Annotated in this window: 84 protein-coding genes and 2 pseudogenes; 43 read left to right on the top strand and 43 right to left on the bottom strand. The window is 71.3% G+C overall.

Annotated elements, in window-relative coordinates:
* Positions 1-371: 371 nt before the first annotated feature.
* Positions 372-1,037, bottom strand: a complete 666-nt coding sequence (locus tag BCD48_RS45135; RefSeq protein WP_071055116.1) for a TetR/AcrR family transcriptional regulator — start codon at positions 1,035-1,037, stop codon at positions 372-374.
* A 176-nt stretch (positions 1,038-1,213) separates the two neighbouring features.
* Between BCD48_RS45135 and BCD48_RS45130 the strand changes: the two genes are divergently transcribed.
* A complete protein-coding gene (locus BCD48_RS45130; RefSeq protein WP_083420201.1) occupies positions 1,214-2,767 on the top strand; it encodes an MFS transporter in 1,554 nt (517 codons plus the stop codon).
* A gap of 133 nt (positions 2,768-2,900) precedes the next feature.
* Here the strand turns inward: BCD48_RS45130 and BCD48_RS45125 are convergent, their stop codons facing one another.
* Complete coding sequence (locus tag BCD48_RS45125) at positions 2,901-3,752, bottom strand: alpha/beta fold hydrolase (protein WP_071055113.1); 852 nt, start codon at positions 3,750-3,752, stop codon at positions 2,901-2,903.
* A 110-nt stretch (positions 3,753-3,862) separates the two neighbouring features.
* Between BCD48_RS45125 and BCD48_RS45120 the strand changes: the two genes are divergently transcribed.
* Positions 3,863-4,441 (top strand): TetR/AcrR family transcriptional regulator, encoded by a 579-nt coding sequence (locus tag BCD48_RS45120; RefSeq protein WP_241842489.1) that lies wholly within the window; start codon positions 3,863-3,865, stop codon positions 4,439-4,441.
* Positions 4,442-4,616: 175 nt separating this feature from the next.
* Entirely contained in the window at positions 4,617-4,988 is a 372-nt protein-coding gene (locus BCD48_RS45115; RefSeq protein WP_241842488.1) for a serine integrase family protein, read from the top strand.
* A gap of 99 nt (positions 4,989-5,087) precedes the next feature.
* Here the strand turns inward: BCD48_RS45115 and BCD48_RS45110 are convergent, their stop codons facing one another.
* Positions 5,088-5,552, bottom strand: a complete 465-nt coding sequence (locus tag BCD48_RS45110) for a winged helix DNA-binding protein (protein WP_071055104.1) — start codon at positions 5,550-5,552, stop codon at positions 5,088-5,090.
* Positions 5,553-6,038: 486 nt separating this feature from the next.
* Complete coding sequence (locus BCD48_RS45105; RefSeq protein ID WP_071055102.1) at positions 6,039-6,470, bottom strand: GNAT family N-acetyltransferase; 432 nt, start codon at positions 6,468-6,470, stop codon at positions 6,039-6,041.
* A gap of 368 nt (positions 6,471-6,838) precedes the next feature.
* Here BCD48_RS45105 and BCD48_RS45100 point away from each other — a divergent pair, with 368 nt between their 5' ends.
* Positions 6,839-7,528 (top strand): hypothetical protein, encoded by a 690-nt coding sequence (locus BCD48_RS45100; RefSeq protein ID WP_241842487.1) that lies wholly within the window; start codon positions 6,839-6,841, stop codon positions 7,526-7,528.
* Positions 7,529-7,913: 385 nt separating this feature from the next.
* On the opposite strand, the gene BCD48_RS52860 is transcribed toward BCD48_RS45100, so the two are convergent.
* Positions 7,914-8,390 (bottom strand): WapI family immunity protein, encoded by a 477-nt coding sequence (locus tag BCD48_RS52860; RefSeq protein WP_198543669.1) that lies wholly within the window; start codon positions 8,388-8,390, stop codon positions 7,914-7,916.
* Positions 8,391-9,303: 913 nt separating this feature from the next.
* On the opposite strand from BCD48_RS52860, the gene fxsT reads away from it, so the two are divergent.
* On the top strand, positions 9,304-10,815 hold the full coding sequence (fxsT, locus tag BCD48_RS45095; RefSeq protein WP_071055096.1) for an FxSxx-COOH system tetratricopeptide repeat protein: 1,512 nt from the start codon (positions 9,304-9,306) through the stop codon (positions 10,813-10,815).
* 143 nt (positions 10,816-10,958) lie between these two features.
* On the opposite strand, the gene BCD48_RS45090 is transcribed toward fxsT, so the two are convergent.
* The 3 genes from BCD48_RS45090 to BCD48_RS45080 form a co-directional block, all read right to left on the bottom strand.
* Entirely contained in the window at positions 10,959-11,609 is a 651-nt protein-coding gene (locus tag BCD48_RS45090) for a DUF2461 domain-containing protein (protein ID WP_071055093.1), read from the bottom strand.
* 303 nt (positions 11,610-11,912) lie between these two features.
* Positions 11,913-12,740 (bottom strand): ferritin-like domain-containing protein, encoded by an 828-nt coding sequence (locus BCD48_RS45085; RefSeq protein ID WP_071055090.1) that lies wholly within the window; start codon positions 12,738-12,740, stop codon positions 11,913-11,915.
* Entirely contained in the window at positions 12,740-13,522 is a 783-nt protein-coding gene (locus tag BCD48_RS45080) for a ferritin-like domain-containing protein (protein WP_083420205.1), read from the bottom strand. The genes BCD48_RS45085 and BCD48_RS45080 overlap by 1 nt, the downstream gene beginning before the upstream one ends.
* Before the next feature lie 447 nt (positions 13,523-13,969).
* On the opposite strand from BCD48_RS45080, the gene BCD48_RS45075 reads away from it, so the two are divergent.
* The gene (locus tag BCD48_RS45075) at positions 13,970-14,770 is read left to right on the top strand and encodes a hypothetical protein (RefSeq protein WP_071055086.1); all 801 of its coding nucleotides are present in this window, start codon (positions 13,970-13,972) and stop codon (positions 14,768-14,770) included.
* A 51-nt stretch (positions 14,771-14,821) separates the two neighbouring features.
* Here BCD48_RS45075 and BCD48_RS45070 read toward each other — a convergent pair whose 3' ends face one another.
* Complete coding sequence (locus tag BCD48_RS45070) at positions 14,822-15,250, bottom strand: SgcJ/EcaC family oxidoreductase (RefSeq protein ID WP_071055084.1); 429 nt, start codon at positions 15,248-15,250, stop codon at positions 14,822-14,824.
* A gap of 233 nt (positions 15,251-15,483) precedes the next feature.
* Between BCD48_RS45070 and BCD48_RS45065 the strand changes: the two genes are divergently transcribed.
* The gene (locus BCD48_RS45065; protein WP_071055082.1) at positions 15,484-15,801 is read left to right on the top strand and encodes a metalloregulator ArsR/SmtB family transcription factor; all 318 of its coding nucleotides are present in this window, start codon (positions 15,484-15,486) and stop codon (positions 15,799-15,801) included.
* On the top strand, positions 15,798-16,202 hold the full coding sequence (locus tag BCD48_RS45060; protein WP_071055079.1) for an SRPBCC family protein: 405 nt from the start codon (positions 15,798-15,800) through the stop codon (positions 16,200-16,202). Before BCD48_RS45065 ends, BCD48_RS45060 begins: the two co-directional genes overlap by 4 nt.
* Before the next feature lie 49 nt (positions 16,203-16,251).
* Here the strand turns inward: BCD48_RS45060 and BCD48_RS45055 are convergent, their stop codons facing one another.
* From BCD48_RS45055 to BCD48_RS45045, 3 genes are all read right to left on the bottom strand, one after another.
* Positions 16,252-17,031, bottom strand: coding sequence for a class I SAM-dependent methyltransferase (locus tag BCD48_RS45055; protein WP_241842486.1), 780 nt, complete (start codon positions 17,029-17,031; stop codon positions 16,252-16,254).
* A gap of 836 nt (positions 17,032-17,867) precedes the next feature.
* Positions 17,868-18,260 carry a hypothetical protein gene (locus BCD48_RS45050; protein ID WP_071055072.1) on the bottom strand — a complete coding sequence of 131 codons (393 nt, stop codon included), beginning with the start codon at positions 18,258-18,260 and terminating at the stop codon, positions 17,868-17,870.
* 260 nt (positions 18,261-18,520) lie between these two features.
* A complete protein-coding gene (locus BCD48_RS45045; protein WP_071055069.1) occupies positions 18,521-19,345 on the bottom strand; it encodes a helix-turn-helix transcriptional regulator in 825 nt (274 codons plus the stop codon).
* 118 nt (positions 19,346-19,463) lie between these two features.
* Here BCD48_RS45045 and BCD48_RS45040 point away from each other — a divergent pair, with 118 nt between their 5' ends.
* Entirely contained in the window at positions 19,464-20,915 is a 1,452-nt protein-coding gene (locus BCD48_RS45040) for an MFS transporter (RefSeq protein ID WP_241842485.1), read from the top strand.
* A 146-nt stretch (positions 20,916-21,061) separates the two neighbouring features.
* Here BCD48_RS45040 and BCD48_RS45035 read toward each other — a convergent pair whose 3' ends face one another.
* Together BCD48_RS45035 and BCD48_RS45030 are read right to left on the bottom strand one after the other, a co-directional pair.
* Positions 21,062-21,589 carry a DUF3291 domain-containing protein gene (locus BCD48_RS45035; protein WP_071055066.1) on the bottom strand — a complete coding sequence of 176 codons (528 nt, stop codon included), beginning with the start codon at positions 21,587-21,589 and terminating at the stop codon, positions 21,062-21,064.
* 280 nt (positions 21,590-21,869) lie between these two features.
* The gene (locus tag BCD48_RS45030; RefSeq protein WP_071055064.1) at positions 21,870-22,505 is read right to left on the bottom strand and encodes an FMN-dependent NADH-azoreductase; all 636 of its coding nucleotides are present in this window, start codon (positions 22,503-22,505) and stop codon (positions 21,870-21,872) included.
* 167 nt (positions 22,506-22,672) lie between these two features.
* Between BCD48_RS45030 and BCD48_RS45025 the strand changes: the two genes are divergently transcribed.
* Positions 22,673-23,287: a MarR family winged helix-turn-helix transcriptional regulator gene (locus tag BCD48_RS45025; protein ID WP_083420195.1), complete on the top strand. Its 615-nt coding sequence runs from the start codon at positions 22,673-22,675 to the stop codon at positions 23,285-23,287.
* Between the two features lie 53 nt (positions 23,288-23,340).
* On the opposite strand, the gene BCD48_RS45020 is transcribed toward BCD48_RS45025, so the two are convergent.
* The gene (locus tag BCD48_RS45020) at positions 23,341-24,216 is read right to left on the bottom strand and encodes a hypothetical protein (protein WP_083420194.1); all 876 of its coding nucleotides are present in this window, start codon (positions 24,214-24,216) and stop codon (positions 23,341-23,343) included.
* Positions 24,217-25,025: 809 nt separating this feature from the next.
* Here BCD48_RS45020 and BCD48_RS45015 point away from each other — a divergent pair.
* Positions 25,026-27,449, top strand: coding sequence for a UvrD-helicase domain-containing protein (locus BCD48_RS45015; protein ID WP_083420193.1), 2,424 nt, complete (start codon positions 25,026-25,028; stop codon positions 27,447-27,449).
* A gap of 287 nt (positions 27,450-27,736) precedes the next feature.
* On the opposite strand, the gene BCD48_RS45010 is transcribed toward BCD48_RS45015, so the two are convergent.
* Complete coding sequence (locus BCD48_RS45010; RefSeq protein ID WP_241842484.1) at positions 27,737-28,615, bottom strand: TetR/AcrR family transcriptional regulator; 879 nt, start codon at positions 28,613-28,615, stop codon at positions 27,737-27,739.
* A gap of 105 nt (positions 28,616-28,720) precedes the next feature.
* Between BCD48_RS45010 and BCD48_RS45005 the strand changes: the two genes are divergently transcribed.
* The 3 genes from BCD48_RS45005 to BCD48_RS48385 are packed head-to-tail and all read left to right on the top strand — an operon-like array spanning position 28,721 to position 30,879.
* The gene (locus BCD48_RS45005; protein ID WP_071055058.1) at positions 28,721-29,734 is read left to right on the top strand and encodes an ATP-binding cassette domain-containing protein; all 1,014 of its coding nucleotides are present in this window, start codon (positions 28,721-28,723) and stop codon (positions 29,732-29,734) included.
* Positions 29,731-30,678 (top strand): ABC transporter permease, encoded by a 948-nt coding sequence (locus BCD48_RS45000; protein WP_083420192.1) that lies wholly within the window; start codon positions 29,731-29,733, stop codon positions 30,676-30,678. Before BCD48_RS45005 ends, BCD48_RS45000 begins: the two co-directional genes overlap by 4 nt.
* Before the next feature lie 27 nt (positions 30,679-30,705).
* Positions 30,706-30,879: a LuxR C-terminal-related transcriptional regulator gene (locus BCD48_RS48385; RefSeq protein ID WP_157910649.1), complete on the top strand. Its 174-nt coding sequence runs from the start codon at positions 30,706-30,708 to the stop codon at positions 30,877-30,879.
* Here BCD48_RS48385 and BCD48_RS44995 read toward each other — a convergent pair.
* From BCD48_RS44995 to BCD48_RS44980, 4 genes are all read right to left on the bottom strand, one after another.
* On the bottom strand, positions 30,847-32,100 hold the full coding sequence (locus tag BCD48_RS44995) for a sensor domain-containing phosphodiesterase (protein ID WP_071055057.1): 1,254 nt from the start codon (positions 32,098-32,100) through the stop codon (positions 30,847-30,849). The genes BCD48_RS48385 and BCD48_RS44995 overlap by 33 nt on opposite strands.
* A gap of 111 nt (positions 32,101-32,211) precedes the next feature.
* Positions 32,212-33,090 (bottom strand): metallophosphoesterase family protein, encoded by an 879-nt coding sequence (locus tag BCD48_RS44990; protein ID WP_071055054.1) that lies wholly within the window; start codon positions 33,088-33,090, stop codon positions 32,212-32,214.
* 343 nt (positions 33,091-33,433) lie between these two features.
* Positions 33,434-34,111, bottom strand: a complete 678-nt coding sequence (locus BCD48_RS44985) for a response regulator transcription factor (protein ID WP_071055052.1) — start codon at positions 34,109-34,111, stop codon at positions 33,434-33,436.
* A complete protein-coding gene (locus BCD48_RS44980) occupies positions 34,108-35,328 on the bottom strand; it encodes a sensor histidine kinase (RefSeq protein WP_071055050.1) in 1,221 nt (406 codons plus the stop codon). Before BCD48_RS44980 ends, BCD48_RS44985 begins: the two co-directional genes overlap by 4 nt.
* Before the next feature lie 370 nt (positions 35,329-35,698).
* Here BCD48_RS44980 and BCD48_RS44975 point away from each other — a divergent pair, with 370 nt between their 5' ends.
* Complete coding sequence (locus BCD48_RS44975) at positions 35,699-37,879, top strand: MMPL family transporter (RefSeq protein ID WP_071055048.1); 2,181 nt, start codon at positions 35,699-35,701, stop codon at positions 37,877-37,879.
* A gap of 151 nt (positions 37,880-38,030) precedes the next feature.
* On the opposite strand, the gene BCD48_RS44970 is transcribed toward BCD48_RS44975, so the two are convergent.
* From BCD48_RS44970 to BCD48_RS44960, 3 genes are all read right to left on the bottom strand, one after another.
* Entirely contained in the window at positions 38,031-38,855 is an 825-nt protein-coding gene (locus BCD48_RS44970) for an alpha/beta hydrolase (RefSeq protein ID WP_071055046.1), read from the bottom strand.
* A gap of 303 nt (positions 38,856-39,158) precedes the next feature.
* Positions 39,159-40,589: a sensor histidine kinase gene (locus BCD48_RS44965; protein ID WP_083420188.1), complete on the bottom strand. Its 1,431-nt coding sequence runs from the start codon at positions 40,587-40,589 to the stop codon at positions 39,159-39,161.
* On the bottom strand, positions 40,589-41,263 hold the full coding sequence (locus tag BCD48_RS44960) for a response regulator transcription factor (RefSeq protein ID WP_071055045.1): 675 nt from the start codon (positions 41,261-41,263) through the stop codon (positions 40,589-40,591). Before BCD48_RS44960 ends, BCD48_RS44965 begins: the two co-directional genes overlap by 1 nt.
* A 134-nt stretch (positions 41,264-41,397) precedes the next feature.
* Between BCD48_RS44960 and BCD48_RS44955 the strand changes: the two genes are divergently transcribed.
* Positions 41,398-41,943 carry a hypothetical protein gene (locus BCD48_RS44955; RefSeq protein WP_071055042.1) on the top strand — a complete coding sequence of 182 codons (546 nt, stop codon included), beginning with the start codon at positions 41,398-41,400 and terminating at the stop codon, positions 41,941-41,943.
* Between the two features lie 449 nt (positions 41,944-42,392).
* The gene (locus BCD48_RS44950; RefSeq protein ID WP_071055039.1) at positions 42,393-42,878 is read left to right on the top strand and encodes a TIGR00725 family protein; all 486 of its coding nucleotides are present in this window, start codon (positions 42,393-42,395) and stop codon (positions 42,876-42,878) included.
* Between the two features lie 50 nt (positions 42,879-42,928).
* Here BCD48_RS44950 and BCD48_RS44945 read toward each other — a convergent pair whose 3' ends face one another.
* On the bottom strand, positions 42,929-43,867 hold the full coding sequence (locus BCD48_RS44945; protein WP_071055037.1) for an aldo/keto reductase: 939 nt from the start codon (positions 43,865-43,867) through the stop codon (positions 42,929-42,931).
* Between the two features lie 138 nt (positions 43,868-44,005).
* Here BCD48_RS44945 and BCD48_RS52855 point away from each other — a divergent pair, with 138 nt between their 5' ends.
* Positions 44,006-46,192 carry a protein kinase domain-containing protein gene (locus BCD48_RS52855; protein WP_071055034.1) on the top strand — a complete coding sequence of 729 codons (2,187 nt, stop codon included), beginning with the start codon at positions 44,006-44,008 and terminating at the stop codon, positions 46,190-46,192.
* A gap of 82 nt (positions 46,193-46,274) precedes the next feature.
* Here BCD48_RS52855 and BCD48_RS44935 read toward each other — a convergent pair whose 3' ends face one another.
* Complete coding sequence (locus BCD48_RS44935; RefSeq protein WP_071055032.1) at positions 46,275-46,829, bottom strand: hypothetical protein; 555 nt, start codon at positions 46,827-46,829, stop codon at positions 46,275-46,277.
* Positions 46,830-46,978: 149 nt separating this feature from the next.
* Here BCD48_RS44935 and BCD48_RS44930 point away from each other — a divergent pair, with 149 nt between their 5' ends.
* The gene (locus tag BCD48_RS44930) at positions 46,979-47,176 is read left to right on the top strand and encodes a helix-turn-helix transcriptional regulator (RefSeq protein ID WP_071055148.1); all 198 of its coding nucleotides are present in this window, start codon (positions 46,979-46,981) and stop codon (positions 47,174-47,176) included.
* Positions 47,177-47,279: 103 nt separating this feature from the next.
* On the opposite strand, the gene BCD48_RS44925 is transcribed toward BCD48_RS44930, so the two are convergent.
* A complete protein-coding gene (locus BCD48_RS44925; protein ID WP_071055030.1) occupies positions 47,280-47,921 on the bottom strand; it encodes a CoA transferase subunit B in 642 nt (213 codons plus the stop codon).
* Positions 47,918-48,664 (bottom strand): CoA transferase subunit A, encoded by a 747-nt coding sequence (locus tag BCD48_RS44920; protein ID WP_071055146.1) that lies wholly within the window; start codon positions 48,662-48,664, stop codon positions 47,918-47,920. Before BCD48_RS44920 ends, BCD48_RS44925 begins: the two co-directional genes overlap by 4 nt.
* Before the next feature lie 578 nt (positions 48,665-49,242).
* Between BCD48_RS44920 and BCD48_RS44915 the strand changes: the two genes are divergently transcribed.
* Positions 49,243-49,941, top strand: coding sequence for a vWA domain-containing protein (locus BCD48_RS44915; protein ID WP_071055027.1), 699 nt, complete (start codon positions 49,243-49,245; stop codon positions 49,939-49,941).
* A gap of 186 nt (positions 49,942-50,127) precedes the next feature.
* Here the strand turns inward: BCD48_RS44915 and BCD48_RS44910 are convergent, their stop codons facing one another.
* The 3 genes from BCD48_RS44910 to BCD48_RS44900 all read right to left on the bottom strand — a co-directional run bounded on the left by BCD48_RS44910 (position 50,128) and on the right by BCD48_RS44900 (position 53,930).
* Positions 50,128-51,147, bottom strand: coding sequence for a HEAT repeat domain-containing protein (locus BCD48_RS44910; RefSeq protein WP_131804248.1), 1,020 nt, complete (start codon positions 51,145-51,147; stop codon positions 50,128-50,130).
* A gap of 1,224 nt (positions 51,148-52,371) precedes the next feature.
* Positions 52,372-53,178 carry an ABC-2 transporter permease family protein gene (locus BCD48_RS44905; RefSeq protein WP_071055021.1) on the bottom strand — a complete coding sequence of 269 codons (807 nt, stop codon included), beginning with the start codon at positions 53,176-53,178 and terminating at the stop codon, positions 52,372-52,374.
* The gene (locus tag BCD48_RS44900) at positions 53,175-53,930 is read right to left on the bottom strand and encodes an ABC transporter ATP-binding protein (protein ID WP_071055019.1); all 756 of its coding nucleotides are present in this window, start codon (positions 53,928-53,930) and stop codon (positions 53,175-53,177) included. Before BCD48_RS44900 ends, BCD48_RS44905 begins: the two co-directional genes overlap by 4 nt.
* Before the next feature lie 114 nt (positions 53,931-54,044).
* On the opposite strand from BCD48_RS44900, the gene BCD48_RS44895 reads away from it, so the two are divergent.
* The 3 genes from BCD48_RS44895 to pip all read left to right on the top strand — a co-directional run bounded on the left by BCD48_RS44895 (position 54,045) and on the right by pip (position 57,058).
* Entirely contained in the window at positions 54,045-55,226 is a 1,182-nt protein-coding gene (locus BCD48_RS44895) for a sensor histidine kinase (protein WP_071055017.1), read from the top strand.
* Positions 55,223-55,894: a response regulator gene (locus BCD48_RS44890; protein ID WP_071055014.1), complete on the top strand. Its 672-nt coding sequence runs from the start codon at positions 55,223-55,225 to the stop codon at positions 55,892-55,894. Before BCD48_RS44895 ends, BCD48_RS44890 begins: the two co-directional genes overlap by 4 nt.
* A 69-nt stretch (positions 55,895-55,963) precedes the next feature.
* Positions 55,964-57,058, top strand: coding sequence for a prolyl aminopeptidase (pip, locus tag BCD48_RS44885; RefSeq protein ID WP_241842483.1), 1,095 nt, complete (start codon positions 55,964-55,966; stop codon positions 57,056-57,058).
* A gap of 30 nt (positions 57,059-57,088) precedes the next feature.
* Here the strand turns inward: pip and BCD48_RS44880 are convergent, their stop codons facing one another.
* Both BCD48_RS44880 and BCD48_RS44875 read right to left on the bottom strand, forming a co-directional pair.
* Positions 57,089-58,327 (bottom strand): MFS transporter, encoded by a 1,239-nt coding sequence (locus tag BCD48_RS44880; RefSeq protein WP_071055012.1) that lies wholly within the window; start codon positions 58,325-58,327, stop codon positions 57,089-57,091.
* Positions 58,328-58,615: 288 nt separating this feature from the next.
* On the bottom strand, positions 58,616-59,257 hold the full coding sequence (locus BCD48_RS44875) for a dihydrofolate reductase family protein (RefSeq protein ID WP_071055144.1): 642 nt from the start codon (positions 59,255-59,257) through the stop codon (positions 58,616-58,618).
* Positions 59,258-59,446: 189 nt separating this feature from the next.
* Between BCD48_RS44875 and BCD48_RS44870 the strand changes: the two genes are divergently transcribed.
* From BCD48_RS44870 to BCD48_RS50965, 5 genes are all read left to right on the top strand, one after another.
* Positions 59,447-59,875, top strand: a complete 429-nt coding sequence (locus BCD48_RS44870) for an ArsR/SmtB family transcription factor (protein WP_083420186.1) — start codon at positions 59,447-59,449, stop codon at positions 59,873-59,875.
* On the top strand, positions 59,875-60,369 hold the full coding sequence (locus BCD48_RS44865; protein ID WP_071055010.1) for an SRPBCC family protein: 495 nt from the start codon (positions 59,875-59,877) through the stop codon (positions 60,367-60,369). Before BCD48_RS44870 ends, BCD48_RS44865 begins: the two co-directional genes overlap by 1 nt.
* Complete coding sequence (locus tag BCD48_RS44860; RefSeq protein WP_083420185.1) at positions 60,362-61,054, top strand: TIGR03086 family metal-binding protein; 693 nt, start codon at positions 60,362-60,364, stop codon at positions 61,052-61,054. The genes BCD48_RS44865 and BCD48_RS44860 overlap by 8 nt, the downstream gene beginning before the upstream one ends.
* Before the next feature lie 41 nt (positions 61,055-61,095).
* Positions 61,096-61,713, top strand: coding sequence for a LysE family translocator (locus BCD48_RS44855; protein WP_071055007.1), 618 nt, complete (start codon positions 61,096-61,098; stop codon positions 61,711-61,713).
* A gap of 174 nt (positions 61,714-61,887) precedes the next feature.
* Positions 61,888-62,082 carry a hypothetical protein gene (locus tag BCD48_RS50965; protein ID WP_131804247.1) on the top strand — a complete coding sequence of 65 codons (195 nt, stop codon included), beginning with the start codon at positions 61,888-61,890 and terminating at the stop codon, positions 62,080-62,082.
* On the opposite strand, the gene BCD48_RS44850 is transcribed toward BCD48_RS50965, so the two are convergent.
* Complete coding sequence (locus BCD48_RS44850) at positions 62,072-62,695, bottom strand: DUF3592 domain-containing protein (RefSeq protein WP_157910648.1); 624 nt, start codon at positions 62,693-62,695, stop codon at positions 62,072-62,074. The genes BCD48_RS50965 and BCD48_RS44850 overlap by 11 nt on opposite strands.
* A gap of 187 nt (positions 62,696-62,882) precedes the next feature.
* On the opposite strand from BCD48_RS44850, the gene BCD48_RS44845 reads away from it, so the two are divergent.
* Positions 62,883-63,923 carry an LLM class F420-dependent oxidoreductase gene (locus BCD48_RS44845; RefSeq protein ID WP_071055001.1) on the top strand — a complete coding sequence of 347 codons (1,041 nt, stop codon included), beginning with the start codon at positions 62,883-62,885 and terminating at the stop codon, positions 63,921-63,923.
* Here BCD48_RS44845 and BCD48_RS44840 read toward each other — a convergent pair.
* Positions 63,892-64,563, bottom strand: a complete 672-nt coding sequence (locus BCD48_RS44840) for a condensation domain-containing protein (RefSeq protein ID WP_083420184.1) — start codon at positions 64,561-64,563, stop codon at positions 63,892-63,894. The two genes, BCD48_RS44845 and BCD48_RS44840, sit on opposite strands and share 32 nt — an antisense overlap.
* Here BCD48_RS44840 and BCD48_RS44835 point away from each other — a divergent pair.
* Positions 64,451-66,019 carry a TrkH family potassium uptake protein gene (locus tag BCD48_RS44835; protein ID WP_241842482.1) on the top strand — a complete coding sequence of 523 codons (1,569 nt, stop codon included), beginning with the start codon at positions 64,451-64,453 and terminating at the stop codon, positions 66,017-66,019. The genes BCD48_RS44840 and BCD48_RS44835 overlap by 113 nt on opposite strands.
* A gap of 50 nt (positions 66,020-66,069) precedes the next feature.
* Positions 66,070-66,750, top strand: a complete 681-nt coding sequence (locus BCD48_RS44830; protein WP_198543667.1) for a potassium channel family protein — start codon at positions 66,070-66,072, stop codon at positions 66,748-66,750.
* Here the strand turns inward: BCD48_RS44830 and BCD48_RS44825 are convergent.
* Both BCD48_RS44825 and BCD48_RS44820 read right to left on the bottom strand, forming a co-directional pair.
* Positions 66,747-67,562, bottom strand: coding sequence for a TetR/AcrR family transcriptional regulator (locus BCD48_RS44825; RefSeq protein ID WP_071054997.1), 816 nt, complete (start codon positions 67,560-67,562; stop codon positions 66,747-66,749). The two genes, BCD48_RS44830 and BCD48_RS44825, sit on opposite strands and share 4 nt — an antisense overlap.
* 191 nt (positions 67,563-67,753) lie before the next feature.
* A complete protein-coding gene (locus BCD48_RS44820) occupies positions 67,754-68,611 on the bottom strand; it encodes a DUF899 family protein (protein WP_083420183.1) in 858 nt (285 codons plus the stop codon).
* 401 nt (positions 68,612-69,012) lie between these two features.
* Here BCD48_RS44820 and BCD48_RS44815 point away from each other — a divergent pair, with 401 nt between their 5' ends.
* Together BCD48_RS44815 and BCD48_RS44810 are read left to right on the top strand one after the other, a co-directional pair.
* Positions 69,013-70,143 (top strand): NAD(P)H-dependent amine dehydrogenase family protein, encoded by a 1,131-nt coding sequence (locus BCD48_RS44815; protein ID WP_083420182.1) that lies wholly within the window; start codon positions 69,013-69,015, stop codon positions 70,141-70,143.
* A gap of 27 nt (positions 70,144-70,170) precedes the next feature.
* Positions 70,171-70,749 carry a hypothetical protein gene (locus BCD48_RS44810; protein WP_241842481.1) on the top strand — a complete coding sequence of 193 codons (579 nt, stop codon included), beginning with the start codon at positions 70,171-70,173 and terminating at the stop codon, positions 70,747-70,749.
* Positions 70,750-70,975: 226 nt separating this feature from the next.
* Here the strand turns inward: BCD48_RS44810 and BCD48_RS44805 are convergent, their stop codons facing one another.
* On the bottom strand, positions 70,976-71,278 hold the full coding sequence (locus BCD48_RS44805) for a DUF1876 domain-containing protein (protein ID WP_071055132.1): 303 nt from the start codon (positions 71,276-71,278) through the stop codon (positions 70,976-70,978).
* Between the two features lie 245 nt (positions 71,279-71,523).
* On the opposite strand from BCD48_RS44805, the gene BCD48_RS44800 reads away from it, so the two are divergent.
* A complete protein-coding gene (locus BCD48_RS44800) occupies positions 71,524-72,003 on the top strand; it encodes an STAS domain-containing protein (protein WP_071054992.1) in 480 nt (159 codons plus the stop codon).
* Here BCD48_RS44800 and BCD48_RS44795 read toward each other — a convergent pair.
* On the bottom strand, positions 71,914-73,065 hold the full coding sequence (locus tag BCD48_RS44795) for a sigma-70 family RNA polymerase sigma factor (RefSeq protein WP_241842480.1): 1,152 nt from the start codon (positions 73,063-73,065) through the stop codon (positions 71,914-71,916). The genes BCD48_RS44800 and BCD48_RS44795 overlap by 90 nt on opposite strands.
* Before the next feature lie 102 nt (positions 73,066-73,167).
* Here BCD48_RS44795 and BCD48_RS44790 point away from each other — a divergent pair, with 102 nt between their 5' ends.
* From BCD48_RS44790 to BCD48_RS54725, 8 genes and pseudogenes are all read left to right on the top strand, one after another.
* On the top strand, positions 73,168-74,331 hold the full coding sequence (locus BCD48_RS44790) for a Rieske 2Fe-2S domain-containing protein (RefSeq protein WP_241842479.1): 1,164 nt from the start codon (positions 73,168-73,170) through the stop codon (positions 74,329-74,331).
* A 240-nt stretch (positions 74,332-74,571) separates the two neighbouring features.
* A pseudogene (locus tag BCD48_RS54730) lies at positions 74,572-74,841 on the top strand (flavodoxin); the annotation flags it as partial.
* Between the two features lie 283 nt (positions 74,842-75,124).
* Positions 75,125-76,330 (top strand): glycosyltransferase, encoded by a 1,206-nt coding sequence (locus BCD48_RS44780; protein ID WP_071055126.1) that lies wholly within the window; start codon positions 75,125-75,127, stop codon positions 76,328-76,330.
* Complete coding sequence (locus BCD48_RS44775) at positions 76,327-77,367, top strand: glycosyltransferase family 4 protein (protein ID WP_071054989.1); 1,041 nt, start codon at positions 76,327-76,329, stop codon at positions 77,365-77,367. The genes BCD48_RS44780 and BCD48_RS44775 overlap by 4 nt, the downstream gene beginning before the upstream one ends.
* Positions 77,357-78,208, top strand: a complete 852-nt coding sequence (locus tag BCD48_RS52850; RefSeq protein ID WP_071054986.1) for a hypothetical protein — start codon at positions 77,357-77,359, stop codon at positions 78,206-78,208. The genes BCD48_RS44775 and BCD48_RS52850 overlap by 11 nt, the downstream gene beginning before the upstream one ends.
* On the top strand, positions 78,198-79,859 hold the full coding sequence (locus BCD48_RS44765) for an alpha-amylase family glycosyl hydrolase (RefSeq protein WP_071054983.1): 1,662 nt from the start codon (positions 78,198-78,200) through the stop codon (positions 79,857-79,859). The genes BCD48_RS52850 and BCD48_RS44765 overlap by 11 nt, the downstream gene beginning before the upstream one ends.
* Before the next feature lie 302 nt (positions 79,860-80,161).
* Positions 80,162-80,542, top strand: a complete 381-nt coding sequence (locus BCD48_RS44760) for a nucleotidyltransferase domain-containing protein (RefSeq protein ID WP_071054980.1) — start codon at positions 80,162-80,164, stop codon at positions 80,540-80,542.
* Positions 80,539-80,769 (top strand): annotated as a pseudogene (locus BCD48_RS54725) (hypothetical protein); the annotation flags it as partial. The gene BCD48_RS44760 and the pseudogene BCD48_RS54725, both read left to right, overlap by 4 nt.
* 224 nt (positions 80,770-80,993) lie before the next feature.
* On the opposite strand, the gene BCD48_RS54720 reads toward BCD48_RS54725, so the two are convergent.
* The 4 genes from BCD48_RS54720 to BCD48_RS44745 all read right to left on the bottom strand — a co-directional run bounded on the left by BCD48_RS54720 (position 80,994) and on the right by BCD48_RS44745 (position 84,521).
* On the bottom strand, positions 80,994-81,320 hold the full coding sequence (locus BCD48_RS54720; protein ID WP_241842478.1) for a HepT-like ribonuclease domain-containing protein: 327 nt from the start codon (positions 81,318-81,320) through the stop codon (positions 80,994-80,996).
* Positions 81,310-81,621 carry a nucleotidyltransferase family protein gene (locus BCD48_RS44750; protein ID WP_071054978.1) on the bottom strand — a complete coding sequence of 104 codons (312 nt, stop codon included), beginning with the start codon at positions 81,619-81,621 and terminating at the stop codon, positions 81,310-81,312. The genes BCD48_RS54720 and BCD48_RS44750 overlap by 11 nt, the downstream gene beginning before the upstream one ends.
* 537 nt (positions 81,622-82,158) lie before the next feature.
* Positions 82,159-82,662 carry a hypothetical protein gene (locus tag BCD48_RS54715; RefSeq protein WP_241842477.1) on the bottom strand — a complete coding sequence of 168 codons (504 nt, stop codon included), beginning with the start codon at positions 82,660-82,662 and terminating at the stop codon, positions 82,159-82,161.
* A gap of 23 nt (positions 82,663-82,685) precedes the next feature.
* Positions 82,686-84,521 carry a 2OG-Fe(II) oxygenase gene (locus BCD48_RS44745; RefSeq protein ID WP_241842476.1) on the bottom strand — a complete coding sequence of 612 codons (1,836 nt, stop codon included), beginning with the start codon at positions 84,519-84,521 and terminating at the stop codon, positions 82,686-82,688.
* 312 nt (positions 84,522-84,833) lie between these two features.
* Here BCD48_RS44745 and BCD48_RS44740 point away from each other — a divergent pair, with 312 nt between their 5' ends.
* Positions 84,834-85,340 (top strand): (2Fe-2S)-binding protein, encoded by a 507-nt coding sequence (locus BCD48_RS44740; protein ID WP_312628669.1) that lies wholly within the window; start codon positions 84,834-84,836, stop codon positions 85,338-85,340.
* Between the two features lie 162 nt (positions 85,341-85,502).
* Here BCD48_RS44740 and BCD48_RS44735 read toward each other — a convergent pair whose 3' ends face one another.
* Positions 85,503-86,366 (bottom strand): hypothetical protein, encoded by an 864-nt coding sequence (locus BCD48_RS44735; RefSeq protein WP_071054975.1) that lies wholly within the window; start codon positions 86,364-86,366, stop codon positions 85,503-85,505.
* Between the last annotated feature and the right edge of the window lie 20 nt (positions 86,367-86,386).

Genomic DNA, 86,386 nt, shown 5'->3' with positions numbered 1-86,386 from the left:
CGCCAGCAGCTCCCGGGTCGTGGCCCCGAACGTGTGCAACTGGACCTGGGCAGACCCACCCGGCCGCTCGGTGACCCGCACACAGGCCACGATCTCGTCCTTGTGCACGTCCAGACCGGCGCACCGCGCCACCTGCGCTTCCATCAGACCCCCAGACGGTCGTCCCGACAGGACAGGGCGGCCACCCGGGGGGATCCGATGATCAAAGAGTCTAGAGGTCGCGCTCGAAGCAGCAGTCCCACGTGCCTGCAGATCCCCACGTCACACTAAGCGACGGGCTCAACCTTCGGCACCAAGCTCGCCCGACGTCGTCCAGGTGACCACAGGCATTTTCCGACGCCCCACGTGGCCGGCGACGCCGGCCCTCACCACTAAGCGGCGGTGACGGGTGCCGGTGGCGTCGAGGTGGGACGGTCGCCGCCGGCGGGAGCCTGCGCCACCAGGGGCAGCACGATCTGATCGACGACGGAGGCGACGAACTCGTCGGGCAGCACCGTGCCGTGGAGCAGGGAGTACTGGACCAGCATCGCCGGACCGCTGCTGGCCACCAGCCTGGAGGCCGCCTCGGGGCGGACCTCGCCGCGCTCGGCGCCGCGCCGCAGCACCTCGAAGATCAGCTCGATGCAGGGCTCGACGACGTACTGGATGACCGCCTGGCGCACGAACCCTCGCTCGCAGCCGGCCTGCGCGGAGACCAGCTGGAACGCTGTCCCCCTGGTCGAGGTGAAGGAATCCTGCACGCACCGCAACAGCGCGTGCACGTCCGTGCGCACGTCGCCGGACAGCGCCACGGCGGCGGGGGTGGGCAGGGCGTCCCGCAACGCCTCGTCGATCATGTCGTCCTTCGTCGCCCACCGGCGGTAGAGGACGGTCTTGCTGGTCCGGGCGGCCGCCGCGACCTTGTCCATCGTCAGATTGGCGTAGCCGACGGCCTGCATCTGCTCGAACACCGCGTCGAAGATCGCTTTTCGCAGGTTGTCGCCGCGACGGCGCGTGGCCGCGCCGGTACGCGGGCCGGAGGTGGGGGCGACCGTCATCGGCTGTCTGCTCCCACCCGGTCCCACCCGGCCGACGCGCTCGACCCTCGCGACACAGGCCCGATCGTACCGCCAACTTTAAGGTACGTCTTGGTACCCAAGAGCCCGACGGTGTTGCTAGCATGCCCGCAAGGTACGAGATCGGACCTTATCCGGGCTCCGTCGAGGAGGTATCGATGTCGACTGCCGCGGCGGCGGCTCCGCGCGACGAGCGTCCCTCTGGCGCTCCACCCGACCGGACCGCTCCACCCGACCGGACGCGGAGCCGCGTCGCGCTCGTCGTGATCGTGAGCAGCCAGCTCATGCTCGTCCTGGACACCACGATCGTGAACGTCGCGCTCCCTGACATCCAGCGCGCGCTGCGCTTCTCGCCCACCGACCTGGCCTGGGTGCTCAACGCCTACACGCTCGCGTTCGGCGGGCTCCTTCTGCTTGGCGGCCGGGCCGGCGACATCCTCGGCCGGCTGCGGGTCTTCCAGGCCGGCGTCCTGCTGTTCGGCGTCGCCTCGCTGGCCGGCGGCCTGGGAACCGAGTCCTGGATGCTCGTCGCCTGCCGCGTCGGCCAGGGCGTCGGCGCCGCCTGTGCGTCGCCGAACGCCCTCGCGCTGCTCACGGCGAACTTCCCCGAAGGCCCCCGGCGGACAAAAGCACTCGCGGCCTGGGCCGCGGCCAACGGGGTCGGCGGGTCGATCGGCCTCATCCTCGGCGGGATGCTCACGACCTGGGTGTCCTGGCGCTGGGTCATGTTCATCAACGTGCCGATCGCGATCGGGGTCGCGGCGCTGGCGCCGACATTCATCCGCGGCCCGCTGCGCAACCCCGGGCGGTTCGACGTCGCCGGCGCCCTGGCCGCGACCGTCGGCCTGGCGGCCCTGACGTACGGCTTCATCCGGGCGTCGTCCGACGGCTGGGGCGACACCTGGACGCTGACCGCGCTCGGGCTCGCGGTCGCCGTGCTGCCGCTGTTCGTCGTCCATGAGGCCCGGGTCGACCAACCGCTGGTCCCCCTGCGACTGGTGGCCGAACCCGCCAGGGCCCGCTCCTACCTCGTGCTCCTGCTGGTGATCGGAAGCATGTTCAGCATGTTCTTCTTCACCACCCAGTTCCTCCAGGAGGTTCTTGGCTTCAGCGCGCTACGGGCGGGCCTCGCGTTCCTCCCACTGTCGGTCGGCCTCCTCGTCTCGGCCCAGCGGACGTCCGCGCTGCTGCCGAGGCTCGGCCCGAAGCCGCTCATGCTCGCCGGTGCCGTGCTCTGCGGCGGCGGGATGGCCTGGCTCACCCAGCTCTCGGAGAACACCAGCTACCCGGCCGGGATTTTCGGCCCGATGCTGCTGTTCGGGCTCGGCGTCGGCCTGCTCGTCGTGCCGCTCAACATCAGCGTGGTCGCCGGCGTCAGCCCGAAAGACGCCGGAGCGGCCTCGAGCATGATGGTCGTGACGCAGCAGGTCGGGGCCACGCTCGGCCTCGCGTTGCTGGTCACGGTATACGGCGCGGCGAGCCGCGACGCCGCCAGGAACCCGCCAGCCGGTCTCGACCCGCTGGAACTGCGCCACCACCTGCTGGCGAGCGGTATGGCCGGCGCCTTCACCGTGGCGACGGGGTTCGTCGCCGCCGTCTTTCTGACCGTGCTGCTGACCTGGCGCGGTCACCGACGCCAGCCATCGGCGGAGATCCCGCCATCCCAGGCCCCGTCCAGTCCGGCATCGGAGCGTGTGACGGCTGACGACTGACGCCCGGCCACCCTCGTCCAGCGCGGTCCGCTGCCTTTGAGAAACCTCCTCCGGTGGCCCGGAGGAACAATCTCGGCGAACAGACCTCTGGCCCGCCGTTCAACCTTCAGGCGTCACGCTGCCGCCCGCGTTCTCAGGTCGTGGCGAGAACGGCGGCGGCCAGGCGGTCGGGGTGATCGAGGGGGACGAACGTCCGGCCGCCCGCGACGGTCTCAAAGGTCGCGTCGCGGAAGGCATCGGCGAGGCGCCGGCCGAAGTCGACGGTGAAGAAACGGTCGCCGTCGCCCCAGAGGAGGTGTACCGGCCTGTCTATCTTGTCCAGCCGCGTTGAGACGTCGAGCAGCTCCTTCGGGTCGATGCCACGGGCCAGCTTGGCCACGTCGCGGCGGACCCGACCGTCGGCGAGCGGCCTGACCCAGGCCTTGGTCAACTCCGGGTCGAACGGCCGGCCCGACAGGGGGCCGAAGCCGAGCCGCCCGTGCCGAAGCCGTGCCGACCGGAGGCCGGGGACCATCGCCGCGACCAGCGCCGGGTGGCGCAGCGCGCGCACGAGCGTCGTGAAGGGCGGCGGGGGAAAGGCGTCGAACGCGTCGCAGTTGGTGAGCACGACCCGGCCGATGCGGGTCGGATCGGTGTCGAGGACGAACTGGACTATCGCGCCGCCAGTGTCGTTGCCGACGAGGGTGACGTCCCGCAGGTCGAGGGCCGCGATCAGGTCGAGCACCAGGCGGGCGACGCCCCGCGGGCTGAGGTCGGCGTCGGGGCTCATCGGCACCGGATGGGCACCGAGGGGCAGCGTCGGCGCGTAGCTGCGCACGCCCTGTCGGGCGAGGAGATCGGCCGCGGCGGTCCACAGCTGGCCGTCCACGAGGAGGCCGTGCACGAACACCACGGGCGGCAGGTCCGACGGTTGCGGACCTGCCGCGCGGTACCAGACCTGGCCCTGGGGCAGGTCGATGACGTCGGCGGGAGGTGAGGCTTCCATACGAAGCAACATACCGACAGCCTGTATGTAAGACAACCGCCCATGCGGAGCAGAATCGGTCTGTGACCGCGTTGCCAAGCCCAGAACCGAAGCCCTCACGGCGCCGTCAGGTGGACCGCTCCGCGGCGACGCGGGCGGCGCTGGTCGCCGCCGGCCGGCGGCTGTTCGCCGAGGAGGGCTTCGCCGCGGTCGCGACGGAGGCGATCGTGGCGGCGGCCGGGGTGAGCCGCGGGGCGCTCTACCACCAGTTCGTCGACAAGACCGCCCTGTTCGCCGCGGTCGTCGAGGCCGTCGAGGCGGACGTCTCGACCCGCATCGCGGGCGAGGTCGCCGACGCGGGCCTGACCGACCCGATCGAGGCGATGCGGCTGGCCGCGAGTGTCTGGCTGCGGATCTGCGTCGAGCCGGAGGTCCACCGGATAGTCCTGCTCGACGGCCCTTCGGTACTGGGCTGGGCCGAGTGGCGGGAACTGTGCCAACGCCACGTCTTCGGCCTCGTCAAGGACGTGCTCTCCTGGGGAATGGAGATCGGCCGCATCCGCCAACAGCCGGTCGGCCCGCTCGCCCACATCATCATGGGCGCCAGCGACGAGGCGGCCCTCTACATCGCCCGCGCCGCCGACACCGAGACAGCCCGCACCGAGATGATCAACGCTCTGGACCTCGTCATCGACGGCCTCAGACGCTGACGGCGCGACGTTCACCTCCCACCGCGGCGGCGAGTATCTAACCCCTGCACGCCCCGAGGGCGATCAGCACCAGTCACAGAGGCGTCATCCGGTCGATGAACGCGCCCACAACCGCGACGAACCTGCGCGCCTCCCCTCGTCGGCCGAGCGCGCCGGCGGGGACTCGGTGTCGGCGGTGCCGGCGTTGTCCTTCACCCGCCGCGCCGTCGGGGCGCCGGACCTGCCGGCTCAGCAGGTGGTGTTTCAGGCGGCGTGTGCGGCGCGGGGCTGGACGGCGGGCGGGTCGGTCTGCCAGGTCGGTCCGGGGCTTGATGCCTGGGGCACGGTGATCCGGCTGGTCCGGACCGCTGGCTACGGCGTCGTGATAGTCGACCCGCTCGACCGGATCGCCTCGACGGACACAGGCCGCTCGGCGGTCCTGGACACGCTGCGCCGGGCAGGGGTGCGGCTGCTGGCGGCACACGACGGGATCGACACCGGCGACGCGATCGGTGCCGGGCTGGTCGCCTCCCTGCTCGACACGGACCGTGCGGCGGTGGCCCGGTGAACGGCGCGGAGAACGGTTGGCCGTCGGCCCGGCCGACGGCCGGCCCTGGTCAAGTCATGGCAATTGGTTACGGCGGTCCGCAGCCGCAGCCGTCGCTCGTCAAGGCAGGTCCGCATCGCCACCGAGATTTGCGATCATCCGTCGTAGGACGTTGAGCGCGGCCACGTACTCCGACGGGGCGATGCCATCGTGGACCTGCGCCAGCGCCCGGTGGCTACGGTCGGCGGCACGGGTCCGCCCCGCCTCTCCGTCCTCAGTGAGACTGAAGGTGCCTGCCTGTGTCTGAGTCATCCAGCCGCGCTTGAGCAGATCGTCGACGACGCCGTCAAAATCACTGTCGAGATCGTCGAACGGTGACAGCCGTTGGATCAGACGGGTGCGATTCCACTCGGCTGGAGCACCTGCGACATGGTTGAGGATCCACCAGTGCGGCTGAGTGAGCCCCTCGACCGCCAGATCCGCGCGGATCCGGCCGACAACTCTGCGGTAGGTCTCGCCGCTCCAGTACCCGATCGGCTGCGCCGCCAGCACCTCGTCGGGATACCCCTTGATGCCCGAGACCATGACAGTCCTTCCCTTCGGCGCGTGGCAATGCGTCCTGGCCGCCGCATAGCGACGTTCCGACGTCAGACGGTCACGCTAGAACTTCAACCGGACTTGAGGTCAAGGTAGCCATGTGCAGGCATACCGGTCTGGCCGACGCCCTTGCACCTGATCGGCACCCAGCGGCGTAGATGAAGGTCATCGCGAGCCACTGACCGAGGCGCAGCCCACAGCACACGCCCATAGGATCATGGTTCTAGATGCCGTCGCCAGGCCGTTAGACCATTCGACACAACGGGGAATTGGGCATCCCACTGCTACCCGTCGTGCGACGCGGTGGCGCGCATCCTCGCCGTGCGACGTCGGCTGTCTGGTCGCGCCTGGCGTTCCCTGCTACAGGACAGTCTCGCGTCGGCGGGCGCGGTTCGGTCGCGGGGTTGTCGCGGGGTTTGCGGATGGAATCCGCGGTCGCCCCCTTGCTCGTGCGGCGGCCGAAAGCGCCGTTGGCTACGGGGCGTATCGGTACACCTTGGAGTCGCGGAGCTGGAAACCGAGGCGTTCATACAGCCTGTTGGCCGCTTGGCGTGACGGGCGGGACGTGAGGTCGACGGTACGCGCTCCGGCCTCCTGGGCCAGACGGATGGCTTCCTTGGTGAGGGCGGCTCCGATACCTTGCCCTCGGCCGGCTTCGTCGACAATCACGTCTTCGATCCAGGCGCGCAGACCGGTCGGGATCGGGAACATCACCAGCGTCAGCACGCCATGGATGCGGTCGTCGACCCGAGCGGCGAGCAACTGGTTGCCTTGCCACCCGACGAGGCGGGCGAGAGCCTCGGCGTCGAGGGGTGCGGCGTTGTGGGAGAGCTGGGGAAGCAGCCGGTCGAACGCCTCGACGAGTTCGGCGGTGACGGTCCGGACGACCTCGACCTTAACGCTCATGGTGGCTGAGAGTATCGGCTCGGGCGGTGTGCGCGCGTAGCCTCGGTCGTTCGTGGCGACGGGGCGACGCTCCGACAGGCGCGGGCGGGGTGGCAGTCCGACACGCCCGGGGTGCCGAGCGAAGCGAGGCGGGGCCCCGGGGCGTGGCGGACTGACGGGGCCCCGCCCGTGCATGGCGCGTGCGGCGGCACGGCGCGCGCCCCGAAGGGGCGCCTTGATGCCGTCGCCATCCCGTAAGACCATCGGCGCTACGGTATCGAGACTGCGTAGTCGGTCATTGGAAATGCGATCCGTGCACGGCAGGCCAATGGCTTGGTAGGAGGCGGGCGATGCGAGACGGTGCGCCGGGACCGGATGAGTCTACGGGGTTGAAGGCGTACTGGTTCGTGATCCGCAAACCCCGGGTGGTGTGCGACGGCGGCGCCGTGCGGATGATGTTGCCCGGTTACTTCGGTGGTCGAGCGTGGGCGATACCTGCGCGCCACGTTGCTGTACAGGATCTGTCGGCTACGCCGCCGGCGGAAGGTGCTCAGGAGCCGCAGCCGGTGCTTGCCCGTGAGTTGGCCGTCCCCTACCTGTTCACCACGGGGCCGATGACCAGGCCGAACCTTCTGTTGATGTTCACTGAGCCGCAGCGCGTGCCGCCGCTGCGACTTGACGCAGCGCTCGCGCCGAACACCGACCTGCCGTTCGGTTACCGCTCGACGCGGTCGGAGAAGGGAGCGCGTGTCGACGGAGTTCTGTTGCGTGCCGATAACCCTGCGGCGCTGCGTCAGTCCGTTCTCACCGCAGGGGGCAGTTCCCTCGACGATCCCGTCGGTTGGCTGTATGAGCACCGTGAGGTCGTCGCGGATGTTATGGAACAGGCAAGCCTCGCGAGACGGCGGCGCGTGGGACGGTGCATTCAGCTCGCTGCGATGATCCTGTTTGTAGCAACGTCCATCGGCGTGCCACGGCTCGTGGCTGACGACGGCCCATGGTGGCCCGTGTTCCTCTTGCTGGCCGTGCTGGCTGGACTGTTCGGGTTGGGTGCCTTCGGCCGTCGTCTGGCTCGGTGACCGATGGCGAGGACGTTGTTTGTCGGCGACGCGCCTACGCTCCGACGCGTGCGGGCGGGTGGCAGACCCGACACGCCCGGGGTGCCCGAGCGAAGCGAGGGCGGGGCCCCGTGGCGTGGAGGGGCTGACGGGTCCTGCCCGCGCGCGTCGCGTGCGGCGCGCGCGGCGTGGCGGCCGAAGGCCGGCCTTGAAACCCGTACAGATTTAAAAAAAACACGTACAGATTGTCCGCGACAGCGATCTTGAGGTCGATGCCGCCAACCACGGCTGGGCCCGCGGGATCGACCTCCACCATTGCGTTGCCCGCCGCACGGAGGAGCTGCTGACCGACTTCGGCCAGCCACTCAACGATCCGGCCGACATCCCGGAGATGGGTCACCGCTGATCAGCGAGTCGGGAAGGAAGCCAGAGCAAGGTCCCATTGGTCAGCTGCGTGAAGCAGCGTAACTGCATCCACCCGCACCTCCACGACGTGCTGGTAAATGTCCGCCCCGTCATCGTTCTGCTGCCATGGGGGCGCTGCCTCCAAGGACAGGTGAAAGCGAATCACCGCCCAACCCTCGCTTCGACCTGCGAGACTTACGGCCAGGACCGGCTCGACGAACCACGTATCCGGAGACAACCGACCTTCGGAATCAGGTCCGGTTACGGCCACTGCTCTCTCGGTCACTGCGCGCAACCAGGCGGACACCTCATGGGCTTCATGGGTCAGCAGACACGGATCGGCAAAGGACCAGGTGCCGTCGGGAGTCGTCACCGTTCCACCGACGACTAGCCAGTTGTCGTCGTATGGGTCACCGCGAACTTCGGAGAACTGATACCGCAGCAGGCAGAGTTCGACACTGCTCGCATGATCGCTCAAAAGCACTGTCCCAGGATGTCACAGGCTCTCGCGGCTCTGGACAGCACGGCCGATCACCGTAATGGGCGCCCGAGGGTTCAGTCGCCCGCCCGAGCCGTCACCGGCCAGCTGAGCCGGACCGGCCCCGTTCGACTCGCCAGACGGGCACAAGAAAGATTTTGAGTGTTACTGGGGCAGCGCGGGCCATGAGTTGCCCTCCTACCGACGGGGAGTGGTCAGGGCTGGTCCCCGCCTCTTCAAGCCAGCGTTTGGCGGTCCGGTAGCCGACCGAATTGATGGGCACGTCCATGCCTGCTGCGGTGTCCGCGAACACCTGGCAGAACTGCTCAACAGGTCCAGTTGTGGCGGACGAGGAGCAGGGCAAGCAGGGTTCGCGGTCGGACTCGGGGGCATGGCTACGTCGCCTTCCAGCGCTGGTGCTACGGATGGTCGCGCTCGCGGGGCGCTGTGTCAGCAGTCATGGGCACGCTGGCCCCACGGTGGCCCTTTTCGACGCCGGGGTGTCCCCACGTTGGCACTATCGCGGCCACTTTCAGAAGTCGTTTGGTAGCCGATAGTGGCGACTGCCGGTTCTGGTCGGGCTGGCGTCGATCCCCCGGCCAGGGCCGGTCGCACTGGTCCGCGAACAGCGCGGGCTCGTCGGCGGTACGGCCAATCTGACAGGCAAGCCGGCGGACGGCGAGGACCGTGCGAACCTCGGCCAACGAGGACACGTCGACAACCCGAACGAGAAGACGACGGCGGACGCTGTCTGTGAGAGAGACAGGTCGGCGATCACCACACAGCCCCGCGATAGCGAGGTGATCCGCGTCACCATTTGCTATGTAGTTCGCCGTTTCGCTGCGGCCACTGGCTGACCAAGTCACAGAAGTACAGCACCACCTTCCGACAGCTCAGTAGTCCGGCGGGTGGTGTGGTCTGGGAGCTGGCCTGGCCACGCAATCCGCTGTTCACCGGCCGCGCCGATGAGTTGACGGAGTTGCGGGATCGGCTGGTGGCGTCGGGGTCGGCGGCGGTCGTGCCGGTGGCGCTGCACGGGTTGGGCGGGGTCGGGAAGACGCAGGTGGCGGTGGAGTACTGCTACCGGTTCGCCGCGACGTATGAGCTGGTGTGGTGGGTGCCGGCGCAGGATGCGGCGTTGGCGTTGGCGGCGTTGGTGCGGCTGGCGGAGCGGGTCGGCGTGGCGGTGGCGGGGGCTGCCGAGGAGTCGGTGCGGGCTGTGGTGGCGTTGCTGGCCTCGGGGCGTCGGTTCGGCCGCTGGCTGGTGGTGGTCGACAACGTGGGCGCGCCGGGGGATCTGTTCGGGTTGTTGTCGGCGGCGGGTGCCTCGGGTGGGCATGTGCTGGTGACGAGCCGGGATCATCGCTGGTCACGGCTGGCAGACGGCGTCGCGGTCGATGTGCTGCCGCGGGCGGACGCGGTCGCGCTGCTACAACGCCATGTGGCGGACCTGGGTGGGCCGGATGGGGATCGGCTCGCGGGGCTGTTGGGGGATCTGCCGTTGGCGGTGGAGCAGGCGGGGGCGTTTCTCGCGGACACCGGGATGGGTCCCGGCGAGTACGCCGATCTGCTGGGCGTGGAGCTGCGGCGGTTGATGAGCCGGGGCACGCCGGTCGGGGTGCGTCCGGTCGCGGCGACGTGGACGGTAACCCTGGAACAACTTGACGATCCGGCGGCGGTGCTGCTTGCTCGGTTGTGGGCGGGTTTCGGGCCGGAGCCGATCCCGCTGGACTTGGTCCGTCCGGAGGTAGCCGGGGTGCTGCCCGCGCCGCTCGGCGAGGTCGCGGCGGATCGGATCGGGTTGGCGGAGACGGTCGGCCGGCTGGTCTCCCTGGCACTGGTCCGTGCCGCCGGTGGTGCGGTAGTGATGCACCGCCTGGTAGCGGAGGTGCTGCGCGACGACACACCCACCGAGCTACGGCCGGCGCTGCGGACCGCGGCGCGTCGACGGCTCGCCCGAGGCCATCCGCCGGTGCGGGACCGGCCGGACGCCTGGCCCCGCTACGCCCAGATCTACACACACGCCCTCGCGACCGGGCTCGTCGAGGACGACGACCCTGACAGCCGTCACATGATCCTCTGGCTGATCCGGTATCTACGGGAGCGCGGCGACTACCCGAACAGCCGCGGTCTCGCGGCGGAGGCCCACGTCCGATACCGGGAGCTACTTAGCGAGGATCACCCGGACACGCTCACCGCCGCGCATGAACTCGCGGCCGTGGTGCAGGTGCAGGGGGACTATCCGGCCGCGCGGCCGATGTTCGACGACGTGCTGGCCCGGCGGCGGCGGATCCTCGGGGAGGATCACCCACCCGGACATCATGCGCACGAAAGCCACCCTGGCAGACCTGGACGGAGCCTAGCTCCCTGGCGGTCGGACCTTGCGCGTCCCCGGTTCTTGAGTGATCAGGACTTCGTGTGCTGAGGCTTCGTCGACCGCCCGAGGCCGACCAACGGCGCCGCCGCCTATATCTCTTGTGTGTCTCAGGACGCGCATCTCGATAGACAGGCTGATCCGACACGATCCGCGCTGTGCCGGCGCCTCGGCGGAAGGCCGGGCCGCCTAGGTCAGCGGCGGCGGGACTGTGGCAGGCGGGTGGGGCCGACCTGCTGGTCGAGCCAGTCGGTCAGCTGGCGCATGTCGCGCCAGGCAGAGGCGACCTGCTCCACACAGGCCGGCTCGGCGAGCCACGGTGGCTCGCCGAAGTCCCGGTGCGCGGTGAGCGTTTTGTAGCGGAGCAACTCGATGCGTGGATGGTCGGCGGCGTAGCCACGCGGCCGGGTGCTGAGCTGGGTACCCGATATCTCATATCCCGCCGCGCGGAGTCTTTCGACGATCGCCTCCAGCGCCGGCCCGCGTACGTCGTCGGCGACCGCCGCCCGCAACCGTTCGACCTGGTCCGACGCGGTCTGCCAGTACCCGGAGGCGGCCATCAGCCCGTTCGCCGACACCTGGACGTAGCCGCCCCGCCCGCAGTGCGCGCCGATCGCTGTCTTGTACGGGGACTTGTCCTTGGAGAACCGGACATCGCGGTACGGCCGGAACACGTGCGGCTCGCCGAACTCCGGCTCAAGCGCCGCGAGCAGGGCGAGCATCGGAGCCCGCACGGCCCTCTCGTAGGTCTCCCGGTGATCCGTCCAGTACGCCTTGCTGTTGTCCGCCTCGAGCCCCTCGAAGAAGATCAGCGCCTCGACGGGAAACCCAGCGAACTCAGACATCGGCACTCCTCCGCGACCAGAGGTCATCCTACGACCGCCCACCGACAGACCTGAGGGCGCAGGAAGGTGCAGGTCGCGCTGCTCGGCTCCGCTCGGTGAGGATCCGCGCGAACGCGTCGATGATGCCGTGGACCTGACCTGGGCCGGGGTGAGGCCTGACGGGAGACACGTCGTCGACAACGTCTCGCGGGCGACGGCCGGACTCGCGGCGGTGGCGGTGCTGGCCAGGTTGGCGACCCTCCTCGCGGTGGCGGCTGGCACCTCGAGGAGGGCGTCAGACGATCAGCGACGCCGGCCGACGAGTCAGGCTGTCAGTGCCGCTGGGCCGACGGCGGAACTGGTGTCGATGAACGCGTCCGGTACCGGGTAGTCCCCGGCGATGAAGGCCAGCACGGCCGCGTGCATCGCCTCGACCGGCGCGATCGTCGCCGCGGTCGCGATCCCGCCGCTGTCGGACACGTTCGCCATCGCGTACAGATAGGTGTGCGCGGCCGCGTTCTCCAGACCGAGCGCGTAGGCGGCGAGCTCGGGGACGGACTTCGTGGCCTTTACCTTCGCGACCTCCGAAGCGGCGATTGTCAGCGGCGTGCCGGTAATCGTCGGCAGCTTGGCTCCGGACAGCACCCCGTTCCACGCCTTCGCATGCTCGGCGTGCTGCGAGCGGGCGACCGTCGCGAATTCTCCGACGGCTCCGGGCACCGCGCCGTAGTCGCCGGCGGCCGCCTTCGTCAGCGCCATCGTGTAGGCCGCGACGGCGAGATTCTCCAGGGCCGCCGCAAGCGCGACCACTCTCAGGTCGCCGGTGTACGGGCTGGCCACCCGGGTCGGTGTCCCGCCCATGGCCGTCCGCTTCCCGCCGCCGTCCGAGCCGCCGCACGCCGCGAGCAGGCCCGCTCCGGCCGCGGCCAGGCCGCGGAGCAACACTCCACGCCGACTGGCCGGCCCGCGGGCCAACCCCCTGATCGTGGCCCGCGTCGCGCTGGTCGTGTCGCGCAGCTGCTCCAACGCGGTCGGGAAGGTGTCCCGGTGCAGCGCGTCGAGGTCCTTCGTCAACGCGCGGAGCTCCGCGTCTCCGACGCCCATCTCGCCGCGCGGTTTCCCGTCCGGCTGGGTCTGGTCGTACCGGGTCATCAAACCGCTCCTTCAGTCGACGGAGAGGCCATCGAGGTCGAATAGAAGGCGTCGGGGAAACCGACGCCACCGGCGGCCTTCGGGAGCTTCGCCGCATCGGGCGGCAGCGCGATCAGATCGGCGGCGCCACCGCCGAGCAGCGCGGCGACGGCGAGCAGGATGGCCCGGTGCTGCGCCTCCACGGCGGCGACGCTGCCGAACAACTTGCGCAACATCGAACTGCCCACCTGGCTGACGTTCTTGGTGTAGGTCTGCGCGGCCACGTCCTCGAGGGTGATCGCGAGTGACACCACGTCGCCGGGGCCTTTGATCGTTGGTATCGCCGCGTCGACGACCTTGGCGTACTTCGGGTCCAGAGCGGTCTGGGCCTGACCACCGAGCCCGACCGCCGCGGCGTTGAACGCCGTCGCGTGATCCACGTGCTGCGCCATCGTCTTCATCGCGAACGCCTTGACGACGGCGTTCGCCTCGGCGCCACCGATGAACGGCAGCGTGAGGGCCGTCGTGTAGGTACTGACCGCGAGATTCTCGATCGACGCGGCGGTCTGCAGGATCGCCACATCCATCGTCGCCGCCGAGCCGCGCGTCGCCGTCGCGAGCACTCCCGCCCCGGCGAGGCCGACAGCGAGCGCCGCGCCGCCCCTCGACATCCGTCTGCCGGGCGCGGCCGCCTCGACAAGGTCCGCGACGGCCACGCGGCTGCCCCGCATGGCATCGCTGTGCAGATCCTCGGACGCGTCGCTCAGTTCCCGCAGGCGCCGGTCATCGACGGTGTCAGACACCGCGTCCTCCTGGTTGCCGGTCATGCTCGTCGTCGGCGACGCGTGTCGCCGACGCTGCCGGGGGTGCGTGCCAGGGAGGCGCGGGCCACCGTGAGCGTGTGCCGCTGGCCGTGTGGCGGGCTGGTCGGGTGGCTGGCTGGTGGTGACGAGGTCCGCACCGGCCGCTGGCAAGAGGTGTTCGGAGCCGTCGGCCAGGCGGATGGGTGTGAGTTCGGGGTGAGCACGGCGCGGCCCTTGCCTCCGCTCCGCTACCCCGCCGATGCGTCTGTCGACCCGCACCAGCCGGGCCGCCCGAACTCATGTCGGCTGCCCGACCCCATCCGCGTGCGTCGCGGCCCCGAACAACCGGCGACAGCGGGCCTGGCGGATGCGTGCCGCGCCGAAGCGACGGCACGGACCCGACAGCCAGGAACGCGTGCGCTCACATGACTGACAAGGCGGCCGACGATGGCATTCGATGTTGACAGCTTCGCGCGGACCGCGGGCCCGGTACGCACCGACGACCTGGGTGACCTGGCGTCGGAGTTCGCCCGCCGGCGGCTGTCCGACGACGGCCTGCGCTGCCTGCGCTACATGCACGACGTGGAGAGCCATACGGTCTGCTACCTGCGTGACCTGCTCATGACGTCGTCGCATCGCGACCCGCGGATCACCACGTTCCTCACCGTCTGGAACTACGAGGAGCACTCCCACGGCGTCGCGCTCGGCTCGGTGCTCGCCGCGCACGGCGAGCCGCACGGCGACGAGCGCAACGCCGCGGTCCGCGACCGCCAAGGCCGCCTCGACAGCGTGAAGCCCGTGCTGTCCGCGGCGGCGTCCTCACTGGTCGGCAACGACTTCGTCGCCGTGCACATGAGTTGGGGCGCGGTGAACGAATGGACCACCCGGTCGGGTTACGCGCGGCTGATCGAGCGCGAGCGGCATCCCGCGCTGACCACGCTGCTGACTCGGATCATGGCCCAGGAGAGCCGGCATATCGCCTTCTACGCGAGCGAGGCTCGAGCCCGGCTGGCCGCGAGCCGGCGGGCACGCCTGGTCACGCGATGGGCCCTACGCCGGCTGTGGTCCCCGGTCGGGACCGGGGTCATGCCCGCCGAGGAGACCGCCTTCGTGCTCGGATACCTGCTCGCCGGCGAGCCCGGGCGGCGCGAGGCGGAGCGGATCGACGCGCAGATCGACCGGCTGCCCGGTCAGGCCGGCCTCGGCCTGCTGACCGGCGCCGCCCGCCGCTACGCACCCGCCAGCTGACGGCCCGGCTTCCGACCTCGCTGGAAACGGGTCCTGTCCTGACGGCAGCTGTCAGCCGTCGAGCACCTCGGTGTTCTGGCAGGCGACCAGACACCACCTCCCATCCTCCTTGGCCATGACGTACAGCGGGCTGCCCTCGTTCTGGCCTTCGATCGGCCGGCCGTCAGAGGTCAGATAACGCTGACGCACCTTCACCGCGGCGACGTCGGGCCGGATGAACAGCACGTGCACCACCTCGTAGGTGGCCGTCAGGCCCTTCATTCCGCCGGGAAGCACCTTGTGGGTGAACGCCGAGATCTCGTCGAGGCCGAACAGGCGCCGGCCGTGGCCCGTAGTCCAGATCGCGTCGGGCCGGAACAAGCCGATGAACTCGTCGGGGAGCTCGTTCTGCTGGGAGTGCTCGAGCGTGGCGACCACCTGCCTGATCACCCTGATCTCAGCCGCATGGGTCCCGTCGTCGATGATGCCCGTCGTCGTCATGTGGCCAGGCTGCAACCTCAACCACACATGAGGTCAAGCGCGCGGGGTACCGCCGTCGAACCGGCTCGGCTCGGCTCGGCTCGGCCTACAGCACGCTGCCGCCGCAGTTGACCATGGTCAACTGCCTCCCGCTCACATCCCCCGGGGCGATGCCAAGGACGACTACACAACTCCCGAGCGGAAGCGTCGGGAATCCTTGACATGTCGGAGTTCTCCGACGTAACTTTTTGTCTGTGTCCGACGACGACGTGTTCCTCGCGTTGGCCAACCCCGTACGGCGCCGCCTGCTACAGCTTCTCGACCAGGGCCCTCGCACCGCGGGCGACCTCGCTGACCAGTTCGACCTGAGCCGGCCCGCGGTCGCCGAGCACCTGCAGATCCTCCGCCGCGCCGCACTGGTCCGCGACGAGGCCGTCGGCCGCCAGCGGCTCTACCACCTGACCGCTGAGCCGCTGGCCCAGGTCAGCGGCTGGCTGCACCCCTTCGAACGCTTCTGGCGCGATCGCCTCCGCGCCATCGCCGACATCACCGAAACCGAAGAGGACCCATGACCGAGTCGACCACCGCGACCATCACCGTCGACCAGTTCATCGCGGCCCCACCCAGCAAGGTCTGGCGCTCCCTGACCGACCCCGATCTACATGCCCGCTGGTGGGTTCCCGGCGACATCGCCCCGATCGTGGGCCACCGTTTCCACCTCCAGATGCCCGGCTGGGGACCTGTGGCCTGCGAAGTCCTTGAAGTCGAACCCGCGCGCAAGCTCGTCTACACGTTCAACGCGACCTGGACGCTCACCTGGCGCCTTGTCGCCGAAGGCACCGGTACCCGCCTGCTCCTCGAGCACAGCGGCTTCAACCTCGACGACAAGCGCGACCGCGACGCCTATGAGCGCATGAGCGGAGGCTGGCGCGACATCCTGCCCCGCCTCACGGCAGCCCTCGCCGACAACTAACCGCACCAGCCCCCGGACACCGCCCACAACCAGGAGTCCGGGCGGAACTTCAGTCGGTGCGCTGTCCAAGGCGCAGAACGCTCAGATAGTGGCGTGAGGCCCGGTTACCCATACGGGTGCGGATGCGCTCAGCGACCGCGTCGAGCAGCGGCTCCCGGACGCCGGGGGCAAGCCGTCGGTACGGCGACATCGAGCGGAGGAGATCGGCAAAGCCGTCCCCGTCGAACCACTGAACCGTCGGGTACCAGCGCACGACCGTCGGCCCGAACAAACCGCCGGGGTCACGCACCTGGCCCCAGCCCTCGTCGGTTTTGCGTACGTCATCCTCGATAGGCGGATGACCCCAGTCGGGATTGCCCGGGGAAAAACGTTCGTGGAGGTCGGCGGTCTCGGCATACACCTCCGGTTCGCCGGGGCGGCGAACGACGACGTGGCCGAGAAGCGCCATCCATCCTCCGGGACGGAGCACGTCGTGGGCCCGCCGCCAGCCGGTCGAGGGGGCGACCCAGTGCCACGCCGAGGCGGCCACGAGGACGTCGAAGCGCCGCCCGCGGTCGTCCCACTCCTCGAACCTCGACGTCTCGACGTTGACGGCGCGAAAGGCCGAGAGCCGGTGACGAGCCAGCGCGGCCAGTTCCGCGCCAGGCTCGATGGCCGTCACCGGGTGACCCAACGCCGCCAGCGAGCGCGTCGCCTGCCCCGTACCGCACCCCACCTCAAGCACCGACGATTCTTCGTCCATGGCGGTGAGTGCGACGAGGTCCGCGAACATCTCATCGGGATAACCGGGCCGCACGCGGTCGTAAAGTTCCGCCACCTCGTTGAACACACCGCCGAGGTCACGCCGATCCGGGCCAACCATCCAGCCATCCTGCCACCGACCCTCACACACGTTGTTCAGGGCGCAGCCGGCCGGACATCGCGGAAGCGGCCCTACTGCCTAGACGGCCCACCCCCTACGTGGTCGTCACCAATGCGATCTCCTGGCCGTTACGAAGCGGTCCTCGAGGCGACCCGTGCGGTCGCGGACCGCGGCAACGACGAGGTGCTCGCGGCGTCGCCCGCCGAGTCGGTCCAGGTCAGGGCCGACACCCGGCGTGATCGCAGAGGGTGTTCAAATGCACACGGCTGAAATGGCCGTGGAAGGCCGCCCGCGGCCTGGGTGGGTAGGTCTGCCCAACTCCACGCGCACCGGGACTGGGTGGTCGTCCACCGAGGCACGGGCGCAAACGCGAATCGTGTCGGATCAGCCAGTCTCTGGGCTTGCCCATCTGACACACATCGACAGGGTCGGGGCGAACTGTGTCGGATAGGCCTGCCTATCGGCTTGCCAGTCCGACACGGTTCGCCTCCGACGGGCCGGAGGCGAACTGGGTCGGATCAGCCTGTCTGTCGAGATGTGTGTCTCAGAGCGTGACGGGCTATCAGCACCTGAATCGCGGCTGCCCGGCACTGAGCTTGCACCTTGCCGCAGGCCGTTCGCGGGTGCGGCGGAGGCATCACCCGCTGGTTGTGGCGGGCGCGGCCGGGTGACCCATCAATCGGCACCAGGATCGTCTTTGGAACGGACCGCGCGAGGGTGGTCCTCGCCGAGGATCCGCTGTCGCCCCAGGGCATCCTCTTCCAGCGCGCGAGTCGCCGGATAGTCCCCGTCAATGGCACCGGTCATGGCAGCGTGGTCCGCTCCGCGGACAGTATCCGGCAGCCCACCCACCCAGCACTGGCCATGTCTGACGAGAAGCTGACCACCTGCTCCCGCGCGGTCGAGTCCGGGCGGAGGCGGGGCACGAAGGTCGAGCTGACGTAGACCACCTCGGGGTGGTAAGGCCCGGTGAACGCGATCTGCACCGCATAGGACGCGGATCGATCCGTGCTGTTCGTCACCGTCACTGTCGTGCTCATGCTGCCAGCCTCGTCGACGAAGCAATCGTCGACGTGGACGTCTCTGCGATGGTCCCTGCCCGCTTCGTATTGCTCGTACGAGTCGCGCATGACGCTGACGACGAGCACGCAGATGGTGACAACGAAGGAGACCCAGCCGCCGGACAGGATGATCAAGGAAATCCACAGCGGACGGCGCCACGGCGACCGCCGCGCCTGGACGGGCAGTGGCGGGTCGCCATGGGGCGCGGGAAAACCAGACTGGGCCATCGTCTCTGTTCCCGAGTAGTGATCCCAACGGAGCTACACCCTAGTGGGACCACGGACGACGCGAAGACAGACGGGCCCCTTGTCGGTGGCTCGGCCGGGCCGAGCCCCGGACTGGGCCATCTGGGTCGGCCGCGCGGACGAACCAGCGGCGCGCGGGCGGGGCGCTGTCAGTGCCGGGCGAGCAGGGCCAGGGCGTCGGCGGCGGGGGTGCCGGGCTCGGCGTGGTAAAGGACCATGCGGTGGCTGCTCTCGGGGAGGGGCATCGCCTCGTAGGTGAGGTCGAGGCGCCCGACCAGCGGGTGCTGGAACTTCTTCACGCCATGGCCGCAGTCCAGGACCTGGTGCTTGGCCCACAGGGCGGCGAACTGGTCGCTGCGCTGGACGAGCTCGCCGACCAGGCAGCTCAGCTCGTGGTCGTCGGGGTGCAGGCCGGAGGAGTAGCGCAGGAAGCCGACCATCTGCCGGGCCATCTGGTCCGACTCGGCGTACAGGTCGCGCCCACCCAGGGCCAGGAAGAACATCCGGGCGAAGTTCGGCCGGTCGCGGACGTCGTCCGGCGCCTCGAACGGGTAGCCGAGACCGACGAGCCGGTGGCCGAGGGCGTTCCAGGCGAGCACGTCCTGGCGGTGGTCGACGAGGAGCGCCGGCCCCGGCGCCGCGCGGACGAGCCCGAGCGCCGCGGGCCGTGGCCGTTCGACGCGGCGGCGCCGGACCGGCCGAGGCTCGGGACGGGCCAGCCGGCGCAGGTGCTCATGCTCGGCGTCGGTCAGCGTCAGCACGCGGGCGAGCGCGTCGAGGACGCTGTCGGAGACGTTGTGGTGGTCGGCCTGCTCCAGGCGCGTGTAGTAGGTCGGGCTCACTCCGGCCAGGTGCGCCAGCTCCTCGCGGCGCAGGCCAGGGACGCGCCGCGCGCCGTAGGAGACGAGCCCGACGGCCGCGGGGCTGACCGCGGCCCGTCGGGTGCGCAGGAAGTCACCGAGCTCCGTCGCCATGACCTCCATCGTGCCCGACGGCGCAGGACGCTGGGTATCCCTGCCGGTGGTAGGCACGCCGAGGGGTGGTGGCGCAGGGCTGTCGCTGTCGCCGGCCGGCGGACGCACCGTGGGCGGTGTGACCACTCTGACATCCACCGCGACCACCGACCAGGCGGACCCGGCCGCCGCGGTGGCGGCCCGCATGACCCGCGGCCAGGGCCTCGTGCTGGTGCTGCTGCTGGCCTCCCAGTTCACGCTCGCCGTCGACTTCTCGGTCCTGAACGTGGCGCTGCCGACGGTCGGGACGAGCCTGGGGTTCTCCGACGCGAACGCGCAGTGGATCGCGACGGCGTTCGCGCTGTGCGCCGCCGGGTTCACGCTCCTGTTCGGCCGCATCGGCGACTACGTCGGCAAGCTGCGCGTCTTCCTCATCGGCATGACGGCGCTCGGCCTGGCCTCGCTGCTCGGCGGCCTCGCCACCAGCCCCGCGGTCCTGCTCACGGCTCGGGCCGCGCAGGGCCTGGCGACGGCGGCGGTCACCCCGGCGGCGTTGTCGCTGCTGACCACGACCTTCCCGGAGGGCCCGGCGCGCCAGCGCGCCCTCGGGCTGAACAGCGTGATGATGTCCACCGGGTTCACCTGCGGCGCCATTCTCGGCGGCGTCCTGACCGACGTGGCGAGCTGGCGCTGGGCGTTCCTCATCAACGTGCCGATCGCCGCGGTCGTCGTCGCGGTCGCGCCGTTCGTGCTGGCCGACCCGGCGGCCAGGGTGCGGACCCGGCTGGACCTTCCAGGGGCGGCGCTCGTGACGTCCGGCCTGCTCGCGCTCGTGTACGGCGCGACCCGGCTGGGCGAGCGCGGCGCCGACGACCCGTGGGCCATCGGCTGCGTCCTGGCCGCCGTGACCCTGCTCGCCGGGTTCTGGGCCGCCGAGCGACGCCACTCCCACCCGCTCGTGCCGGTCACGATCCTGACCCGGCGCACGGTGGGCTGGGGCAACGTGGCCGGGTTCGTGACGTTCTCGATGGAGCCGGCGCTGGTGTTCCTCCTGACGATGTACATGCAGCATCTGCTCGGTCTCAACCCGCTCCAGACGGGCCTGATGCTGGTCGCGATGGGAGCCGGGGCGATCATCGGCGGGATGGTCGGGCCGCGGGTGGTCGTCGCGTTCGGGGTGCGCCGTGCCCTCGTCGGCGGGCTCGCCGTCCAGTCGGTGCTGACGGGCCTGCTCGTGTTCTCGGGAGGCACCACCGTCTCTCTGTGGCTGGTCGCCGCCACGACCTTCGTCGGCGCGATCGGGCACGTCTGCGCGATCGTCGGTTTCATGGTGGCGGCGACGTCCGGGCTGCCCGACCACGAGCAGGGCCTGGCCACGGGTGTCGCGACGATGACCCAGCAGGTCGCCATCGCGCTGGGTGTGCCGGTCATGAGCGCCGTCGCCATCGCCGCCGGCGGGCTCGACTCGCTCGCCGCCCTGCGCCTGGCCATCGGCGTCGACGCCACGGTGGTGCTCGCCGGCGCTTTGCTCATCGCCCGTGGCCTGCGCACGCCGCGCCCAGCCCCCGCGGCGGCGGTCGAGGCCGGCTGATGTTCCTCACGCTCGCCGGTGACCACGGCGGCGGCGGGCGCCCAGCCAGACCGGCCAGCGGGTTCTGGCGGCGGCAAAGGCACGCTCAGGGCCTCAGGGATCGAACAGGCCCAGGGGAACGCACGGGCCGGGTTGCGGCCGGTCCGTCAGGCTGGGCACATCCAGTCGGACCGGCCGGCGCTCGGGCCTGCCGCTGGCTGGTCCGGCGGGGGGAAGTGGTCGCGCAGGCCGAAGGCCCAGGGGGTGGAGCCGTGGCTGCGCAGGTGGCGGACGCGGTCCTCGGCGTCGGCGGTGGACGGCCACTCCCCGGCGGGGACCCACCACAGGGCCGAGTAGGCCTCCGCCATGGCCTCGAACCACTCCCGACGGCGGCCCAGCACCTCGCGGTGCAGCCCCGAGTAGGCGAAGGCGCCCAGCGCCTCCACCGACTCCCAGACGGTGAGGTTGACGATCACCCCGGCGCTGCTCCCGGCGTCCCACTCGAACGCGGTGACCGCGGTGGCGTCGCCGTCCTCGGTCTGCAGCCGCCAGCGGAACCCGGGGGCGGCGTCCGCCAGCGCGTTGACCGGCTCGAGCGCGGCGACGAAGTCGGCCAGCCGCGGACTGTCCAGCGGTGCCCGCAGCCGCGCGATGTTGACCTGCGCCAGCTCCCAGCCGGATTTCTCCTGTGCCACACCGGGCACAGTAGCAATGATCTCCCCGTCCCACGCCCCGTTCACCGGATCCGGTGACGCGGCGGCACGAGGGGAAGAGGCACGGGAAGAGGACAGCTCCCGCGGCGCTCGGGTGGCGCTCGGGCCGCGCCCAGCCGGCCACGCGGTACGGCGGAAACACGGGACACGGAAACCCGGAACGCGGGACACGGACGACGACGCCGGCCGGCGCCCGCCATCGGTCTCGTGAACGGATGGCGGGCGCCGGCCGGCGCTGGCCGTGCGGCTGGGCCGAGGGGGCTCAGACCAGGACGCGGGCCTTGATGCTCTCGGTGGCGGCGGCGCGGGAGGCGTGGAACACGTCGGTGAACTGGGCCAGCGCCGGGTTGACGACGGACAGTGTCATCTCGACGTTGACGAACTCGACGTTGTCGGCGCCGAGGGCCTCCAGCACGTGCTCGAGGTACGGGGAGACGTGGTCCCAGCCCTCCTTCGGCGCGCCCGGCGAGTACGAACCGCCCTGCGTGGTCACGACGGTGACCTTCTTGCCGTGGAACAGGCCGGGGTTGTCCGCGTCCGCCACGGTGACCCCGGGGATGATCAGCTGGTCGATCCACGCCTTCAGGGTTGTCGGGAGCGACCAGTTGTACATCGGAGCGGTGATCACGACCTCGTCGGCGACGGTGACCTCGCCGATGTAGCCCTGGCGGGCCTTGAGCGCCTCCGTCTGCTCCGGCGTCCGCTGGTCGTCCGGGGTCATGCCCGCGGAGACGATGGTCCAGTCCAGGTGCGCCGGCGGCGCGGCGGCCAGGTCGCGGTGGGTCACCGCGCCGGCGGGGTTGTTCTCCTGCCAGGCCGCGACGTACTCGCGCGCCACCGCGCGTGACACCGAGTTGTCGCCGGCGATGCTCGAGTCGAGGTGCAGCAGGTGGGCCATCGGGCTCTCCTTGGAGGGCGTCTTGGGACCGGAGGTCCGGTCAGCTATCGGACAGATCATCTACCAGCAGATCATCTGTCTCCAGATCGTCTCTCGAGTAGATTAGCTGCTGTGGCGCTCATCTTAAACACAGACGATCGGATCGTGTTCCGGGGTATGGTGACCCGGTGACGCAGCTAACGGGAGCCCAGCCGGACGCGCCGCGCCCGGACGCTCCCGGCGCCCTGGACTCCTGCGTCCCCGCGGACAGCTCGGCCTGCGACGCGGCAGGCGATGACGACGTCACGAAGGACGTCGGCTGGCTGGTCGGCCAGATCCAGCACGGCTACCTGATCACCGCTTCGGCCGCGATCGACTCGGTGCCCGGCGGGCTGCGCGGGCTGCGCGTCCTCGGGGACGCGATCCGCGGCAACGCGCCGAACCAGATCGAGGTCGCCCGCCGGTTCGGCATCGACCGGACGGTCATGGTCCGCCTCATCGATGACATGGAGAAGGCGGGCCTCGTCGAGCGCCGGCCGGACCCCGCCGACCGGCGCGCCCGCAGGATCGTCGGCACCGAGCGTGGCCGCGTCGCCTACGAGGACGCGCAGACTCGGCTGCGCCTCGTCGAGGACCATGTGCTCGCCCCGCTGTCCGCCAGCGAGCGGGCGGCCTTCACGGCGATGGCCAGCCGGGTCGTCGAGCACCTCGTCGTCCTCGACCCCACGCAGGTCGAGTCCGCCTGCCAGGCGGCCACCCGCCAGCTCGACCAGCACGACCCCCTGCCCGGCGCGACCGGCTAACCCTCCGGCAGCACCGGCTGGATTCGCGTGGGAGTCCCGCTCCGGGAACCCGGTCAGCCGGTGTCGGCGGCGTTCTGGGTCCTGTCGCCCGGTTCGGCCTCGGCCGTCGGAGCGGGGCTGGTGGCGAGGGCGACGACCTCCTCCAGGCTCAGGCCGTCGCCCAGGTGGTCGAAACAGGCGACGATCAGGGCGAGGGCCGCGGTGCCGAGCAGCGAGGTGCGCTTCTCGTGGTCGATGACGCCGTCGTCCGGCTCGACCATGAGGCGCAGCTGCATCCCCTCGGCGGTCGCGGTCATGATGAAGTTGATGTCCTCGAGCGTCAGCCCGGGGCGGATGCGCAGGCCGCGGACCGCGACCGTCTTCTCGTAGGCCTCCAGCCACGCCTGCGTGCTGATCCGGTACATCTCCTGCAGCGTCGAGCGGGCGATCTCGTCGCGCTCCGCCATCGCGGCGCCGATCAGCTGCGCGCGCAGCGCGGGGGTGCGCCGCGTGGCGGTCAGGTCGTCGTAGCCGGCGTCGTGGACGGCGCGGACCACGTCCTCGGCGTCGGCGAGCCGGTTGCGGGCGTTCGCGGTGCTGTCCAGGAAGCCCTGCCAGTGCGCGCCGCGCAGGCTGTACGCGAGCACATCGCGGATGAAGTCAGCCTGGTAGGGCCAGCGATCACGGAAGCTGCCCTCCGAGCCGCGCAGCCGGCCGCCCTCGCAGACCTCGTCGATGACGGCGCGCTGCGACAGCCAGCGAAACAGCGGCCGGTCCTCGGGATCGACATCGTCGCCGGGGCTCAGCTGCGCGTCGATCAGCCGCAGCCCGGCCTCCAGGTACTCGCGGGTCAGCTCGTCGTTGGCGAGCGCCTGCCGCCCGGTGTCGGTCTTGCGCCTAGCAGCGCGCATCAGGCCGGACAGCAGCTTGGACAGATCCTCGGCCGGCACATCCGTCAAGGTCGTTCCCCTTGCGCGAGACGCTTCGCTTTACCACGGAGATCGACAGCGTAGCAAGAGATCCGTCCACGCATGGCCAAACATCCTCGAACGTGCGAGGTCGGACTCACGAGGCCGGACGGTGGAGGACAGATCTCCGAGGCTGGCTACGTCAATCGGACTAGGCCACGCTTGGGCTTCGGCGCTGGGAGTGGGGGCCTTCCCCGGCGTCCTGGGGGCGGGGGCACCCCGGAGGAAAGTCGTCGAGGGCGCTGTCTCGGACCTCAGCGGGGGGAGGTCCGAGACAGCGTCCTCGCCGACGAGGACCACCGGTCGGTGAAACGCCTTGGCCGGTTGCCGGGTCAGAACCGCGACAGCGCGGTTCCTGTCGCAAGCCGGATCGGAACGCAGCAGCGCGGCCTCCGTCGTCAGCCTGTCAGAAGCGCACGAGCGCGGCCTCCGTCGTCAGGCCGGGCCCGAAGGCGATGTCGAACCGAATTTTTCTAGCGGATGGCCCAAAGCACCGCAAGGGGCACGCAGAGAGAGGCGGGGCGCGCCAACGGCGACGCGCCCGTCCTCGCGCCCAGTCGCGGTACCACGGTCGCCCGATCGCGGTGCCCGATCATGGTGCCCAGTAGCGGCATCCGATCCCGCCCACCCAAAGGGACCAGCAAGTTCGAACAAGTATTCGAAAGCGGACTCGCGCCCCCAGCGACAACCACTCCCCTTGGGGTCGATAGACCACAGCCATTCGCAAACATAGGCAAACGACAACTCATTGCCGTACTCTCACCTGTGACACAAGGTGAGGGGGCAGTGACGTGCTTTCGCGTGAGCGGCCAGCGGGCCTCCCCACCACCGCCGCGACCGCCACCACCGCGCCGACCGCGGGCCTGGCTGCCTCCGACGCGCCGCCGGCCCGAGACGTCGACCCGCCCGCGGAACCGTCGGCCTTTGGCCAGGCCGTCCAGCTTGGCCTGGAGATCGACGGTGTCCAGCGGCAGGTCCAGCACCTGAACGACGTGCTGCGCCAGCTACGCCGGCACCGCGAGCGCTGGGAGGCCGGCGGCCGGGCCGAGCAGAGCGTCGTCCGGGTACTGATCGGCATGGACGACGCCGGATGGCACTTCCTGTCGGACCGGCAGTGGCCCGGAACCCGCCGGGCCAACATCGACGCCCTCGTCGTCGGCCCCGGCGGCGTCTTCGTGCTCGATGTGAAGAACTGGCGGGACGTCACCATCGAAGGCGGCCGGCTGTTCCGGGGAGACGCCGACGCCGAGGACGACCTCCGCAAGCTCGTGGACCAGACCGTCGCGGTGGAGCAGGTGCTGACGGACGCGGGCCTGCCGCCGGCCGAGGTGGTTCCGCTGCTCGTGCTGGGCGGGCGCAGGAACGTCCTGGCGCAGCTCGACCGAGTGACCGTCATCGGCGAGCAGGACCTGGCCCTCAACCTCGGACGCCGGAGCCCCCGGCTGGCACCGGGCCTGGTCGAACGCCTGCTGAGCTGCCTGGCGGACGGTTGCCCGCCGATGCCCCGCGCCACGGTCGCCGCGGTGCCGCCCGCGCGGTCCGCCCGCCATCCGGTCACGCACCGGGCCGGCCTGACCGATCCACCGCCGGTTCCGCCAGGCCGCTCGGTCGCGCACGGCGCCAGGGCGGCCGCCGCCCCGCGGCCACCGGCCAGACCCGCCGGGGCAACCGGGTCGGCGGGGTCGTCCGGGGCAACCGGGTCGGGAGGGTCAACCAGGTCGGGCGGGTCTGAGGCCCCTGCGCGCGGCGGCCCAGATCAGGAAGCCCTGCTGAGCCGCGAGGAGCTGTGGCGGGAGCTCCTCGACGCCGCCGCGCGGGAGCCGATCGAGACGTGGATGACCTGGCTGCATCCGACGCAGGCCCGCTTGTCCGGTCGGCGCTGGTCGGGTCCGGCCCGCGTGCGCGGCGCGGCCGGCACCGGCAAGACGGTCGTCGCGCTGCACCGCGCCAAATACCTGGCGGCACGAGGGGAACGGGTGCTGTTCACCTCACTAGTGCGCACGTTGGGGCCGGTCTACCGTGCCCTGCTGACCCGGATGGCGCCCGACCAGGTCGACCGGATCGAGTTCGCCACGGTCCATGCCGTCGCCGCCCGTTGTCTTCGTGATCATGGCCTGGCGGACCGCCACCAGCAGGAGGTCGCCGAGACCTGCTTCTGGCGCGCCTGGGCGCAGGTCGGGCAGTTCTCGACTCTTCCCGGGGTCGGACTGGCCCCCCGGTACTGGCAGGACGAGATCTCGACGGTCATCAAGGGCAGAGGCCTGACGGCCTTCGAGCAGTACGCCAGGCTGGCGCGCGTCGGGCGCAGCACTCCCCTGCAGCAGAATCACCGACGCGCGGTGTGGGAGCTGTACGAGCGGTACGAGCAGCTCCGGACGGAGCGCGGCGTCCTCGATCGGGACGACGCGCTGCTGCTGGCCCGGGACCTTGTGCGCGAAAGCTCCGGCACCCGGTACGACGCGGTGATCGTTGACGAGGTGCAGGACCTGACGTGCGTCGGCCTACAGCTCCTGCACGCCTTCGTCGGCGACAGGCCGGACGGGCTGTTCGTCGTCGGCGACGGCCAGCAGTCCATCTATCCGGGCGGTTTCACCCTCGCCGAGGCCGGCGTCTCCGTCGTCGGACGTTCCACCGTGCTCACCACGAACTACCGCAATCGCGAGAAGATCCTGCGCTACGCCCAGGCGGTGATCGCGGACGACAGCTTCGACGACCTCGACGGCATACCGGAACAGGGACGGCGCGAGGTCGACATCGACCGGCCAGGAGGTGAGGTCCACGAGGTCACGGTGCCCAGCACCGTCTCGCAGGACGCGGCACTCTGCGAGCACCTCGTGGAGTTCCACGGCGACCGGAACCTTCGTTACGGCGACATGGCTGTGCTCGTGCCGACGAACGCCGCGGCCGCGCGCTGGCTGCGCGTCCTCACCGAGCGGCGGATTCCGGCCGTCTCCCTCAGGGAATACGACGGGACCAGCCGCGAGGCGGTGAAGGTCGGCACGTACCACCGGGTCAAGAGCCTTGACTTCGCCCACGTCTGCATTCCCGACCGCAACCTCTTCCCGAGGCCGCGGCAGCCGTCCGAGTCCGCCGACGCGTTCCGCGAGCGGAGCCAGCTGGAACGCCGGCAGCTGTACGTCGCCATCACGAGAGCGCGTGACAGCGTCTGGGCCGGGATTCGCGAGCTGCCGGCGCAGGGCGGCTCGTCCGGATGATGGAGAACGCCGAGGCATCGCCCGGCTCTCGCAACGAAAGATCGCCACGACGGTATTCGGATCCGAACTCGTGGGCCCTCGCCAGTTCGGATCCGGATACAGATCCGCCGATCAAGCTCGCGACGCGAGGACGCGGCCGGGCCAACTCTGACTGGCGGTGCCGTCCCACAGGTTCCACGGTAAGGACGAACGGGTGCATATACGGCAGGATTGCCATGGCCCCATCCTGCCACCGGCCCATCTTGCGAACGCCGCGCTGGAGTCGGCGCCCAGGGCGGGAGCGCCGGTCATGACGGCGGTTGATCCACCGGCGGGTCGAGGATCACCGACAGCAGGCGGGCCAGCGACCGCGTGAAGATTGTTTCCGCGTCCGCCGGCGGCGTGCCCGCGCCGCTGGTCAGAGCCGCGGCGAGATGTGGGTACCGGCCGGTGGCGATCACCGTGCCCAGGTAGGCGACCAGATCGGCCTGCCACTGCTCGACGGCGCTGCCCGCCGCGGTGCGTTCCCATTCCGCGAACTGGATGATGAACCCGTTGAGCAGCGCGAACATCTCCATCTTGGTCGCGCCGTCCAGCGGTGAGCCGGCCAGGGCTCCGAGGAAGAACTCGGTGCAGCGCAGGGCGTTCGGCCCCATCGACGGGCGGGTGGCCGTCAGGCCGGCCACCCAGGGGTGCCGGCGCATCGCGGCCAGCGTCTCGCGGGCCAGCCGGGTCAGGTCGGCGCGCGGGTCGCCTGACGGCCCGTCGGGCAGCATGATCTCGCCCGCGGCCGCGTCGAGCATCAGATCGAACAGATGCTCCTTCTTCGGCACGTAGTTGTAGAGCGACATCGTGCCCGCGCCGAGGACCGCGGCGACCTTGCGCATCGACACCGCCTCCAGGCCGGCGGCGTCCGCCAGACCGATCGCGGCGGCGGCGATCTCGGCCCGGCTGTGCGCCGGCTCCGGGCCACGGCCGCTGCGTTCCGGGCGAAGCCAGATCATCCCCGGCGCGGCCTTCGCCGAAGCGGTCCGGGCGGGCCTGGAACCGGCGAGGCGCGAGTCGGCGTCAGTGCCGGCACCCGCGCCGGCGGCGGCAGAGCCGGCAGCCGAGTCCTCGGGGACGGATCGGGCGGCGTCGGCGCCGCCTGACCTGCGACGACCGGGCCCGGAGTGGCCGGACGGCATCTGCGATCACCTCGGTTCGGACTGCTGGCGCCGTACAGCGTACGCCGTTGCCCGTGGTACGGTGGGCGCCTCTTCTACGTACGACGTACCTAGAAAGGAAAGCCCATGAGCCCACCCGCCAGTCCGCCTCACCACCCGGCCATCGAGGTCCGGGGCATCCACAAGCGGTTCGGTGACACGCTCGCCCTCAGCGACCTGGATCTGGTGGTTCCCACCGGCACCGTGTGCGGGCTGCTCGGGCCCAACGGCGCGGGCAAGACCACCGCGGTGCGGATCCTGGCAACCCTGACCCGCCCGGACGCCGGTCGCGCCCATGTCGCCGGCTTCGATGTCGTCCGCCATCCCGACGAGGTGCGCCGCCGGATCGGGTTCGCCGGCCAGCACGCGGCCGTGGAGGAGGGCATCACCGGCCGGGAGAACCTGCGTCTGATCGGGCGGCTGCACCACCTCGGCGCCCGCGGAGCCCGCCGGCGGGCGGACGAACTGCTGGAACGCTTCGGGCTCCTCGACGCCGCCGACAGGCTGGTCCGGGCCTACTCCGGCGGCATGCGGCGGCGTCTCGACGTGATCGCGAGCCTCGTCGTCCGCCCCGCCGTGCTGTTCCTGGACGAGCCCACCACCGGGCTGGACCCGCGCAGCCGGAACGACATCTGGACGATCGTGCGGGAGCTCGTCTCGGAGGGCACCACGGTGCTGCTCACCACGCAGTACCTCGACGAAGCCGACCGCCTCGCCGACGACATCGCCGTGCTCGACCATGGCCGCCTCATCGCCGCCGGGTCGCCGGCCGAGCTGAAGGCCGCCATCGGCACCAGGGTCGAGGTGACCCTGGCGGACGCCGACCAGCTCGGCGCGGCCGCCGCGGTGCTCGCCGCGCTCACCGGCGGCGAGCCTGTCCGCGACGAGCCCGAGCGCCGGATCGTCGCGGTCAGCGATCCCGGTCGCCCGGTCGCGCTGCCCGGGCTGGTCCGGGATCTCGACGCCGCCGGCGTGCAGGCTCTGGACGTCGCGCTGGGACATCCGTCGCTGGACGACGTCTTCCTCGCCCTGACCGGACGCGCGGCGTCCGACGGGCCGGCGGCCGGTCTCGGCCTCGCCGCGGCGGCGGTGGCGCCATGAGCACCCTCGTCCCGAGCGGCCGCAGCCGTCCCGGCGACGCTGGTGGCCCGAGCGACGCGGCTGGCCCGAGCGGGGACGGTGGCCCGAGCGGGACGGCGCCCGGAGCCACCGGCGCGCCCCTGGGCAGCCTCCCGCCGGTATCTCGCGCCGGACGGGCGAGGTTCGCGATCTCCGACGCATGGGCTCTCGCGCTGCGTGTGCTGCTCTATTACCGGCACTCGCCGGGGCTGATCGTGGCCTCGCTGCTGGCGCCCCTGACGATGCTCCTCATTTTCGGCTACATCTTCGGCAGCGCGATCCGGGTGCCCGGAGACGCGGGCTACCGCGAGTACCTGATGCCCGGCCTGTTCACGCTGATCGCCGCGAACGGCATCATGCCGAGCATGACCGGTGCCGCCCGCGACGCGGGGCGCGGCGTCACCGACCGGCTGCGGACGATGCCGATCTCCCGCTCCGCCGCGCTGTTCGGGCAGACCGTGGCCGACCTGGTGGTCAGCGCCGCCGTCCTGGCGATGCTGTTGGGACTGGGGCTCGCTCTCGGGTGGCGCGCGCACGACGGCCTGTCCCGCGCGGCGGCCGGGGTCGCGCTGCTCCTGCTCTTCCGGTTCGTGACGAACTGGATCGGCGTCGGCCTCGGGCTGGCCATCGGCCGGGAGGACACCGCCGCGCAGCTGTCCGTGCTGGTCTTTCCGCTCGCCATGGTCACGAACGTGTTCGTACCCACCGACGGGATGCCCGCCTGGCTCCGGGTGATCGCCGAATGGAACCCGATCAGTGCCGTCGCCGCGGCGGCCCGCCACCTCTTCGGCAACGAGGTGCCCGGGACCGCCGCCGTCGCCTGGCCGCTGGCGCATCCGGTCGCGGCGGCACTGGCCTGGTCCGCCCTGCTGCTCGCGGTGTTCATCCCGCTGGCGGTACGCGCGTTCGCGACGCACGGCCGCTGAGGCCGCCAACCGAAGATCGCCGGCTGGGTGTGTGGACCGGGCCTCTACACCCTGGAGCGCCAGATCGTGACCAGGCATGTCGCCGGGGCCGGCGAACGCGAGATCGCCGAGGCGCTGTTCCTCACACCCCGCACGGTCCGGCTCACCCTGGCGGCAGCCAGGGAACGGCTAGGCGCGACCTCCCTCGCCGACCCCGGGTGAGACCGAGCAAGCGACGGCCAGCTCCGGTGTTGGCTTTCCGAGGAGATAGCCCTGGCCGTAGTGGACACCAACGCCGATCGCGGAGTCTCGCTCAGCGGTGGTCTCGATGCCTTCCGCGATCACCTTTCCGTCGATCTCTTCCGCGAGGCGGACGATGCCAGCGGCTACCGCGCGACGAGCGGGGTCCTGGTCGATGCCGCGTGTGATGACGCAGTCGAGCTTGACGACGTCGGGCCGCAGCCGCAGGAGCTGTTCGAGGTCGGAGTAGCCCGCGCCCGCGTCGTCGACCGCGATGTGGATGCCGTGGTCCCGCAGACAGTCGACGGCGCGCATCACCTCGGCGCAGCCAGTGTAGTTCTCGTGCTCGGTCACCTCGACGACGAGTCGATCGCGTTCGGGCAGGTCACAGGCGATCGCGACAAGACCGGCGGTAACTGTCTTTGGCGAGGCATTGACGGCTAGTTTCACTCCGGCCGGTAGGTGCGGCAGAACCGTGATGGCGCGCTGGATCGAGGCAAGTTCCAGCTCGGCTCCGAGGCCGACCAGTGCGGCATCCGCGAACCATCCCTGCGGATCACGAATCCGGTCGCAGCAGCGGGCCGGGAACCGGGATAGGGCCTCGATTCCGACGACCGCGTTGGTGGTCATGCGCCTGATCGGCTGGTAGACGATTCCAGGTCCCTCGTTGTCGACGAGATCGCAGATGGCGTGCCACACCCGGCTTCGCTCTTCCCAGATGCGACGAAGGTCGATGAGTGAGTCGCGGATGAAGTCCGCTACTTCCGAGAGGAAGCGGCTCTCGCGGTCCTGGAGCGCTGGTCGCGGGTGGTGCGCAAGCGCCATCAGCAGCCCATAGGGTGCGCCAGTGGTGTCTGTCAGACATGTGGTCACATAGGCACGGGCGCGTAGACGCCGGAGCAGTGGGGAGTCGGCCATGCGGGCGTCCTCATGGGTGTCGCCGACCACGGTCGGAACCTCCCCGGCCTCCATTTTTCGGCCTAGATCTTTGCCTCGCCTGATGGTCACACCGGGGGCGAGGCCGAAGCTGTCACCGTCGCCGCTGACGACCTGAGTTACCAGAAGGTCACCGTCCCACATGCTGAGCACCGCGACATCCATGGCGAGGTGGTGCCGCAGAACGTCAAGGAGTTCTGTCACCTTCTGATCTGGTTCGAGCACCTCTCCGGCCGGCCCGAATGTCGCGTCATTCGTCGTGGCCACCCCCTCGCCAGCGGGATACCCGGAGGTTGCCCTGGCCATCGCTTCGCCGCCACCCGATCCACGGGGCGACGAGGTCATGACGGATGTACCGAATGGACGATCCGAACGCCGTCAGCCGGTGGTGGCGACCAGTTCGGCGAGGTCGAGCGCGTCCCCACGCACCTCGGCCAGCCATGCGTCGTCGAGGTATGTGAAGTCGCCGGTCTCGGTGTCGAGCAGGCCGACGCTCCCGGCCGTCACCCGCTGTTCGGGGTTGGCCGACGCCGACTCCCAGCGGATGGCCCTGGGGCGCACCAGCTGGGCGAGCGCGTAGGAGGTGGTGCGGCCGTAGACCCGCGGGCCGTTGGGGTGGTGGTAGTGGCCGCTGACGTGCAGGGGCGGCTGCAGGTGCTCAAGGAGCCGGGACAGCTTCGCCGAGCCCTGCACGCTCCCGCTGAAGTCGCGGGACATCCCGTACGGACCGTCGTGGGTGACGAGGATATCGGCGCTGCCCGGCTCGGCGCCCATCAGCAGCGCGTAGGCGTGCTCGTCCAGGTCCATCTTGCCCTCGACCTCGATCAGCCCGAGGAACGCCACCCGCTGTCCGGCGATCTCCACCACGCTTCCGCACGCCACATGACGGTAGGCACCGAGCGGGTCCACCGGCACGATCTCGGTGCCGGCCGCCTCGTGCAGGGCGGCCAGCCATTCATGGTCCTCGTGGTTGCCGCTGACGAACAGCACCGGCGGTACCAGGCCGAGGGCGAGCCGCACGCCCTCGGCGAACGACGGCGACGGGTCCAGCAGCCGGACGAAGTCACCCTGGGCGGGATGGTCCCGCCCGAACCGGCGGCTGGACTCGTCGTACCGCTCGACCGTCGGGAACGCGCCCAGGTCCCCGACCTGGATCACGGCGTCGAGCCGGACCCCGCGGCGGTCCTGGAGCAGCACCGCCGCGCCCAGGGCATGCAGCACACAACCGTGGACATCGCCCACGAAAGCGATCTTCATCGCCTCTCGACCTTTCGAAAGAGCCATAAGGACATGGCTCTGCGCGGTCAAGCGGCGCAACGATGTGGTGTCAACCACCGGCCCTGAACCTCTGAACTTCGGAACCGGTGACTCACATCCCAGCGCTCCACCGCCGTCTCGACGACCGAACCAGCTCAAGCATCACATCCGCCCGAATACCCGTCAACGCCCGTCGAGCGCCGCCCGCGGTATGCGCGATGACCAGCCGACCAGCCGACGCGACGCGGTCGGCGGTCGGCGGTCGGCGGTCGGCGGTCGGCGGTTCCAGGATCGCGACGACCCCGTCGCGAGTCGATGCCGGCTGTCGACGGTGAGCTCGGGCTCAGCTGCCGATGTCATGGTCGCCGGCCTCGACGAGTCCGCTCTCGTATGCGAAGACCACCACCTGGGCGCGGTCACGCAGGCCCAGCTTGGTGAGAACGCTCGACACGTGCGACTTGACGGTCGCGGGCCCGATGAAGAGTTCCTTGGCGATCTCCGAGTTGCTGGACCCCCGCGCGACGGCGACCACCACGTCCCGTTCCCGCTCGGTCAGGCGCTCCACGCGACGCGAGGCCCCGGAGCCGAGAGTCTGGCGCTCGGCAAACCGCCCGATGAGGCGCCGGGTGATCGACGGCGCCAGCAGCGCGCCGCCGTCGGCCACGGTCCGGACGGCCCCGGCGAGCTGGTCGGCGGGAATGTCCTTGAGCACGAAGGCGCTGGCGCCGGCCCGCAACGCCTCGTAGACATATTCGTCCGGATCGAACGTGGTCAGGATCAGTACCCGCACGTCCCAGTCCGCCTCGGCGAGAATTCTCGACGTCGCCTCAAGGCCGTCCATCTCCGGCATCCGGATATCCATGAGGATCACATCTGGACGGTGCCGCCGGGTCGCCTCGATCGCCTCAAGCCCGGTCCCGGCCTCGGCGACGACGTCGATGTCGCCGTGTACCCGCAGCACCATCGCCAGGCCCCCGCGGACCAGTGCCTGGTCGTCGACGATCAGGACGCGGATGCTCACGCGGGTTCCCCTCCGATCGGCAGGTGGGCAACCACCCGGAACCCTCCGCCCGCGTACGGCCCCGCTTCGAGGCTCCCGCCCAGCAGCAGCGCCCTCTCCCGCATCCCGATGATGCCGTGACCTCCCGAGCCGTCCTGGACGACGTCCTGCCCGGGCATGGCGGCGGTGCCGTGGCCGTCGTCGTGAACCTCGATGACGACTCTGTTCCGGTCGGTGCGCAGCCACACCTTCGTCGGAGCGCCGGGACCGGCGTGCTTGAGCACGTTGGTGAGCGCCTCCTGAATGATGCGGTACGCGAAAAGGTCCGTGCGGGCCGGAAGCCCGGCCGGCAGCCCGCCCGTCGCGAGCGTGACGTCCGCGCCCGCTCGGCGGACCTGCTCGATCAGCCGGGGAAGATCGGCGAGGCTGGGCTGGGGCCTCAGCTCGCCGAGGTCGGACTCCGGCCGCAGGACGCCGAGCAGGTGGCGCAGCTCGTCCAGGGCCTGGCGCCCCGCCTCCTCCACCGCGCCCATCGCCCGCAGGGCGGCCTGCGGGTCCTCGACGGCGACCGCCCGCGCTCCGCTCGCCTGGATCGTCATGAGGCTCACCCGATGGGCGACGACGTCGTGCAGTTCCCGGGCGATACGGGTGCGCTCCTCGGCGACGATCCGGCGGGTCTCCGCGGCCCGGTCCCGCTGGAGCTGGACGACGCGGTCCTGGCGCAGCCGAACCCGACGCCCGATGTACCACGCCCCGAACATGACGACGCTGCCGATCACGGGCACCTGCCACCACGGGCCTGGATCGTCGAGGCCGTCGACGCTGGCCAGGGCGGTGCCCGCCGCGATTCCCGCGGGGCCGCGCCAGTCCGCCGCGGCGTAGCGCCCGGTGGCATACAGGGCGAGGATCGTGTGCCAGCCGGGCGCGGCGTCGTGGCTGGCGAGCAACACGGCCCAGGCGGTCAGCGCCACTCCCAGCACGATCAGCGGCGCGCGCCTGCGCCAGTACAGCACCGGGCCGGCCACGGCGACGACCAGCAGGACAGGAAACGGAACGTCGCCGATGGGGCGGACCGACATCGAGTCGCCGGGGCCGTCGACCACGAACACCGTCATGAAGAAGGCCGCGAGGGTGAGAACGGCGTCCGCGGCGCGGGGCCAGCGGGCGAACGGGCCTCGAAATCTTTTCGGCGCGTTTCCTGGCGGCGTCCACGGGGGCGGCGTCGTGCGGTTCGCCATCGCTTCTCAGCGAGACATGCGGCGGTCGGCCGCGGCTTCGTCAGCGGGCACCGGCTCACGGTATGCGAGAGAGAAGGAGCGGTCGCCCGTCTCCAGCCGTATTCCGGTCTCCCCCGTCAGGGGGAGGGCCGCGCCCTGTCCGCGCCGCGCAACCTTCCCGCGGCGGGGCGCGATACCCCTCTGGCGGCGGGAGACGGCAACGGCCGCCGGCAAGCACAGTCAGACCACGGCCCGCCGCCCAGGGCACGGCCCGATTCCACCTCTGTGCGCAGCCGCGCCGTGCGCACCGCATTGCCGGGGCGGTCGCGCCCTGTCCCGTCATCGAGCCCGCCGGCCGGATCGCGCGCACCTTTCTCAGGAGAACCCCGCCATGAAACAGCTCACTCGCCATATTGGAGACGCGTGCGCCCGCAGGCCGAGGATCACGATTGCCGCCTGGGTGCTCGTCGCCGCCCTCGTGCTGGCCCTGGCCGGCACGGTCGGCGGCTCGTTCGTCGACGACCTCGTCGATCCCGGCAGCCAGAGCGAGAAGGCGATGGAGCTGCTCGAGGAGCGTTTCCCCGAAGCGGCGGGCGGCAGCGCCATGGCGGTGTTCGCCGCGCCGGAGGGACAGCGGCTCGAGCTCCAGCGGCCCGCCGTCGTCGCCGCGGCCGCCCGGATCGCGGGGGTGGAGCACGTCGCCGGCGTCACCGATCCGTTCACCGCCGGCACGGTGTCGCCCGACGGGCACATCGGCTTCGCCGAGATCGCCTTCGACGTGCCCGCGACCGACCTCGGCCCGGGTGCGCTCGCCGCCATCACGGACGCGATGCGGCCGGTCAGGGACGCCGGCCTCACCGCGGAGCTCGGCGGTGACGCCGCCTTCATCAATGCCGAGACGGCGACGTCGGGGGCGGAGGCGGCCGGCCTGTTGGCCGCGCTGGTCGTGCTGGTCGTCGCGTTCGGCACGATCGTGGCCGCTCTCGTCCCCATCGCGCTCGCCCTGCTGACCGTCGCCGCCGGCATAGGCGGCATCGTGCTGCTCGCGGCCGTCATGGATGTCTCCTCGGCGGCGCCGACGATCGGCGCGATGATCGGCCTGGGAGTCGGGATCGACTACGCCCTGTTCGTCATGGCCCGCTACCGCGAGCGCCGCGCCGCCGGTGAGGACAACCCCACCGCGCTCTCGAACGCGATGGCGTCGTCGGGCTCCGCCGTCCTGGTCGCCGGCGGCACCGTCGTCGTCGCGATGGCCGCCCTCGTGCTGACCGGCCTGGGCTTCCTGGCCTCGATCGGTCTCGGCACGTCGCTCGTGGTGCTGTTCGCTGTCGCGAGCGCGCTCACCCTGCTGCCCGCGCTGCTCTCGCTGCTCGGCGACCGCGTCGACGCGGGCCGGGTCCTGGGCCGCCGGCGCTCCCCCAGGCGCGCTCAGGACTCCATCTGGTGGCGCTTCGCCCACCACGTCTGCGGCCGTCCGCGACTGTACCTGGTCCTGGCCGCGACGGTGCTGCTCACGCTGGCCGCGCCCGCGCTGCAGATGAAGACGGGCTTCCCCGACGCCGGCGACGACTCGACGAACACCACCCACCGCCGCGCCTACGACCTGCTGGCGGAGGGTTTCGGCTCGGGCATCAACGGTCCCCTGCTGCTCGTCGCCGACCTGCGCGGCCCCGGCGTCGACCTCGGCGAGCTTCCCGCGCTGTCCGAGCGCGTCGCCGCCGACCCCGGTATCGCCACGGTCGGCCAGCCGTGGATCTCGCCGGCCGGGGACACCGCCGTGCTGCGCGCAGTCCCCACCACGGCACCCGCGGACGCGGCGACGTCCGAAACCCTCGAACGCATCCGCGACGCCGTCCCCGGCAACGTCGCGGTGTCGGGCCTCACCGCCCTGACCGACGATCTCACCAGGCAGCTCGCCGACACCCTGCCGATCTTCATCGCCGCGATCCTGGCCGCGTCGTTCCTGCTGCTGGTCGTGGTGTTCCGCTCCATCGCGGTGCCGCTGAAGGCCGTTGTGCTGAACCTGCTGTCGATCAGCGGCGCGTACGGCATCGTCGTCGCCGTGTTCCAGTGGGGGTGGCTTGGAGGCCTGTTCAACCTCGAAGGGACCTACCCGATCGCGTCCCCGCTGCCCACGATCTTCTTCGCGGTCCTCTTCGGCCTGTCCATCGACTACGAGGTGTTCCTCCTCTCCCGAATCCGAGAGGAGTACGACGCGACCGGTGACAACGCCGACTCGGTGGCACGCGGGATGGCCGGCACCGGCCGCGTGATCACCTCCGCGGCGCTGATCATGATGGTGGTGTTCCTCAGCTTCGTCGCCAACCCCTCACCGCTGGTCAAGATGATGGGCCTCGGGCTGGCGTCGGCGATCGTGCTCGACGCGACGATCGTCCGCATGGTGCTGGTCCCCGCGGCCATGGCGCTGCTGGGCAGCGCGAACTGGTGGCTGCCCCGGTGGCTCGAGCGCCGGCTGCCCCACCTGGGCACCGACGATGCCGGCGGCGCCGGCGGCGCGGACGTGCCACGGCAGCACCAGCCAGCGCCAGCCAGCGTGTCCCGGCGCGGCTGACCCGGGCAGGACCAGCCAGCGGGCCGCGATCCCCGGGGGAGGCGAGGAAAGCGGCGAGCAAGGCCCGGACCGCGGGGCGGCCGCCGGGCGCGCGGCGAGGTGCCTCCTGGCAGGTCCGCCTGGAAGGCACCTCGCGCGCGGGGCCGACCGGTCAGCCAACCTGCTGGGGCGCGGCGGCCAGCCCGTGGCGGGTCAGGAAGTCCATCGCGACGTCGGCGACCTCGCGCCAGCCCTGGTCGATCGCCATCGAGTGGGCCCGGTCCTCGAACAGGTGGTACTCGGTGACGGACGGGTTCTTCGCGTACTGGCCGTAGGCGGCCTTCGACGTCACCGCCGGCACGGTCCGGTCCTTGCCACCGGCGATGATCAGCAACGGGCCGCGCTCACTGGCCACGTCGACGGTCGCCTCGGTCTTGCTCGAGAAGTTGGCGGTGGCGGCCTGGAACAGCGGCAGCCCGGGCCCCGGGATGGCGTAGCGGTTCCACAGGTCGTCGGACTCCTCGCGGGAGACCCCGTTCGCGAACCCCTTGTGGAACTGCGCCTGGGTCAGCAGGACCGTCTTCTTCTTGTTCGCCGGGTTGCCGAGCACCGGGAAGCCGGACTGGAGCTGCGCGAGCGGCAGTTTGCGGTTGCCCCTGAACTGCGCCGGCGAGATGACGACGCCGCCGCGGGCGAGGTTCATCCCCAGCAGGCGCTGGGCGATCAGCCCGCCGAACGAGTGCCCGATGACGATCGGGACCTGCGGCAGCTCGCGGATCGCGGCGGCGTAGTGGTCGGTGATCTCGGCGATGCCGCGGTTCGCGAGCGGTCCCGGGTTCTCGCGGCTCGCCTCGGTGGTCGCCGCGTCGCCCGGCCAGCCCGGCGCGACACCGCTGTAGCCAAGCTCGTCGACCAGGTCGATCCAGCTGTCCCAGCTCGACGAGTGCATCCACAGCCCGTGCACGAACACGATGGGGATGCGGGTGGGATCGGTCATTGCTGTGCCCCTTAGCTTCGGCCGCCGCGGCCACTCCCCGTGCCTTGTCGCCAAGGCTGGGTGTCCAGGCCGGAACAGGATTGTGCGCACAACGATGGGCCCTGGGGCAACGGCCTGCCTTCAGTCAGTCGACTGTCCCATGCACGCCGGAGTCCCGTCGGACTTGTGTGTCCCTCGCCGGGCCGCTCCCCCGTCGGGCGGCACGCTCCTCGGCCTTCTTCCTCCGCCGGGCCCTCGCGGCCTGACTCCCGCCCGCGGGCTTCCCGGCGAGGCGCGGCCGCCCGGTCCGATGCCAGCCCGTCGTCACGTCCCCGACCGGCGCCGTCGCCCGGGAAACACGGACCTTCCGGCGGTCGGCGGCGGAACCCCGCCGGGCATGGCGGCGCCCGCCGCGGCCAGCGCACGCGCCCCGCCGCCCGCGACACCCGCAACGCCCGCCGCGCTCGGGAGCTCGGCCCGCAGGCACGCTCCCGTCGCGCCCCCGCCCGGCTGGCCGTCCGGCTCGACCGCCGTCAGCGTGCCGCCATGGGCACGCGCGATGTCCCGGGCGATGGCCAGGCCGAGCCCGCTGCCACCGCCGTCGCGCCCCCGCGTCTCGTCGAGCCGGGTGAACCGGCCGAACACCGACTCGCGGTGCTCCGCGGGAATGCCCGCGCCGTCGTCGGACACCTGCACGGTCGCTGGCGCCGCCACGCGCACGGTCACCGTCGACTCGGCGTGCCGCACGGCGTTGTCGACGAGGTTCCCGACCATCCGGCGCAGGTGCGACGCTGACCCGGCCACGACCACGTCGGGGGAGATGTCCAGCGCTATCCGGACGTCCTCCCGCCGGGGCCGCGACGCCTCCTCGGCGGCCACCTCGCCCAGGTCCACCTCGTCCGCCCGCAGCGGCTCGCCGGCGTCCAGCCTGGCGAGCAGGAGCAGGTCCGCGGCCAGCGCCTGGAGCCGGCCCACGTCCGTGAGCGACTCCCCCACCAGGCCGGGCGCCTCATACCGGCCCAGCTCCAGGCGCGTGCGCAGGATCGCCAGCGGGCTGCGCAACTCGTGCGCCGCGTCCGCGACGAACCGCTTGTGCCGCTCGACCGCCCGTTCCAGCCGGTCGAGGGTCGTGTTCATCGCCCGCGCCAGCCGGGCGATCTCGTCGCCCGACCGGGGCACCGGCACGCGCCGGTGCAGGTCGGTGGCCGTGATGTCGGCGAACGTCGCGCGGATCGCCGACACCGGGGCGAGCGCCCGCCCGGTCAGCAGCCAGGTCAGCCCGGCGACGAGCAGCAGCAGGACGGGCAGGCCCACGAGAAGCAGGTTGCGCAGCATCGTCAGGGCCGCGCGGGCCGGGCCGAGCGAGACGCGCGCGGACACGGTCACCGGCCCGGCCGAGGTGGTGACCAGGCGCTGGGCGGTGGCGTAGCCGGACCCCCAGGACACCCCGGCCCCTTCGCCACTTCCGAAGCTCCCCGACAGGGCCGGACCGCCGGCGCGGCCCTCGACCCGTACGTCAGGGTCGGGCGCGACGAAGTTGGTGACGACCTGTCCGGGCTCGCCGGGGTTCCCGCCCGCGCTGACCTGCGTGAGACTGGCGGCGGCCTCGTCCGCTCGCCGCCCCGCCTCCTGGTCGGCGCCCGACTCGAGGCTCCCCTTCAGCGTCAGGACCAGGACGAGGCCCGCCGCTCCGAGAGCCAGCGCGACCGTCACCGTCGCCACCACGGTCGCGCGCAGCCGCACGGACCAGCGCATCAGGAGCCCCCGTCCAGCCGGTATCCCGCGCCCCGCACCGTCACCAGGCTCGCCCGGCCGAACGGTGCGTCGATCTTGCGGCGCAGTGCGCTGATGTAGACCTCGACGATGCTCGGATCGCCGTCGTAGGCGAAGTCCCAGGCCTGCTCGAGCAGCTCCGCCTTGGAGACCACCTCGCCCGGGCGCCGGGCGAGCGCGTGCAGCACGGCGAACTCCTTCGCGGTGAGCGCGATCTCCGTCTCGCCGCGCCGGCAGCGCAGGCCTGCCGGATCCACCGACAGGTCGCCCGCGGTCAGGACGACCGGCCGCTCCCGCCCACCGCGCCGGACCAGCGCGCGCAGCCGGGCCAGCAGCACCACGTACGAGAACGGCTTGGACAGGAAGTCGTCCGCGCCGGTGTCCAGCGCCTCGGCCTCGTCGTACTCGCCGTCCTTCGCCGTCAGCATCATGATCGGCGTCCAGTTGCCGGCCTCCCGCAGGCGGCGGCACACGGCATATCCGTTGAGCAGGGGCAGCATCACGTCGAGCACGATCGCGTCGTACCGGTGCTCGGTCGCCATCCACAGGCCCTCGCGGCCGTTGTGCGCGACGTCGACCGCGAAACCCTCCTCCGCCAGCCCACCACGCAGCAGTCCGGCCAGCCGCTCCTCATCCTCCACCAGCAGCACTCGCATGACTACAGCCTGACGGATCCGACCTATAGGCGACCTGAAGATCGCTTCAGCCGGCTTCAGGAGCGCCTCAGCCTGCGCACGGGAGTCTGGCCCCGGCCCCAACGAGGGGGCCATCGAGAAAGAGGAGGTGCACCATGCGCATCCGTCGGATCGTCCTCGTCAGCGCGATCACCCTGGGGCTCGCCGGCACGGGCGCCGCGGCCGCCAACGCCGCCGGGGCCCTGCCCGGCTCCGAGGGCCCCTCGGGCCAGCCGTCGACCTGCCCCGCTCCCCCGGGCGGCGCGGGCGTCGACAACGTCCAGGTGAAGGACGGCAAGATCTACCACAACGGGAAGCTGGTCGGCACGGCCAAGCCCGGCGAGCCGGTGGCGGTGAAGGACGGCAAGGTCTACGTCGGCGCGGACGCCGAGGCGCTGCCGAAGCCGCCGGGCGCCCAGGACCTCCAGATGAAGGACGGCAAGGTCTACCTCAACGGGAAGCTGGTCGGCGAGGCCAAGCCCGGCGTCCCGATGGTGGTGAAGGACGGCAAGGTCTACACCGGTGCGGACGCCGAGGCGCTGCCGAAGCCGGGTGACGCCAAGGGGCCGCTCCTGACGCGCGTGGGCGGTGGCACCGGCACTGGCACCGGCGACAAGGGCTTCGTCTGCGCGACGGAAGGAGCCCAGACCCACCAGGACTAGACGCGCAAAGCGTGTGGCCACGCGTGCGGAACCGCGCCACTCCGGCGGAGGGCTCGGTTCCGCACCGCGCCCGCGGCTGCCCCGCGGCTCGCCCACCTACTCCGCGGAGTCCGCGAGGTCGGCGGCGTAGGCGTCGAGGGCGTCGCGCAGGGCGGCCCGGGAGGTGATCCCGAGCTTGGGAAGATCCGGTACAGGTGGGCGCTGATCGTGCGGTGGCCTAGGAAGAGCTTCTCGCCGACCTGACGCAGACACGTGTCCGAACGACCTATTCTCTTCTCCCGGCGGAAGGGCCACCGGGCGCCGCCCGATGGTGGGCAGTGGACCGCCGCGGCCGGGCGCAACTACCCACAAGTGGGGTGCGATGCGCTCTCGTTGAGATCCTAGGCTCGCCCGGCGTTCCGCCACACACGTGTGGAAAGAACGGACAGAAGCCGAGGAAGGGACGCCGGGTGCCGATCTACATCGGTGTCGTCGGCCCAGGTGACGCGTCGGGCCAGGAGCTGGCGGACGCCGAGCACGTCGGCGCGCGGCTCGCGGAACAGGGCTGGTACGTGGTGTGCGGCGGCCTCGGCGGCGTAATGGCCTCGGTCTGCCGGGGCGCCGCGGGTGCCGGCGGCGTGACCATCGGGCTGCTGCCCGGCCTGGACCGGGCCGAGGGCAACGCCAACCTGACGGTGAGCATCCCGACCGGCCTGGGCGAGCTGCGCAACGGCCTGGTGGTCCGCGCGAGCGACGCCCTGGTCGCCATCGGCGGCGGCTGGGGCACGCTCTCCGAGATCGCCCTCGCGCTGCGCGCCGGCAAGCCCGTCCTCGGCCTGCGCACCTGGGCGGTCCAGGCACCGCACCCGACGCGGCCGGCCGGGTTCACCGAGGTCGCCCACCGGGACGGTCTCGTGCCCGCGCTGCTCGCCGCCCTTCCTGTACCTCCGGGCTGAACGCCCGAGACCACGCCGGGTGGACGACGCGACCTGCCTGCCCGCGCCGGCTACGCCGCTGCCGCCGGGCGAGGCAGGGTTGCCAGGTCGTCGGAGGTGAGCTCCCAGCCGACGGCCTCGGCGTTGGCGGCGACCTGCTCCGGCCTGGTCGCGCCGGCGATGACGGACGCGACGCCGGTCTGGGCCGCGAGCCAGGCGATCGCGAGCTCCAGGATCGTGTGGCCGCGCTCGCGGGCGAACGTGGTCAGCTCGTCGATGTAGGCGAAGTTCTCGGGGGTTGCCGCCTGGGCGAAGTACGGCGCCGCCGCCAGGCGGCTACCGACCGGGAACGGCTGGCCGGCCGCGTACTTGCCGGACAGCAGGCCGGAGGCGAGCGGGAAGTAGGGGATGATCCCCATGCCCGCCTTGACCGCCGCCGGCACGATCTCCGCCTCGACAGCGCGGTTCAGCAGGCTCCACTCGACCTGCGCCGCGGTGAACGCCGCGACCTTGCGCTCCTCGGCGAACGCCGCCCGCTCCTCGATCTCGGCGGCGGTCACGTTCGAGCACGCCACGTGGAGCACCTTGCCGGCGCGGACCAGGTCGTCGAGGGCCTCCATCGCCTCGGCGTTCGAGCCCTCGGCGTCGACGAAGTGCTGGTAGTAGACGTCGATCCGGTCGGTGCCGAGCCGGCGCAGGCTGATCTCGCAGCCTTCCAGGATCCGCGTGCGCAGGATGCCCGGCGTGTAGGGCTCGTCCTTCGGGCGCCGCATCGCCTTGGTCGCGATGACGACCTCGTCGCGGCGCGCGCCGAGCGCGGCACCCAGGAACTCCTCGGAATGGCCCCCGCCGTACATCTCGGCGGTGTCGAAGTGGGTGATCCCGGCGTCGAGCGCGGCGCGCACGACGACCGCGCTCGCCTCGGCGTCGATGCGCATCCCGAAGTTGTTGCAGCCCAGCCCGACGACGGACACGGCGGGGCCCGTCGTGCCCAGTGGTCGCGTCCGCATGCGCCCTCCTGAAAGATCCCAGCTCCCGAGGCGACACTACGGCCCCGCCACCCCCGACGCTCGGGCACAGGCGTCGCGACACAGATCCCCGCGGATGCGACATGTGGAAGAATCACGCCGTGGGACAGGGGGGCCACGGTGAGCATCGATCCGGGTAGGACGGATGCGGACGAGACCAAGCCACCGGCCCCGGCGCCGGTCGACGGGACCCCGGCGCCGGCGGTACCCGTGCCGAGGCCGGCGGCTGCTCCGGTGGGGTTCACGCTGGGAGACCTTCAGGTCGGGGAGCTGCTAGGCCGGGGCTCGACCGGGGAGGTGCGCCGGGCGGTCGGGCCGGACGGCGAGACGGTCGCGGTCAAGCTGCTGCGCCCGGAGCTGGCCGACGAGCCGCAGGTGGTGGCGCGGCTGCTGCAGGAGTGCAAGGTGGTCGCCCGGATCGCCGACCCGCACGTCGTGCGGATCCGCCGCCTTGTCGCCGAGGGCGACCGGGTCGGGATCGTCATGGACTACCTGCCCGACGGTGACCTGCGCGCCCTGCTGCGCCGCGAGGGCACCCTCCCGCCGGCGGACGCCGCCCGGCTGGCCGCGCAGGTCCTGCTTGGGCTGCGCCGCGCGCACGAGGCCGGCGTGGTCCACCGCGACGTCAAGCCCGAGAACGTGCTGCTGCGCGGTCGTGACGTCGTGCTGACGGACTTCGGCATCGCCCGCCAGCTGGAGGGCCCGGCGCTCACCCGCAGCACCGGGCTCCTCGGCACCCCCGCCTACCTCGCCCCCGAGCTGGCCTCCCATGAGCCGGCGACGCCCGCCGTCGACGTCTACTCCACCGGCTGCCTGTGCTACGAGCTGCTGACCGGGGCCCCGCCGTTCGTCGGCGGCCCCGCCGTGACCGTGCTGCTGCGCCACCTGAATGAGCCGCCCGCCCGGCCGGACGGGCTGCCCGATCCGCTGTGGGCCGCGCTCGCGGCGATGCTCGCCAAGCAGCCGCACCTTCGCCCGACCGCCGGCGACGCGGCCGCGGCACTCGCCGCCCTCGCGCCCGCGCTGGCCGGGCTGCCCGCCCGCCCCAGGACGCCGCCCGCGCCCACCGGGCCGACAGGCACAACGCCCCGGCTGAACACGGAGCCCGGGCCTGGCTCCGCAGGGTCGTCCTCGTCGGCGACGACGGCCAGCCCGTCCCCGGATTCCGGCCAGGATCCCACGCCGGATCTCACCGCGACCCGTACCAGCGGCCCCCGCCATCCGTACGCGCCAACCGGCCCGGCCGCGCCGGACCCGTCGTACTTCGGCGCCTTCGCCTTCCCGCCGGGCTCCGGACCAGACTCCGGGCCGAGCTCCGGGCCAGGGGCCGCCGGCCCGGGGACCGACGGGTTCGACGCCTTCGCCACCCACACCAGCGCGCCCCGACCCGGCGCCGGGTCCCCGGGCGGCCCGAACCGGCCGGACCCGGACGCGCCCGGCCGGCCGGGCCGCGGGTTCCCGCGCCGCGCGGCAGTGCTCATCCCCGTCGCTGTGGTTCTCGTCCTCGCGCTCGCCGGCACCGGCCTGACGGTGCTGCTGCGCCACAGCCGGCATGCCGACCTCGCCGGCGACACCGCCGAGCTCACCGCCACCGCGCCCGCCGGCGCCACGGGCACCGGGGGCCTGGCCGCGCCGTCGGCGGCGACGCCCCTGCTGGGCGCGAGCGCGACGCCCACCTCGCCGCGGACATCCATCGGCTCCGGTGCCAGCTCCGGAAGTACGACCACGCCGACGGCGACGGCCACCGCGGCGCCGGTGCCCGCGCCGGGCCGGCCGTCGGTGACGGCCGCCCCGCGCTCCGGCGCCGTCGTGCTCACGATCTCCCGGCCTTCCGGCGGTGGCCAGGTCACCGGCTACCGGATCAGAGGCTCCGGGATCTCCACGCGGAACGCGTCCTCCGCCGGCCAGGTCACGGTCCCGGTGCCCGACTGCGACACCCATGCGTTCACCGTCACCGCCGTCGGCCCCGGCGGCAGCGCCGACTCCGCCGTCGTCAACGCCGTCGGCTGTGTGGCGCCCGGCCCGGTGACCGGAGTGGTGGCCAGTGTCGACCAGCTCGCGAACGACGGCTCGGGCCTGGTGACAGTGCGCTGGTCCGCTCCCGCCGACTTCGGCGGCGCGAGCAGCGTCGACTACGTCCTCACCATCACGCCGTCCTACCCGGAGTACCCGCAGTACACGACGACGAGCGCCGGTACGACCCACACCCACTGCATGCCGGCGGGCCGCTGCCCGGAGCACGTGACCGCCATCCAGGCCCGCAACTCGATGGGCCTCGGCCCCAGGGTCGAGGTCCCCAGCTACTGACCCCGGCTCCCGGGCTTGCCGGTGGCCCCGCGAAAGGGCCACCGGCCGCCGCGGGACCGGAGGGTGAAGGCCAAGGTCGAGGTCAGGCTCGGCGGTCGCAGCACTCGCCGCGCCCGTCGCGCCCGTCGCGCCCGTCGCGCCGGTCGCGGAGCAGGTCCGCCAGGACGACGACCGTCTCCGGCGGGAGGAGGCGTGTCACCGCGTCGACCAGCCGCGCGCCGCTGGCGCCGTCCGGCGCGGCCGTCAGCAGTTCCCAGACCGCGAGCTGGTGCGGGGAGATGCCGCGGTCGGGACCGACTGCCGTGCCGACGTCCGGTACCCAGCCACCGGGAATGGTCGCCGCCTCCGCGCTCGCCGTCGGAGCCACGCCCGACCGGCTGTGCACCGGCGATGGCGGCGAGACTTCGGGAGCCTGGTCCTGGAAGATCAGGACGACCGAGGTGCCGCCGTGTTCCGGCCGGGCGTGGTCGACGTAGAGCGCGTCATCGATCAGCCGGGCCAGCTCCGTCAGGTCACGGCCCCGCGCGCCGGTGTGCAGCGCCAGCCCGAGCCGGCCTCCGCCCAGCGCGACGAGCCGCGCGGGCTCGCGGCGCCGCGGCCAGCCGGGTTGGTCGTGGGGAGCGGGGATACTGCCCATTGGGTCACTCCTGTCTAGGTCACAGCGAGTGGCCAAGGTTCGGGGCGGTGGTAGGACACCGCCCCGAACCGTTCGGCCCATCTCGTGGGGTTGGGCAACCCCACCGATCATCGTACCCAGATTTGGGGTTGCCCACTACGATGGCGGCCATGGCTGATGTCGAGTTGTGGACAACCGGAGACATCGCCGCACGGCTGGGAATCAGCACCGAGCGGGCCCGCCAGCTCACCCACCGCGCCGAGTTCCCCGAACCCGTCGGCGCCGCCAAGCACATCCGCTTCTGGCGCGCCGACCGGGTGGAGGACTGGATCGCGAGGCATCGCCCGAACCAGGCCCCGTCCACATAGCCCAGGTCACATCGAATACGCGGCCAAAGCCTGCCTGTGAAAGATGTCGGCCGGCCACCGCTGGACTCGGGCCGGTCGGCGCACGGGTCAGTCAGTCAGTCGGTCAGTCCAGGGCGACGGTGAGGTCCGGGCCAGTGGCCTTGCGGACCTCGTCGACCGTCACGTCGGGGGCGAGCTCGCGCAGGACGAAACCGGTGCCGGGGACGACGTCGAGGACGGCGAGGTCGGTGATGACGCGGTGGACGCAGGCCTTGCCGGTGAGCGGAAGTGTGCAGGCCTCGACCAGTTTGTGACTGCCGTCCTTGGCCGTGTGTTCCATCATGACGATGACCCGGCGGGCGCCGTGGACGAGGTCCATCGCGCCGCCCATGCCCTTGACCATCTTGCCGGGGATCATCCAGTTGGCCAGGTCGCCGCTGGCCGCGACCTGCATCGCGCCGAGCACGGCCACGTCGACGTGGCCACCGCGGATCATCGAGAACGAGGCCGCCGAGTCGAAGTACGCCGCGCCGGGCAGGACGGTGACCGTCTCCTTGCCGGCATTGATGAGATCCGGGTCGACGGCGTCCTCCGTCGGGTACGGGCCGACGCCGAGCACGCCGTTCTCGCTGTGCAGGACGACGGTGACGCCCGGCGGAAGGTAGTTCGGCACGAGCGTCGGCAGGCCGATCCCGAGGTTCACATACTGGCCGTCGGCCAGCTCCTGGGCGACCCGGGCGGCAAGCTCCGCGCGCGTGCGGCTCATGCCGTCACCGTCCTCTTCTCGATGCGCTTCTCGACGCCGGGCGTGTGCAGGACGCGCTGCACGAAGATGCCGGGGGTGTGCACCTCGGCCGGGTCGAGCTCGCCCGGCTCGTAGAGCTCCTCGACCTCGGCGATGGTGATCCTGCCGGCGGCGGCGCACAGCGGGTTGAAGTTCGCCGCGCTCTCCCGGTAGACCAGGTTGCCGTGCCGGTCGCCCTTCCAGGCGTGGACCAGCGCGAAGTCGCAGGCGATCGCTCGCTCCAGCACGTACTCCTCGCCGTCGAAGACGCGGGTCTCCTTGGGCTCGGAGGCGAGCGCGACACCGCCCTTGCCGTCGTAACGCAGCGGAAGGCCGCCTTCGGCGACCTGGGTGCCAACACCGGCCGGGGTGTAGAAGGCAGGGATGCCAGCGCCGCCGGCGCGCAGCCGCTCGGCGAGCGTCCCCTGCGGGACGAGCTCGACCTCGAGCTCACCGGCGAGGAACTGCCGCTCGAACTCCTTGTTCTCCCCGACATAGGAGCCGGTGGTCCGCGCTATCCGACCGGCGCGCAGCAGCATGCCCAGGCCCCAGCCGTCCACGCCGCAGTTGTTGCTGACCGTCCGCAGCCCGGACACACCGGCGTCCAGAAGGGCCTCGATCAGCGCGCTCGGGATGCCGCACAGCCCGAAGCCGCCGACCGCCAGCGACGCGCCGTCGCCGACGTCCGCCACCGCATCAGCCGCGGCCGCCACCACCTTGTCCACCACTCACCCGCCTCTTGAATCGCACCGGCCAGGCCATCCTGCCCGACGACGGCCCGCCAGTGCGGCTTCAGCCAAGGTTGCCCCGATAACATCGCCGCGCCGTGAGCTTGATCACCGGTTCTGTATCCGGATCCGAATGGGCGAAGGGCCCGGCGTTCGGATCCGGATACAGTCCTGGCGATCTTCCGCACAGCCGAGCGCCGGTGATCGCCAGCCGAGTATGCGAACTGGCGTCCAGTCACCGTCCATCGCCGCCGTGGGAACGACCCGGACACGTCGCGGTTCTCCCCGCCCAGCACCGCCCCGGCCCAACGCGGCGCGGCGCGGCGCATCAACTTCGCGACACTCGGCGCGGGGCGATGTCCCCGCATGGTCAACATGGTCTGCGGGCGGATCTCGACGGTTCCGCCCAGCGCGGAGTCGGCTGGTCATCGCGAACTCTCCTCCCCCGCCCCGGCCGGGCGAGGCGTCGCCCGCCACAGAGAACTGGCTGGCCGCTTACGCGCTCACATCCGGCGTCGTCCGCCATCCATCTCCCTTTCCCCGGACCACCGTCCGACGAGGAGGAAGCCCGGAACATGAGCCACCCCAAGGAAAACCCACCGCACGCCGTCGACATCGTGTTGTGCATCGACGTGACCGGCAGCATGTCCTCGATCATCGAGACGGTGAAGAAAGACGCCCTGACCTTCCACAACCGCCTCGCGGACAAGGTCGCGGGAAAAGGCAAGTCCTTGGGCCAGCTACGGCTGAAGGTCATAGCCTTTCGGGACTTCGGGGACCGGGCAGATGACGCCATTCAGGAGTCGGAGTTCTTCCAGCTCCCAGCGGAGGCGAGACAGTTCGAGAAGTTCGTGCGGGGACTGCGGGCCACCGGCGGTGGCGACGCGCCGGAGTCGGCGCTGGAGGCGCTGGCACTGGCGATCCAGGCGCCCTGGGAGCGCGAGCTACCCCGCACCCACCACGTCATCGTCATGTTCACCGACGCGGCGGCGCACCCGCTCGGCAAGCACCGCTCCAAGGCTCGCACCTACTACCCCAAGAACATCGCCAAGGACTTCGACACGCTGTTCGACCAGTGGGGCCATGAGAACAGCACTTCCGCGCGCATGGACCCCTCGGCGAAGCATCTGGTGCTGTTCGCGCCCGACCAGACCCCCTGGACCGGCATCTCCGAGACCTGGGACAACACCCTGCACGCTCGATCCCGGGCCGGGCATGGCCTCGACGACATCTACATCGAGGAGATCATCTCGACGATCGCCCACCGGCTGTAGGCCCGCGGATATTCGGCGGCCGAGTGGCGCCGCGACCGTCGACAGGATCGACCCGAGCGCGCCAGCCGCCAAGGCCGAACCTTGCACACGGTGAGCAACTGCGGCAACCCACCCATGAGAGTGCCCATCAGCCGAGGGCCGCCGGATCAGCCAGCGCGTCACGATCCGGCTAGCGGTGCCGGCCGCTTACAGGGACGCGAAGGGGTTTTCGGGGTCCTGGGCCGGTGAGTTGTTGAGGAACGCGGCGAGCCATACGGCGAGGCTGCCGGCCCAGGCGAGGTCATCCTGCCACGGCACCTGCAGCATCCACTGCTCCATCTCCGGCGTGGTGGCCGTTGCGAGCAGGTCAAGCAGGCGCCGCGGAGGCGGCGCCACGGTCGCGCACAGCCACGCCAGCGCCCCGGCGAGACGGAGATCGATCGAGCTGTCCTCGTCCGTCCACAGCTGCTCGGCCCATGCCACGGCTACTGCCGCCTCAGATCGTTCGAGCGCGAGCTGGGTGAGCGCGAGCACCAGGCTGATCCGCACCGGCTCGTCATCCTCCAACGCCAGCCGTGCCCGCAGCGCCTGCGACACCACAGGTGGCGCTCCTGGCACGGTGGCCAGCGCGTAGGCGGCGGCCGCACGCACCGCCGCGTCGGCGTCATCAAGCAGCGGGATCAGCAGCGAGACGTCCGCGGTGATCGCCTCGCGCGCCGCCTCCAACGTCAACTGGACGGGGTACCCGGAGACATCGAACCGCAGATCCTCGGGTGGATAATCCACCCGGAGCAGGTCCTGGCGCAGATCGCCCCCGAAATGGTCGCGATGGCCCGCCTCGGCCGCCAGCAACAGCAGACCGGCGCGGCAGTGCGCGGCCGGGTGGGCAGCGAGCCGGATCAGGAACGGCACCGCCAAAGCCGCCGGGGCGGAGGTGCCACCCTGGTGACGAATCCTGCCCCACAGGCCGCCGAGCTCACGCGACACGACATCCGGATCGCCGTCGGAAAGCGCACGCAGCGAGTCAGGCACGTCCCCGGCCCTTCCGAACGCATGGTGATATCGCCGCCACGGCACAGCATCGACCGCAAGCCTGCCGCTGGCCCGCAGCTCCGGCAGCACACGGCGAACATCACGTAACCACCGGTACTCGCCGAGCCCCTCCATCACCTGCCGGCGGAGTCCCCAGTCGTCCCCAACGCCCTCGACCACACCCTCGTCAGCCACAGCCCGATCATGACGACAAGCACCGACAGATTCCGACACCGCCGCCAGCCCGCAGACAGGTGATTGCTACCTACGCCCCCTCGTGGTCGAGATTCGGCTCCGCGGACAACCGCCGGGGAGCAGAAACGGCGATCATTGGCCGCTGCGGCGCACCGTGGCGGCTGGAGCGAGGCGGCTGCGGTGACGACTCCCGGCGGCCACCGGCCAGCATGTGACGCGCGCCACCATTTGCTATGTAGTTCGCCGTTTCGCTGTGGTCCGAAACCGACCCACTCACACTGACCACGGCCTCCGGCCACCCCGATAACCCGGGCAGTCAGCGTCAACGTCGGGATCCGGGCCGCACACAGACCCGCCGAGCCCTACCGTCCCGGCCGCCCACGCTGTCAGCCTCAACGGCCAGATCGGCTCCCCCAAGCCGACAGCCATCCGCACAGCGATGCAGGCGGCAGAAGCCACGTTGACACCGAAGCCCACAGCCTGTTCGGCCCCGGAGACCGTGACCGGCCCCTCACCACCCGGGATGAGACAGCCTCGCTCCCGCGACGGGTGACAATGGACGCACCGCCGCTACCCCCGGCGAGGAGGTGACCCGACGCATCGCCGCGACCTGCCCAGCGCCCACGGCCCTGCCTCCACCACGACCGGCCGGATGTTCTGGCTCGACAGCCCGAGCAACCGCTCGCACCCGTCAGGGAGCCCGCCACCGGCCGACCCGGACAGACATATCGGGCATGATCGCGTCGCGGAGTTTTCGTACCCCTTTTGAGGTGCCGCCGTCGCCGTTTTGGGAGAAGCGTCGAATGTCAGACGACCGGATAGTTACGCCGAGGCTCACCCCTGGAGGAGCCCTAATAGTCCTCGCAATGTCGGTCGGCACAGCGGTTATCGTTATCCTTGCTGTCACAATTGCCGTTCCGCCAGGCGAGCGCCGCGCGATGATACCCGAACTCTTGTCCGACCTACTGTTCGGCACATTCTTCTTGATGATCATACTTGCATTGTGCGTAGGGATATCGTTTCTTCCTTCATAGTCCTGTGGCGGTCGGGCTCGAGTCGCGGCCCACGGGACGCGACGGGAGGCCGGTGGCATGGTGCCAGGCGTCGCGGAGCCCCGCGCCGACAGGGCGTCGGGATGGCATCCGGTCGTGTGCGCCGCGCCGAGTCCGGTCCAGCTCGTGGTGTGACTCACCGGCCACACCGCCGCCGTGCGCTCGAGGGCGTTCACGCCGGACGGATGTCGCGGCGATGAGCAAGTGAGATGGCGGCCACGAGGGCGACGGTGGTGTAAGCCGCGGTGACGACGAAGCCGTGCCAGGGCCCGGCAAAGTAGTCGGGGCGTTGGACGGTGTGTTGGATGGAGAAGCCGGCGAACGGTGTCCAGCGTTGAGTGAACTGCTGTATGCGGTCGCTGGTGGCGAGCAGGCCAGGCAGCAGGAGCGTCGCGACGACGACCGGGATCGCGATCGAGGTACGCCGCACGATCGTCGTGATGCCGACGGCGTAGACGGCGATCAAGGTGGTCAGTAGTCCGGTGCCGACGATCGCGCGTAGGAATGGCCCGCTGAACAGGTCGGGTTCGGGGTAGCTGGGGGCGACATAGCCCTGGCCTCGTTGGAGCGGGCGGGCCACGAGATAGGAGGCCCAGGACGAGGCGATGCCGATGATGAGGGTGCTTGCAGCGGCGACGGACGCCTTGGCGAGAATCACCCGGTGGCGGCGCGGGGTCGCGGTGTAGCTGGTCGAGATCATGCCTGAGCGTTCCTCGTTGCCGATCGCTGTCGCGCCGACGACCGCGGCGATGACGACGCCGATGAGCACGCCCACGAGGGTGTTGGCGACGATGTCGTCGTCACCGGGTGCGCCGGGCGGGTCGGTGGAGGGGGTGTTGGCGACGACGAGCGCGGAGAACCCGACAGGGAGGGTGGCAAGCAGGCCCATCGCGGTGAGCGTGCCGCGGCTGCCGACGGTCTTGATCCATTCTGCCCGGACGGTCCTGAGGCGAGGATGCGGCCTGGAGTTCGGGGTCATGGACGGACTTCCTCGGGTGAGGTGACGACTCGCAGGTAGACGTCTTCGAGACTGGGACGGTCGGCGGCGTCGGGGCTGCCCATCAGCAGCGATGCGATGCTGGCGTCGGCGGCGATCCGGCCGCGGTGGATCACGACGACGCGGTCGGCGATGCCTTCAAGTTCGCGCATCAGGTGCGAGGAGACGAGGACAGCCCGGCCTTCGTCGCGGAGGTTCCTCGCCAGCCGGCGAAACCAGACCATGCCTTCGGGGTCGAGTCCGTTCATCGGTTCGTCGAGTATGAGAATCGGTGGGTCGCCAAGTAGGGCCGCGGCAACGCCGAGCCGCTGCTTCATGCCGAGCGAGTATCCGCCGACCCGGCGTCGAGCGGCGGTGCCGAGGCCGACCTGTTCGAGGAGCGCGTCGACGCGGGCCGCGCGGATGCCGCCTGCCGCGGCCAGCCAGCGCAGATGGGTGCGGCCGGTCAGCCCAGGGTTCACGGCGGTGGCATCAAGCAGCGAGCCGATCCGGGTGAGCGGGGCATCGAGGTGCCGGTAGAGCTGGCCCGCGACCAGTACCCGGCCCGCGCTCGGGCTGGCCAGCCCGAGCGCGATGCGCATCGAGGTCGTCTTGCCGGAGCCGTTCGGGCCGACGAGGGCGGTGACCGTGCCTGGTGGCACCGTGAACGTGACGTCGTCGAGCGCGACCACGGTGCCGAACCGTTTCGTCAGCGCCTCAAATGTCAGGCCGGGTTGTGGAAGGTTCGATCGCATGGCTGGGACGGTAGGGACGGCCACGTCGGCGGCGGATCCCCCGCGGGAGCGGTTGTCGGCCTCCCCCGAGCGAGCGATGCGGGATCACCGGCCGGCCAGACAGACTGGTCGGCGATGAGCGCACAAGTCCGCCCGGCGATCGTTGGTCGCGTCGAGGGCACGCTGGTCGACATTCTGGCGATGCCATGGCCGTGGATCGGCGCCGCGGGAACGCTCCTGATCGCGGCGGTGGCCCAGGTGGGCCTCGACGACCGGTTCCTGACATCCATCGCGATCGCCGTGCCCCTCGCCTTCGTCGTTCGCCTCCCGCGCGCGGCGGCAGCGGTCGCCGTGGTCGCGGCGTTGGGCTGGCTTTTCCCGCGGGCCCAGCCAATCCCGGTCGGCGCCGGGGCAGGCCTCATGATCGTGTGCGCGGTGGCCGCCTACCGGCTGACGGCGATCGACACCTGTGTGATCGGCGCGTTGTTCCTCGTCAACGCCGTGACGCCGTTCAACTCCGCCGAACCGGGAGCCGCCGGCTACCTGTTGCTCGCCGTCGTGACCGCGGCACTCGGTCTCGGCCGGCTCCTACGGAGCCGGAACGCGATCATCGCGGAACACGAGGCACTCGCCGTCGCCCATACGTCGACGCTGCGCGAGCGCTCGATCCTGGTCGACCGCGCGGCCATCGCACGGGAGCTGCACGATGTCGTCGCCCACCACATCTCGCACATTGCGATCCAGGCTGAGACCGCCCGCTACACGACGCCTGACCTGCCCGAGCTCGCCGGCACGCGACTCGCCGCGATCGGCGAGTCCGCCCGCGACGCGCTCGCCGAAATGCGACGCATCCTTACGGTGATCCGTTCCCCCGCCCCACCCCGCGGCGGCGCAGCGGTCAGCCAGCCCGAATCGGCTCGCGCACCCCGCCCGGGCCTCGACCAGCTCTCCGCGCTGATCGAGGCCACCCGCGTCCTGGGCACCGTGGTCACCGTCACCGTGAGCGGAAGCCCAGCCCCGCTCCCCGCCGGCACCGACCTCGTCTCCTACCGGGTGATCCAGGAAGCCCTCACGAACGCCCGTCGCCACGCTCCCGGCGCCGACGTCGACATCGCGGTTGACTACACGCCGTGCCTGCTCCGCCTGATGATCAACAACGGCGCCCCGGACCTGGCCTTGCCCGCCGACAGCGCCGGACTCGGTCTGGTCGGCATGCGTGAACGGGTCGACGCGGTGGGCGGGACCCTGCGCCACGGGCACAGGACCGACGGTGGGTTCGAGGTCGTCGCGGAGCTTCCCCTCCGACGGAACCGATGACCGCGCCAGCACCGATCCGGGTGACAATCGCCGACGACGATGGAATCGTCCGGGCCGGTTTCTCCGCCTTGCTGGCGACCCGGGACGACATCGTCGTCGTCGGTACCGCACGCGACGGACAGGACGCGATCCGAGCCGCGACGGCACATCGCCCCGACGTAGTCCTGATGGACGTCCGCATGCCCGTCCTCGACGGCATCGCCGCGACCCGCGCCATCACGACCACGCTCGCACCCGCACCCCGGGTGATCGTTCTCACGACGTTCGACCTCGACGAGTATGTCTATGACGCACTCGTCGCGGGAGCCAGTGGGTTCCTCTTGAAGGACCTACCGGCGACGACCCTGTTCGACGCTGTACGCGTCGTTGCCCGCGGTGACGCCCTCCTCACCCCTGACATCACCCGACGCCTCATCGACGAGTTCGTCCGCCTCCGGCCCCGCGTCCGGCCCGACCGGCTCGCCCAGCTCACAGCGCGTGAGACCGACGTCCTGCGCCTGCTCGCCGCCGGCCATTCCAACCCCGAGATCGCCGCCCGGCTCTACATCGCCAACGAGACCGTGAAGACACACGTCAGCAGCATCCTCGCCAAGCTTGCGGCTCGTGACCGTACCCAGGCCGTCATTACCGCCTACGAGTCCGGGCTCATCCACCCGGGCGCCCCATAGACAGCCTCGCCGGCCCTCCGTATGGACCACATCGCCGTTGCAGCCAGGGCCGGCCACGGAAGGAAACAGATGAGGGAGTTGTTCCCGGCCATCGAGCCGTACGCCCATGGCTTTCTCGATGTCGGCGAGGACAACCAGATCTACTGGGAGACCAGCGGCAACGCGGGCGGCAAGCCCGCGTTGTGGGTGCACGGCGGCCCTGGCAGCGGCGGACGCCGTGGCAGCCGCCGGATGTTCGACCCCGAGGTCTATCGGATCATCCTGTTCGACCAGCGCGGTTGCGGCCAGAGCCGGCCCCATGCCTGCGACCCGGCCGTCAGCCTGGAGCACAACACCACCGAGCACCTGATCGCCGACATGGAGCGGCTGCGCGAGCACCTGGGCATCGAGCGGTGGCTCCTCTACGGCGGCTCGTGGGGCTCGACGCTGATCCTCGCCTATGCCGAGCGCCACCCCGACCGGGTCTCGGAGATCATCCTTGTCGGCGTCACCATGACCAGGCCCGAGGAAATCGACTGGCTCTACCGCGGTGTCGGCCGCCTCCTGCCAGCCGAGTGGGAAGCATTCCACGAGGCCTTGCCGACGGCGGACCGGGACGGCGATCTCGTCGCCGCCTACAACCGGCTGTGCAACAGCCCGGACCCGACGGTCCGGATGAACGCAGCGCGAGCCTGGTGTGCTTGGGAAGACGCCGTCATCGCCCACGAGACGCTCGGCGCCCCGGGCCAGTACAGCGGCAAACCCGACGATGCGCTCCTGGCATTCGTCCGTATCTGTACGCACTACTTCGCCCACAGCGCCTGGCTCGAGGACGGCCAGCTGCTACGCGACGCCCACCGGCTGGCCGGCATCCCGGCGGCGCTGATCCACGGCCGGCTCGACCTCGCCAGCCCGCTCAGGACCGCCTGGGACCTCGCCGCAGCCTGGCCCGACGCGGAACTGAAGGTCATCGCCGAGTCCGGCCACACCGGCAGCCCCGCCACCAAGGAAGCGATCATGGAAGCGATCGAACGGTTCAGCCAAGCTGACGCTGGCCCACAGCCCTCGTCCAGCCAATCAACGTTAACTCCGTCAGCAGTGGCACCGTCGGCAGCCGCCGACAGCCCCATCCGACGTGATCCAGGCCGCCGTTCGGTATGTAGTCCGCCGTTTCGCCGCGGCTAATGGTCGACCGCATGGCGCGCCGCTGTGCGGCTAAAGCCGCTCAAAGTCGGCAGCCTCAGGTTCACTGACGGCATCCCCTTTGGCCACAGCGCTCAGATCCTTGGCCTGGCGTAGGGCCCTCAGCTCGCCCAAGGCGCTGGTTGCGATCAGCAGAAGAGCGAACGCCACGCCTGCGAGGACGGCAACGGACGGCGAGGCCACGCTCTGCACAGCGCCAACGAGCGTGGCACTGGCCGCGTAGCCGACACCGGTCGCCGCATACATCACCGAGTACGCCGCCGCGTACGCGCTGGGCGGCAAAGCCTCGCGCAGTGACAGGGCGCGGGTTACCTGAACACCGGCCGCCAGCTGGCCTGCGACGAGTAGAGCGCCGGCGATCCAGGGCAGCGAATCTGCCGCAGCGACGACGGCCACGCACCCGGCGACGGCCAGGAGGAGAACCAGGCTCTGCGTACGCAGCGAGCCGGGCCAGGTGCCCCGCAGGCCATACAGAGCGGCACCGGCGGCCGAGGCGATCGAGAATCCCGCGAGGAGAGGGCCTGCCCAGCCGACGCCGATCGCCCGCTGTTCCAGCAGCGCGGGCAGGACGAGTTCGGCCAGTGCCAGCAGGGACATCGCGGCACCACCGGTGACGTAGATGGGCCATGCGCGGACGAGTGTCCGCGCCATGGAAACGCCCTCCCGATCATCCGCGTCCACCATCCAGCCAGCGGGCTGTGCCCACAGTCCTGCCGCGGCGGCGGCCATCAGTACCGCGGCGAGAAGGAGCGGCAGGGATGGGGCAAGGCTCAGCGCGAGTACCCCGGCGAGCGCGGGGGCAGCGGCCCAGACCACGGAGGTAAGGACGGACTCGGCACTGAGCGCCTCGACGACGAGGGCCTCCGGAAGCTGCGAGGTCAACAGGGTGCGCAACCCTCCGGGTGCCGCGGCGGGCGCGGCGCCGGCAAGCACGGCGAGGGCTCCGAGCACCAGGACGTGCGCGTCGAGCAGGAACCCGAGCCCGGCGAACGCACAAGCCCCGACGGCCAACCCAACCGCCAGGTGGCCGCGGGCCCGCTCTGGCTTCAGCCACGGGCCGAGCACCGCGGCCCCGACCACCTCGCCGATCACATAGGCCGCGGCGAGCCCGGCGCCCACCGCATACCCACCGGGGCGCTCGCGCACGAGAAAGACGAGTGCTAGCGGTGCCATCGCGACGGGCAGCCGGGCGCCGACGGCGACGAGAGCCCAGACGAGGACAGGGCGGGTGGCAAGCTCGCGATAACCCACGGCAACCTCAGCGCGCTCGAGTTGCGTTCACGGCGTCGGGCGGTCAGCACGTCGGGTGGCTGACGTCGGCGTCGCGCCAGCGCCGACAGGTCTGGGAATCGCGGGCCGGCAGGAGTGGCAGGGATGGTTCGAGTTGGCGATCATGTCCGGCCGGCCATCGACGGCCAGTCCCCCCAATCTCCACGGGAAAGCGCCGGGAGCCAAGCCTCAACAGCCACCGCAAGGCCCCACCAGATACGGTCCGGTCACCGCTCAACGCGCAGCCAGCTCGCCGTCCCGCCGCTGCGACTACCTGACGACGCGGTATCGCAGGTGGGTCACTCCAGGGGCCTCGACGACCCTGAGAAGCTCCAGATCGATGCCGTCCGGCCCAAGGTGGTCGAACAGGCGGATACCGGTGCCGAGCAGCACCGGGACGAGGTGGATCTGTATCTCGTCGACCAGCCCCGCCTGAAGGCACTGCTGCGGGACGCTCGATCCCATCAGGCTCACCCAGCGGTCCCCGGCCGCCGCCTTCGCCTGCTTGACGGCGCTCTCGATGCCGTCCGTGACGAATGTGTAGCGGCTCTCGCCTTGCGGCACCTGGTCCGGCACACGGTGGGTCACGACGAAGAGCGGCAGCCCGGGCAGCGGCCCGTTCCCGCCCCACGCACCGCTGATGTCGTAGGTCCGCCGACCGGTCACGACCGCCCCGCCGCTGTCCACCAGCTCTTCGAACACCTTGGCGCTGGCGGCGGCGAGTTTGAACGGTGGTACCGGCACGCCTCGACGCTCGGCCTCCTGGTAGGGGCGAATGGGGGTGTCGCCGTCGAAGTACCAGTCGAAGATGCGCCTGACGCCCTCGCCCTCGCCGTCCGGATGCTCGGCATCGCTCCTGCCAGCGATGAAACCGTCCAGGGACATCGTGAGAGCCACGATCACCTTGGCCATGAAGTGCTGCTCCTCTCCGCTTCTCTCAATGTGGGTGGGGCTGCCGGAGACGCCGGCGCGCCGCGGGCGCACGTACCCGCCCGCCTGGTCCACACGCTCCGGTCCCTTGCCATTCTCAACCAGACGGTTGACGTCTGACGCCAGCCACTCTAGCCTTCTCATCAACCGGTTGGTTGAGGAGTCGAGGGAATGGTGGACCAGCTCTCCCAGGTGTTCGCGGCGCTCGCCGACCCGACGCGGCGCGACCTGGTCGCGCGGCTGACGGACGGGGACGCCACGGTCGGCGAGCTGGCGGCGCCATACTCGGTCTCCGTCCAGGCGGTGTCCAAGCACCTCAAGGTGCTCGAGCAGGCGGGCCTCGTCAGCCGCACCGACGGCGGTCACCGCAGCCCGGTGCACCTGGAGGCGCAGGTCTTCGACCTGGCGACGGCCTGGCTGGAGCGGTACCGCCGCCAGGCCGAGCAGCGCTACCGCCGTCTCGACGCCGTCCTCGCCGCCATGAACGACGACGAGAACAACGAGAACGCCCACCACCCGGCGAACCACCCCGGTACCAAGAACCCGAGCAAGAACAACGCCCGCGCACGCAACGCGGCCGAGAGCAGAGAGAGCGCCTGATGACCACCACGAAGACTGTCAGCATCGAAGCCGACCCGAACGTGCCGTTGGTCCGGATCATCCGTGACTTCGCCGCGACCCCGGCGCAGCTGTTCCGGGCACACACCGACCCGGAGCTGTTCGCTCGCTGGGCCGGCCCCGACGGCATGGACAACCGCATCGACTACTGGGACGCCCGTACCGGCGGTAGCTGGCGCTACGTCGCCCACCGGGACGGCGCCGAGTTCGCCTTCCACGGTTCGTTCCACGAGATCCGCCCCGACCGGCTCGTGCAGACGTTCACCTACGAGGGCGCGCCCGACAGCGTCGCGCTGGAGACCCTGTGGTTCGAGGACCTCGGCGACGGCCGTACCCGCCTGCACGCCCAGTCCCTCGTCGACAGCTTCGAGGGCCGCGACGCCTTCGTGAACAGCGGCATGGAGGTCGGCATCGAGCAGGGCTACGTGAAGCTGGACGCGGTCCTGGACGCGGTCCTGGCCGCCGACGATGCCTGAGACAACCCGCGAGCAGTCGCCGTCGCCGTCGTTCCAGGGCGACCGGGGCGCCGGCGGCGTGCTCGCCGACCTCAGGGACCCCATCGAACCTGTCGACCTCGTCGCGCTCGCCGGCCAGCCGGCCGAGCGCCACCGGCACGTCGCGGCGACGTTCACCGACCGGGTACTCGGCACCCGCGACTGGGACACGCAGTCCCCTGTGGCCGAGTGGGGGGCACGCGACGTCGTCCGCCACCTGTGCGAGTGGTTCCCAAGCTTCCTCGAAGCCGGGACGGGGATCGAGCTCGCCCGCGGACCGTCGGCCGACGCCGACCCGGTCGAGGCCTGGCGGGTACACGCGGACGCCGTGCAGGCCCTGCTCGACGACCCGGCGACGGCGGACCGGGTGCTGCGCAACCCCCACATCGGCGAAATCCCGCTCCCGGCGGCGGTCGACCAGTTCTACACGGTCGACATCTTCATGCACACATGGGACCTGGCCCGGGCCACCGGCCAGGACGACCGTCTCGACCCCGGGCTGTGCGCCGTCCTGCTGGAGGGGATGGCGGGCATGGAGGACGCGATCCGGGCCTCCGGGCAGTACGGGCCGCGCGTGCCAGTCCCGGACGGGTCCGACGTCCAGACCCGGATGCTCGGGTTCATCGGCCGATACCCGCTCTTCGCGCCGTCGGGCACGGCGCCGTAAACGCGGTTTCGCCAGGCACGCCGGCGTCCTAATCTCGATAGGTGCTTGTCGCGGTTACCACCTTCACGGTCGCGTCCGTGCTCGTCGTGCTGCTGCCGGGGCCGGACACACTGGTCGTGGTGCGCAACCTGATGAATGGTGGGCGCCGGCTCGGCCTGCGGGCTTCGCTCGGCGCCATGACAGGCCTGTCCATCTGGGTGGTCGCCGCGTCGCTGGGGCTGTCCGCGCTGCTGACGGCGAGCCACGACGGGTACCTCGCACTGCGCATCGTCGGCGCGGTCTACCTCGGCTGGATGGGTCTGACCACGCTGCGGGCAAGGTCCCACGGTGACCCCGGCGCGGCGGCCGAGCCTCGCCGGGGCCTGATCGGGAGCGGCTTCACCTCCGGCCTGCTGACCGACCTGCTGAACCCCAAAGTCGGGGTCTTCTTTATGACCTTCATGCCAGGCTTCATCCCCGAGGGCGCCCCGGTGGCCGCGACGTCACTGCTGCTGGGCGGGATCTTCGTCGCGCTGGCGGCCCTCTACTACCTCGCACTGCTCGCCCTGTCGGGACCGGTGAGGCGCTGGCTGTCCGACGGCCCGGTCCGGCGCTGGGTGGACCGCGTCACCGGCCTCGTCCTGATCGCCTTCGGCGTCCGCCTCGCCGTCGAGCCCTGAGCCGTCTCCAGTCAGCCAGCCAGGTTCGCGCCAGACGGAGTCACGCGGTCACCAGCCGACGGGCACGTGATCGCCCCGATCCTGATCGGGCTCCATCGGTCGTCAGACTGCTCACCCTGCCCGGCCCGATCATGCGCTGGATGGCCGATGCCCGGTCCGTCGCGGGGTCGACGGGTGCTCCACCGGAAGGACGCGTCCACTGGCCCTCGGGTGACGGTCTACGCCAGCCCGTTCACCGACGTCAGGTACGACCTCCCGGGCGCGTTCGAGAAGTCCGTGACGTTCGCCGAGGATGGGACGATCACCGTGCACGGGCGGGACGGGGCCGCGCTCACGCTGCCGCTGGAGAACTACAAGATCACAACCTAGCCCCTGGCCGCCGCCGAGCCAGGCCGATCACGCCGACGACGGCGCACACCGCCCCGGTGGCGGCGCCCGCCAGGTCCCACCACATCGGCTCACCGTTCACCCAGCTCGCCAGCGCCACGCGTCCGGGCTGCTCCGGGTCGTAGATGATCCGGACGGCGTCGCCCTCATCTACGGACGAGGTCACCCAGAAGCCGAGCCTGCGCTGTTCGACGTGCTGGCCGACGGTGTACCGGACGGTGGCGTGGTCTAGCCCACGGTTCGACTCAACCGCGACCACCTGCGCCATAGCAGGTGTGCCATGGGCCGACAGGTCCGCAAGCAGCTCGTGGTCGTGCCAGGCCGCGCGTAGCTGGACGACGAGCGCGACCAGACCGACGATCGTCAGCACCGTCAAAAGGACCAGATCGCTGGGCGGGGGTCGGAGTCTGACCGACCGCCGGGTGGGCAGCGCGAACGAGCTCGGGGCATCCAACGGCTCGGCGGTCCGGATCCGGATGACGACCGGCCCCCGCGGCGCGGCCCCGCCGGCGACCGCCGGCGGACCGGCCGCGGACGTCTCAGGATCAACAACTGGCGCGAGATCCGCGGGTTGCGGCGGCACACCGTCTGCCACGCCAGACTCGCCTCGCTTCCATGGCAACACCCCAGTCGGACCACCTCAGTTATGGCACAGCTTCGCCTACTTCATGGCGTTCCTGCGGGGCTTCACCCCAAGATGGCGCCGGGCCTGGCCGGTACGGTGACCAACGACACGACGTGGGGCGCACGGCGTGCGGCGGCGAGGGCGGGAGGCGGGGCGGATGCGGATCGGGATGCAGCTGGCCTACAGCGGCGGGTTCACCGAGACGGCCGCGGAACTCGGTGACTACGAGAAGGCCGGGCTGGACATCGTCTTCGTGCCCGAGGCGTACTCGTTCGACGCGGTGAGCCAGCTCGGCTTCCTCGCCGCGCGGACCGAGCGTGTCCAGCTCGCCTCCGGCATCCTGCCGATCTACACCCGCACGCCGACGCTGACCGCGATGACGGCCGCGGGGCTGGACTACGTCTCCGGCGGCCGGTTCACCCTCGGGCTTGGCTCCTCCGGCCCGCAGGTCATCGAGGGCTTCCACGGTGTCCCCTACGACGCTCCCCTGGGCCGCACCCGCGAGATCATCGAGATCTGCCGGGCGGTTTGGCGCCGCGAGCGGGTCGAGTACCAGGGGAAGCACTACACACTGCCGCTGCCGGCCGACCAGGGTACCGGCCTCGGGAAGCCGCTGAAGCTCATCAACCATCCGGTACGCGAACGCATCCCGATCTTCATCGCCGCTATCGGCCCGAAGAACGTGGAACTGGCCGCGGAGCTCGCCGAGGGCTGGCAGCCGTTCTTCTTCCACCCGGAGCGGGCGCGTGACGTCTGGGGCGCGCCGCTCGCCGCGGGCGGGGCGCGGCGCGACCCGGCGCTCGGCCCGCTCGACGTCGTCGTCGGCGCGCCGCTGGCCATCGGTGAGGGCACCGAGGAACTGCTCGACTTGATGCGGCCGATGTTCGCGCTCTACATCGGCGGGATGGGCGCCAAGGGCCGCAACTTCTACAACAGCCTCGCTCAGCGCTACGGCTACGAGAAGGAGGCAGCGCTCATCCAGGACCTCTACCTCGCCGGGAAGAAGAAGGAAGCCGAGGCCGCGGTCCCCGAAGAGCTGCTGCGCGCCAACGCCCTGATCGGCCCCGAGGGCCACGTCCGCGAGCGCCTCGCCGCCTATGCCGAGGCCGGCGCGACCACCCTCACCGTCACCCCGCTCGCCGGCGACCACCGTTCTCGACTGGCGCTCATCGAGCAACTCCGCGAGTGGACCAGCTGACCGCGTCGCCCGGCGCGGCACGCACGGCGTAGGCCGCCGCGAGCTCGGCGAGCAGCGGCGCGTCGGACCGCCCGTCCGCGGAGACCCGCTGCAGCACCAGGAGTATCCGGTGGTAGCCGCCATCGATCCGGAAGACCGTCATCCGGGGTGGCCACTCGCCGGCCAGGTCGAACGGACGGCCAACCCTGCTCCGGACCGCGTAGGTCATGCCTTGGCCGTCCAGCCCGTCCATCCGCGCGAGATCGGTCGTGTCGGCCCATTCGATCGTGGGCGCCGCGGTGGGGACGACCCGCGGGTGCGGGCGGCCGTCGGCGACCTCGACGAGGGTACGCAGCGCCTCGTGGCGCGCGGTCACCTCCGCGAGCGCGCCGCGCAGGGCATCGGCGCTCAGGTCGCCGAAGACGTCCACGACCACCGCGTGGTTGTAGGCGGCCGAATCAGCGGACATAGGACGACGATGCCAGGTTCTGGCGGCCTGGCAGGATGCGAGGGGCCAGGCAGGCGTGGCGCGGGCGTGAGGAGCTGGGGTGACGGTGAGCGGGCCGCCGCCGGGACCCACCGACGACCACCTGCCCGACGACCACCTGCCCGACAACCGGCTGCCCAACGACCAGTCGCCCGGCGCGCGGCCACCGGACATCCCACGCCGTCCGGTCGACCGCCTGGCACCCGCCTGGGTTCCTCCCGCCCCCCGCGTGGGCGGCGACGAGTCGTCGCTGGTGACGCCGGAGCCGCGGCGGCGGCGAGGACGTCGGCTTGGGCAGGTGCTCGCGACGCGTCTCGGCCATCCGCTGAAGCTCACGGCGGCGGCGTTCCTGACGACCGTCGGCGTGATCACGCTGCTGCTGCGCCTGCCGCTGTCGGCCGAGCCCGGGCAGCACACGACGTTCCTGCAGGCGCTGTTCACCGCGACCGGCGCGAGCTGCGGGGCGCTCGCGAACGTCGACACCCCCACCCACTGGTCGACGTTCGGCGAGGTCGTGATCATGTTCGCGGTCCAGCTGGGCGGGCTGGGGTTCATGACGACGGCGTCGCTGCTGGGCCTGCTGGTGTCGCGCCGGCTCGGCGTACGGATCCGGCTGCTTGCCGCCACCGAGACCCAGTCGGTCGGGATCGGCGACGTCCGGCGGGTAGTCCGAGGGGTCGCCCTGATCACGCTGGCGATCGAGGGCGCCGCGGCGCTGGTGCTGTTCGCCCGGCTGTGGCTGGGGCATGGGCTGCCAGCGGGACGCGCCGCCTACCACGGCGTCTTCCACGCGGTCACCGGGTTCAACAACGCTGGCTACGCGCTGTACAGCGACAACCTGGTGTCCTTCGCCGACGACCCGGTGGTCGTGATGACGATCGGGCTGGCCGCGATTCTCGGCGGGCTGGGGTTCCCGGTGTTGTTCGAGCTGCGCCATGAGCTGCGCAAGCCCCGGCTCTGGTCGATGCACACCAAGGTGACGCTGCTGGGCTACGGAGTCCTGCTCGTCGGCGGGGCCGCCGCCGTTCTCGCGCTGGAATGGCGCAACCCGGCGACCCTCGGCCCGCTCGGCGCCGGCGACAAGCTGCTCGGCGGGTTCTTCGGCAGCGTCACGGCCCGCACCGCCGGGTTCAACACGTTCGACTACGGCGCGGCCCAGCCGGCGACGCTGGTCGTCACCGACATCCTCATGTTCATCGGTGGTGGCAGCGCAAGCACCGCCGGCGGCATCAAGGTGACGACGTTCCTGATCCTGTTCTTCGCGATCGTCGCCGAGGCGCGCGGCGACGACACCGTCGACGCGTTCGGCCGGCAGGTGTCGCCGGCGGCGCTGCGCCAGGCGATCGCGGTGGCGCTGCTGGGGGTCGCGCTCGTCGTCGCCGGGACGCTGTGCCTGCTCATCTCCAGCCACCACACCCTCGACCAGACCCTGTTCGAGGTGACATCGGCCTTCGGCACCGTGGGGCTGTCCACCGGGATCACTGGCGGGCTGCCGGCCTTTGACCAGTACGTCCTGATCGCTCTGATGCTGATAGGCCGAATCGGCCCGATTACGCTGGCGTCGGCGCTGGCGCTGCGGGAACGGCGCCGGCTGTACCGGCTGCCCGAGGAACGGCCGATCGTCGGCTGACCGGACCTGTGCGCGGGTCGTGTGACGGCAAGAGGGGAGGCGGGGCTGGCGTGGGCCGGGACATGCACCCGAACGCGGTACTGGTCATCGGGCTGGGCCGGTTCGGCAGCACACTCGCCGAGTCGTTGCAGCGGCTCGGGCACGACGTCGTCGCCGTCGACACGGACCGCGACCTCGTCCAGGAGTGGTCGGGGACGCTGTCCCACGTCGTCGAGGCGGACGCGACCAGCGAGGCGGCGCTGCGCCAGCTGGGCGCCGACGGCTTCGACCGGGCCGTGGTCTCGATCGGCGTTGATATCGAGGCGAGCCTGCTGGCCACCGGAACCCTGCTCGACCTGGGCGTCCCGGAGGTCTGGGCGAAGGCGATCACCCGCCAGCACGGCCGGATCCTGGAACGCATCGGCGCGTCGCATGTCGTCTACCCCGAGCGCGACGCCGGCGAGCGGGTCGCGCACCTGCTCTCCGGGCGGCTCATCGACTTCGTCGAGTTCGACAAGGGGTTCGCGGTCGCGAAGCTGCGCGCTCCCGGGTCGATCTGCGGGGCGACGATGGACGTCGTCAGGCCCCGCACCCGGTTCGGCGTGACGGTCGTCGGGGTGAAGCGCCCCGGAACCGAGTTCACCCACGTCGTGGCCGACACGGTCCTCGGCCACGACGACCTGATCATCGTGACCGGCCGCACCGACGAGGTCGAGCGCTTCGCCGCAGCCACCGGCGCCCGTCCCGCCTAAGGCCCTCCTCCAAAGGCCCTCCCCCATCGGAGCTTTCCGGTGTAACTCACCGCCGTGTTGGTACGCGCCGCGCCGGGGTGCCTTGCCAGGTCCGTCCCACGGAGACCGTCCAGGGTCGGATCACCCAGGGCCGGGCCGCGCCGGGGCAGGTCACAGCAGCGCCGTAAGCACGGTCCGAACCGTCGCGTAGTGGTCCGGACGCGGCGGCTTCCGTTCCCGGCGTTCCCGGCGTTCCCGGCGGAGTCCCCGGCCGCGCCTCCAGCCGGCCGACGCGAGTCCTGCGCCGCCTCCAGGACGGCCGCGCCGATGACGGCGGCCGTCACCTGGGACACGACGTCCAGGGCTCGGGCCCGGTCCGTCTCGGTCGGGCCCGCGGCCCGCAGCAGCCGCCCGAGATGCCGTTCGACGTTCTCTTCCAGGATGCGGCCCTGCGCGACCTGCATGACCAGGATCGGATGCTCGCGGAACCACGCGAACAGGCCCTCGGCGAACCGCGTGACCGTCTCCTCGAACGACGCGGCCGGCTCAGGGCCAGGCGCGTACAACGTGTCGACGGCCCGAGCCATGACCAGCGCGAGGAGCTCCTCGCGGGTCCGCACGTGGTAAGAGACGCCCGGCACGGTCATGCCGAGCGCGTCGGCCACCTTGCGGATGGTCACCTGGTCGAGCCCGATCTCGAGGGCGGCGTCGATGATGTCGTCGACCGTCACCTTGCGCGGGCGGCCGCGCCTGCCAGGCGACGCCGGCTCGACCCCGCTGGCGCTGGCTTCGAGGTCCGCTCCGACTTCGGGGTCTGCTCGGCGTTCGGCCACGTCAGGTGACGGTAGCGGGATTGCGCACCAGCCTTCCTGGGAGCGCACCCGTCGGCTCGCCGTCGCGGTAGGTGACGACGCCGCTGACCATCGCCCTGGCCTGGATCGCATCCACGCCTCGAAGGGATACAGATTTTCTGCGACAGCCATTGGGGGCTCGCGCAGGCGCTCGCCCGGTGTGTAATTGTCGATCAGGACCCAACAGTGAGGTCGTCAGAGCGTCCATCTTCTAGTCGCGACCACTGGGCGATGGGGCGTCCGCCTGGCCACACTGGTTGCCAAGTGGGCGAGCCACTGCTAGTCCGCGTGTAGGTGCACTGTTGTGGCCAGGCGGGGGGCGAGTCCTCCCACGGCTCCTGGCGTCCGTACACGGTGAGGTCCATGAGCGCGTAGCTGTAGTCCATCACCTCTGCGCCGCGGCGGCTCGTCCAGTAGGTCTCGAAGACGCGGTCGCCGTCCCGTAGGTAGCACATCAGGTGAAACAGGCCAACTTGGCGCCCGGCGAAGAGCGCGTCGAGGGAGGCCTGTGCTGAGTACCACGGCATGTCCCAGCCCATGAAGTCGCGGTAGCGGATGCTTTCGTCGTAGGGACCCTGACACAAGACCGCGTAGGTGATGTCGCGCGAATGAAGGTAGGACAGCTCCGCGACCTGGGTGGTGACCCACGTGCAGCCTTCGCACTGCTCGGGCGCAGGTCGACCGGGGTTCCACATGAAGTAGTAGGCGATGAGCTGTCGGCGCCCTTCGAACGCTTCGAGCATGGTGAGTGGCCCGTGGGGCCCGGCCAGTGCGAGGTTGGCGTCTACCTCGACCATGGGTAGACGCCGCCGGGCCGCGGCGATCGCGTCGCCTTCCCGGGTGTGCGCCTTCTCCCGATCCCGCAGCCTGTCCAGTTCGGCCTGGAAGGTGGCCCGGTCGACGGCCGCGGGCAGGCTCGGTGGGTTAATGACGCTGGCCGCCGCCGGCGTCGACGACGAGACTGAGCCCGCCGCGCAGCACCCGGAGGTCGACGACGTCGGCCCGCTGCGGTTTGCTGATGCATCGTTCATGACTGTCTCCTCTTATCAGTCGAGCGGTTCATGAACGACCACAACCCTAATCCTGACTCTTCATGAGGCTCGCGGCGTGTCGGGGCGCTAGACGAGCGAAAGTGCCTCTGGACTAGGAGAAACTCGGCCTGAAAAGTGCTACCCGACTTCTGCAGCATGTGGGCACACAGACAGCCGGAAACCATGTGTGACCTGTGGGACGGAGCTACCGGCCAGTACGGCGTGTGTCCACACCAGACCCCGGGTATCCCACCAGATCATGGGCCGGGCCATGATCTGGTGGCATTGTCGGCGCCGCCGGACCGGCGCCATCCGGAGGGGTGCGGCCGAAGGACGACCTCGCGTCCCCGCCCGTTGCCCCTCCCCCCGGAGGCGCATAATATATGCAATATGCAGAAGTTATGCGGAAGTTGCGATACGTGACGATCAGGGTCGTGCACTGGGGCACCGGTCCGACCGGGCGCCTCGGTCTTCGGGGCATCATCAACCATCCCGGCCTGGAACTGGTGGGCCTCTACGTCCACTCAGCGGACAAGGTCGGTCAGGACGCCGCCGCGCTGTGCGGCCTGCCGGGAACCACCGGCGTGACCGCCACCGATGACGCGGCCGCCCTCGCCGCGTCGGGCGCGGACTGTCTCGCCTACTTCGGCCCGGTGGCGCGTGACGGCGCCGGTATCGCCGACGTGGCGCCCTTCCTCTCGGCCGGTACGAACGTGGTGACCACGTCCTTCGCCGGGCTCACGCATCCGCCTACCGCCGAGCCTGCCCTGCGGGACCCGCTGGCCGCCGCCGCGACGACCGGCGGGGCGTCGTTCTTCGCGACCGGCATCGAGCCCGGCTTCGCCAGCGACATTCTGCCGATGGCCCTGCTGACGGCCTGCGATGAGATCAGGTCGATCAGGATCCAGGAGATCGCGGACTACTCCGACTACCCGGCCGCCGACACCATGCGGTACGCGTTCGGGTTCGGCGAGGCGACGGACTTCGGCTGCTTCCTGGCCGACCCGGCGATCCTCACCGGCGCCTGGCGGGGCGTGGTCGACGCGATCGCCGACGTGCTCCAGGTGCGGCTCGACGCGATCGAGACCGACTACGAACGCGCCGTGCTCGACCGCGACCTGGACACGGCGATAGGCACGTTGCCGGCCGGCAGCACGGCCGGGGTCCGGTTCGAGGTGCGCGGAATGCTCGACGGCCGGCCCCTCGTCGTCCTTGAGCACGTCAACCGCATGGCCGACGACGTCGCGCCGCAATGGCCGCACGGCACCGCCGGCGACACCCTCACCTACCGCGTGGAGATCATCGGCAGTCCCACCATGCGGTGCGAGCTCGTCTTCGACCCGCCGGAGTCCGACAACGGCCTGACCGCGACCGCGATACGCGCCGTCAACGCGATCCCCACCGTCTGCGCGGCGGGACCCGGGCTGCTCGGCGCGGCGGACGTGTCGCTCGTCGCCGGCCGGAACATCGCGGGCCGGAACATCGCGACCCGCGCGCGATCTGGCCAGGTCAGCGGACAGACCTCCCGTTGAGGCGCCGCCGCGGCGTAGCGTCGCGGTGTGCATCGGCTTTCCTCGACTGTGGTCTGCGTCGTCGGGCCGGACCCGGCGGCCGCGCCGGACAAGATCACCCGCTCGGTCGTGGCCCCGCTGGCCAGCGCCACGAACGTGACCGTCGTGCTCCCTGACGACACGCTGCCGCCCGGCGCGCGGGCCGCGGCGGCCTGGCAGGAGTGCCGCGCCGTCGCCACGCCCTACGTGGTGCACGACGCGGACCCGCTCGCCGAGGTCGCCGCCGCCTGGGTCGCCCGCTACGACGAGGCCGGCCAGGTGGGCGACCTGGAGGTCGCCGTGAGCGCGGCCGTCGCCCGGTTCCGCCGCGGCGAGGTCGATATGCCCGACAGCCTGGTGCTGCTCGATCCGGACGGCTGGCCGCCGACCCGAAGGCACTGGTACCTCGGTGTGCTCGCCGCCGCCGCGCCGGCGCGGGTGGTACCGGTCCGCTCGGACGCCCGCGAGCTACGCCGTGCCCTCGTGGCCCTGCCCGCCGGCCGCTGGTGGCCGGAACCCGCGGAGCGCCTCCTCGACGGCATTGACCGCGTCGTCCCCGACCGCGTGGGACTGCCCGTCCGCACCTGACTTAGGCCCGGTCTCGCCGGACACGTCAGATGCCGGGCAGGAGATAGCCCGGTATTGGGGCCGGCACGTGGTCATGACCGGGAAGGCCCGGATTGTCTCCGCGGCGCGGAGACAACCACGAGCCTGGCCCAATACGCGTCGAAGCGGCGATCTGGCTGGTCGGCTACCAGGGCGCGGCTCTCACGTCGGTCGCTGCCGCATTGTGAGAACTCCATGGCGTTGGTTTCTAGGGCTGGACGATCGCCCGCTTGCCGGTGCGGGACTCGATGTTGCGGGCCGCGGTGTCGAGCAGCTGGTGCGCTAGGTCCGACAGGGCCCGCGAGGCCGCGACCTCGTCGCCGATCGTCGGCACGTCGGCGTCGTGCGGGTGGCAACGGGCCAGGCCTACGGCACGTATCTCCTCGCCGGTCCCGAGCTTGCCCAGCTGTACCGCGTCGTTTCCGTGCAGCCGGGCCTCGGCCCGGGTCCTGCCCTCGTCCTCGATCAGCTGTACGTCCACGGTCCAGGTCTTGGTCTTCGTCACGGTCATCGCGCTCACCGCCTTCGTCGCTGCCACTTCACTGTTGCCTCCTCGGAGCCTTCCCCGTCCGCCGCCGGTTGACCAACCCCGGGCCACCCGCCGTCCGGCCGGCCCACTCGGCCGGCCCGCTCGGGCGGTCTCCCGGGCGGCCACCGCGGTCTCGGGAGACGGCCGCGATGAGTCGCGGCCCGCCGGGCAGTCAGTACGTCAGGCCGCCGCGACTGTCGGTGTCCCAGGGATCCGGAGGCCGATGCGTGGGCACGTGCGAGGAACTGGCGGGCGGGGCCCAGCCGGCGGGAACACCCCGGCCGGCGGCCACCGCCGCTCCCCCGGCGGACGAGCTCCGGTGGCGGTTCGACCCCGCCGCGGACCGGCGCGCCACCGGGGAACTCTGCAAGTCCCTCAGCGCGGCCCTGGTCGCCGCCCCGTGGGCGCGGACGGTGGTCTGCGACGTCACCGCCGTGCGCACCCCGACGCTGGCGACCGTCAACGTCCTCGCGCGGCTGCGGCTCACCGCCCGCCGGCTGGGCCGCGGTTTCCAGCTGGACGGGGTCCAGCCGAGGCTGGCGCTCGTGCTGGAGCTGACGGGCCTGGCCGGCGTGCTGGACGCGGACGGCGCGCCAGCCGGGCCCGTCGCCGCCGGCTCAGCCCTCCAGGAAGGGCGGGAGGCCGAACAGCGGGAACAGCCGGTCGGTGTCCAGGAAGTGGTTGACCCCGACGATCTTTCCTTCTGAGAGCTCGAGCACGATCAGCGACCACGGGACGTAGCTGCCCTCGCCCATGCCGTCCGGCACTGGGGAGACCTCCGCCCCAGTGACCGCCGCGTGAACCGCCGCGTGCTGCTCGGCCTCGCCCGGCGGCAGCAGGTGGTACTGGCCGAAGGCGGGGCTCCCGTTCGCGACGGTCGGCACCAGCCGGGAGTCCCGACAGACGGAGCCCGTCCCGAGCATGAACTCGGCGATGTCGACCGGCCCGCGCAGCCAGAGCTCCAGCGGCGGCATGGTCATCGTCGCGTCCTCGTGCAGCAGCGCGGTGAGCGCGTCCATGTCATAGCTCTCGAACGCGGCGACATAGCGGGCCAGCAGCGAACGCTGCTCCTCGTCCGAGGGGCGCAGTTGGTCGGTCTCGGCGGCGGGCGAGGCCGCGAGGGTGGCGCGGGCTCGCTGCAGGGCGCTGTTGACCGAGGCGACGGTGGTGTCGAGCAGCTCCGCGGTCTCCGCCGCCGACCAGCCGAGCACCTCGCGCAGGATCAGCACGGCCCGCTGGCGCGGCGCGAGCCGCTGCAGCGCGACGACGAGCGCGAGCCGCACCGACTCGCGCGCGACGGCCAGCTCCGCCGGGTCGGCCGGGCCGCCGGCGCCAACCGCACCACCGGAGAACACCGCCGCGTCGGGCGCCGGCACGATCCAGGTCGCCTCGGGCAGCGGCGCGGGCAGCGCGTCCGCCGGGCCCGACGGACCGGTGAGGTCGATCGGCCGGGCCCGCCGTGCCCTGCCGGCGGCATGGTCCGAGCAGACGTTGGTCGCGATCCGGTACAGCCAGGTCCGCAGCGACGCGCGACCCTCGAACCGGTCCAGGCTGCGCCAGGCCCGGATCATCGTCTCCTGCACGGCGTCCTCCGCCTCGAACGGGGAGCCGAGCATCCGGTAGCAGTAGCCGGTGAGCTCGCCGCGGTGGCCGGCCATCCGCTCCTCGAGCTCCGCGCGGCTCCCCACCGGCGTGCCGGCCACGAGCGTGCCGACAGGCTCTGTGCCGGCAACCTGTGTGCCGGTAGGTCCAGAGGTGCCCTGCGTCATAGCCCGATGATGCACCCCGGGTCCGACAAAACCGTGGGGGGCGGTCACCGCCGGGCCGAACGGCCCGGTCCGCGGGCGCCCGTTCGCTTGCGCGCAGGCAACATGCCCGCAATGCCCCCGGCCTACGGTCCGGTGGTGACCGTCGTCGACTCCGCCGCCCCCGCCGCCCTCGTCGCCGCCGCCGCTGCCACCCAGCGCCCCGACCAGGGTGCGGCGCTCGACGCGGCGTTCCTCGCGGCGTCGGCGCGGTACTGGCACCCCGTGGCCCGGTCGTCGGACGTCGGCGCGGCCCCCGTGCACGCCGTGCTGCTCGGCGTCGAGCTGGTCCTGTGGCGCCGGCCCGCGTCCGGCCCGGCCGCCGCGTCCGGCGAGCCCGGCACGGCGAGCACGGCCGGCGCGGGCGCCGTGGCCGCGCTGGTGGACCAGTGCCCGCACCGGAGCGTGCCGCTGTCCGGCGGCGAGGTCGACGCCGACGGCCGGCTGCGCTGCCCCTACCACTCCTGGGGGTTCGACGGCGCCGGCCGGTGCGTCGACATCCCCCAGCAGCCCGGCCAGCGCATCCCGGACATCATCGCCGCCCAGCCGGTACGCGTCGCCGAGGCGGCCGGACTCGTCTGGGCCTGCCTCGTCGACGAGGAGGACGAGGCGCGGCCGCGGCCACGTTTCCCGGAGATCGAGGACCTGGGCTGGCCGCACTACGTCGGCACGGTCCAGGACTGGAACGGCCAGGCCGCCCGCCAGGTCGAGAACTTCTGCGACATCGGGCACTTTTCGGTCCTGCACACGGACACGTTCGGCAACGCGGAGGCGCTGGCGGTCGAGCCGTACGCGGTCCGGCGCACCGCGTGGACGATCGAGGCCGACTACCGCTACCCCAGCGTCAACCCGGTCGCCGAACCGGGCCCGGACGGTCGTCGCCCGGTGGGCGAGACGTTCTTCCAGTACCGCATCGAGCTGCCGTTCGCCGTCTGGCTCGGTGGCGCCAACGGCCCCGGCTCAGTGATGTTCTCGGTCAGCGCACCGACGTCCGCGACGACGCTGCGGCTGTTCTGGATGAGTGCGTTCGACCCGGCCGTCCACGGCGACGAGCCGGTCGACGGCATCGGCCTGCAGGCCGTCGAGGATCTGATCTGGGCACCCGACAAGGCGATTGTCGAGTCGCAGCGCCCGGCCCGGGTGTTCGCCGCGACCGAGGTCCACCGCGCCTTCGATGGTCTTGGTGTCGCCTACCGCGAGGCCCTGCGCGACCTCGGCTTCGCCGGCTGACCATCGTCGCTGTCACACGGCGACGGGCTCGCGACGCGCTCCCGCCGGTAGCCGGGCAGCGTCATCCGGCAGCCGGGTCGTTCTCCGAGCAGGGAATCGCACCTGACGGCGCACGGCCGCGTCGGCGGCCCGCGTCGGCCCGGGCAGATACTCCCGAACGCGATCTCAGCGCGACGGGTCCGGTCACTGAGGTCGCCGGCACGGTGTAAGGGGGTCTGTCTGGTCGACGAGGCGGTCGACACCCGGGCCAACATCCGCTACACAAGCGGCACGCTCAAGCACTTCTTCGACCAGGCGTACTACCCCTGCTTGGAAGCGAGCGTCGGTCGGCCGTACGCCCTGTACGTCCACGGCAACTCCGACACCACTGGCGCGGTCCGCGGCGTCGAGACGATCGCCGCCGGCCTGAAGTGGAAGCGCCTGCGTGAGCCCGTCACGGTGATCGGCACGCTGGACGCCAAAGACCGGGAGGCTTGCTGGGAGCTGGGCGCCACCGCCGCCGCGGCCCTACCTGGACCTGGTTCATCGCGGCCCTGCGCGGTGATATGGAGCGGTAGATCGGTGGCGTGCGGGGTCGGACCGGAGATGGTGCCAAGAGCTACTCTTCATGGCCGGGGTTCGGCGTCGCGCTGCGACCAGATCTACTACCCGGTACTCGAGGCCGACGAGGACCGGAGCCCCGCGCGTGACCCTTTCGGGTAGCTTGCGGGGCCGATCCGCCGACGCGGGGCGCGGCGTTCGTGCCGCCCGGAATACTGGGGTCCATGGTCGGCGACGCGGCGGGTCCGTGGTGATGCGTGTGGCGCTCGTATCCGAGCACGGGAGCCCCCTGGTGTCGCCCGGCGCGCCCGAGGCCGGCGGTCAGAACATCCACGTCGCGGCCCTCGCCCGTGGGCTTGCCCGGCTCGGCGCCGAAGTCACCGTCTACACCCGTCGGACGGCGCCCGCACGGCCCGCGCGCGTTTCCCTCGGCGGCGGCGTTGTCGAGTTCGTCGACGCAGGGCCAGCGCGGCACGTCCCCCGCGACGAGCTCCTGCCGCACATGCGGGCCTTCGCCGCGGGGCTCGCCAGCCGGTGGCGCGCCAGGCCACCTGACGTGGTCCACGCGCATTTCTGGATGTCAGGGCTGGCCGCGTCGGCCGCCGCTCGGCCGCTCGCCATCCCGGTGGTACAGACGTTTCACGCGCTCGCGAACGTCAAGCAGCGGTTCCAGCCGAACAGCCCGGGCCTCGGCGAACGCGCCGACGCGGAGGCGCGGCTCGCCGGCGACGTGGCGGCCGTCGTCGCGACCAGCCGCGCCGAACTGCGCGAGCTGAGTGGCCTCGGCGCGCGGCCGAGGCTGACCCGGGTGATCCCGTGCGGCGTCGACACGGAGCTGTTCCGGCCGGGCAGGCCGGCGGAGCCGCGCCGCCGGCCACGTCTGCTGACGGTTTCGCGGCTCGTGGAGCGCAAGGGCGTCGGCGACGCGGTGCGCGCGCTCGCGCTGGTTCCGGACGCCGAACTGGTCGTGGCGGGCGGCGAGTCGGACAGGGATCCCGGCATTGCCGTGCTGCGCGCGCTCGCCGACCGACTCGGCGTCGCGGACCGTGTCGACTTCCGGGGACCCGTGCGCCACCGCGACGTGGCGCCGCTCATGCGGTCGGCCGACGTGTTCGTCGCCGTTCCCTGGTATGAGCCGTTTGGCATCGCGCCGCTGGAGGCGATGGCCTGCGGGGTGCCCGTCGTCGTGTCGGCGGTCGGCGGCCTGGTGGAGACGGTCGCGCACGGCAGGTGCGGCCTCCTGGTCACGCCGCGCGACCCGGCGGGCCTTGCGGGCACCGTCGTCCGGCTCCTCGGCGACGAGAGGCTGCGGCGCGACCTCGCCGAGGCCGGCCGGGCCAGGGCCGTCAGGCACTACCGTTGGGACCAGATCGCGGACCGCACGGCGGCTGTCTACCAGCGGGTCGTGACCCAGGCCGGCGCCGTCGCCGGCGTTCCCGACTCCGCGGCGGACCGGTGAAGATCGCCCTGGTCGCTCCGGTCGAGGAGGCGGTGCCGCCGGCCGCCTATGGCGGCGTCGAACAGGTCGTCCATCTCCTGGACGAGGACCTGACCCGGCGTGGCCACGACGTGGTGCTGCTCGCCAGCGGCGGGTCGCGCGCGGCGGGGCGCCTCGTGGAACTGGTCTCCGCTCCGCTCGGGGCTCCCCACCAGGACCGGGACAGCGCCTCCTACGGAGCGGCGAAGACGACCGCCGCGCGGGCGGCGGCAGCGGCCATCGCGGACGAGCGACCCGACGCGGTGTTGTGCCACACCTGGCGCTACCTTGACCACGCGGCCCCGGGAATCCCGACGTTGACCACCATCCACTACCCCGTCGACACGCCGCTGTATCGGGATATCTTCGCGAGCTACCCGGCGGCGCGTTACATCTCGGTCAGTCGGTCGCAGCAGCGCTTGGCGCCCCGGCTGCGTTTCGTCGGCAACGTGTACAACGGCGTGGACGTCGACGCTCTGCCGTTCAGCGGCTCGGCTGGCCAGTACCTGGTGTTCCTGGGCCGATTCTCGCCCGACAAGGGCGTCGACATCGCCATCCGCGCGGCCCAGCGGGTGGGTATCCCGCTGCGCATCGGAGCGAAACTCGACAAGGGCAACCGCGACTGGTTCGCGGCCGTTGTCGAGCCGCTGGTCCGGCGCGGCGGGGTCGAGCTCGTGGGGGAGGTGAGCGCGGCGGACAAGGGAGAGTTCCTGAGCGGGGCACTCGCGCTCGTCCACCCGTCGCGCTGGAACGAGCCCTTCGGGCTCGCGGCCGTCGAGGCGATGGCCTGCGGGACACCCGTGGTGGCGCTGCGTAGGGGAGCCGCGGAGGAGGTCGTCGCCGACGGGGTGACCGGCTTCGTCGTCGACGACGAGAAGGACATCGACGCGGCGCTGCTGGACGTGGCAGGCCTCGACCGAGCCACGTGCAGGGAGTATGCGCGCGAGCGTTTCAGCCAGGAGCGCATGGGCGCCGGCTACGAGTCGTTGCTACGGGCGGAGGCGCCGGATGCAGGTTGACTTCCTGTGGCAGCAGGGCGTCGTCTTTCTGATCGGTCTGGCCTTCAGCCGCGGAATCTGGCTGGTCCGGACCAGGATCCTGCACCGGAGGGCCCGCCGGTTCTTCGGCGTCGACGTCTCCGCTCGCGGCGCCAGCGTCGTCCTCCAGGTGCTGCACCCCCTGGGCAGGTCGAACTTCGACGCCACGACCGAGCAGACGACCGCGCTCAAGGTTCTTCCGGACGGGCGCCAGGCCAGGCTCCCGATCTATGGGAACGTCCTGCATCTCGACGACTACCAGGCCTCCCAGGAGGTTGTAGAGCTGCTGCGGGAGCATCGCCTACCGTCGAGCCGGCTGGTTGCGGACAGCGACGTGCTCGGCCAGTGGGCCGCCAACCCGAGCGCCGTGTGCATCGGCTCGCCGTTCGTCAACGCGGCGTTGGCTGAGGCGATCAACGCGACCGCCGGACCGGACGGGCCGTACATCACCGGGGACCGGCCGGCCCTCACCCTGGACACCTACCGAGTCGCGGTCAGGCTCCCGGACGAGCTGATTCTCGGCGTGACCGTCGAGCGCGCCATCGGCGTGATCGCACGGCTGCCCAACCCGGCGTGCCCGCAGGGCTGGGTCATCGGTATTTTCGGCTGCCGGGCCGAGGCGACCTATGCCGCCGCGCGCTATCTCCACCGGGAGTTCGACGACGTGCTCAGGTGGATCGACCGCGACTCGCCCGCTGTTGTGCTCCTTGCCGTCGAGGGCGCGACCTTCGGTATTGTCCGGCCGATGTACGCCGCCACTGTCAGCGAGGTCCTGTTCCAGCGGTCTGAGCTCGTCGCGTATTACCGTCGCCATGAATTCTGACCCGAGCCGCGACACCTCTGGGGGAGAATGGTGGCGGGACGCGGTCGTCTACAACATTTATCCCCGTTCGTGGCGCGACACGAACGGGGACGGCCATGGTGACCTGTCCGGCGTCGTCGAGCGGCTCGACCATCTCGCCTGGCTCGGCGTCGACGCCATCTGGCTCAATCCGATCATGCCGTCGCCGAACCGCGACTGGGGCTATGACATCGCGGACTACACGGCCGTGCACCCGGACCTCGGGACCCTGGCCGACCTGGATCTGCTCGTCGAGGCCGCTGGCCAGCGGAGAATCCGCCTGGTCCTCGACCTGGTTCCGAGCCACACCAGCGACGAGCACCCGTGGTTCCGGGCCGCGCGGTCCGACCGCGGCTCCCCGTTCCGGGAATACTACGTGTGGCGGACGCCGGGCACCGATGGAGCGCCGCCCAACAACTGGCTCGGCTACTTCGGCCAGCCCGCCTGGACCCTCGACGAGCGGACCGGCGAATACTATCTTCACACCTTCCTGCCGCAGCAGCCGAAACTGAACTGGTGGTCGTCGCGGGTCGCCGAGGAGTTCGAGCGCATCCTGCGGTTCTGGTTCGACCGCGGCATCAGCGGAATGCGGATCGACGCCCTCCAGACCCTGGTACACGACCGGACGCTGAGGCCGAATCCAGCGGCCGGCGACCGCGACACGCCCCTGGAACGGCGGCTCGGCCAGCGGTTCCTGCGCAGCGGAGCCCAGCCGGAGACACACGGCTTCATCCGCGGCTGGCGGCGGATCGCCGACTCCTACACGCCGCCGAGACTCCTGTTCGGCGAGACCTGGGTACCGTCGGTCGACGACCTCGCCCCGTACTACGGTGACGGTTCCGACGAACTGGGGCTGGCCTGGAACCTGCCCTTCCTGGGCTGCGACTTCACCGCGCGGTCACTACGCGCCGTGGTCGAGCGGACCGTGGCGGCGCTGCCCCCGTCGGCGTGGCCCGCGTGGGCGATGTCGACCCACGACGGCGAAGGCCGCGCGGCGACGCGCTGGTGTCACGGGGATCCGGCCGCCGCGCGCTGCGCGCTGTTGCTGCTGCTGACCCTGCGGGGGACACCGATCCTTTACTACGGCGACGAGATCGGAATGACCGACGCCGTGGACACCCCGGGCTCCGGCCGCAGGGACACGGCCGAGACCGCGGCACCACGCGACCGGAGCCGCACACCGATGCAGTGGGCGCCGGGGCCGGGCGCCGGGTTCACGTCGTCGCCCCGGCCGTGGCTGCCCGTGCCGGGGGCCGACGCGCCGACCGTCGTCGAGCAGCGCGCCGCCCCCGGCTCGGTGCTGTCGTTCTGCAGAGACCTGATTACGATCAGGCGCCGTCACCACGAGTTGGTGTCCGGCGCGATGCGCTTCGTCCCCGCGCCCGAGGGTGTCCTTGCGTGGGAACGTGGCGACGGCGACTTCCTCGCTGTCGTCAACCTGGGGCCGGCACCTGCTGTTGTCACCCGGGACACGGCCGACGGCGAGGTGCTCATCGGCACGGACCGCCACCGCGACCACCAGACCCTTACCGACCAGGTCAGCCTCGCCCCCTACGAGGGCCTCCTGATCCGCCTCACCCGCCGCCCGGCGGCTGATAGCGATCGTTCCCGCGAGTCTGGCCGAGCTTCGTGAGCCTGGAGGTGGTGGGCCTGGCGGCCGGCGGGTGCGCGGTGCCCGTGCCGCGGGACGCAGCGGCCGGCACGACATCTCGGAGCGGAGGGAGGAGATCCTCGCCAGCGAGGTGGCGCCGTAGCCTCATCGTCAGGCATTTGCTGCCAACGCAACAGCAGTGCCGGCCGTGCGGACCGTCCCAGCAGAGCTGATCTCGGCCGAATCCATACCCGGTGGCTCGATCCGCTCTGCCGCGAGGTCGGGCCGCGCGCGTTGGCTCCGTCTGCGAAGATCGGGGCGTAGACGAGACACGGGCAGGCCAGGTGACGCGCGAGGCTGTCGCCGTGCTGCGTCAGGCAGGCGCCCAGTTCGCCTATCTGCACGGCAGTCGCGCCGTTGGGTGTCAGCGGGCGGAATCGGACATCGACCTTGCCGCCTACTTCGGCGTGCGGCGGCCTCCAAACTCCTTCGACCTACTTCTGCCACCCGGCGTGGACATCCTCGTCCTTGACAACGCACCGCTCGAGCTCACGGGCAGGGTCGCGGCCGGTGGGCGGCTGCTCTTCGAGGACGACCGGGCCGCGCGGGTGCGCTGGGAGGCGATGACTAGAAAGATCTACTTCGACGAACTTCCGCGGATCACTCGGGCGCACCGGGAGTTCGCCGCGGCTCTTCTGGGCCGGAGCGTAGCCGGTGGTCGATGAAGCACGGGTGCCACGCCTGCTCCGCGCGATCACCGACGACCTGTCCGTGCTCCGCTCCGAGTCGACGCCGCCGACGAGCGCCGCGCGGACCCGATCTGGCTGCGCGGGTGAAGTACACCTTCGTGACAGCGATCGAGGCCTGTGTCGACGTCGCGCAGCACATCTGTGCGACGCAGTGTTGGGGACCGCCGGCGGACAATGGCGACGCGGTCCGTCTCCTTGGCGAACGTGGAGGGCTGACCTCGACACTCGCGCTGTCGCTCCGCAAGGCGGTCGGCTTCAGGAACGCGCCCGGCCCGGGTGTTCGCCGCGACCGAGGTCCACCGCGCCTTCGATGGTCTTGGTGTCGCCTACCGCGAGGCCCTGCGCGACCTCGGCTTCGCCGGCTGACCATCGTCGCTGTCACACGGCGACGGGCTCGCGACGCGCTCCCGCCGGTAGCCGGGCAGCGTCATCCGGCAGCCGGGTCGTTCTCCGAGCAGGGAATCGCACCTGACGGCGCACGGCCGCGTCGGCGGCCCGCGTCGGCCCGGGCAGATACTCCCGAACGCGATCTCAGCGCGACGGGTCCGGTCACTGAGGTCGCCGGCACGGTGTAAGGGGCGACCTTGGAGAGCTGGTTGAACGCCTCGCCGATAATCTCGAACTCGCGCTCGACGGCGGCGCGGAGCATCGCGTTCGCCCGATAGTCGACGAAGGTCTGGCCGTGGGCGAAGCCTCTGGCGAGTTCGGCCGCGTTCGCGGCGTCCCAGAGATACTTGCGCGGGTCAGGCGGCATACAGCGGCTGCCTGGTGCGCATGACCTGGTCGCGGAAGTAGGGGTTGCGGATGCTGGTCACGCTGACGACGTCAACGGCGCGGCCCAGCAGGCGCTCGAGTCCCTCCTTGAGGGCGAAGTAGGTGGCGTAGTAGTCGAATCCGGCGCGGTCCGCGTCGAACTCGACGAGGACGTCGACGTCGCTGCTGTCCAGGTCGAAGGCTTCGCCGGTCGCGGAGCCGAAGAGGTCGAGGCGGCGGATGCCGAGGCGACGGCAGAGTCCTTGGATCTCCGCCCGCCTGGCCTCGATCAACGGATGCATGCTCACCTCCTCTGGGAAGATTGTGCCCGACCCCGCGGCCCGTGCGCCTGAGCGGGATCGGACCACTCGGTGGCCGATCGGCTGGGCTGAAGGGGGAGACGCCTGTGCGATCCGCTGTCGATGGTCGGCGAGGCCGACGCCGCTGCCTGCCAAGCTTGTTGGGACCTCGGCGCCACCGCTGCCGCATCGCTGATGGCCGATTGGTGACCAGCGACATCCGGCCGGCGGAGCGGGATCAGGCGTTTTCGGGTTGCTGCGGCTTGGCGGGCTCGATGAGGAGGGCCAAACCGTCGAGAACGCGGGCCAGGCCGAAGCGATACTGCGCGCGCTGCCGCGAGCCTCGCCAGCGGCGGTGCCGACCCGGCTCGCCGGCGGATAGCGCTCGCTGTCGAGCACCTGGGCGAGCGGCGGGCGGGGCGTAGCTGGTGCCCGGGCGGTGCATCGCTACGTCGAGCGGTTCGCCAGCGTGCCGCGAGAAGCTGACTGACGCGGGTGCCTGCGCTGCTACCGGCCCGCGCTGGTCAGACCGTCAGAGGATCAAGTGCCGAGATTCCATGCTGCCGCGAGCCACTCCAGGTTCTCCTGGTCCCTGGCCCGTGCCTCGGCCTCGTCGGTGAACAGCGCGTCGGTCTTGCGGAGAACGAGGGTGTAGGGGCGGCCCTGCCTCCTCGTGACGTGGCTGACGGGTAGTTCGGCGGCGTCGATGCGGGAGTGGAGGTGCTGCCTGCGTTTCTCTGCGAGCGGCCACTCGAACGTGCGCCGGTCCGGGTCTGCCAGGAATGCCCGAAGGGTGCCGCACAGGTCGCAGGAGCAGCCGCCCCCGGGTGGTTCCATCGACCAGTCACCGGACGCGCGTGGCGGTTGAGCCAGCCGGGCACGCAGCCGTGCCGCGCAGTCGGCGGCCAGGTCGGTGAAGCCGGCCTCGCCGTGTGCGCCGTCGTGGGGCAGCTCCGCCGCGGCGCGCAGCGCCGGCATCTCCAGCCCGGTGACGGCATCGCCTTTCTGCCGGAGATGGCCGGCCACCGCGTCCCGAGTGCCCATATCCGTCATCGCGGCGGCGGCTGTCAGTACGGAGGCGAGCGGTCTGGCCAGGGCGGCGAGTGCCTTGTCGCGGCAGCCGGGGGACGACGACGCGAGCGTTGTGTCGATGTCCTTGGCGGCCCACTTCCATACCAAGTCGAGGAGCTGCCGTGCCGCCGCGGCGCCGGCCTGTGCGCGGCGTGCAGCCCCGCGCACAGACCAGGGAGCTCGTCCGCCACCCACCGCTGCCGTTCCGGTCCGCCGGCGTATGCCCACCCCGGCTGCGCCGCGAACCAAGTCCGCAGCAGCCCGGCGGTCCACAGCTGGCCGTAACCGCTGACGAGCCTTCCGAATGCGTCGATGTCGCCAGTGGTCAGGCTTTCCGCGCGGAACGGGGCCAGCAGCATCGTGGCTGTCGCCGGGTCCGCCACGACGCTTGCCGCCCGCAGCGCCTTACCGAAGAGTCCGGAGATCCTCTCCTTGTCGTCCGGCGTCCGGGCGCCCAGCGAGCTGTCCCAGAACGGCTGGAGCGTCGCTGCGGCGGCCCGGGCGCCTGAGAGATCACCGGAGACCGCCATCACGGCGAGTTCGTCGAGAGCCCAAGACGGTGAGGTTTCGGCGCGGTTCGCGAAGGCCTGCTCCCGGGGCCAGACGACGACCGCGGCCCGGTGGTACCAGCGGTCCAGCGTGTTTCCCCAGTTGCCCATGTAGCCCTCGTACTCCGACGAGTAGGGCTCGAAGTCGTTGGTCTCGATGGACGCGCATACCTCGTCGCTCCCCACAAAGAGCGAGGTCTTCTCCAGTCGGGTACCGTCCGGGCCGGTCCAGTGCGTGAGGGCTACCTCGGAGTCGATCAGCTCCTGGATCTCGTAGTCGCCCGGGCCGCCCGAGTCCTCGACCTCGTCATCATCGGAATCGCCATCCCAGTACCAGCCTCGGTACTCGTAGTCGTCGTCGGCCTCGTAGGCGCTGTGCGTCGTCTTGATGTCGGCGAGCGCGAGGAAGGCTTCGCACCCTGCCCGGTCGGCCGCGGCCCGCAGCAGGGACCCGCGTGCGGCATCGGCCCCCTTCAGCCCGCTCCAGCCCAGCGCACGGGGGGTGTACTCGTGGTCGAGGAGGTAGACGAGCCGGCTTGGCGAGGTGGCCGCGCGCGGGCCGTAGCGGCTGGACATGGGCGTGCCGAAATGCTCGCCAAGGAAAGCGGCCAGCTCGGCGACTGCTCCCTCGTCGCCCTCCGGCAAGGCGGTATCACCGCCAAGCAGGAGGTTGAAGGTGAGCGCGATCCGGTACCCCGACCGCACCTCGAGGACCTCGTGCCGGCAGTCGGCGTAGAAGGCGACCAGTGACAGCGCCGTCTTCGAGCCCCGGTAGATCTTCTTCTCCTCGAGATGGCGCACCACCAGCTCGCCGCCGGTGTAACTGGACGGCAGCGTCACCACCAGGGTGCCGATCATCGAGTCGTCCTTCTCGCTGTCCTGATGGGCGCGGAAGAACTGGCCCGGCTCATACACGAGAAGGGAATGAAGGTCGGCCGTCAGCTCGGCGGCGATCGGCAGGCCCAGCTCGTCTTTCGCCGTTGTCAGGATGGCGTTCAGCGCGTCGTCGTCCCACCTCGCGCGAACAAGGTCCTTCGGGATCTCCCAGGTGTCCCGGACGCCGCGGTCGGTCAGCGTCTCCTCGCCGCGGCCGAAACGGGCAGGGTGACCGAGGCGGAGCAGCTCGCGGGCCTGCGCGGGCCGCACCGGGAACGCGACGGGGCCGACGCCCTCGACCTCAAGACTCAGGTCATCCGTCCTCGCCGTCAGCGCCGCGCCGAACGCGGGCTCTGCGTCACCGCGCAACGTCCTGGCCAACCGGTCACGCGCTGGTGTCGCCGTCACCGTCAGCATCCTCCTGCACACCTGGGAATGCGGATCCTGCGTCCGAACTCTAGAGATCCGAACTCGTTCGACGAGAATCGGGTGCATGGCCTCGCGTGGGGCGCGGTTGACGCGCCCCTACGCTGACGGGGCGGCGCGGTCCGGGGCGTCGAGACCACCGCAAGGGGCTTGAAGCGGAAGCAGGTCCTGCCTCCCGTTCTCGTCACGGGGCCGGTGGACCAGGCCTCCCGTGCAGCCTGCTGGGAGCTGGGAGCCACGGTGGCGGCAAGCCTCTGATGGGTCATGCACCCTTGTTGATGTTTCTTCTGCGCCATCGGGCATTTTTCGGTCCTGCACACCGACACGTTCGGCAATGGCGAGGCGCTCGCCGTCGAGCCGTACCCGGTGCGCCGCACGGCCTGGACGGTGGAGGCGGACTATCGCTACCCGAGCGTGAACCCCGTCGCCGAGCCGGGCCCGGACGGGCGCCGCCCCGTCGGCGAGACGCTCTTCCAGTACCGGATCGAGCTGCCGTTCGCGGTCTGGCTCGGCGACGCGAGCGGCCCGCGCACCGTGCTGTTCTCCGTGCGCGCACCGACGTCGGCCACGACGCTGCGGCTGTACTGGATGGCCGCCTTCGACCCGGCCGTCTACGGCGACGGCCCGGTCGACGGACTGGGCCTACAGGCCGTCGAAGACAGAATCTGGGCACCCGACAAGAAGATCGTCGAATCCCAGCAACCCGCCAGGGTCTTCGCCGCCACCGAGGTCCACCGCCCCTTCGACGCCCTCGGCGTCGCCTACCGCAAGGCCCTGCACGTCCTCGGCTTCGCCGGCTGACCATCGCCCCTGCCCTGCGGCGACACACTCGCGGCGCGGCGGCACCCGTCCCGCCGTTGGTTATGTGAGCGGCCCCGCCATGCATATCGAGACCGGCAAGGGCTCTCCGACCCCGACGCTGCAAAGATGGACGACTCTGGAACCAGGGTCCGCCCGTCGGCCTCAGCGAGGTGACGTGGCGCGTCCGAGGACTCGTTCCGGAAGGGAGCCGCCGGCGGTCCAGACATCCCGGTCCTCGTAGGGCCAGGCGTAGACCGGGCTGCCGTCGCGGACGAGGTCGCGCAGGCCGGGGAGGTCGAGTTCCAGCGCCGACCACTCGTACAGGCGCTGCAGGCGTGGTTGGATCACACCGTAGTCGAGCATCCGGCCGAGCCGGTGCTCGTCGAGAACATAGGTCATCAGCTCCTCGTCCAGCGGGTACCGGCTGGGCAGCACACGACCCAGCGACAGGAACGCCCCCACGCCCCCGAGCCGTGGGTCACCGACGAGGCGACCCAGGATGGCGAACCGGCCGAGGGACAACCGGGGCGCCGCGACCAGCGCATGCGTGTACAGAACCCGCAGCAGGGTGACGTTCAAGAAGAATCGCTCGGGTCTGGACTCCACCACCGCGAGATCACGGTGGTCCAGGTAGGCGGCGGCGATGCTCGCGTTGTGGGCCCGGTACCAGTTCTGGGCCGTCGGTGCCGCGACGAACTCCAGCCACACCTTGACCGCCGGTGACGACAGTTCGCCCGTCATCCCGCCGGAGCGCGCCACGGCCTCGCAGCCGTCTCGGAGCAACCGGTCGTTCACGGCTCGCCACCAGCGGCTTCCCGGAGCATCCGCCTCCGGCGGGTTCAGCACCCCGCGCTCGACCTGCCACCGCATGAACGACACGGCGGCCCGCCGGAAGGGGAGATGACGGGGAGCTCGACCGAACGGCCCGAGGTAAGTACGCGCCAAGAGCGCCAACCGGTCCCCGGGGCAGTCGCGTACCGCCGCGACCTGTGCCGCCGCCCAGTGCGGGGCATCCCCGTCCGTCAAGGCGCCTCCCGAACCTGGCC

The sequence above is a fragment of the Pseudofrankia coriaricola genome (genome assembly GCF_001854805.1).
Classification (GTDB): domain Bacteria; phylum Actinomycetota; class Actinomycetes; order Frankiales; family Frankiaceae; genus Pseudofrankia.
The sequence above is the reverse complement of the archived record's forward strand: the minus strand, read 5'-3'. Positions and strand labels throughout refer to the sequence as shown.

Excerpts from the sequence above, each read along its gene's own strand:
- BCD48_RS44820 (WP_083420183.1), bottom strand. The coding sequence starts at position 68,611 with ATGAACGATGCATCAGCAAACCGCAGCGGGCCGACGTCGTCGACCTCC.
- BCD48_RS44965 (WP_083420188.1), bottom strand. The coding sequence starts at position 40,589 with ATGCGCTGGTCCGTGCGGCTGCGCGCGACCGTGGTGGCGACGGTGACG.
- BCD48_RS44870 (WP_083420186.1), top strand. The coding sequence starts at position 59,447 with ATGGTGGACCAGCTCTCCCAGGTGTTCGCGGCGCTCGCCGACCCGACG.
- BCD48_RS44860 (WP_083420185.1), top strand. The coding sequence starts at position 60,362 with ATGCCTGAGACAACCCGCGAGCAGTCGCCGTCGCCGTCGTTCCAGGGC.
- BCD48_RS54715 (WP_241842477.1), bottom strand. The coding sequence starts at position 82,662 with ATGGGCACTCGGGACGCGGTGGCCGGCCATCTCCGGCAGAAAGGCGAT.
- BCD48_RS44925 (WP_071055030.1), bottom strand. The coding sequence starts at position 47,921 with ATGAGCCGCACGCGCGCGGAGCTTGCCGCCCGGGTCGCCCAGGAGCTG.
- BCD48_RS44815 (WP_083420182.1), top strand. The coding sequence starts at position 69,013 with ATGCGGAAGTTGCGATACGTGACGATCAGGGTCGTGCACTGGGGCACC.
- BCD48_RS44945 (WP_071055037.1), bottom strand. The coding sequence starts at position 43,867 with ATGCGGACGCGACCACTGGGCACGACGGGCCCCGCCGTGTCCGTCGTC.
- BCD48_RS45060 (WP_071055079.1), top strand. The coding sequence starts at position 15,798 with ATGACCGAGTCGACCACCGCGACCATCACCGTCGACCAGTTCATCGCG.
- BCD48_RS44980 (WP_071055050.1), bottom strand. The coding sequence starts at position 35,328 with ATGGCGAACCGCACGACGCCGCCCCCGTGGACGCCGCCAGGAAACGCG.
- BCD48_RS45135 (WP_071055116.1), bottom strand. The coding sequence starts at position 1,037 with ATGACGGTCGCCCCCACCTCCGGCCCGCGTACCGGCGCGGCCACGCGC.
- BCD48_RS45085 (WP_071055090.1), bottom strand. The coding sequence starts at position 12,740 with ATGACCCGGTACGACCAGACCCAGCCGGACGGGAAACCGCGCGGCGAG.
- BCD48_RS44900 (WP_071055019.1), bottom strand. The coding sequence starts at position 53,930 with ATGCGATCGAACCTTCCACAACCCGGCCTGACATTTGAGGCGCTGACG.
- BCD48_RS45110 (WP_071055104.1), bottom strand. The coding sequence starts at position 5,552 with ATGGTCTCGGGCATCAAGGGGTATCCCGACGAGGTGCTGGCGGCGCAG.
- BCD48_RS44960 (WP_071055045.1), bottom strand. The coding sequence starts at position 41,263 with ATGCGAGTGCTGCTGGTGGAGGATGAGGAGCGGCTGGCCGGACTGCTG.
- BCD48_RS45045 (WP_071055069.1), bottom strand. The coding sequence starts at position 19,345 with ATGGCGACGGAGCTCGGTGACTTCCTGCGCACCCGACGGGCCGCGGTC.
- BCD48_RS44865 (WP_071055010.1), top strand. The coding sequence starts at position 59,875 with ATGACCACCACGAAGACTGTCAGCATCGAAGCCGACCCGAACGTGCCG.
- BCD48_RS45000 (WP_083420192.1), top strand. The coding sequence starts at position 29,731 with ATGAGCACCCTCGTCCCGAGCGGCCGCAGCCGTCCCGGCGACGCTGGT.
- BCD48_RS44795 (WP_241842480.1), bottom strand. The coding sequence starts at position 73,065 with ATGACGCAGGGCACCTCTGGACCTACCGGCACACAGGTTGCCGGCACA.
- BCD48_RS45090 (WP_071055093.1), bottom strand. The coding sequence starts at position 11,609 with ATGTCTGAGTTCGCTGGGTTTCCCGTCGAGGCGCTGATCTTCTTCGAG.
- BCD48_RS45075 (WP_071055086.1), top strand. The coding sequence starts at position 13,970 with ATGGCATTCGATGTTGACAGCTTCGCGCGGACCGCGGGCCCGGTACGC.
- BCD48_RS45030 (WP_071055064.1), bottom strand. The coding sequence starts at position 22,505 with ATGGCCCACCTGCTGCACCTCGACTCGAGCATCGCCGGCGACAACTCG.
- BCD48_RS45010 (WP_241842484.1), bottom strand. The coding sequence starts at position 28,615 with ATGCCGTCCGGCCACTCCGGGCCCGGTCGTCGCAGGTCAGGCGGCGCC.
- BCD48_RS44765 (WP_071054983.1), top strand. The coding sequence starts at position 78,198 with ATGAATTCTGACCCGAGCCGCGACACCTCTGGGGGAGAATGGTGGCGG.
- BCD48_RS44780 (WP_071055126.1), top strand. The coding sequence starts at position 75,125 with ATGCGTGTGGCGCTCGTATCCGAGCACGGGAGCCCCCTGGTGTCGCCC.
- BCD48_RS44990 (WP_071055054.1), bottom strand. The coding sequence starts at position 33,090 with ATGAAGATCGCTTTCGTGGGCGATGTCCACGGTTGTGTGCTGCATGCC.
- BCD48_RS44935 (WP_071055032.1), bottom strand. The coding sequence starts at position 46,829 with ATGGGCAGTATCCCCGCTCCCCACGACCAACCCGGCTGGCCGCGGCGC.
- BCD48_RS44895 (WP_071055017.1), top strand. The coding sequence starts at position 54,045 with ATGAGCGCACAAGTCCGCCCGGCGATCGTTGGTCGCGTCGAGGGCACG.
- BCD48_RS45125 (WP_071055113.1), bottom strand. The coding sequence starts at position 3,752 with ATGGAAGCCTCACCTCCCGCCGACGTCATCGACCTGCCCCAGGGCCAG.
- BCD48_RS45070 (WP_071055084.1), bottom strand. The coding sequence starts at position 15,250 with ATGACGACGACGGGCATCATCGACGACGGGACCCATGCGGCTGAGATC.
- BCD48_RS45105 (WP_071055102.1), bottom strand. The coding sequence starts at position 6,470 with ATGAGCGTTAAGGTCGAGGTCGTCCGGACCGTCACCGCCGAACTCGTC.
- BCD48_RS54720 (WP_241842478.1), bottom strand. The coding sequence starts at position 81,320 with ATGCCGCCTGACCCGCGCAAGTATCTCTGGGACGCCGCGAACGCGGCC.
- BCD48_RS45130 (WP_083420201.1), top strand. The coding sequence starts at position 1,214 with ATGTCGACTGCCGCGGCGGCGGCTCCGCGCGACGAGCGTCCCTCTGGC.
- BCD48_RS44790 (WP_241842479.1), top strand. The coding sequence starts at position 73,168 with ATGCCCGCAATGCCCCCGGCCTACGGTCCGGTGGTGACCGTCGTCGAC.
- BCD48_RS44975 (WP_071055048.1), top strand. The coding sequence starts at position 35,699 with ATGAAACAGCTCACTCGCCATATTGGAGACGCGTGCGCCCGCAGGCCG.
- BCD48_RS44875 (WP_071055144.1), bottom strand. The coding sequence starts at position 59,257 with ATGGCCAAGGTGATCGTGGCTCTCACGATGTCCCTGGACGGTTTCATC.
- BCD48_RS44955 (WP_071055042.1), top strand. The coding sequence starts at position 41,398 with ATGCGCATCCGTCGGATCGTCCTCGTCAGCGCGATCACCCTGGGGCTC.
- BCD48_RS44930 (WP_071055148.1), top strand. The coding sequence starts at position 46,979 with ATGGCTGATGTCGAGTTGTGGACAACCGGAGACATCGCCGCACGGCTG.
- BCD48_RS44805 (WP_071055132.1), bottom strand. The coding sequence starts at position 71,278 with ATGACCGTGACGAAGACCAAGACCTGGACCGTGGACGTACAGCTGATC.
- BCD48_RS44890 (WP_071055014.1), top strand. The coding sequence starts at position 55,223 with ATGACCGCGCCAGCACCGATCCGGGTGACAATCGCCGACGACGATGGA.
- BCD48_RS44845 (WP_071055001.1), top strand. The coding sequence starts at position 62,883 with ATGCGGATCGGGATGCAGCTGGCCTACAGCGGCGGGTTCACCGAGACG.
- pip (WP_241842483.1), top strand. The coding sequence starts at position 55,964 with ATGAGGGAGTTGTTCCCGGCCATCGAGCCGTACGCCCATGGCTTTCTC.
- BCD48_RS44905 (WP_071055021.1), bottom strand. The coding sequence starts at position 53,178 with ATGACCCCGAACTCCAGGCCGCATCCTCGCCTCAGGACCGTCCGGGCA.
- BCD48_RS52850 (WP_071054986.1), top strand. The coding sequence starts at position 77,357 with ATGCAGGTTGACTTCCTGTGGCAGCAGGGCGTCGTCTTTCTGATCGGT.
- BCD48_RS44750 (WP_071054978.1), bottom strand. The coding sequence starts at position 81,621 with ATGCATCCGTTGATCGAGGCCAGGCGGGCGGAGATCCAAGGACTCTGC.
- BCD48_RS44970 (WP_071055046.1), bottom strand. The coding sequence starts at position 38,855 with ATGACCGATCCCACCCGCATCCCCATCGTGTTCGTGCACGGGCTGTGG.
- BCD48_RS44840 (WP_083420184.1), bottom strand. The coding sequence starts at position 64,563 with ATGTCCGGTGGCCGCGCGCCGGGCGACTGGTCGTTGGGCAGCCGGTTG.
- BCD48_RS44915 (WP_071055027.1), top strand. The coding sequence starts at position 49,243 with ATGAGCCACCCCAAGGAAAACCCACCGCACGCCGTCGACATCGTGTTG.
- BCD48_RS45005 (WP_071055058.1), top strand. The coding sequence starts at position 28,721 with ATGAGCCCACCCGCCAGTCCGCCTCACCACCCGGCCATCGAGGTCCGG.